Annotated in this window: 106 protein-coding genes, 1 other RNA gene and 2 pseudogenes (1 of these 109 running past the window's edge); 61 read left to right on the forward strand and 48 right to left on the reverse strand. The window is 59.7% G+C overall.

Features of this window, described 5'->3' with window-relative positions:
• Positions 1-109: 109 nt before the first annotated feature.
• Positions 110-1,075, forward strand: a complete 966-nt coding sequence (locus tag EA797_RS19115) for an integron integrase (RefSeq protein ID WP_122168151.1) — start codon at positions 110-112, stop codon at positions 1,073-1,075.
• A 194-nt stretch (positions 1,076-1,269) separates the two neighbouring features.
• On the opposite strand, the gene EA797_RS19120 is transcribed toward EA797_RS19115, so the two are convergent.
• From EA797_RS19120 to EA797_RS19130, 3 genes and pseudogenes are all read right to left on the reverse strand, one after another.
• The gene (locus EA797_RS19120; RefSeq protein WP_122168153.1) at positions 1,270-3,414 is read right to left on the reverse strand and encodes a TonB-dependent siderophore receptor; all 2,145 of its coding nucleotides are present in this window, start codon (positions 3,412-3,414) and stop codon (positions 1,270-1,272) included.
• Positions 3,415-4,236: 822 nt separating this feature from the next.
• A pseudogene (locus EA797_RS19125) lies at positions 4,237-4,605 on the reverse strand (hypothetical protein); the annotation flags it as partial.
• 136 nt (positions 4,606-4,741) lie between these two features.
• Positions 4,742-5,572 (reverse strand): NYN domain-containing protein, encoded by an 831-nt coding sequence (locus tag EA797_RS19130; RefSeq protein ID WP_122168155.1) that lies wholly within the window; start codon positions 5,570-5,572, stop codon positions 4,742-4,744.
• Between the two features lie 344 nt (positions 5,573-5,916).
• Between EA797_RS19130 and EA797_RS19135 the strand changes: the two genes are divergently transcribed.
• Positions 5,917-7,329, forward strand: a complete 1,413-nt coding sequence (locus EA797_RS19135) for an alanine/glycine:cation symporter family protein (RefSeq protein WP_122168157.1) — start codon at positions 5,917-5,919, stop codon at positions 7,327-7,329.
• Between the two features lie 40 nt (positions 7,330-7,369).
• On the opposite strand, the gene EA797_RS19140 is transcribed toward EA797_RS19135, so the two are convergent.
• Positions 7,370-8,476 carry a catalase family protein gene (locus EA797_RS19140; RefSeq protein ID WP_122168159.1) on the reverse strand — a complete coding sequence of 369 codons (1,107 nt, stop codon included), beginning with the start codon at positions 8,474-8,476 and terminating at the stop codon, positions 7,370-7,372.
• A 456-nt stretch (positions 8,477-8,932) separates the two neighbouring features.
• Between EA797_RS19140 and EA797_RS19145 the strand changes: the two genes are divergently transcribed.
• The 4 genes from EA797_RS19145 (at position 8,933) to EA797_RS19160 (ending at position 14,921) form a co-directional block, all read left to right on the forward strand.
• On the forward strand, positions 8,933-10,087 hold the full coding sequence (locus tag EA797_RS19145) for a mandelate racemase family protein (protein ID WP_122168161.1): 1,155 nt from the start codon (positions 8,933-8,935) through the stop codon (positions 10,085-10,087).
• A 375-nt stretch (positions 10,088-10,462) separates the two neighbouring features.
• Entirely contained in the window at positions 10,463-11,197 is a 735-nt protein-coding gene (locus tag EA797_RS19150) for an oligogalacturonate-specific porin KdgM family protein (RefSeq protein ID WP_122168163.1), read from the forward strand.
• Between the two features lie 96 nt (positions 11,198-11,293).
• The gene (locus EA797_RS19155; protein ID WP_122168165.1) at positions 11,294-13,081 is read left to right on the forward strand and encodes a sodium:solute symporter family protein; all 1,788 of its coding nucleotides are present in this window, start codon (positions 11,294-11,296) and stop codon (positions 13,079-13,081) included.
• Positions 13,082-13,163: 82 nt separating this feature from the next.
• Positions 13,164-14,921, forward strand: coding sequence for a sodium:solute symporter family transporter (locus EA797_RS19160; protein WP_122168167.1), 1,758 nt, complete (start codon positions 13,164-13,166; stop codon positions 14,919-14,921).
• A 12-nt stretch (positions 14,922-14,933) separates the two neighbouring features.
• Here EA797_RS19160 and EA797_RS19165 read toward each other — a convergent pair whose 3' ends face one another.
• The 4 genes from EA797_RS19165 to EA797_RS19180 form a co-directional block, all read right to left on the reverse strand.
• Entirely contained in the window at positions 14,934-15,686 is a 753-nt protein-coding gene (locus EA797_RS19165) for a FadR/GntR family transcriptional regulator (RefSeq protein ID WP_122168169.1), read from the reverse strand.
• Positions 15,687-15,807: 121 nt separating this feature from the next.
• Entirely contained in the window at positions 15,808-16,266 is a 459-nt protein-coding gene (locus EA797_RS19170; RefSeq protein ID WP_122168171.1) for a DUF2214 family protein, read from the reverse strand.
• Between the two features lie 3 nt (positions 16,267-16,269).
• Complete coding sequence (locus tag EA797_RS19175; RefSeq protein ID WP_122168173.1) at positions 16,270-17,667, reverse strand: MATE family efflux transporter; 1,398 nt, start codon at positions 17,665-17,667, stop codon at positions 16,270-16,272.
• Positions 17,668-17,755: 88 nt separating this feature from the next.
• Positions 17,756-18,049, reverse strand: a complete 294-nt coding sequence (locus EA797_RS19180; RefSeq protein ID WP_122168423.1) for a hypothetical protein — start codon at positions 18,047-18,049, stop codon at positions 17,756-17,758.
• 214 nt (positions 18,050-18,263) lie between these two features.
• Here EA797_RS19180 and EA797_RS19185 point away from each other — a divergent pair, with 214 nt between their 5' ends.
• Positions 18,264-19,199: an SdiA-regulated domain-containing protein gene (locus EA797_RS19185; RefSeq protein WP_122168425.1), complete on the forward strand. Its 936-nt coding sequence runs from the start codon at positions 18,264-18,266 to the stop codon at positions 19,197-19,199.
• A 10-nt stretch (positions 19,200-19,209) separates the two neighbouring features.
• On the opposite strand, the gene EA797_RS19190 is transcribed toward EA797_RS19185, so the two are convergent.
• The 6 genes from EA797_RS19190 to cra all read right to left on the reverse strand — a co-directional run bounded on the left by EA797_RS19190 (position 19,210) and on the right by cra (position 23,069).
• A complete protein-coding gene (locus tag EA797_RS19190; protein WP_122168175.1) occupies positions 19,210-19,659 on the reverse strand; it encodes a DMT family transporter in 450 nt (149 codons plus the stop codon).
• A 69-nt stretch (positions 19,660-19,728) separates the two neighbouring features.
• Positions 19,729-20,289 carry a DUF4136 domain-containing protein gene (locus EA797_RS19195; RefSeq protein ID WP_122168176.1) on the reverse strand — a complete coding sequence of 187 codons (561 nt, stop codon included), beginning with the start codon at positions 20,287-20,289 and terminating at the stop codon, positions 19,729-19,731.
• A 24-nt stretch (positions 20,290-20,313) separates the two neighbouring features.
• Positions 20,314-20,937, reverse strand: a complete 624-nt coding sequence (locus tag EA797_RS19200; RefSeq protein ID WP_122168178.1) for a DUF4136 domain-containing protein — start codon at positions 20,935-20,937, stop codon at positions 20,314-20,316.
• Between the two features lie 20 nt (positions 20,938-20,957).
• Positions 20,958-21,707 (reverse strand): methyltransferase domain-containing protein, encoded by a 750-nt coding sequence (locus EA797_RS19205; protein WP_122168180.1) that lies wholly within the window; start codon positions 21,705-21,707, stop codon positions 20,958-20,960.
• On the reverse strand, positions 21,704-22,009 hold the full coding sequence (locus tag EA797_RS19210; protein WP_122168182.1) for a nucleotide pyrophosphohydrolase: 306 nt from the start codon (positions 22,007-22,009) through the stop codon (positions 21,704-21,706). The genes EA797_RS19205 and EA797_RS19210 overlap by 4 nt, the downstream gene beginning before the upstream one ends.
• Before the next feature lie 70 nt (positions 22,010-22,079).
• Positions 22,080-23,069, reverse strand: coding sequence for a catabolite repressor/activator (cra, locus tag EA797_RS19215; RefSeq protein ID WP_122168184.1), 990 nt, complete (start codon positions 23,067-23,069; stop codon positions 22,080-22,082).
• A gap of 194 nt (positions 23,070-23,263) precedes the next feature.
• On the opposite strand from cra, the gene ptsP reads away from it, so the two are divergent.
• From ptsP to EA797_RS19235, 4 genes are all read left to right on the forward strand, one after another.
• A complete protein-coding gene (gene ptsP / locus EA797_RS19220; RefSeq protein WP_122168185.1) occupies positions 23,264-26,146 on the forward strand; it encodes a phosphoenolpyruvate--protein phosphotransferase in 2,883 nt (960 codons plus the stop codon).
• Positions 26,146-27,084 carry a 1-phosphofructokinase gene (gene pfkB, locus EA797_RS19225; protein WP_122168187.1) on the forward strand — a complete coding sequence of 313 codons (939 nt, stop codon included), beginning with the start codon at positions 26,146-26,148 and terminating at the stop codon, positions 27,082-27,084. Before ptsP ends, pfkB begins: the two co-directional genes overlap by 1 nt.
• 20 nt (positions 27,085-27,104) lie before the next feature.
• Complete coding sequence (locus EA797_RS19230) at positions 27,105-28,844, forward strand: PTS fructose-like transporter subunit IIB (protein ID WP_122168188.1); 1,740 nt, start codon at positions 27,105-27,107, stop codon at positions 28,842-28,844.
• A 136-nt stretch (positions 28,845-28,980) separates the two neighbouring features.
• Positions 28,981-31,383, forward strand: a complete 2,403-nt coding sequence (locus EA797_RS19235; RefSeq protein WP_122168190.1) for a membrane-bound PQQ-dependent dehydrogenase, glucose/quinate/shikimate family — start codon at positions 28,981-28,983, stop codon at positions 31,381-31,383.
• Between the two features lie 114 nt (positions 31,384-31,497).
• Here the strand turns inward: EA797_RS19235 and EA797_RS19240 are convergent, their stop codons facing one another.
• Entirely contained in the window at positions 31,498-31,806 is a 309-nt protein-coding gene (locus EA797_RS19240; protein ID WP_122168192.1) for a hypothetical protein, read from the reverse strand.
• A 227-nt stretch (positions 31,807-32,033) separates the two neighbouring features.
• Here EA797_RS19240 and EA797_RS19245 point away from each other — a divergent pair, with 227 nt between their 5' ends.
• Both EA797_RS19245 and EA797_RS19250 read left to right on the forward strand, forming a co-directional pair.
• Entirely contained in the window at positions 32,034-33,614 is a 1,581-nt protein-coding gene (locus tag EA797_RS19245; protein ID WP_122168193.1) for an alkaline phosphatase D family protein, read from the forward strand.
• A gap of 18 nt (positions 33,615-33,632) precedes the next feature.
• Positions 33,633-35,969, forward strand: a complete 2,337-nt coding sequence (locus EA797_RS19250; protein WP_122168195.1) for an ExeM/NucH family extracellular endonuclease — start codon at positions 33,633-33,635, stop codon at positions 35,967-35,969.
• A 197-nt stretch (positions 35,970-36,166) separates the two neighbouring features.
• Here EA797_RS19250 and EA797_RS19255 read toward each other — a convergent pair whose 3' ends face one another.
• Positions 36,167-37,750 (reverse strand): peptide chain release factor 3, encoded by a 1,584-nt coding sequence (locus tag EA797_RS19255; RefSeq protein ID WP_122168197.1) that lies wholly within the window; start codon positions 37,748-37,750, stop codon positions 36,167-36,169.
• Between the two features lie 621 nt (positions 37,751-38,371).
• Here EA797_RS19255 and EA797_RS19260 point away from each other — a divergent pair.
• Positions 38,372-39,535, forward strand: a complete 1,164-nt coding sequence (locus tag EA797_RS19260; protein ID WP_122168199.1) for a type III PLP-dependent enzyme — start codon at positions 38,372-38,374, stop codon at positions 39,533-39,535.
• Positions 39,536-39,669: 134 nt separating this feature from the next.
• Here the strand turns inward: EA797_RS19260 and EA797_RS19265 are convergent, their stop codons facing one another.
• From EA797_RS19265 to EA797_RS19290, 6 genes are all read right to left on the reverse strand, one after another.
• Positions 39,670-41,226, reverse strand: a complete 1,557-nt coding sequence (locus EA797_RS19265) for a sulfite reductase subunit alpha (protein WP_244214166.1) — start codon at positions 41,224-41,226, stop codon at positions 39,670-39,672.
• 110 nt (positions 41,227-41,336) lie between these two features.
• On the reverse strand, positions 41,337-42,209 hold the full coding sequence (locus tag EA797_RS19270) for a DUF4198 domain-containing protein (RefSeq protein WP_122168203.1): 873 nt from the start codon (positions 42,207-42,209) through the stop codon (positions 41,337-41,339).
• 26 nt (positions 42,210-42,235) lie between these two features.
• Positions 42,236-42,745 (reverse strand): DUF2271 domain-containing protein, encoded by a 510-nt coding sequence (locus tag EA797_RS19275; RefSeq protein ID WP_122168205.1) that lies wholly within the window; start codon positions 42,743-42,745, stop codon positions 42,236-42,238.
• Between the two features lie 9 nt (positions 42,746-42,754).
• Complete coding sequence (locus EA797_RS19280; RefSeq protein ID WP_122168207.1) at positions 42,755-43,348, reverse strand: PepSY-associated TM helix domain-containing protein; 594 nt, start codon at positions 43,346-43,348, stop codon at positions 42,755-42,757.
• Positions 43,349-43,503: 155 nt separating this feature from the next.
• A complete protein-coding gene (locus tag EA797_RS19285) occupies positions 43,504-45,732 on the reverse strand; it encodes a TonB-dependent receptor domain-containing protein (protein WP_122168209.1) in 2,229 nt (742 codons plus the stop codon).
• 204 nt (positions 45,733-45,936) lie between these two features.
• The gene (locus EA797_RS19290) at positions 45,937-46,629 is read right to left on the reverse strand and encodes an SIMPL domain-containing protein (protein ID WP_122168211.1); all 693 of its coding nucleotides are present in this window, start codon (positions 46,627-46,629) and stop codon (positions 45,937-45,939) included.
• 149 nt (positions 46,630-46,778) lie between these two features.
• On the opposite strand from EA797_RS19290, the gene EA797_RS19295 reads away from it, so the two are divergent.
• The 6 genes from EA797_RS19295 to EA797_RS19320 all read left to right on the forward strand — a co-directional run bounded on the left by EA797_RS19295 (position 46,779) and on the right by EA797_RS19320 (position 51,657).
• Positions 46,779-48,035, forward strand: coding sequence for an ATP-binding protein (locus EA797_RS19295; protein ID WP_122168213.1), 1,257 nt, complete (start codon positions 46,779-46,781; stop codon positions 48,033-48,035).
• 31 nt (positions 48,036-48,066) lie between these two features.
• Positions 48,067-48,627 (forward strand): response regulator transcription factor, encoded by a 561-nt coding sequence (locus EA797_RS19300; protein ID WP_122168215.1) that lies wholly within the window; start codon positions 48,067-48,069, stop codon positions 48,625-48,627.
• A gap of 94 nt (positions 48,628-48,721) precedes the next feature.
• Positions 48,722-49,663, forward strand: a complete 942-nt coding sequence (locus EA797_RS19305; RefSeq protein ID WP_122168217.1) for an AEC family transporter — start codon at positions 48,722-48,724, stop codon at positions 49,661-49,663.
• Positions 49,664-49,894: 231 nt separating this feature from the next.
• Positions 49,895-50,878, forward strand: coding sequence for a M23 family metallopeptidase (locus EA797_RS19310; protein WP_122168219.1), 984 nt, complete (start codon positions 49,895-49,897; stop codon positions 50,876-50,878).
• Positions 50,871-51,215: a hypothetical protein gene (locus tag EA797_RS19315; RefSeq protein WP_244214167.1), complete on the forward strand. Its 345-nt coding sequence runs from the start codon at positions 50,871-50,873 to the stop codon at positions 51,213-51,215. The genes EA797_RS19310 and EA797_RS19315 overlap by 8 nt, the downstream gene beginning before the upstream one ends.
• Before the next feature lie 16 nt (positions 51,216-51,231).
• Positions 51,232-51,657: a bactofilin family protein gene (locus EA797_RS19320; RefSeq protein ID WP_122168223.1), complete on the forward strand. Its 426-nt coding sequence runs from the start codon at positions 51,232-51,234 to the stop codon at positions 51,655-51,657.
• Positions 51,658-51,730: 73 nt separating this feature from the next.
• Here the strand turns inward: EA797_RS19320 and EA797_RS19325 are convergent, their stop codons facing one another.
• From EA797_RS19325 to gatC, 6 genes are all read right to left on the reverse strand, one after another.
• On the reverse strand, positions 51,731-52,819 hold the full coding sequence (locus EA797_RS19325; protein WP_122168225.1) for a calcium/sodium antiporter: 1,089 nt from the start codon (positions 52,817-52,819) through the stop codon (positions 51,731-51,733).
• 35 nt (positions 52,820-52,854) lie between these two features.
• Complete coding sequence (locus EA797_RS19330) at positions 52,855-53,940, reverse strand: calcium/sodium antiporter (protein WP_122168227.1); 1,086 nt, start codon at positions 53,938-53,940, stop codon at positions 52,855-52,857.
• 28 nt (positions 53,941-53,968) lie between these two features.
• Positions 53,969-54,349 carry a septal ring lytic transglycosylase RlpA family protein gene (locus EA797_RS19335; protein ID WP_122168229.1) on the reverse strand — a complete coding sequence of 127 codons (381 nt, stop codon included), beginning with the start codon at positions 54,347-54,349 and terminating at the stop codon, positions 53,969-53,971.
• Positions 54,350-54,503: 154 nt separating this feature from the next.
• Complete coding sequence (gene gatB / locus EA797_RS19340; RefSeq protein ID WP_122168231.1) at positions 54,504-55,949, reverse strand: Asp-tRNA(Asn)/Glu-tRNA(Gln) amidotransferase subunit GatB; 1,446 nt, start codon at positions 55,947-55,949, stop codon at positions 54,504-54,506.
• Positions 55,950-55,959: 10 nt separating this feature from the next.
• Entirely contained in the window at positions 55,960-57,411 is a 1,452-nt protein-coding gene (gene gatA, locus EA797_RS19345; RefSeq protein WP_122168427.1) for an Asp-tRNA(Asn)/Glu-tRNA(Gln) amidotransferase subunit GatA, read from the reverse strand.
• Between the two features lie 14 nt (positions 57,412-57,425).
• On the reverse strand, positions 57,426-57,713 hold the full coding sequence (gene gatC, locus EA797_RS19350; protein WP_122168233.1) for an Asp-tRNA(Asn)/Glu-tRNA(Gln) amidotransferase subunit GatC: 288 nt from the start codon (positions 57,711-57,713) through the stop codon (positions 57,426-57,428).
• Positions 57,714-58,014: 301 nt separating this feature from the next.
• Between gatC and mreB the strand changes: the two genes are divergently transcribed.
• The 8 genes from mreB to tldD all read left to right on the forward strand — a co-directional run bounded on the left by mreB (position 58,015) and on the right by tldD (position 69,044).
• Positions 58,015-59,052: a rod shape-determining protein MreB gene (gene mreB / locus EA797_RS19355; protein WP_122168235.1), complete on the forward strand. Its 1,038-nt coding sequence runs from the start codon at positions 58,015-58,017 to the stop codon at positions 59,050-59,052.
• Between the two features lie 99 nt (positions 59,053-59,151).
• Positions 59,152-60,147, forward strand: coding sequence for a rod shape-determining protein MreC (mreC, locus tag EA797_RS19360; RefSeq protein ID WP_122168237.1), 996 nt, complete (start codon positions 59,152-59,154; stop codon positions 60,145-60,147).
• Positions 60,144-60,632, forward strand: a complete 489-nt coding sequence (gene mreD, locus EA797_RS19365; protein WP_122168239.1) for a rod shape-determining protein MreD — start codon at positions 60,144-60,146, stop codon at positions 60,630-60,632. The genes mreC and mreD overlap by 4 nt, the downstream gene beginning before the upstream one ends.
• 83 nt (positions 60,633-60,715) lie before the next feature.
• Complete coding sequence (locus tag EA797_RS19370; protein ID WP_122168241.1) at positions 60,716-61,306, forward strand: Maf family protein; 591 nt, start codon at positions 60,716-60,718, stop codon at positions 61,304-61,306.
• 90 nt (positions 61,307-61,396) lie between these two features.
• Positions 61,397-62,854 carry a ribonuclease G gene (gene rng / locus EA797_RS19375; protein WP_122168243.1) on the forward strand — a complete coding sequence of 486 codons (1,458 nt, stop codon included), beginning with the start codon at positions 61,397-61,399 and terminating at the stop codon, positions 62,852-62,854.
• A 49-nt stretch (positions 62,855-62,903) separates the two neighbouring features.
• The gene (locus EA797_RS19380) at positions 62,904-66,707 is read left to right on the forward strand and encodes a YhdP family protein (RefSeq protein ID WP_122168245.1); all 3,804 of its coding nucleotides are present in this window, start codon (positions 62,904-62,906) and stop codon (positions 66,705-66,707) included.
• A gap of 46 nt (positions 66,708-66,753) precedes the next feature.
• A complete protein-coding gene (locus EA797_RS19385) occupies positions 66,754-67,599 on the forward strand; it encodes a carbon-nitrogen hydrolase family protein (protein ID WP_122168246.1) in 846 nt (281 codons plus the stop codon).
• Between the two features lie 2 nt (positions 67,600-67,601).
• Positions 67,602-69,044, forward strand: a complete 1,443-nt coding sequence (gene tldD / locus EA797_RS19390; RefSeq protein ID WP_122168248.1) for a metalloprotease TldD — start codon at positions 67,602-67,604, stop codon at positions 69,042-69,044.
• A gap of 46 nt (positions 69,045-69,090) precedes the next feature.
• Here tldD and yjgA read toward each other — a convergent pair whose 3' ends face one another.
• Entirely contained in the window at positions 69,091-69,612 is a 522-nt protein-coding gene (gene yjgA / locus EA797_RS19395) for a ribosome biogenesis factor YjgA (RefSeq protein WP_122168250.1), read from the reverse strand.
• Positions 69,613-69,716: 104 nt separating this feature from the next.
• Between yjgA and pmbA the strand changes: the two genes are divergently transcribed.
• The gene (gene pmbA / locus EA797_RS19400; protein ID WP_122168252.1) at positions 69,717-71,063 is read left to right on the forward strand and encodes a metalloprotease PmbA; all 1,347 of its coding nucleotides are present in this window, start codon (positions 69,717-69,719) and stop codon (positions 71,061-71,063) included.
• A gap of 15 nt (positions 71,064-71,078) precedes the next feature.
• On the opposite strand, the gene EA797_RS19405 is transcribed toward pmbA, so the two are convergent.
• The 10 genes from EA797_RS19405 to EA797_RS19450 all read right to left on the reverse strand — a co-directional run bounded on the left by EA797_RS19405 (position 71,079) and on the right by EA797_RS19450 (position 78,211).
• Positions 71,079-71,351, reverse strand: a complete 273-nt coding sequence (locus EA797_RS19405) for an HPr family phosphocarrier protein (protein ID WP_122168254.1) — start codon at positions 71,349-71,351, stop codon at positions 71,079-71,081.
• An 8-nt stretch (positions 71,352-71,359) separates the two neighbouring features.
• On the reverse strand, positions 71,360-72,217 hold the full coding sequence (rapZ, locus tag EA797_RS19410; protein ID WP_122168256.1) for an RNase adapter RapZ: 858 nt from the start codon (positions 72,215-72,217) through the stop codon (positions 71,360-71,362).
• Between the two features lie 134 nt (positions 72,218-72,351).
• Positions 72,352-72,816, reverse strand: coding sequence for a PTS IIA-like nitrogen regulatory protein PtsN (gene ptsN, locus EA797_RS19415; protein ID WP_122168258.1), 465 nt, complete (start codon positions 72,814-72,816; stop codon positions 72,352-72,354).
• 6 nt (positions 72,817-72,822) lie between these two features.
• Positions 72,823-73,131: a ribosome hibernation-promoting factor, HPF/YfiA family gene (gene hpf, locus EA797_RS19420; RefSeq protein ID WP_122168260.1), complete on the reverse strand. Its 309-nt coding sequence runs from the start codon at positions 73,129-73,131 to the stop codon at positions 72,823-72,825.
• Positions 73,132-73,209: 78 nt separating this feature from the next.
• Complete coding sequence (locus tag EA797_RS19425; protein WP_122168262.1) at positions 73,210-74,727, reverse strand: RNA polymerase factor sigma-54; 1,518 nt, start codon at positions 74,725-74,727, stop codon at positions 73,210-73,212.
• Between the two features lie 146 nt (positions 74,728-74,873).
• A complete protein-coding gene (gene lptB, locus EA797_RS19430; protein ID WP_122168264.1) occupies positions 74,874-75,599 on the reverse strand; it encodes an LPS export ABC transporter ATP-binding protein in 726 nt (241 codons plus the stop codon).
• Positions 75,599-76,147 (reverse strand): lipopolysaccharide transport periplasmic protein LptA, encoded by a 549-nt coding sequence (gene lptA, locus EA797_RS19435; protein ID WP_122168266.1) that lies wholly within the window; start codon positions 76,145-76,147, stop codon positions 75,599-75,601. Before lptA ends, lptB begins: the two co-directional genes overlap by 1 nt.
• Entirely contained in the window at positions 76,134-76,706 is a 573-nt protein-coding gene (lptC, locus tag EA797_RS19440; protein WP_122168268.1) for an LPS export ABC transporter periplasmic protein LptC, read from the reverse strand. The genes lptA and lptC overlap by 14 nt, the downstream gene beginning before the upstream one ends.
• Before the next feature lie 8 nt (positions 76,707-76,714).
• Positions 76,715-77,236, reverse strand: a complete 522-nt coding sequence (locus EA797_RS19445) for a KdsC family phosphatase (RefSeq protein ID WP_122168270.1) — start codon at positions 77,234-77,236, stop codon at positions 76,715-76,717.
• Complete coding sequence (locus EA797_RS19450) at positions 77,237-78,211, reverse strand: KpsF/GutQ family sugar-phosphate isomerase (RefSeq protein WP_122168272.1); 975 nt, start codon at positions 78,209-78,211, stop codon at positions 77,237-77,239.
• A 260-nt stretch (positions 78,212-78,471) separates the two neighbouring features.
• Here EA797_RS19450 and EA797_RS19455 point away from each other — a divergent pair, with 260 nt between their 5' ends.
• From EA797_RS19455 to hisC, 11 genes are all read left to right on the forward strand, one after another.
• Positions 78,472-79,287, forward strand: coding sequence for an ATP-binding cassette domain-containing protein (locus tag EA797_RS19455; RefSeq protein ID WP_122168274.1), 816 nt, complete (start codon positions 78,472-78,474; stop codon positions 79,285-79,287).
• Positions 79,280-80,077 carry a lipid asymmetry maintenance ABC transporter permease subunit MlaE gene (mlaE, locus tag EA797_RS19460; protein WP_122168275.1) on the forward strand — a complete coding sequence of 266 codons (798 nt, stop codon included), beginning with the start codon at positions 79,280-79,282 and terminating at the stop codon, positions 80,075-80,077. The genes EA797_RS19455 and mlaE overlap by 8 nt, the downstream gene beginning before the upstream one ends.
• On the forward strand, positions 80,077-80,535 hold the full coding sequence (gene mlaD / locus EA797_RS19465; RefSeq protein WP_122168277.1) for an outer membrane lipid asymmetry maintenance protein MlaD: 459 nt from the start codon (positions 80,077-80,079) through the stop codon (positions 80,533-80,535). Before mlaE ends, mlaD begins: the two co-directional genes overlap by 1 nt.
• 11 nt (positions 80,536-80,546) lie before the next feature.
• Positions 80,547-81,197 carry an MlaC/ttg2D family ABC transporter substrate-binding protein gene (locus EA797_RS19470; RefSeq protein ID WP_122168279.1) on the forward strand — a complete coding sequence of 217 codons (651 nt, stop codon included), beginning with the start codon at positions 80,547-80,549 and terminating at the stop codon, positions 81,195-81,197.
• On the forward strand, positions 81,190-81,516 hold the full coding sequence (locus tag EA797_RS19475; RefSeq protein ID WP_122168281.1) for an STAS domain-containing protein: 327 nt from the start codon (positions 81,190-81,192) through the stop codon (positions 81,514-81,516). Before EA797_RS19470 ends, EA797_RS19475 begins: the two co-directional genes overlap by 8 nt.
• Positions 81,513-82,001 carry a phosphate-starvation-inducible protein PsiE gene (locus EA797_RS19480; protein ID WP_122168283.1) on the forward strand — a complete coding sequence of 163 codons (489 nt, stop codon included), beginning with the start codon at positions 81,513-81,515 and terminating at the stop codon, positions 81,999-82,001. The genes EA797_RS19475 and EA797_RS19480 overlap by 4 nt, the downstream gene beginning before the upstream one ends.
• A gap of 96 nt (positions 82,002-82,097) precedes the next feature.
• On the forward strand, positions 82,098-82,337 hold the full coding sequence (locus EA797_RS19485; RefSeq protein ID WP_122168285.1) for a BolA family protein: 240 nt from the start codon (positions 82,098-82,100) through the stop codon (positions 82,335-82,337).
• Between the two features lie 102 nt (positions 82,338-82,439).
• Positions 82,440-83,705 (forward strand): UDP-N-acetylglucosamine 1-carboxyvinyltransferase, encoded by a 1,266-nt coding sequence (gene murA / locus EA797_RS19490; protein WP_122168287.1) that lies wholly within the window; start codon positions 82,440-82,442, stop codon positions 83,703-83,705.
• Positions 83,706-83,820: 115 nt separating this feature from the next.
• On the forward strand, positions 83,821-84,450 hold the full coding sequence (hisG, locus tag EA797_RS19495) for an ATP phosphoribosyltransferase (protein WP_122168289.1): 630 nt from the start codon (positions 83,821-83,823) through the stop codon (positions 84,448-84,450).
• Positions 84,451-84,579: 129 nt separating this feature from the next.
• The gene (gene hisD / locus EA797_RS19500; protein WP_122168291.1) at positions 84,580-85,890 is read left to right on the forward strand and encodes a histidinol dehydrogenase; all 1,311 of its coding nucleotides are present in this window, start codon (positions 84,580-84,582) and stop codon (positions 85,888-85,890) included.
• A 138-nt stretch (positions 85,891-86,028) separates the two neighbouring features.
• Positions 86,029-87,099, forward strand: a complete 1,071-nt coding sequence (gene hisC / locus EA797_RS19505; RefSeq protein ID WP_122168293.1) for a histidinol-phosphate transaminase — start codon at positions 86,029-86,031, stop codon at positions 87,097-87,099.
• A 113-nt stretch (positions 87,100-87,212) separates the two neighbouring features.
• On the opposite strand, the gene algW is transcribed toward hisC, so the two are convergent.
• A complete protein-coding gene (gene algW, locus EA797_RS19510) occupies positions 87,213-88,370 on the reverse strand; it encodes a Do family serine endopeptidase AlgW (RefSeq protein WP_122168295.1) in 1,158 nt (385 codons plus the stop codon).
• Positions 88,371-88,586: 216 nt separating this feature from the next.
• Here algW and EA797_RS19515 point away from each other — a divergent pair, with 216 nt between their 5' ends.
• The 3 genes from EA797_RS19515 to cysN all read left to right on the forward strand — a co-directional run bounded on the left by EA797_RS19515 (position 88,587) and on the right by cysN (position 92,349).
• Positions 88,587-89,345 (forward strand): Nif3-like dinuclear metal center hexameric protein, encoded by a 759-nt coding sequence (locus EA797_RS19515; protein ID WP_122168297.1) that lies wholly within the window; start codon positions 88,587-88,589, stop codon positions 89,343-89,345.
• 175 nt (positions 89,346-89,520) lie between these two features.
• Positions 89,521-90,438, forward strand: a complete 918-nt coding sequence (cysD, locus tag EA797_RS19520; RefSeq protein ID WP_122168299.1) for a sulfate adenylyltransferase subunit CysD — start codon at positions 89,521-89,523, stop codon at positions 90,436-90,438.
• Between the two features lie 12 nt (positions 90,439-90,450).
• Positions 90,451-92,349, forward strand: coding sequence for a sulfate adenylyltransferase subunit CysN (gene cysN / locus EA797_RS19525; protein WP_122168301.1), 1,899 nt, complete (start codon positions 90,451-90,453; stop codon positions 92,347-92,349).
• A 239-nt stretch (positions 92,350-92,588) separates the two neighbouring features.
• Here the strand turns inward: cysN and EA797_RS19530 are convergent.
• Positions 92,589-93,141 (reverse strand): annotated as a pseudogene (locus tag EA797_RS19530) (REP-associated tyrosine transposase).
• Between the two features lie 568 nt (positions 93,142-93,709).
• On the reverse strand, positions 93,710-94,150 hold the full coding sequence (locus EA797_RS19535) for a pilin (protein ID WP_122168429.1): 441 nt from the start codon (positions 94,148-94,150) through the stop codon (positions 93,710-93,712).
• Between the two features lie 227 nt (positions 94,151-94,377).
• On the opposite strand from EA797_RS19535, the gene pilB reads away from it, so the two are divergent.
• The 5 genes from pilB to yacG all read left to right on the forward strand — a co-directional run bounded on the left by pilB (position 94,378) and on the right by yacG (position 99,276).
• On the forward strand, positions 94,378-96,081 hold the full coding sequence (gene pilB, locus EA797_RS19540; protein WP_122168303.1) for a type IV-A pilus assembly ATPase PilB: 1,704 nt from the start codon (positions 94,378-94,380) through the stop codon (positions 96,079-96,081).
• 1 nt (position 96,082) lies between these two features.
• A complete protein-coding gene (locus EA797_RS19545) occupies positions 96,083-97,300 on the forward strand; it encodes a type II secretion system F family protein (RefSeq protein WP_122168305.1) in 1,218 nt (405 codons plus the stop codon).
• A 2-nt stretch (positions 97,301-97,302) separates the two neighbouring features.
• On the forward strand, positions 97,303-98,169 hold the full coding sequence (locus tag EA797_RS19550; RefSeq protein WP_122168307.1) for a prepilin peptidase: 867 nt from the start codon (positions 97,303-97,305) through the stop codon (positions 98,167-98,169).
• Positions 98,170-98,473: 304 nt separating this feature from the next.
• Positions 98,474-99,082: a dephospho-CoA kinase gene (gene coaE / locus EA797_RS19555; protein WP_122168309.1), complete on the forward strand. Its 609-nt coding sequence runs from the start codon at positions 98,474-98,476 to the stop codon at positions 99,080-99,082.
• Positions 99,079-99,276 (forward strand): DNA gyrase inhibitor YacG, encoded by a 198-nt coding sequence (yacG, locus tag EA797_RS19560; RefSeq protein ID WP_122168311.1) that lies wholly within the window; start codon positions 99,079-99,081, stop codon positions 99,274-99,276. The genes coaE and yacG overlap by 4 nt, the downstream gene beginning before the upstream one ends.
• A 12-nt stretch (positions 99,277-99,288) precedes the next feature.
• On the opposite strand, the gene EA797_RS19565 is transcribed toward yacG, so the two are convergent.
• Positions 99,289-99,981, reverse strand: a complete 693-nt coding sequence (locus tag EA797_RS19565; RefSeq protein ID WP_122168313.1) for an energy-coupling factor ABC transporter permease — start codon at positions 99,979-99,981, stop codon at positions 99,289-99,291.
• Positions 99,982-100,056: 75 nt separating this feature from the next.
• Positions 100,057-101,094, reverse strand: a complete 1,038-nt coding sequence (locus EA797_RS19570; RefSeq protein ID WP_122168315.1) for an NADP(H)-dependent aldo-keto reductase — start codon at positions 101,092-101,094, stop codon at positions 100,057-100,059.
• A 379-nt stretch (positions 101,095-101,473) separates the two neighbouring features.
• Here EA797_RS19570 and rplM point away from each other — a divergent pair, with 379 nt between their 5' ends.
• The 7 genes from rplM (at position 101,474) to EA797_RS19605 (ending at position 106,304) form a co-directional block, all read left to right on the forward strand.
• Positions 101,474-101,902, forward strand: coding sequence for a 50S ribosomal protein L13 (gene rplM / locus EA797_RS19575; protein ID WP_019342644.1), 429 nt, complete (start codon positions 101,474-101,476; stop codon positions 101,900-101,902).
• Between the two features lie 14 nt (positions 101,903-101,916).
• Entirely contained in the window at positions 101,917-102,309 is a 393-nt protein-coding gene (gene rpsI, locus EA797_RS19580) for a 30S ribosomal protein S9 (protein WP_122168317.1), read from the forward strand.
• 252 nt (positions 102,310-102,561) lie between these two features.
• Entirely contained in the window at positions 102,562-103,155 is a 594-nt protein-coding gene (gene petA / locus EA797_RS19585; protein ID WP_122168319.1) for a ubiquinol-cytochrome c reductase iron-sulfur subunit, read from the forward strand.
• Positions 103,155-104,366, forward strand: a complete 1,212-nt coding sequence (locus EA797_RS19590) for a cytochrome b (RefSeq protein WP_122168321.1) — start codon at positions 103,155-103,157, stop codon at positions 104,364-104,366. Before petA ends, EA797_RS19590 begins: the two co-directional genes overlap by 1 nt.
• Positions 104,366-105,175, forward strand: coding sequence for a cytochrome c1 (locus tag EA797_RS19595; protein WP_122168323.1), 810 nt, complete (start codon positions 104,366-104,368; stop codon positions 105,173-105,175). The genes EA797_RS19590 and EA797_RS19595 overlap by 1 nt, the downstream gene beginning before the upstream one ends.
• A gap of 88 nt (positions 105,176-105,263) precedes the next feature.
• Positions 105,264-105,881: a glutathione S-transferase N-terminal domain-containing protein gene (locus EA797_RS19600; protein WP_122168325.1), complete on the forward strand. Its 618-nt coding sequence runs from the start codon at positions 105,264-105,266 to the stop codon at positions 105,879-105,881.
• A 12-nt stretch (positions 105,882-105,893) separates the two neighbouring features.
• On the forward strand, positions 105,894-106,304 hold the full coding sequence (locus tag EA797_RS19605) for a ClpXP protease specificity-enhancing factor (RefSeq protein ID WP_122168327.1): 411 nt from the start codon (positions 105,894-105,896) through the stop codon (positions 106,302-106,304).
• Between the two features lie 61 nt (positions 106,305-106,365).
• Here EA797_RS19605 and EA797_RS19610 read toward each other — a convergent pair whose 3' ends face one another.
• The 4 genes from EA797_RS19610 to EA797_RS19625 all read right to left on the reverse strand — a co-directional run bounded on the left by EA797_RS19610 (position 106,366) and on the right by EA797_RS19625 (position 109,768).
• Positions 106,366-106,944, reverse strand: coding sequence for a BON domain-containing protein (locus EA797_RS19610; protein WP_122168329.1), 579 nt, complete (start codon positions 106,942-106,944; stop codon positions 106,366-106,368).
• Positions 106,941-107,534, reverse strand: coding sequence for a phosphoheptose isomerase (locus tag EA797_RS19615; protein ID WP_122168331.1), 594 nt, complete (start codon positions 107,532-107,534; stop codon positions 106,941-106,943). The genes EA797_RS19610 and EA797_RS19615 overlap by 4 nt, the downstream gene beginning before the upstream one ends.
• Positions 107,535-107,642: 108 nt before the next feature.
• Entirely contained in the window at positions 107,643-108,014 is a 372-nt protein-coding gene (locus tag EA797_RS19620) for a YraN family protein (protein WP_122168333.1), read from the reverse strand.
• The gene (locus EA797_RS19625; protein ID WP_122168335.1) at positions 108,011-109,768 is read right to left on the reverse strand and encodes a penicillin-binding protein activator; all 1,758 of its coding nucleotides are present in this window, start codon (positions 109,766-109,768) and stop codon (positions 108,011-108,013) included. The genes EA797_RS19620 and EA797_RS19625 overlap by 4 nt, the downstream gene beginning before the upstream one ends.
• A gap of 120 nt (positions 109,769-109,888) precedes the next feature.
• On the opposite strand from EA797_RS19625, the gene rsmI reads away from it, so the two are divergent.
• The 6 genes from rsmI to EA797_RS19655 form a co-directional block, all read left to right on the forward strand.
• A complete protein-coding gene (gene rsmI, locus EA797_RS19630) occupies positions 109,889-110,764 on the forward strand; it encodes a 16S rRNA (cytidine(1402)-2'-O)-methyltransferase (protein ID WP_122168337.1) in 876 nt (291 codons plus the stop codon).
• Between the two features lie 82 nt (positions 110,765-110,846).
• Positions 110,847-111,204: RNase P RNA component class A (gene rnpB / locus EA797_RS19635), an RNA gene on the forward strand.
• A gap of 295 nt (positions 111,205-111,499) precedes the next feature.
• Entirely contained in the window at positions 111,500-111,955 is a 456-nt protein-coding gene (gene mraZ, locus EA797_RS19640; RefSeq protein WP_122168339.1) for a division/cell wall cluster transcriptional repressor MraZ, read from the forward strand.
• Positions 111,952-112,899: a 16S rRNA (cytosine(1402)-N(4))-methyltransferase RsmH gene (gene rsmH, locus EA797_RS19645; RefSeq protein ID WP_122168341.1), complete on the forward strand. Its 948-nt coding sequence runs from the start codon at positions 111,952-111,954 to the stop codon at positions 112,897-112,899. Before mraZ ends, rsmH begins: the two co-directional genes overlap by 4 nt.
• The gene (ftsL, locus tag EA797_RS19650) at positions 112,896-113,186 is read left to right on the forward strand and encodes a cell division protein FtsL (protein WP_122168343.1); all 291 of its coding nucleotides are present in this window, start codon (positions 112,896-112,898) and stop codon (positions 113,184-113,186) included. The genes rsmH and ftsL overlap by 4 nt, the downstream gene beginning before the upstream one ends.
• Positions 113,183-113,369, forward strand: the 5' portion of a protein-coding gene (locus tag EA797_RS19655; protein WP_122168345.1) for a peptidoglycan D,D-transpeptidase FtsI family protein. It continues 1,541 nt past the right edge of the window; the window shows 187 of its 1,728 coding nt (coding positions 1-187); the start codon lies at positions 113,183-113,185; its stop codon lies off the right edge, out of view. The genes ftsL and EA797_RS19655 overlap by 4 nt, the downstream gene beginning before the upstream one ends.

A 113,369-nucleotide genomic window follows, 5' to 3' on the forward strand; every position in this document is an offset into this window, starting at 1 on the left:
TATAAGACGCCGGACGGGCGTGGTGTATAACATTCCTTGTCATCCTCACTCTCCTTGTCTAGGCTGGGCCGTTCCGACGGATGATGACTGTATAAAGGAGTTATACACCATGGATGGAAAGCCTCGATTGCTTGATCAGGTCCGGGACCAGATCAGGCTGAAACACTACTCGATCAGAACTGAGCGCGTCTATTGCGAGTGGATCAAGCGCTACGTACGGTTTCACAATTATCGCCACCCGCTTGAGATGGGCGCTCCGGAACTAGAAGCATTCCTTTCCGATCTTGCGGTCCGCCGTGATGTTTCGGCATCTACACAAAATCAGGCGCTTGCTGCGCTCTTGTTTCTTTATAAGCAAGTACTCAAGCAGGATTTGCCCTGGTTGGGAGAGGTGGTACGTGCCAAGAAACCCGCGCGCCTTCCGGTTGTGCTTTCAATTAGTGAAGTGCAACAGGTTCTCGGGTCTCTCGATGGCGAAGTTGGGCTTATCGCGCGGCTCCTGTATGGAGGCGGGCTTCGCCTGATGGAAGGCGTCCGGCTGAGAATCAAGGATGTAGATTTCTCGCGTAACGAGATTGTTATCCGCGACGGCAAAGGTCAGAAGGATCGCGTCACGGTGATGCCGGCAAGTTTGGTTGATCCGCTCAAGCAACATATCGCCCGAACGCGGGCACTTCATCAGCTGGAACTGGCTGATGGGCGCGGCGATGTTTATCTGCCTGATGCCTTGGCACGCAAATATCCAAATGCGCCCTGGGAGTGGGCTTGGCAGTACGTATTCCCAGCGCCAGGTCTGTCAGTCGATCCGCGCAGCGGGTCGGTGCGTCGGCACCACCTGGACGAAAAGCGGATACAGCGGGCATTCAAGCGTGCAGTAAAGGAATCCGGTCTGGCCAAGCTGGCAACCCCTCATACGCTGCGCCATAGTTTTGCTACCCATCTGTTGGAAAGTGGGCAGGATATACGTACGGTGCAGGAGCTGCTCGGTCACGCTGACGTCAAGACAACGATGATCTATACGCATGTGCTCAACCGAGGCGGCCTAGCGGTGCTGAGCCCGTTGGATCGTATATAGCGTCGTTGTGATCAGCCGTACTCGCCGGCTGCAGGCTCTTCGTGGTGCGTTATAGGCGAGAACTTTACTGCTCGCTGGCTGCGGGAATTCCCGCATCCGCAAACGACGAGGTAGGTGGGAGCGCGCATTGCTAGAAGCGCCGTCTCGGGAAGTGGTTGATCCACTTCCCGAGAGGTCGAGGCGGGGTAGTGCAGTTACAGCTCGATAGAGATACCGGCCTGCAGGGTGCGCGGCTCGCCTGGGTAAGCCCAAGCGTTCCAGGCGCGTTCCTCGTAGTGTTTGTCGAACACGTTGTTCAAGTTCAGGTTCAGGCGCACCTTGTCGGTCAGCGGGTAGTAGGCCAACAGGTCTACCAGGCCGTAACCGTCCATGTCGTAGGTGTTGTTGCTGGTTTGGCCCTGTCGCTCGCTGATGTATTTCAAACCAACGCCCAGGCCGAGGCCAGCCAGCGCGCCGCCGTCAAACTCATAGGTGTCCAGCAGGTTGAAGCTGTGTCTCGGTACGTTACCCAAACGAGTCCCGGCTGGCATGGTGGCGCTGGTGCTTTCGGTGACTTCGGCGTCGACGTAGGCATAGCCGCCGACCACCCGCCACTGCGGGGTGATATTGCCGGCCAGGTTGATATCGAACCCGCGGCTGCGGACTTCACCAGCGGCGATGCTGCGGGTGCTGTCCAGCGGGTCATTGGTCAGCACGTTTTCCTTGACGATATGAAATACGGCCGCGGTCAGGCTGAGGTCGCGATCGGCCATGTCGTACTTCACGCCAACTTCGTGGGCTACGCCTTTTTCCGGGTCGAACGAGTTGCCGAGGCGATCAGCGCCACGGTTCGGTTTGAACGAGCGAGAGGTGTTGGCGAATACCGCCAGTTCCTCGGTGAGGTCGTAGATCAGGCCGAAGCGCGGTGTGACGGCGTTATTTGCCTGCTCCCAGTCCTCAGCACCGGGCATCTTGTCTTCATACGTCTGCTCGAAACGCTCGATACGGGCGCCTACTTGAGCTGAAAGGCGCTCGGTCAGCGCGACCTGATCCTGCAGGTAGAAGGCGTAAGACTTGAGTGTCTCGCTGTCATGAGTAGTGGTGCGAGTCAGTGCTGGCAGTGGCTGGCCATGCACCGGGTTGTACAAGTCGATAGGGTACGCGCCACCGCCTGGCGAGCGGATGATCAATGAGTTGTAGTTGAACTTGTCGTACTCGACGCCCACCAGCAGGGTATGGGCGAAGCCGGCGAGGTTGAAGTTGCCTTCGGCATTGGCCTGGGCGTTGACGTCGTTCCAGTTCAACCATCGCTCGTTATAGTTGCGGCCGACCGTGGTTGCGCCCGGGGCGAGACCCGCGGCGTAGCTGTTGCTGTTGTTCTCCACGGCGCCGCCGTAAAGCTCGCCGTCGAGGTATTGAACGCCGCCTCGTAGTGTCCAGTTGTTATTGAGCAGGTGCTCGACGCGCAGTTGCGTGGTGGCGTTCTCGTTGGTCAGCTTGCCAGCGGCTTCCTCGCCCAGGAATCGATCACGCGGCAGCTTGCCTTGCTGGTTGGCATAGCGGGTGACGCCACGGTCGAGCGGATGGCGGTTGTGCAGGTAGTCGCCTTCGAGGGTGACGGCGGTGTCGTCGTTGAGCTGCCAGCGCAGCACCGGCGCGATGTTGTAGCGCTCGCTCTCGACGTCATCACGGAAGCTGTCGCCACCTTCTGCCACCAGGTTCAGGCGGTAGGTGAATGCAGCCTGTTCATCCAGCGCGCCGGTGGTATCCAGGGTGCCGCGGCGCAGCCCTTCGGTGTTGAACTGGCTGCCGAGTACGGTGCGGCGCTCGGCCTGAGGTTGCTTGCTGACGATGTTGAAGGTGCCGCCGGGGTCGCTTCGGCCGTAAAGCATGGCTGCAGGGCCGCGCAGCACTTCGATGCGTTCGATCGTGGCGGCGTCCGGCATGTTGGGGTAGCCGCGGTTTACGGCAAAACCGTTGCGGTAGAACTCCTGGCTGTTGAAGCCACGCACAAGAAATTCGGTCAGGCCCTGGCCGCCAAAATTGTTCCCGCGCTCGACGCCACCGGCATAGTCCAGCGCATCTTCGAGGCGTACGGCGCCGATGTCTTGTACAACCTGTGCAGGCACAACGCTGATTGACTGCGGGATTTCGTGGATCGGCGTGTCGGTGCGCGTCGCGCTGGCTGAGCGCGTGGCGCGATAGCCATCAACCGGGCCGTCTGCGCGTTCCGATTGCGAGGCGGTCACTTCCATCTGTTCGAGCGCGATGGGCTCGCTGGTTGATTCCGGTAGCTCAGCGGCGTAGGCCGTGGCGGTTAGCGCCTGGAGCGACAGCACAGGCACAAGAAGTCGACGCATCGATGGGGTTCCTTGAATGTGATTCGAGCAGAGGGGCGCAGATTCTAGAGATGTTGAAAATCATTATCAATTAGATGTAACCGTTTTAGTCAGAAGCTGTATCCGGGCTGACCTACGGGCATCAGTCGTACGGGCGTGCTCTCATTACGTACGCGCACGAAGTGATCCGAGGGAGGCAGGTCAAGCTGATTCCGGATGCTGAAATAACGAGCCAGTGATCCCTACGCGAGACGTCATTAGATTGCCAACACGGGCTGCGGCGGTTGGGTCGCTTTGGCGCAGGTGATTTTCGCCTGGTGCTCGCCATCGAGAGCATTGGCCGTTGCGCGGCTTTACGGCTGCGGCGAGGCGCAGGTGTGCGCAACTGGCCGCCGCCGACATGTGCGCGGCAATACTTCGTGCTGAAGTCGGTGTATGCGTGATGATCGGGTTGTCAGCTGCAAGCCCGTTTGCGGCAACCTGCCGGGCGCGCTAAGCCATTCGTGAGAGAGGCTGCGCTGATAATGCGACCGGCGCAACGTTGCGCTTATTGCTTGATTGCCTGATGGGTATCGCTGCGCTCAGACGCCATCCTGCGGGAGTTCGTAGCCGGGATGCGGAAGCGGGGAGCGGTACCCGTTGGCTGCGGGTTCGCCAACGGGCACCGCGTTTTCTAACTCTTGGCTGGGTTGAGAAGATTGCTCAGCGATCCCGGTCGGACGGGGCGCGGGTGCGAGACGGGTCATCCGCTGGAGCGGGTGCAGTGGCGGGGGCGCCGCCCGTTTCCGGTGCGGTAGGCTCGGCGCCGGGTTCGCCAGTAGGCACGGCATTGGGCGAGGCGACATTCTGTCCCGGCGCGCGACAGGTCAGCTCGGCGAATGGCTCATCGGGTGAATATTCCCCGGGCACACGCTCTACCTGCTGGCTGTTCGGGCTGACGGTGAATACGGGCGGGGCGGAGGTGTCGGCTCGCGCGTCGGCGGGCACATGAAACTCGCAAGTTACCGTGTCTCCAGTCTTGTTCATCACCCTCACCGCCCGGATCCCGACCAGCTCGCCACCTGCCGCGGTGGTCGAGGTCGGTACGCCCATGGCGCTGATCTCGATGTCCAGGCCGTTGAGGTGAGAAATCACGTCTGGCTTTGGCGTTTGAGCAAGCGCAACTGGCGCGCAGAGGGCGAAGCCGAGGGTGGTGAGCAATGCCTTGGTCATGGAAACCTCCTTGAGTCGATGTTTGCTTAGAAGGGTTGGGTGGGTCCTGGTTCGGTTCTCTGTGTGCTGATTGGTTTCAAAATGATGGGAGCAAAGGGTTAACAGGCTCCGGTTTGGACTGGTGATGTGCTGCCTTTTATTTCGACGGCTTCAAGCTCCGCGCATATAGCGCTTTGCCGCCTGTGGAGGTGGTGCCGCGGGCTTCGAGCTCGAAGCGTTTGGGTTGGGATTTGATCAGATCGCTGAGTTTCTTGAAGCCATACAGGCGTGGGTCGAAGGCAGGGCGGAGTTTGCTGATGTTGGAGCCAAGCTCGCCGAGGTGCACCCAGTCATCCTCGTCGTCGGCGATGTCGCTGAGTACTTTGGCGATGAAGTCCACCGGCACCTTTTGCGCCTTGACCTCAGCGTTCTTGTCCGGGGCCTTGGCCTCTTCTTCGGATTTTTCAACCGGTGCGAGTGCGGGGGCCTTGTCGCCATTGCTCGGCGGTTCCTGCGAAGACTTGGGCGCGTCGGCTCTGAGGATTTCGGTGTAGATGAATTTGTCGCACGCCGAGACGAAGGGCGATGGCGTTTTCTGCTCGCCGAAGCCGTAAACGGTTAGTCCTTCCTCGCGGATACGCGCGGCGAGGCGGGTGAAATCGCTGTCGCTGGAAACCAGGCAGAATCCGTCGAAGCGGCGGGTGTAGAGCAGGTCCATCGCATCGATGATCAGCGAGCTGTCAGTGGCGTTCTTGCCGGAGGTATAGGCGAATTGCTGGATCGGCTGGATGGAATAGTCGAGCAGCACCTTTTTCCAGCTGCCCAGGTTGGGTTTGGTCCAGTCACCGTAGATGCGCTTGACGCTGGCTACGCCGTATTTGGCGATCTCCTCGAATAGCCCTTCGACGATGGCAGCGGGCGCGTTATCGGCATCGATGAGTACTGCGAGATGGATCTGCTGACGGGTGTTGCTGGTTTTGGCGGCCATGATTCGTCCCGGGGTGGATGTGTGTCGACCTTAACGTCAGTGCCGGGCGAAGGGCCACAGTCATCTGTAACCGATGCGTGGCCCGTCGCGATAACGGCGGGACAACGCGCGCCGCTATCGGGTAGCGTTCACGCCCTGACCCCAGGTGCAGGGCGGGCTGACGGAACCCTGGCGGCTGTGGCCTTTCTGAGACCTGGCTCAGCTGCGGATGCGATCGGTCAATACGCGTCCTGCACTCTCACTCACCGGACGGTGTTGGGCTGGCGCGACACTCTGGCTGATGCTCACCTGCTCAGCACTGGAGTTAGCTGTCTCCCTCCGTCCCTCAACGACAAGGCGTTCTCATGACCGCAATCATCGACTTCCTCAACACGATCTTCTGGGGGTATGTCCTTATTTACGGTCTGCTGGCAGTCGGGGTGTTCTTCACCATCCGCCTGGGTTTTCTGCAGTTCGTTCATTTTGGTGAAATGGTGCGGGCGATCCGCGGTGCGCGGCAAAGCGATGCTTCAGGCATATCACCGTTCCAGGCGCTGTGCACCAGCCTCGCGTCACGGGTGGGTACCGGTAACCTGGCGGGGGTAGCGGTTGCACTCTATCTGGGTGGTGCTGGTGCGATCTTCTGGATGTGGTTGGTGGCGTTGGTAGGCATGGCGACCGCCTATGCCGAAAGCTCACTGGCTCAGCTTTACAAGGTGCGTGACGGCGAGGGCCAGTATCGCGGGGGCCCGGCCTTCTATATAGCCAAGGGCCTCAAGGCTCCTTGGGCAGGCGGGGTGTTCTCCGTCGCGCTGATCATCTCGTTCGGGCTGGTGTTCAATGCGGTGCAGGCCAACTCCATCGCCGACGCCATGGAAGGGGCGTTCGGTTTCTCCAAGTTGTGGGTCGGGGTTGCCATCGCGATTCTTGCAGGTGCGGTGATTTTCGGTGGGCTGCGCTCGATTGCGCGCTTCTCCGAATTAGTGGTGCCGCTGATGGCAGGCCTTTATGTGCTGATGGCGCTTATCGTGCTGGTGATGAATATCACTGAAGTGCCGGGCGTGCTGATGACCATCGTGCGTAGTGCGTTCGGACTTGAAGAAGCCGCCGGCGGTGTGGCGGGCTCCGTAACCGCAGCGATGCTCAATGGCATCAAGCGCGGGCTGTTCTCCAACGAGGCGGGCATGGGCTCGGCGCCCAATGTGGCCGCAACGGCGACGCCGGCCCCGCACCATCCGTCTTCCCAGGGGCTGGTGCAGTCGATGGGTGTTTTCGTCGACACCATCGTTATCTGCACCGCCACGGCGGTGATGATTCTTCTGTCGGGCGTGCTGGAGCCGGGTTCGGGCGTCACTGGTACTCAGCTCACCCAGCAGGCCATGGAGACGCACATTGGCGTGGCGGGGACGTATTTCATTGCGATCGCCATCCTGTTCTTCGCTTTTACCTCCATCGTCGCCAACTATTCCTACGCCGAGAACGCGTTGATTTTCCTCGGTGGCGGCAACAAGCTCGGGTTGACCCTGCTGCGTCTGGCGGCGCTGGGCATGGTCGTCTGGGGCGCTTACGAGGCGGTGTCTACGGTCTTCAATGCCGCAGATGCGTCAATGGGCCTGATGGCGACAATCAACCTGATCGCGATCACGCTACTGTCCGGCACGGTGGTGAAGCTGACCAAGGACTACATGGCACAGGTCAAGGCCGGCGTGGTACCCACCTTCAAGGCGGCTGACTATCCGGAGCTGAAAGAGAAGATCAACAACAACATCTGGCGCTGATGAGCATGCCCCGGCAAATGCCGGGGCGTGACGCTGCCGGTCACTCGGGCAGCCGGTCCAGGCTTTTCGGCTCGTGCATCGGGCAGCCGTTGTGGCGTGCACGGAATTCCGAAGACATCTCATAAGCCGGCTTGCGCGAGCGCATGATGCCGCCGAGCGGACGGTGAGCGGCAAGTCCGTGCCAGGGGCTGAATGACATCTGGTCATCTACCACCTGGGCGCGCGGCTCGCTCCAGGCTATTTGCGGCTTCACGTCGATTCTCGCGACCGTGATGAAGGGGCTCAGTTCTTCCGGCCAGACCACTGAAGCATCTTCAACGGGCATTTTGTCGATGTCGGTGGCCAGCTGAACCCGCAGCTCCCAGCTTCCGCCATGGCTGGCGAAATGCGCGGAGATGGCTTCGCGCAGCCCATTGGGCTTGTCGCTCAGGTCGACGGCCTGGTCAGTCAATGCCTTGAGTTCGGGGGACACAGGCACCAGCGATAGCTTGGCAAAGTAACGGCCGTAAAGTACCGGAACCACGCTGTAGTAGGTCTCGCCCAGCAGGTTGGTCATGGGGTGGCCGCCCATGCCCTTCAGTGTGGGACTCTCGCCGCCAACTTTCTCGAGCAGGCTTTCCGCTCCACGCAAAGCCGCGGAGAGTGCCTGTTTTGCGCGAGGTGCTTTATCGGTCGTCTTGGCAAGCAGCTTCACGGACTTGAGAAAGGCTTTGGGGGTTGGCGCCAGAAACGCTGGCGCGTTGACCATGACGAAGTCCTGGGTGACCTGCCCTTCGCTGTTCAGCAGCCGTTCACCCTCGACCCCGATCAGCTTGATCGCCAGCCCGCGCGGGGTGGATACCTTGTCATCGAGGATGTCGCCGGGATTGGTCGAAAAGCGCATCACGACCGGCATGCGTCCTGGCTTGGCGAACGCGCCCTGCGCCAGCTCTGGCGCCAGGCCTTCCAACACTTGGATCTCGCCCTGCAGCAGGCCGTGGCTTTTGGCATGCACGCTGCGGATGGCGTGGCCGCCGTCGGCATAGGTTGTCTCGGTGATCTCGCGCATGGCCTGGATAAGGCCGGAGATTGACTCGGCCTCGTCGTCAGGCACTTGTTCGAATGCTGGGTCAAAGGGAAGAGGCGTATTGGTCAGGCTGTCGGTCATAGGCTCAGCTCCAGGAGTGATGCGGCATGTATATGGCTACTGCCGCTATCCAGTAAATCGACTGTGGCGCCTCGTGATCGTTTCCCTTCCAAAGCCCGGCTTATCGCTTCTCATCACCACTTGGCGGCGCCTGCTCTGTGGGCGACAGAGGAGGGGGCAAGTACGTTGTTTTCTTTTTCGTCATGTTGTACGACCTGTAAAGCAAATGTCATCTTACTACTCGTCGGTATTTTTCGCGGTTCCGCTTTGCGAGCTCTGCGTGTTGCTCAGATAGTTATCCTTTTAAAACAATGGTTTAAGCGCGTTCTATGCCATTTAATGAGCTGAATGTTCTTACATCATGTCATCGTACCTTTAGTTGACAGTTCCATGACTTTGGAAAATACTCGAAGGTAGTACGACGACATACAGAGTCTCAGCTCTGATAACAAAAACGCTCAGGACAGTCTCGCTGCTATGAAAATCACCCGTGTCAGTGTCGAAGTGTTTACCTATCCCACTCGCCGTGCCGTAGATAGCGCGGGTCATTCCCACCCCGGCGAGGAATCGCAGGCCAGCATGGCATTGCTGCGCGTCGTCACCGAAGACGGCTGTGAGGGCTACGCTTTTGGCGCACCGGAACTGCTGCGGGCGCACCTGATTCACAACTTCGTGCGCAAGGTATTGATCGGGCAGAACGCGCTGGACCGGGAGCGTATCTGGCAAGACCTGGCGCATTGGCAGCGGGGCAGTGCAGGGCAGTTGACTGACCGCACCCTGGCACTGGTCGAGCAGGCGCTGTGGGACTGGGCGGGGCGGCGTTTTGAAGTCCCGGTCTACAAGTTGTTGGGCGGTTATCGGGACAAGGTTCGTGCATACGGCTCGACCATGTGCGGGGACGACACGCCAGGCGGTCTTTCCACTCCGGACGAATATGGCGTGTTCGCCGAAAAGCTGGTCAAGCGCGGCTATAAGGGCATCAAGCTGCATACCTGGATGCCGCCGATCTCGTTCGCTCCAGATCCGAAGATGGACGTCCGTGCCTGCGCCGCAGTACGCGAAGCAGTTGGTCCGGATATCGCGCTGATGCTGGACGGTTACCACTGGTACAACCGCACGGACGCACTCTACATCGGGCGTGAGATCGAGAAGCTCGATTTCGCCTGGTTCGAAGAGCCGATGATGGAAGAGTCAGCCGAATCCTATGCCTGGCTGGCGGCCAACCTGACCATCCCGGTGCTCGGCCCGGAAAGCCTGGGTGGCAAATATCACAGCCGCGCCGGCTGGGTCAGCGGCCAGTCCTGCGACATCCTGCGCGCTGGCGTCGCCGGAGTCGGCGGCATCGGACCGGTGATGAAGGTTGCACACCTGGCCGAGTCCTTCGGCCTCGACTGCGAGGTTCACGGTAACGGCGCGCCCAACCTGGCGGTCGTGGGGGCGATCAAGAACTGCAGCTGGTACGAGCGCGGTCTGCTTCACCCCTTCCTCGAGTACGACGACGTACCTGCTTACCTCAACAGCATCGTCGATCCGATGGATCGAGATGGCTTCGTGCATCTGCCACAGCGGCCAGGGCTGGGCGAGGACATAAATTTCGCCTACATCGAGGCCAACACCCTGAGCCGGCACTGATACCTGTAATCCACGCATCAAGTCTGAATAAATACAACAAAGGACTGATCGATGAAGCGCTACCGCACTGTCTCACCGCGACCGGCATTGCCGGTCGACCATACCCGCCCGCAGCGGACCTTCGGTCACGCTGCGCACTCCGGTTCACCTTGTGGGCGCTCGCCGCCCGGATAGTGATGGTGAGCGCCTCCCTCGCCTGATCCTGTTGTTCCACCTGGTTATTCAACGTGCTCTTACAACTGCTTGCTCCGCTAACGAGCGGGACGGTTTCGCTCGGCAATTAACGTCCGGTGCGGCAGTTGTAAAAGAGTGCGAATAGTTATCCGGGTGGCCATTTGTCTGTGCCTACCAATTTCAACCAATAAGAATAAAACCATGAAAAAGACAATCATCACATTCGCGGCTGCAGCCCCGCTGGTTCTTCTTTCCTTTGCCCAATCGGCTTTTGCCAATGACGGCTACGTCAATTACCGCCATCAATATCTGGATGACGCCAAGTTGCATTCGGATCGTTTTCTGATCGGCACGCGTTTGAAGAACGGCCTCGGCTTCCATGGCGAGTTGAAGTACAAGACAGCCGGCAGCCGGGAGGGTGTGGCTTTTGATAACACCGTTGGCAGCGGCCATGAACTGGTCATCGACTACCGTCACGTTCTTTCGCCGCAGTGGGCGCTGACACCGTTCCTGAGGCTCGACAGCGTCGAGGAAGCCATGACATATAGCGGCGGTTTGCGTGTGGATTACCGGCTCAACGAGCGGCTCAATCTGGCTGGGCGTTATCGCTACGAGGCCCGCAAGCTGGATCGCGACAAGGTGGATGAATCGATTCCTGACCGGGCACGGCAGGATCAGCACATCAACCGCTTCGACGGCTGGTTGACGTATATGCCAGGTGGCAATTGGACGTATGAATATAACTTCGTCTACATGAAGACCGATTACATACGCTTCGATAACAAGAAATACGACTACGAGAACAACGTTGCCTTCAAGTACAAGTGGAACAATAACTGGCATCCATTCTTTGAAGTCGGCGACGTCAAAGTCAATTCATTCGAAGATGATCGGCAACTGCGCTTGCGCGTGGGCGTGCATTACAAGTTCGACTAGCCAACTACAGGCGTGCACGGCGAGTTATTGCCGGGCCGGTCAGCCTGTGGCGACGGCCCGGTACGACGTTGATGCCCACCGATACGAGAGAGCGCAATGAACATAGATATTATGGTGGTGGCGGGTTATTTCCTGCTGATGGTGTTCATCAGTGTCGCCTTCCGCAAGATGGCCAGTAAGTCGGCCAGCGATTATTTCCGCGGCGGCGGCCGCATGTTGTGGTGGATGGTCGGGGCGACGGCCTTCATGACGCAGTTCTCCGCGTGGACGTTCACCGGCGCGGCGGGCAAGGCCTTTTCCGATGGATTTGCTGTCACCTTCGTGTTCCTCGGCAACATCTTCGCCTACATGTTCTCCTACTGGTGGTTCAGCCACCGCTTCAGGCAGATGCGCGTCGACACGCCAACCGAAGGGGTGCGCCGCCGGTTCGGCAACGGTAACGAGCAGTTCTTCACCTGGGCCATCATTCCACTGAGCGTGCTAAACGGCGGTGTCTGGCTCAACGGTCTGGCGATCTTCGTCGGTGCCGTGTTCGGCTACGACATGGCGACCACAATCTGGATCACCGGCATCTCGGTGCTGCTGGTTTCGCTACTCAGTGGCGCTTGGGGCGTGGTGGCCAGCGACTTCGTGCAGACGCTGGTGGTGGCGGTGATCTCGGTAGCCTGTGCGGTTGTGGCGCTGGTAGCGGTGGGCGGGCCCGGTGAGATCGTCACCAAATTCCCGTCCGACTTCTTCATGGGGCCGGACATGAACTACGGCCTTTTGCTGGTGGGTTCGTTCATCTTCTTTCTGGTAAAGCAGCTGCAAAGCATCAACAACATGCAGGACTCTTACCGGTTCCTGAATGCGAAGGACTCGGCCAACGCGCGCAAGGCCGCACTGTTCGCCCTGGTATTGATGGTCTGCGGCACCCTGATCTGGTTCATCCCGCCGTGGGCGACGGCGGTGCTCTATCCGGATGCGCTCAGCGCCCATTCCGAACTCGGCAACAAGGCCAGCGATGCGGTGTATCTGGTGTTCGCGGAACGATTGATGCCAGTCGGCACCATTGGTTTGCTGGTGGCCGGTTTGTTCGCCGCGACCATGTCATCGATGGATTCGGCGTTGTGCCGCAACGCGGGGATCTTCGTGCGTAGCTTCTGGGCGCCGGTGGTGGCCCGCAACAAACCGCTTAGCGAGAAAAAGTTGCTGCGTGTCAGCCAGGCGGCAACCGTCGTCAATGGAATCCTGGTGATTTTGATTGCTCAGCTCTTTGCCCAGCTGAAAGGGCTGAGCCTGTTCGAATTGATGATGCGCGTGGCGACGCTGCTGCAATCGCCAATTCTGGTGCCATTGTTCTTCGGTATGTTCATCCGCCGTACGCCCAAGTGGGCTGCCTGGGCCACGGTATGTTTCGGCATGCTGGTGTCCTGGCTGGTGATGACTGTATTCACCGCCCAATGGTTTGCCAGTCTGGCCGGGGTCAGTTTGACGGCGCGCGAGCTGTCAGAGCTGACCACTACCATCACCGTGGCGGCGCACCTGATCTTCACCGGCGGCTTCTTCTGCCTGACGAGTCTGTTCTACCGGGAGGATGCCAGCACCCGCGATGAGCAGGAGCGCACGGCCAAGTTCTTCCACGACGTGGAAACACCGGTGATCGCCAAGGACGATCAGGACATCTACGACCGCCTGCAGCGCAACAAACTCGGTCAGATCACTCTGATGATGGGTGCCGGCCTGATGTTGATGGTGCTGCTGCCCAACCCGTTGTGGGGGCGGCTGATGTTTGCGGCCTGCGCCTTGTCGATATTGCTGGTTGGCTACCTGCTCAAACGAAGCGCCAACGTCGAGGACGTGATCGGGAACATCCCGACACCCCTGGCCGAGCGGCCTTCCTGAAGCTTTGCGTTGACCAGCATCGGCCTCGTTTGCCGGTGCTGGTTTTTTTATTCTCGAGGGTGGACGTGAAGAAGGCGCGACGATGACCTCTCTCGACCTTGCCGTGCTGGCGGTATACGTGCTGTTCATCATCGGTGCGGCCTGGTGCTTTCGGCGGATGGCCAGCGACAGCAGCCAGTACATCAACGGTGGTGGCTCCATGCAGTGGTGGATGGCGGGCGCCACCGCTTTCATGACCCAGTTCAGCGCCTGGACCTTTACCGGTGCGGCCGGCAAGGCCTACACGGATGGCTTTGCGGTGCTCATGCTGTTCTGGGGCAATGCGCTGGGTTTCTTCATCGCCAGCCGCTTTTTCGCTGCGCGCTACCGCAAGTTGCGCGTCGAGACCTCGATGCAGGTGATCGCGTTGCGCTTCGGGCGGCCGACCGAACGTCTGTTCACCTGGCTGCAACTGCCGCTCTCAACGCTGAGCGCGGCAGTCTGGCTGAACGGGCTGGCCTACATCATCTCTGCCATGACTGGCCTGGACATGCTGCCCGTGCTGCTCGCCACCGGCGTCGTCATCACGTTCATTGCCAGCAGCGGCGGGGCCTGGACGGTAAGCGCGACGAACGTCATCCAGCTGGTGCTGATCCTGGCCATCACGTTGGTGACCGGTGGCTATGCGCTGTACATCGGCGGCGGGCCGTCGGGAATCGTGGATCAATTTCCGGTGGATTTCTGGCTTGGTCGCGAAATGAACCTGCCCGGCATTCTGGCGTTATGGATGGCGGTCATCCTGATGCAGCAGACGGTCTCGACCAACAATGCGATCACCTGCTACCGCTTCCTGGTCACTCGCAACGAGCGCGAGGCGCAGAAGGCCGCGTTGCTCGCCGGAGTGTTGTTCGTCATCGGGCCGGTGATGTGGTTCATTCCGCCCTGGGTGGCTGCGGCCAAGGGCGTGGATCTGGCGGCGTACTACCCGCAGCTGGGCGATGGCGCCACCAATGCCGCCTACCTGTTCTTCGTCGAGCAGATGATGCCCGCCGGCACCCTGGGGCTGACCATGGCAGCGATGCTGGCGGCAACCATTGCGCCGATGAGCGCCGCGCTCAATCGCAACGCCGGGATCTTCATCCGCAACGTCTACCAGCGCAGGCGGCATAGCGAGCATCAGTTGATGAGGGTGGGGCGGCTGTTCACGCTGTTCAACGGGCTGATTGCGACGCTGGTGGCCTGGTGGATGTCCCAGCAGACCGAGCTGAATTTCTTCGATCTGGTGCTGATGATCAGCTCGATGCTGCTTCTGCCAATGTCCATCCCGGCGCTGCTGGCCGTGGTGGTGCGGCGCACGCCGGACTGGGCGGGCTGGGGTACGGTTGCGGTAGGTGGGCTGGTGTCGGCGGTAATGTATCTGGGGTTCGATCCCAGCCATCTGCCAACCTGGCTCGGCGGCGGTTCGCTCAGCGTGCGCGAAGCGGGGGATCTCAAGTTCGCGGCGACGGTGCTTGCACATCTGCTGGTCACTGGCGGTTTTTTCTTCGCGACGGGTTTGCTCTACCGTCCGCTGGGCGATCCGCGCCGCCGTCGGCAGCTGCGCATGATGTTCACCAACATGTATCGCGCATTGCAGCCGGTGGAGACGGCAGGGGTCGACCCGCTACAGGCGCGGCAATTGGGCGCCTTGTTGATCACCCTCGGCGCTCTGTTGCTTCCGCTGGTATGGCTGGCTGACGGCCCGCAGGGGCTGTGGCTGCATGCTGCCATAGCGCTGACGGTTGCAGGGGTGGGGCAGATGCTGCGTGTATTGGCCGGAGCGCATCCAACGGTTGAAGACGAGCCCCCACCGGGCCGGTAGGCGTTGGCCGAATCAGGCTTCTGGCGGGCTCTGCAACGTCGTGGTTTTCGCCATTCGTGTCCGGCGCAGCCGCTCGCGGCTGTTGTTCAGGTGCAGGAACATGGCCGCGCGTGCCGAATCGGGGCTTTGCATGGCGATACCGGCGAAGATGCTGTCGTGCTCGTGATGAACCATTTCCAGGTACGCGAGCCGTTCCTCGTTGGAGGCATAGGCCGAGTTCATCTGGGTCCGGGGGATCATCTTGGTTCCCAGGTGCTTCATGATGTCGAACATGTACTGATTGCCTGAGGCCCTGGCGATGCGCAGGTGGAACTGGAAGTCCGCCTGGATCGCGATACCTGGCTTCTTCGAATCTGGCTCTTTCATGGCAAGCAGCGCCTGACGGATGTCAGCCAGGTCAGCGTTGCTGCGATTGCTGGCCGCCAGACCGGCCGCGTCGACTTCCAGGCTGATGCGCAGCTCCAGAAGATGCAGCACGTCTTCAAGGGTGGTGATGCTCTCCGGGCCCAGGCGCAATTCCTGAGGTGGCGGCATATCGATGACAAAGGTGCCGACGCTGCGGCGCGTTTCCACCAGGCCGGCAGCCTGCAGGCGCAGGAGGGCTTCCCGTACTACGCTGCGGCTAAAGCCTTCCTGGCTGGCGATGTCGACCTCGGTCGGCAGCTTCTCACCACGTTTCAGCACGCCCTCGCGGATGTACTGGGCGAGTCGTTGCACCAGAATGTCCGCTCGGCGCTTTGGCGGCTGTGCTTGCCCTTGAATCATGTCCGGCTCATCTGTTGATGGTTCGCTCAATCGTCCCCACCGCCGCAGGATACACAGTTCACCGGCGTTGCCGCCTGGGTTGCTGGCTCCGCGGCGCAGTGCATTCAGGCATGGTCTTGCGTCATTGCGGCATCACCCCGAGCCCCCGCGCCATCAGCGCCGCCAGCAGGGGAAGCGTCAACAGGGCGAGCAGTTCGATGCGGATCACCAGCTTGACCAGCCGTGCTTGAGTGGGGCTGATGGTCGGGACCTGGCCGGCCTTGAGCGCCGGTCGCCATCTGAGAAAGGTGACGGTGGGGTAGATCGAGAGCAGGGCGACAACCACGAACAGCCCCACCTTGGCGTGGAAGAGGCTGTTGTTCAGGTAATAGTCAAGGCCCTTGCCGTAGCGCATGGCGCGGGCCGCACCGGTGACCAGCACGAAGCCGGCGGCGACGCCAAAAGCCAGATCGACCCGGAACAGGCTCCGCGCGCGTTTGAAGTTCAACGGCAGGCGAAACAGTTGGTGTTCGAGAACCAACAGGGCAAACAGCAGAAAGATCGCCACGAAGTGCAGGTAGGCGGCGATGGCATAGGCCATTTTTCAGGATCCTTTGGTTAGGGTTGCAGCAGCATCTTGGTCATGGCGGGGCGCTGTATGGCTCGAGGCGAACCAAAGCTGTTCGCGCTGCAGCCGCCGGGCGATGCTGCCCAGGCAGATGCCCCGCAGGAGCATGAAGGCGAGGAAGGCCAACCACAATCCATGATTGCCCATCCCGCGCAACAGCCAGCCCAATGGTAACGAAATCATCACGGCCAGTAGCATGGCGTTTCGCATTTCCCGCGCACGGGTCGCACCAATGAACAGGCCATCAAGCAAGTAACTCCAGACTGCGACCAGCGGCAGCGCGGCGAGATAGGGCAGGTAGGCGATGGCCATTTCACGAACCGAAGGAATGTCGGTTTGCAGGCTGATGAACAGCTCGCCGCCGAGCAGGAAAAACAGGCCGAACGCCAGGCTCGCCAGGAGCGACCAGCCACCGGCGACTGTGAGTATCCGCCGCAGCTCGGTGCGGCTCTGCGCGCCGATGGCGTGACCGCTCAGCGCTTCGACCGCATGAGCGAGCCCGTCCAGCGCATGGGCAGTGAGCATCAGGCCGTTGAGCAGCAGCGCGTTGGCCGCCACAGTTGCGTCGCCCAGTCGCGTGCCCTGCACCGTGATCAGAAAGAACACCAGCTGCAAGGCCAGCGAGCGCACGAAGATATCGCGATTGACCGACATCAGCGGCTTCCAGCTCGCCCATCGGCGCATGGCCTGACCGTTCAGCCTGCCCGGATAACGAAGCAGCGCGCCACGGGTCAGCGCCAGGCCCACCAGTACGCCGCTCCACTCAGCGATTACCGAGGCGCGTGCGGCTCCGGCAACACCCCATTCCAGGCCGACGACGAACCAAAGGTCCAGGGCGACGTTGATAAGGTTGGTGGTGAGCAGAATGGCCAGTGGTGCACGGGCGTTCTGGGTGCCCAGGAACCAGCCGATCAGCGCCAGGCTTGCCAGCGCCGCGGGAAGGCCGAACAGACGAGTGTGGAAGTACGCCTGCGTGAGGCTGTCCAGTTCTGCAGATGGTTGCATCAGCTGCAAGGCATAGCCCTTGAGCGGTTGCGCCGTGACGCTCAACAGCAGAGCGAACCCCAGCGCCAGCAGCAGCCCCTGCAACAGCACCTGGCGCAGCGCACCGCCGTCTTCACGCCCCGCGGCTTGAGCGGCAAAGCCGGTGGTGCCCATGCGCAGAAAGCCCATGACCCAGACCAGCAAGGTGTACAGGCTACCGCCCACAGCCACCGAAGCGAGCTGGTGCGCATGAGGCAGATGGCCGATCACGGCGCTGTCGACCAATGCCACCAGTGGCACGGATAGGTTGGACAGGATCATCGGCGCAGCCAGCGCCCAGACCCTTTTATGGGTCGGGGCGTGCTGCCAGGCGGTCAATAGCCGTGACATGAGAGGCTCCAGAACAGCCGGGCATGATACGTCGCCGAGGTTCTGAACGCAGCCAGGCGGAGGATCTTGGCGGAGGGTAGAGTTCGGGTCAGTGGATCAGCCAGCTCAACAGCCACAGGCCCAGGAATAGATAGATCACGCCTGAGATGAACGAGCGCCGGAAGAATGCACGGAAAGCGCCAACCAGCAACATCAGCCCGATAGCCAATGCAACCAGGCTTATCAGTGAGCGATCCATGCCAAGGGTTCGTGACAGGCCTTCGAGAAAATTGGCCCCGGCTTCAGCGAACAATCCGAAAAAGCCGCTGAGGGCATCGACGATATAGCGGATCACAGTGCCGAGCGCCTGGCCCAGCCATTCGAAAAAACTTTCCACCCGCATGTCGCTCTCCTGCCATTCGATCCAGGGCTGCAAGCGCAGCCGTTTCCTGGGGCATTGGGCTATCAAACCGCCCGGCAGTTCCCAAGAGCGCAGTTGAACCCGGCCCCAGGCAATGAGTCTGTCCAGGGCTGTTGGCCGCTTCAGCGCGACTCGTCATGCAATTGCAATCCTTGCAGAGCAGGCTGTCCGCCACCGCTCCGACGAGAAAATCACCATGCCGTTCGTTACCAGTCTGCGACCGCAATGGCTGTCAGCTGTGCGCCCCCGTGCCTGGGCGCTGGGCCTGCTGGCTGCAGGCGCGTTGTACACCGCAGCAACCTTCCACCTCGACGAGCGCGTGTTCTACAGCCTCAGATCGGCCTGGCATGAAAACACCTGGGTGTCGCGAAGCCTCTGGCTCCCCGAATATCAGGTGCGAGTCGATGCGAAGCCGGTGGCGTCCGTCGTCGACAACCTCTCCGGCCTGACCTTCGACGAGCGTCGCAACCATCTATGGGCTGTGGTGAACAACCCCGAGGAGCTGGTTGCGCTCGATCGCGACGGCAACTTTCTCGCGAGCTATCCATTGGCCGGCTTCACCGATGTCGAGGGAATCACCTATCTGGGCGACAACCTGCTGGCGGTGACGGAAGAGCGTAGTCAGTCGGTTGTGATTCTCCCGGTACCTGATCGACCTGGCGCGTTGCAGCGCGGCGACTATGCGTCTATCACCCTGGGCATCGGAGCAGGGGAGAACTCTGGTTTCGAAGGGGTTGGCTACGATCGTGCGGGCGACAGGCTCTTCGTGGTCAAGGAGCATTCGCCACGCAAGCTCTACGAAATCAGAGGCATCAAGGCCACCTACAACGGCCAGATGAATCTGGAGATCATCGACCGTGAGGCCTGGATCGAAGACAAGGACATGGCCAGCGATCTGGCGTCCGTGCATTTCGACGAGCGTACCGGTCACCTGGTGCTGCTCAGCGATGAAGCGAAGATGGTTCTGGAGCTCGATGGTGACGGCGAGCTGGTCAGCTTTCGCTCGCTCTGGAGCGGTTTCGCCGGGCTGAAGGACAGTGTGCCCCAGGGCGAAGGCATCACCTTCGACGATCAAGGTGATCTTTATCTGGTCAGCGAACCCAACCTGTTCTACGCCTTCGAGCGCAAGTGATCGGCCGCGCTCAACCGCGGCGAATCATCCAGACCCCACCGATGATCAGCAGCAGGCCGGCGATCTTGCCGAAGCTGATCGGTGACTGGCGAAAGCCTGCCCAGCCGAAGTGGTCCAGCAGCAGCGCCATGCCCAACTGCCCGGCCAGCACCAGCGCCATGAACAGCAGCGCTCCGATGCGTGGGCCGGCAAAGGCTGCGGTGGCTATGAAGAACATCCCCAACAGTCCGGCGCACCAGTGCCACCAATTCAGGCCCCGAAGAGCCTGCAGCCCCGGTAATTCACGCTGAAACAGCACGATGCAGAAAAGCGCCAGCGTGCCCACGGCGAAAGACAGCATCGCAGCGCTCATTACGCCGCCAAAGTGCCTGGCCACCTGTCCGTTGATGCCCGCCTGCAGCGGCAAAAAGGACCCTGCTACGAAGGGCAGAACGAGGAGCCACCAGGCAACGACGGGCATGCGATTTTCTCCAATTGCGCGAAAAGAAAGCCCGCCTTGCGGGCGGGCTCGTTTGAAACGGGCGCGAGTCTACTGCGGCGGGTATTGCGAGAGCACCTTGTTCACCGTTTCCCGGTACATGTCGGTGCGTTCCTTCGGGCCGCCCGGATTGTCCCGCAGTACCTGCTCGGCGCTGCCCCGCCAGACCAGCTTTCCGTCCTTGGCATCGTAGAAGTCGACCTGCAAGGTGCCGACCTGATAGTGGATCGTGCGGGTGTCGTTATACATCGGGCCGCCCCAGAAACCGTGCCACGGGCTGCCCCACGCGCCCATGGAGGCGGTGGTGTACTGCTGCGAACGTTGGTCGACGATGAACCAGGCCTGAACCAGCACGTCCGGTTGTGTGCCTGACGCTGCAGGTCGCAAGCCGCGCTGGTCGAGCTGCTCGCTGACGGCACTGCGGATGCGTTGTTCGGTAAGGTCGCTCTTGATGCGAGGGTCGTCGGGCCGATACTGCAGCGCTGGCTCCTTCCAGCTCCAGGCGCGGTACGCGGAAAAGTCGCGCTGTGGATCGAAGTCGCGTTGCACCTGCGTACTCTGGCAGGCCGCCAGCAGCAACAGCAGAGCAAACATCATCAAATGCCGGAACATTGAGGGTCTCCTGGATTACTGCGTTCAGCGCGGCGGATAGTCGGCAAGTGCACGATTGACTGCATCTCGGGCGGCGTCCTTGCGTTCAGCCTGGTTGCTACCGCTGCGGGCTTCGGCGCGATTGCTCCAGACCGTCTGGCCCGATGCGCTGTCGATCATCTCGATGCGCACGGTAACGACTTGCTCTTCGTAGTTACGCACTATCGGCGCGCTGGCGCCGACGCCAATCCCGGAGCCATAACCGGGGCCGTACCCGCCATAGCGGCCGGCGCCCACGCGGGTGCCGTAGTCATCGTAGACCTGTCGTACACGGGTTTCCATCTGCGCACTGGCGCTGATCTGCACATCGCCTTTGCCGCCCTGTGGGGCAGGGCGCAGGCCGCGTTGGTCGAGCGCGCCGGAGACCATTTCTTGCAACTCTTCGCCAGCGAGGGTTGCGGTCCCGGCGGGTGGGTTACGCCAGCTCCAGCTCTGGTAAGACGAAAAATCCCGGGGCGCGGCCGGATAGGTAGGCGACTGGATCTGCTCGATGGGTGGCGCCGGTGGAATCGGCTCGGATTCACCTGTGTAGGGGTTGCCGCTCTGGCATGCCGCAAGGCTCAAGCCGAACAGGGGGCAAAGCAGCGGTAAAGCAATGCGCATCGACATCGGTACCTCCCGGCCGGCATTCAGCGGGGCCGACACAACCAGTGCAGGTAACGCCCGAGGCCGGCGAAGCTGGGATGGCGGCGGTAGGCCAGTTCCATCTCGATCAGATCGGCAGGCTCGGTACGGGCCTGGAAATCGGCAGGCATGTAATCATGGAATACACGCACGCCACTGGTTGATTCGACCTGCCAGTGCGGCGCGAGTTGCGCGGCCAGCTCACGTGGGTCGAGTGGCTGTTGTGGTGTCAGGCTCTGGCGCTCACCCGCATAGCTCTGACTGCGCAGCTTCTTGAAGTGGCCTTTGAGCAGGTTGCGGTAGATCAGAGCATCGCGGTTGTAGAAGGCCAACGAAAGCCAGCCGTCCTCCGCAACCAGACGATGGAGCACCGGCAGGATCGCCTTGGGCTCGGCCAGCCATTCAAGCACGGCGTGGCAGATGACCAGATCGAAGCGGCCCTCGACCTGGCTCTCGATCTCCTGCCAAGGCGCTTGAATAAATGTGGCGTTCTGGCCCGAGTCGGCGAACTGCGCGCGCGCGCCTTCAAGCATCGGTTCGGCGGGCTCGGCGAGGGTTACTTCATGGCCCTGGCGCGCCAGCCACAGGCTCATATGGCCGAGGCCGGCACCGATGTCCAGAACCCGCAACCGCCGCTGCGGGAGAACCTCGGACAAGTCCGCCTGCAATACGGCGAGGCGAATCGCGCCTTTGGCGCCGCCGTAGATCTTCTCGGCGAAGCGCGTGGCCAGCTCATCGAAATGCCGATCGCTCATCGGGCGAACCGCCGTTCGTTGTCGGCCAATTTGGCGAGCAGCGCCTGCTCCATGTCGATGCCCAACTCGCTGCACATCAGTAGTAGATACATAAGGATGTCGCCGACTTCCTGTCCGGCATGTTCGAGCTTGTCGGTCGGAAGCTGGCGCGACTCTTCCTCGGTCTGCCACTGGAATATTTCCACCAGCTCGGCCATTTCCACGCTGGCGGCCATGGCAAGATTCTTGGGGCTGTGAAAGCGGTTCCAGTCGTTCTGGTCGCGGATTGCGTGCAGGCGTTGGGTGATCTTTTCGATATTCATCTTGGGCGGGGCGGCTGGTCAGGGCGACTAGCTTCCGTCAGTGCGTCGGTGCCCGCAAGAGGCGGGTGAATCAAAGACGGCGGACCTTCAGCTCGCGCTCCACTGCAATGACACCCGGGCGATATTCACGCTGTTCGATGGCGCGTATCGCCTGTTCCAGCGTCTGCTCGGCGATCCGCTCATGCTGCTGGGAAATCGCATTGACTCGAATAGGCAGGAAGTCCAGTAGCTGCGCATCGCCAAAGGTCGCCAGCCTCAGATGCGCGGGCCAGAGGAGATCACGTTCGCGCAGCGCATCGAACACACCCTCCAACAGGACGTATGCGGTGGTGATCAGCGCATCCGGCAGCGGGCCTTCATCGAGCAGGGCGAGCATCTGTTCGCGGCCACAGATGCGGCTGAACTGCTCGGCCCGGAGCACGCTGACCTGGCCCGTGTGCCCGATTAAAGCCTGATGAAAACCTTCTTCACGCTGCTGGCTGATACGTAGCCCCGGTCGCGCGCTGATCAGTGCGATATGTGCGTCGGCTGGAATGTCCAGCGAGCAGGTCAGCTGCGCCGCGGCCTCTCGATCATCGCTGACCACAGAGCAGAAATGCTCGGCATCCAGTGCGCGGTCAAGTGCGATGACCGGCGTGCCGGCGGCCTGAATGTTGCGGTAGCTCTCGTCTTCGGCTGGCAGGCAGCTGGCAACGATCAGTGCATCGCATCGCCGTGAGCGCAGCACCTGAATGACCTGACGCTCGGTGTCTGGCTCGTCGTCGGAGCCGGCGATCAGCAATTGGTATCCACGCAAACGGGCGCGCTGTTCCAGCAGCTTGGCCAAGCGCGCGTAGCTGGGGTTCTCCAGGTCCGGAACGATGAAGCCGAGAGTGCGTGATTGTCCGCGGCGCAGCCCCGCCGCTTGTTGATCAAGCTGAAACCCCTGCTGCTCTGCTACGGCCATCACTCGCTCGACAGTGGCCGTGCTGATGCGCCGCTGTGCGGCCTTGCCGTTGAGCACATAGCTGGCGGTGGTTACCGAAACGTTGGCGAGGCGGGCGATGTCGGTCAGTTTCAACTACAGATCCTGGACGGGTGGTTTGAACTTGGGCTTCTAGAATTACCCAATATTGCGTAATGTGCCAGTCTTGGGTGAAACGTTTCAGCAGCTGTTGTGTCATAAGCGCCAGCCCAGGATTCGGGTCATGCCGGCGTGCTGTCGTTCGCGCGCCGCCGGTATAAAAACAATCGCGAGCCCGCAAGGAGTTATCCATGCTTGAGTTGAATGCCCAGCACATCCACATGCATCAGGTCGCGCCGGACAAGCCTGCCGCGCTGGCGCTGCTCGGTGAGGTGCTGGTAGCCGACGGGCTGGTAGCGCCCGGTTATCTCGATGGGTTGCGCGCACGCGAGGCGCAGGGCTCGACGTTCCTCGGGCAGGGCATCGCGATCCCCCATGGCACGCCGGAAACCCGGGATCAGGTCTTCGCCACTGGCGTGCGGCTGCTGCATTTCCCTGCCGGGGTCGACTGGGGCAATGGCCAGTTGGTGTATCTCGCCATCGGCATTGCGGCGCGCTCCGACGAACATCTGCGCCTGTTGCAGCTGCTGACACGAGCCCTGGGTGAAGGCGATCTCAGTGATGCGCTGCAGAAGGCCGAAAGCCCCGAGGCCATCATCGATCTGCTGCAAGGCGCGCCGCAGGCCCTGGCGCTGGATGGTGAGCTGGTGGGGCTGGGTGTAGCCGCCGACGATTTCGACGAGCTGGCCTGGCAGGGTGTGAAGCTGCTCAAGCGCGCGCAATGCGTGGAGCCGGGTTTCAATGCCAGCCTGCCACTGAGCCAGGCGCTACCGCTGGGTGATGGGCTCTGGTGGCTAAGCAGCGAGCAGTCGGTTCAGCGTCCAGGGCTGGCGTTCATCACGCCGACATCCAACCTCGAACATCATGGCCAGCCACTCAATGGGCTTTTCGTGCTCGCCAGCCTCGGCGAAGCGCATCAGGCGATGCTTGAGCGACTGTGCAACCTGCTGATAGAAGGACGCGGGCAGGAGCTGAGCCAAGCGACTTCCAGCCGCGTGGTGCTCGAAGCCCTGGGCGGCGAAGTGCCGGCCGACTGGCCCAGCGCTCGGGTCTCACTGGCCAATGCACACGGTCTGCATGCGCGTCCGGCCAAGACGCTGACCGAGGTCGCACAGGCGTTCGATGGCGAAATTCGCGTGCGACTGGCGGGCAATGAAGGTGCTGGCGTGTCGGCCAAGAGTCTGAGCAAATTGTTGGCAATGGGTGCGCATCGCGGTCAGGTGCTGGAGTTCATGGCCGAGCCTTCTATCTCAGATGATGCGTTGCCTGCGCTGGTGCGTGCAGTAGAAGAGGGGCTGGGGGAAGAAGTTGAACCCTTGCCCGCCCAGGGTGAGGGCGCGGAGCAATCCGTCATCCCGACTCAACCGGATGAGTCGGCCATCGAGCAGGCCGCCCTGCGCGCCGGTGATCAGGTGAACGGCATTGCGGCGTCTCCCGGCATCGCTATCGGTCCGGTGCTGGTGCGCAAGCCGCAAGTGATCGACTACCCCAAGCGTGGCGAATCGCCGACGATCGAGTTGCAACGCCTGGATGCCGCGCTGGGGAAGGTCCATGCAGAAATCGGCACGCTGATCGGCGCGAGCCAGGTCGCCAGCATCCGCGACATCTTCACCACCCATCAGGCCATGCTGCGCGATCCAGCCCTGCGCGAGGAAGTGCAGGTGCGCCTGCAGAAGGGTTTGAGTGCCGAAGCGGCCTGGATGGAAGAGATCGAGACTGCCGCGCAGCAGCAGGAAGCCTTGCACGACAAGCTGCTGGCCGAGCGTGCAGCCGATTTGCGTGACATCGGGCGTCGCGTGCTGGCCTGCCTGACCGGCGCCGAAGCCGAGCAGGCCCCTGACGAGCCCTACATTCTGGTGATGGACGAAGTAGCGCCCTCGGACGTTGCCACGCTCAACGCCCAGCGCGTTGCGGGCATCCTCACCGCTGGCGGTGGAGCCACCTCGCATAGCGCGATAATCGCCCGGGCACTGGGCATTCCGGCCATCGTCGGTGCCGGGCCGGGAGTGCTCGGACTTGCGCCGAACACCTTATTGCTGCTCGACGGCGAGCGCGGTGAATTACTGGTTGCGCCAACCGACATGCAACTGGAGCAGGCCCGCAGCGAACGCGCCAGCCGCGAAGAACGCAAGCGCCTGGCCGACGAGCGACGCATGGAACCTGCCATCACCCGCGACGGCCATCCGGTGGAAATTGCTGCCAACATCGGCGCGGCCGGCGAAACCCCGGAAGCCGTGGCGATGGGCGCCGAAGGCATTGGTCTGCTGCGTACCGAGCTGGTGTTCATGAACCACTCTCAGGCGCCGGACCAGGCAACTCAGGAAGCCGAGTACCGCCGCGTGCTGGAAGCCCTCGAAGGGCGCCCCTTGGTGGTGCGCACGCTGGATGTAGGCGGTGACAAGCCTCTTCCGTACTGGCCGATGCCCGCTGAAGAAAATCCTTTCCTCGGCGTGCGCGGCATTCGCCTGAGTTTGCAGCGTCCGGACATCCTCGAAACCCAGTTGCGCGCCTTGCTCGCCTCGGCCGATGGCCGCCCGCTGCGGATCATGTTCCCCATGGTCGGCAACATCGATGAATGGCGTAGCGCCAAGGCCATGGTCGACCGCCTGCGCGTTGAGCTGCCTGTGGCGGATCTGCAGGTCGGCATCATGATCGAGATCCCGTCCGCAGCGCTGATCGCGCCGGTGCTGGCGCAGGAAGTCGATTTCTTCAGCATTGGCACCAATGACCTCACCCAGTACACCCTGGCCATCGATCGCGGGCATCCGACGCTGTCAGGGCAGGCCGATGGCTTGCACCCGGCGGTGCTGCGGCTGATCAGCATGACCGTCGAGGCCGCTCATGCGCACGGCAAGTGGGTGGGCGTTTGCGGTGAACTGGCCGCTGATGCACTGGCGGTGCCGATGCTGGTGGGCCTGGGCGTGGATGAGCTGAGCGTCTCGGCGCGCAGCATCGCGTTGGTGAAGGCGCGGGTCCGCGAGCTGGATTACGCCGCCTGCCAGCAACTCGCTCAGCAAGCCCTGATGTTGGCGGGCGCCCATGAAGTTCGTGCCTTCGTCGGGGAGCACTGCTGATGGCCCGCGTGCTGACCGTTACCCTCAACCCGGCACTGGACCTGACCGTCCAGCTGTCATCCCTGCGCCTCGGCGAGGTCAATCGCAGCGAAAGCCTGCAGGTTCATGCCGCAGGAAAGGGCCTCAACGTGGCGCAGGTGCTAGCTGATCTCGGGCATCAGCTGACCGTCACCGGTTTTCTTGGGGAATCGAATCCGCAAGCCTTTGAACAGCTGTTCGCCGCGCGGGGCTTCACTGATGAGTTCGTCCGTGTCGCCGGTGAAACCCGCAGCAACCTCAAGCTGGCCGAGACGGATGGGCGGGTCACCGATATCAATGGCCCGGGGCTCGCCGTGACCGAGGCGCAGTGCGATGAGCTGCTGGCTCGGCTCCAGCGTCTGGCACCTGCTCATGACCTCGTGGTGGTAGCCGGCAGCTTGCCGCGGGGCATCGACAGTCAGTGGTTCGTCCAGCTACTGAACTCGCTCAAAGCGCTCGGCGTGCGGGTGGCGCTGGATACCAGCGGCTTCGCGTTGCGAGACGGGCTGGCGACCCGGCCGTGGCTGATCAAGCCCAATGAGGAGGAGCTGGGCGAGGCCCGTGGTGTTGATCTCTCCGGATCTTCGGCGCTGCTGGCCGAAGCGCGGCGACTTCAAAGTGAAGGCATCGAGCACGTGGTGATTTCGCAAGGTGCTGACGGTGTCAGCTGGTTCACCGCAGACGCAGCATTGCACGCCCAGCCGCCCAAGGTTCAGGTGATCAGCACCGTCGGTGCAGGCGACTCGCTGCTCGCCGGGATGCTGCATGGCCTGCTCGTAGGCTGGCCGGCAGAGCGCACCCTCGCGCATGCCACTGCCATCGCCGCACAAGCGGTTGGGCAGGTCGGCTTTGGCATCACCGATACGGCGCAACTGGCCGAACTTCAGGCCGCAGTGCGTCTCCAGCCGCTGAGCCAATAAATCGAACAAGAGGTGAAGGAATGAATCTTCTCATCGTCACGGCCTGCCCCAATGGAATGGTCACCAGCGTGCTGACGTCACGCCTACTCGAAGCGGCTGCTCATCGCCTGGGCTGGTCGACTGCAGTGGAAGTCCACGATCCCAAGGCCATTGGCTCGCCGCTGACGCCTGCACAGATCGCCAACGCCGATCTGGTGATCGTGGTGAAAACCGGCCCACTGTCATTGCAGCGCTTCATCGGCAAGCGCGTCGCGCAATCGACCCCATCCGAGGCGCTGCTCGATCCGGAAGCCTTCCTGCGAAGTGCCGCGGACACGGCGAGCGAGCTGCAGCAGGCCGACGAAGCGGATGCGGCGCATACCAGCGGCAAGCCCAAGCTGGTTGCCATCACAGCGTGCCCGACCGGTGTTGCGCATACCTTTATGGCGGCCGAAGCGCTGCAGCAGGCTGCGGTTCGCAAGGGCTACGACCTGCAGGTTGAAACCCGCGGATCGGTGGGGGCGCGCAATGTGCTGGAAGCGGACGCCATCGCCGCGGCCGACGTGGTGCTATTGGCTGCCGACATCGAGGTGGACGTGGCCCGCTTCGCCGGTAAGCGCGTGTTTCGCTGCGGCACCGGCGTTGCGCTCAAGCAGCCTGATGCGACTCTGGATCGGGCGCTGGAAGAGGGCGCGGTGCTCGCTGGAGGCGTCGCTGCCAGCACGGGTGGTGAGCAGAAGGGCGAGAAGACCGGCGTCTACAAGCACCTGCTGACGGGTGTGTCCTACATGCTGCCGATGGTGGTGGCCGGCGGTCTGTTGATCGCACTGTCCTTCGTGTTCGGCATCGAGGCATTCAAGGAGGAGGGCACGCTAGCAGCCGCCTTGATGAAGATCGGCGGCGAAACGGCCTTCCAGCTGATGGTACCGCTGCTGGCCGGCTACATCGCGTACTCCATCGCGGATCGCCCGGGCCTGGCGCCCGGCATGATCGGTGGGCTGTTGGCAGGCACCCTGGGAGCAGGTTTTATCGGCGGGATCATCGCCGGTTTCGTGGCCGGCTATGCGGCCAAGGCGGTGAGTCGCTGGATTCCACTTCCGGCCAGTATCGAATCGCTCAAGCCGATCCTGATAATCCCGCTGCTGGCCAGCCTGGTGACGGGCCTTGTGATGATCTACATTGTCGGCACGCCGGTGGCGAAGATGCTTGCCGGGCTCACCGAATTCCTCGACACCATGGGCACCTCCAACGCCATCCTGCTCGGGCTGCTGCTCGGCACCATGATGTGCGTCGACCTCGGCGGACCAGTGAACAAAGCCGCGTATGCCTTCTCCGTCGGACTGCTCGCCTCGCAAAGCTATGCGCCGATGGCCGCCACCATGGCCGCGGGAATGGTGCCGCCCATCGGCATGGGCATCGCGACGCTGCTCGCCCGGCGCAAGTTCGCGCAGACCGAACGCGAAGCCGGCAAGGCTGCGTTGGTATTGGGCTGCTGCTTCATTTCAGAAGGCGCGATTCCTTTCGCTGCAAAGGACCCGCTGCGGGTGATCCCCGCCAGCATCGCCGGTGGTGCACTGACCGGTGCGCTTTCCATGGCTTTCGGCGCCAAGCTGCTGGCGCCGCATGGCGGGCTGTTCGTGCTACTGATCCCCAACGCCATCAATCACGCACTGCTGTATCTCGTCGCGATCCTCGCTGGCAGTCTGGTGACGGGCGTGATTTACGCAGTGATAAAGCGGCCCGAAACGCAGCCGCTGGCCGTTGGCGCCACCGCCTCATGAACCGGTCGAAACAGCTGAACTAAAGCCCCCGAACCCTATCCACTAGAAGCTGGTCGAGACTTTGTGTCAGAAAGTTTCACCAGCTTTTGTTTTTGTTTTTCTGTTCTGAGTAAAAAGAATTGGCTGGAGACGATAGATGAGCATCGATTACGGGCCGCGGCCCCTGCGGATTACGCTGACTGCCCTGGTGGTTCTGGTTCTGGGTGTCCTGATGGCGGCCGGAGGCGCTTATCTGGCGGTGCTGGGCGGGTCCTGGTATTACCTGATCGCTGGTGTTGGATTGCTGGTGGTGGCAGGACTGTTGTTCGCCCGTCGCCGAGCGGCGATCTGGCTGTACGCGGTACTGCTGTTGGCGACGCTGGCCTGGACCCTGTACGAAGTCAGCTTCGACTGGTGGCAACTGGCGCCGCGGATCGATCTCTGGTGCATCCTCGGTCTCTGGCTGATCATCCCGTTCGTCAATCGTTACGTGAGCGACCGACTGGTTTGGCGTGATGGAGCGAGCGGCCTGCTCGGCATCGGCTTGCTGGCTGGGGCGCTCATGGCCGGGTACTCGCTGACCCAGGATTACCACTCGCTCACAGGCGAATTCAGCGATGCGCAGATGCAAGGGCTCAACCCGGACGGCCAGGCGGGCCGCTCGGCCAGCGAGTGGACAGCCTACGGCGGCTCCAACCGCGGCGATCGGTATTCCCCGGCCAACCTGATTACCCCGGACAACGTCGGCAAGCTGGTGAAGGCCTGGGAGTTCAACACTGGCGATCTGCCTGGCGAAGGTGACCCGGGTGAGATCACCAATCAGGTCACACCGCTTAAGGTGGGCGACAACCTGTTCATCTGCACGCCGCACAGCATCGCTATCGCTTTGGATGCTGATACCGGTGAGGAGCGCTGGCGCTTCGACCCAAGCATCAACCGCGATGCCGAGTACTACCAGCACATGACTTGTCGCGGCCTGGCGTTCCATGACGCTACCGCTTACGGACCTGCCGCTACAGCTCCGGCCGACCAACCCGTGGCGCGTTGTGAGCGACGTCTGTTCCTGCCCACCAATGACGGCACGCTGATCGCGCTGGATGTCGAAGACGGTAAGCCGTGTGAGGACTTCGGCGACGCCGGTGAAGTGGATCTGAAAGCAGGGCTGGGCGAGGGAGCGCTGGGGGTCTACCTGCCGACTTCGCCGCCTGTGGTTACTCAGAAGCTGGTCATTGTCGGTGGCTCGATTACCGATAACGGCGCGGTGGATTCACCCGGCGGGGTGATCCGTGCCTATGACGTGCGCAACGGCCAGCTGGTATGGAATTTCGATCCAGGCAACCCAGACGCGACGGACCCCTTGGCGCCCGGTGAGACCTACGTGCGCAGCACGCCGAACTCCTGGACCATCGCATCGGCCGACGAGTCGCTTGGCCTGGTGTTCATCCCAACCGGCAACCAGACGCCAGATCAGTGGGCAGTACCGCGCACGCCTGAATCCGAGCGCTTCACCGACACCCTTGTCGCGCTGGAGCTTGCTACCGGCAAAGTGCGCTGGGAATTCCAGACCGTTCACCACGATCTGTGGGACCGCGACCTGCCGTCCCAGCCGACCCTGGTGGACATCGACGGACCAGAGGGCAAGGTGCCGGCGATCATCCAGCCGACCAAGCGGGGCGATCTTTACGTACTCGATCGTCGTACCGGTAAGCCCATCGTTCCGGTCGAGGAATTTCCAGTTCCGCAAGGTACCGTAGAGGGTGACTACGCGGCACCCACTCAGCCGGCCTCGGCGCTCACTTACGCGCCGCAAGAGCCTCTCTATGAGAAGGATATGTGGGGCGGCACGCCGCTGGATCAGATGATGTGCCGCATCCAGTTCCGCAAACTGCGCTACGACGGCGATTTCACCCCGCCGTCGGAGCAGGGTTCGCTGATCTATCCGGGCAACGTCGGCACCTTCAACTGGCCGTCGGTGGCGGTGGATCCGAGTCGTCAGCTGTTGTTCGGTGCACCGAACTACCTGGCCTTCGTGTCGACCATGGTCAACCGCAACGATGTTGATCCGGACGAGCGCACCGGTGGCGGCGAGACTGGTCTGCAACCCAACCTGGGCGCGCCCTGGATGGTGCGACTGGAGCCGTTCATGTCTGTGCTCGGCCTACCGTGCCAGACGCCGCCATGGGGCTACGTGACGGCGGTGGACCTGCGCACCATGAAGAAAGTCTGGATGCACAAGAACGGCACCAGCCGTGACAGTGCACCCTTGGGCATACCTTTCCCGGTAGGTACGCCGGCGCTCGGTGGCCCCATCGTCACTGCCGGTGGCGTGGGCTTCATGAGCGGCACGCTGGACTACTACCTGCGCGCTTACGATCTACAGACCGGTAAGGAACTGTGGAAAGGACGGCTGCCCGCTGGCGGCCAGGCGACGCCGATGACCTATGTCTCCGAGAAGACCGGAAAGCAGTACGTGGTGCAGATGGCTGGCGGACATGGATCGTTCGGCACCAAGATCGGCGACTCCGTAATGGCCTGGACACACGAGGATGATGCGAAATAGGTCGATCTGAGATCTGACCTGATCACCGGCCTTCTCCCACACCGGGAGAAGGCTGGACAGCCGTCACCGAGTAGCGAACTCATGCACTCAACGGTCTCCACTGCTGACAGTTGCTCAACAGGGGCGCCCTTGATAGTTGCGGTTATCGCTGGGCTGTACGCATTGTTGCTCCGTGCGCTGTTCGAGACGCGGAGACTTGCCCCGTAGGCTGGACGTCAGGCTATCCAGAAACTTCATGGCCTGTACCTGATCGTCGAAACGCCGCGCCCCGTTCAGCGAACCGGTATAGCTACCATTGCTGGCGGCGTAGCATTCCTGGTTATTCGGACAGGTGAGGCCGACTACCCAGTACGGGCTGTTGATCAGCACGCCGGCCTGAGCAGAGGTCGTAATCAGCGCTAGGACGAACAGAAAACGCTTCATGAGTGGGCTCCTGGGTTTGACTCCGCAAACTTAGCCTATTCGCCGAAGCGCTGAGTGTGGGCGGCATCTCGTTCGTTGATTCACTTGCTCTTTGCAATGGCCGAATGGTTGGGCCTGCGGGAGCCTGCCGTTTGGACGTTTTATTGACGACCGTTCGTCCGAGCGTCACGGTTCTGTCAAGCGGCTCGCTTAAACCCTTCTTCCAGCATCCGTTGAAGGGGACGACCATGACCGACGAGACCAAATCCGAACTGGACCAGACACGCCGCCGCCTCGTTCAAGGCATTGGTGCGGGTCTTGCGCTGCCAGCCCTTGGCGTATCGCCAGCGATCATCGCGGCACCCACCGCGCGCCCCTGGATCACCGATGGTGTCCAGTCCGGCGACGTATTGGCCGATCGTGCCGTGGTCTGGAGCCGCTGTGACCGCCCGGCGCGGCTGGTGGTGGAGTGGGATACCAGCAGTGGCTTCAACAATGCGCGGCGGATGGTATCGCCGGTCACGGACCAGCGACTCGACTACACCGCACGGATCGATCTGCGCGGGTTGCCGTCGGACCAGTCGATCTTCTACCGCGCCAGTTTCGAGGATGCGCGCGACCATTCCCGCAGCGAGCCCTGGCTTGGCCACTTGCGCACGGCGCCGCAGCGCGCACGGGACATTCGCTTTGTCTGGGGCGGGGATACCTGCGGCCAGGGCTGGGGCATCAATGCCGATTTCGGCGGTATGCGCATCTACGAAGCCATGCGTCAGCGCCATCCGGACTTTTTCATCCAGAGTGGCGATGCCATCTACGCCGACGGCCCGATCCAGGCTGAAGTGACTGCAGAAGACGGGCGCCTCTGGCGAAACATCGTTACCGAGGCCAAGACCAAAGTGGCCGAGACGCTTGACGAGTTCCGCGGCAATTACCGCTACAACCTGCTCGATCACAACCTGCGCCAGTTCAACGCCGAGGTGCCGCAGATCTGGCAGTGGGATGACCATGAAGTCACCAACAACTGGTCGCGCGGCAAGGAGCTGGATGAGCGCTATCAGATCAAGGACATCGAGCTGCTGGCCCGTCGCGGTCGTCAAGCGTTTCTCGAGTACGCGCCCATGCGGCTCACCGGGCGGGATGCGTCCGGCCGCGTCTATCGCAAGATCGCCTACGGCCCGCAATTGGATGTGTTCGTGCTGGACATGCGCAGCTATCGCGGCCCCAACACTCACAATCTGCAGACCGAGCAAGGACCGGACACCGCTTTCCTCGGCCGGGAACAGCTGGCTTGGATCAAGCGCGAACTGCGTCGCTCACGTGCTACCTGGAAGGTCATCGCCGCTGATATGCCGATCGGCCTGCACGTGCCGGACGGTAAGGACGCCGCCGGGAGAGCGCGCTGGGAGGCGATCGCCAACGGACAGGATGGGCCGGCAGCCGGACGCGAGCTGGAAATTGCTGATCTGCTGGGCTACCTGCGCAAATTTCGAGTTCGCAACACAGTTTGGCTGACCGCCGATGTGCACTATTGCGCGGCGCATCACTACCACCCAAACCGCGCTGCGTTTCAGGATTTCGATCCGTTTTGGGAGTTCGTCGCCGGGCCGCTCAATGCAGGGAGCTTCGGACCCAATCCACTGGATGCCACCTTTGGCCCGGAACTGGTGTTCCAGAAAGCGCCTGCATATGCCAACGCATCGCCCTATGCCGGTTTTCAGTTCTTCGGTGAGGTCGAGATCGACTCACGCAGCGGCACCCTGAGCGTCACCCTTCGAGATATCGACGGCACCTCGGTCTTTTCCAAAACCCTTGAACCCCAACACGCCTGATACCAGGGAGCGACACCCATGCGCCGCAACGACCGCTTCAAGCCGCACCCGCTGACCGCCGCTCTGCTGGCAATCGCCACGCTAAGTGTGCACTCCATGGCGTCTGCCGATCTGCTGATTTCCGAATACTTGGAAGGTAGCGGGAACAACAAGGCCCTGGAGTTCTACAACACGGGTGAGACAGCGATTTCGCTGGACGGCTATCGAGTCGACTTCTACTTCAACGGCTCGACCAGCAGCGGTCGCACCATTGCGCTCACCGGTGATGTCGCGCCAAGTGGCGTGCATGTGCTGGCTCATGAAAGCGGCGACCCGGCATTGCAGGCCAAGGCGAATCAGCGCGGCGGCGGTAGCTGGTACAACGGCGACGATGCCATCGTGCTTCGCGGTCCATCCGGCGACATTCTGGACAGCATCGGCCAGGTCGGTTTCGATCCGGGCAGCGCATGGGGATCGGGACAGACGCAGACGGCCGATCGCACGCTGACCCGCAAGGCATCCGTCCGCGAGGGTGATCGCAACCCCAATGACGCTTTCGATCCGGCAGCCCAGTGGCAGGGCTACCCGGTCAACACCTTTGCCTATCTGGGCCAGTACGGCGAAGGCGAGCCAGGTGGAACTGATGCGGGGCGGCGCGCGATTTCGGAAGTCCAAGGGGCCGGTGACGTCAGTCCGCTGGTGAACCAGACCGTGATTGTCGAAGGCATCGTCGTGGCTGACTTCCAAGCTGAGGGTGAGTTGGGTGGCTTCTTCATCCAGGCGCCGGATAACGAAACCGACGACGATCCCCGGACATCGGAGGGTTTGTACATTTACGGTGCCGGCAATGGCGTCGACGTACAGGTTGGCGATCGCGTGCGGGTGCGCGGGCTGGTTACCGAATTCAACGGCCTCACCGAGCTCACCTCGCCGCAGGTCAGTGTTCTGGCGCGTAAACAACCGCTGCCGAGCGTGGCGCAGATCAGTCTGCCGCTTGCCGCAGCCGATGCGCTCGAGCGTTACGAGGGCATGCAGGTTCGCTTGACCCAGACACTGACGGTCAGCGAAGTCTACGACCTGGGCCGTTACGGCGAGGTGGTGCTTTCATCTGGCGGGCGGCTGTGGATTCCCACCAACAAGGTATCGCCAGGCGAGCCAGCGCTGCGGCTGCAGGCGCAGAACGATCTCAATCGAATCGTCCTGGATGACGGACGCAGCGGGCAGAATCCCGACCCGATCCGCTATCCCTCACCTGAGCTCGACGCCTACCGCACGCTGCGGGTGGGCTATGAAGTCACTGATGTGCAAGGCGTGCTGCATTACCTGGCAGGCAGCTATCGCATTCAGCCGACCCAAACTCCGAAGTTCGTTGCGGCGAACCCCCGACCTGCGTCGCCGCAGTCCATCGATGGACGTTTGCGTGTTGCGAGTTTCAATGTGCTCAATTACTTCAACGGCGACGGTCGCGGCGCGGGTTTCCCCACTTCACGAGGCGCCAATACCCGTGAAGAGTTCGATCGGCAACGCGACAAGATCATCGCCGCGATACTTGGAGCCGACGCCCATATCATCGGACTGATGGAAATCGAGAACGATGGATATAGCGAGCACAGCGCCATTGCCGATCTGGTGGCCGGCCTCAATGCGGCGTCACGGAGCGGGGACCGGTACGCGTTCATCGATCCGAAACGCGACCGGCTCGGCACAGACCAGATTGCCGTGGGCTTGATCTACCGCCAGGACATGGTAAGCCCGCACAAGGATGCGGCAGTGTTGGATGGCTCGGTCGACCCGCGCTTCAACGACACGCGCAATCGCCCGGTGCTGGCTCAGACCTTCCGCGAACGCCGAAGCGGCGAGCGCTTGACGGTGGCCGTCAATCACCTCAAGTCAAAGGGTTCCAGCTGCGACGATCTCGGCGACAAGGACATGGGTGACGGCCAGGGCAACTGCAACCTGACCCGTGTTCGTGCTGCCCAGGCGCTGGTCGACTGGCTGGGACGCGATCCGACGCGCTCCTACGATCCGGACCGTCTGATCATCGGCGACCTGAACGCTTATGCGAAAGAAGACCCGATCAATGTGATCAGGGCGGCCGGTTATACCGATCTGCTAGCGTCCTTTGGTGGGGAGAAAACGTATTCCTACGTGTTCACGGGACAGTCCGGCTACCTCGATCACGGTCTGGCCAGCGCCAGCCTGGCCCCGCAGGTGCGCGGCGCCACCGAATGGCACATCAACGCCGACGAGCCGCGGGTGCTGGATTACAACCTCGAGTTCAAGACGCCACGCCAGCAATCGATGCTGTACAGCGCCGAGCCTTATCGGGCATCCGATCATGATCCGTTGGTGATTGGGATCGATTTGGGGCGTTAGGGAGTAGGCCGCCCCTTCAGTAGCGCGAATCCTTGACGTCTCGTGTGTACGAGACGTTGGGGGATCGCCAGCAAGCTGGCTCCTACGGAGTCCGAGACTGTCGTCTGGCTTTTCGTAGGAGCCAGCTTGCTGGCGATCATAGGCCTGCCGGGAGTCCTCGAGATGCTGGACGAAACCGCCCCGGTAAAACATCTCTGTTAATGATGCTCCCGCGTAGCCCTGAACTTCACTTCAGGCCAGCGCTCTTCCATCAGGCTCAGGTTGACCCGGGTCGGTGCCAGGTAGGTCAGGTGCCCGCCGCCGTCGAGAGCGAGGTTTTCGTAGGCTTTGTCGGTGAATTCCTTGAGCTTTTTCTCGTTGTCACATTCGATCCAGCGCGCCGACCAGACGTTGATCGCCTCGTACGCGCACTCGACCTTGTATTCCTCCTTTAGCCGGCTGGCGACGACGTCGAACTGCAGCACGCCGACCGCGCCGAGGATGATGTCGTTGTTGCGCTCGGGGAAGAACACCTGAGTGGCGCCTTCCTCGGCCAGTTCCTGCAGGCCCTGACGCAGTTGCTTGGACTTCAGCGGGTCCTTCAGGCGCACGCGGCGGAACAGTTCCGGCGCGAAGTGCGGGATGCCGGTAAAGCCAAGGTTTTCGCCTTCGGTGAAGGTGTCGCCAATCTGGATGGTGCCGTGGTTGTGCAGACCGATGATGTCGCCGGCCCAGGCTTCCTCCAGTTGCTCGCGCTCGCTGGAGAAGAAGGTCAGGGCGTCGGCGATACGGATGTCCTTGCCGATGCGCGCGTGGCGCAGCTTCATGCCTTTTTCGTACTTGCCCGAGCAGATGCGCATGAAGGCGATGCGGTCGCGGTGCTTGGGGTCCATGTTCGCCTGGATCTTGAAGACGAAACCGGTGAATTTGTCTTCGACAGGCTCGACCACGCGCTCGTTGGCGGCGCGGGGCAGCGGACGCGGCGCCCAGTCGACGACGGCATCGAGCACATGGTCCACACCAAAGTTGCCCAGCGCGGTGCCGAAGAACACCGGGGTCAGCTGGCCCTTGATGAACTCGTCCTGATCGAATTCGTGGCAGGCTCCCTGCACCAGCTCCAGCTGCTCGACGAAGCGGTCGTACTCGTCGCCGATGTGCTTGCGCGCCTCGTCCGAATCGAGCTTCTCGATGATCTTGACGTCGGTGCGCTCGTGCCCGTGGCCAGGGGTGTAGACGATGATGTAGTCATCGGCCAGGTGATAGACGCCCTTGAAGTCGCGGTAGCAGCCGATCGGCCAGGTAATGGGCGCGGCCTTGATCTTCAGCACCGCCTCGATCTCGTCAAGCAGTTCGATGGGGTCGCGGATGTCGCGGTCGAGCTTGTTGATGAAGCTGACGATGGGCGTGTCGCGCAGGCGGCAGACGTCCATCAGCGCAATGGTGCGCGGCTCGACGCCCTTACCGCCATCGAGGACCATCAGCGCAGAGTCCACCGCGGTCAGCGTGCGGTAGGTGTCTTCCGAGAAGTCTTCGTGGCCGGGGGTGTCGAGCAGGTTGATCATGTGCTCGCGGTAGGGGAACTGCATCACCGAGGTGGTGATGGAGATGCCGCGCTGCTTCTCCATTTCCATCCAGTCGGAGGTCGCGTGACGGTCGGATTTACGCGACTTCACCGTCCCGGCCACGGCAATGGCCTTGCCCATCAGCAGCAATTTTTCGGTGATGGTGGTCTTGCCCGCGTCGGGGTGGGAAATGATGGCGAAGGTGCGGCGCTTCGCGACTTCGGCGGCCTGAGAGGTCATGGCGGTCCCGGTATGAAAACGTGTCGGAAAAAGCCGGCGATTATAAAGCAAAGCCACATGGCTGGCTTGGCGTATCGGCGCCTCGCCGGCTTGGGCAGCATCAGCCGAAGTGTGCCGAGATAAACGATGCCTCTTGGATTCTTCCGCCCCGCCCCGCATGCCGAGAGTTGAGGGTCCGGCACACATGAATATGGACCTGCATCGCTCTAAGAGCTGCAGGAAATTACAAGCCTCGAGCGCTACCTTGCGTCTCGTGCGAGGAACATCCCCGCGTCATGTCGGTCGGTTTGAATAGGGTAGGTTCGCCCATGCGGCAAAATATGGACTGAGTGCGGATTTTTCATTGATCTCAACCAGCTGTGGTTCTAAAGTTCGCGCCCGAACGTCCATGCTGGCAACGATCCATCCGGCTCAAGTACTGACGACGAGAGATTAGGACTAACCAGGTCACCGCACCCGTGCTGTTGACTTGGCCGTGATACTCGGCGACATGCCTTGGGAAGTAGGCGAACCAAAGTGGGGAAACTGATCAGGCGTTCTTGTTAGGTCTGTGCGCTTCGCAGAAGCAGCGCAGAAGCTAGTCCCCAATCCGACTTTACGTTTCCCGATTTGGAGCCATGCATGTCGATCAAGATCGAAGATTACTACTCTCGTTCCACCTTCCAGAAAATGAAGGCTTTCGCTGACCAGCAAGAAACACCCTTTGTGGTCATCGACACCGCGACCATCGACAAGGCGTATGACGATCTGCGCGCTGGTTTCGAATTCGCCAAGGTTTACTACGCGGTGAAGGCCAATCCGGCAGTCGAAATCATTGATCTGCTGCGCGACAAGGGTTCGAGCTTCGATATCGCTTCGATCTACGAGCTGGACAAGGTGATGTCCCGCGGTGTCGGTCCTGAGCGCATCAGCTACGGCAACACCATCAAGAAAGCCAAGGATATCCGCTACTTCTACGACAAGGGTGTGCGCATGTTCGCCACCGACTCGGAAGCCGACCTGCGCAACATCGCCAAGGCCGCACCGGGTTCTAAGGTCTATGTACGTATCCTGACTGAAGGCTCCACCACCGCCGATTGGCCACTGTCGCGCAAGTTCGGCTGCCAGACCGACATGGCCATGGATCTGCTGATCCTGGCGCGTCAGTTGAAGCTGGAACCTTACGGTATCTCCTTCCACGTTGGTTCGCAGCAGCGCGACATTTCCGTATGGGATGCCGCGATTGCCAAGGTGAAGGTGATCTTCGAACGTCTGAAAGAAGAAGACGGCATCGAGCTGAAGATGATCAATATGGGTGGCGGCTTCCCGGCCAACTACATCACCCGTACCAACAGCCTTGAGACCTACGCTGAGGAAATCATCCGCTTCCTCAAGGAAGACTTCGGCGATGAGCTGCCGGAAATCATTCTGGAACCGGGCCGCTCGCTGATCGCCAACTCGGGCATCCTTGTCAGCGAAGTGGTGCTGGTTGCGCGCAAGTCACGTACCGCAGTGGAGCGCTGGGTCTATACCGACGTCGGCATGTTCTCCGGGCTGATCGAAACCATGGGCGAAGCCATCAAGTTTCCGATCTGGACCGAGAAGAAGGGCGAGATGGAAGAAGTGGTCATCGCCGGTCCGACCTGCGACAGCGCCGACATCATGTACGAGAACTACAAGTACGGCCTGCCGCTGAACCTGGCTATTGGTGATCGCATGTACTGGCTCTCCACCGGCGCCTACACCACCAGCTACAGCGCGGTGGAATTCAACGGCTTCCCGCCGCTGAAGGCGTTCTATATCTAAGTACTGAACAGCGCCGAGATGACGAGCATCGTGGTCAAAGGCTGAACAAAAAACCCGCCACGCCGGCGGGTTTTTTTTATGCCCTGCCTGCGGTGAGGTTCTCCCGTTTCTCTGGCCAACTCTCCTCTGCACGGTCAGTACAGATCACGGCGGTAGCGGCCCTCGTCTTCGAGCTGTTGCAGTTGATCTTCACCGAGCACGCCCGCAAGTATCTGCTGGACTTCTCTGCCCATGCCTTCGAGGCTGCCACACAGGTAAATGCATGCGCCTGCTGTAACCCAGCGGCGAACGTCCTCCGCTGCATCACGGAGCAGATGTTGAACATAGACCTTGGCCTGCTGATCACGCGAAAAGGCCAGGTCGATTCGTTCCAGATGGCCGGTCTGAGCCCAGGCCTCTAACTCCTGGCGCAGCAATTGGTCATGCGCGGCGTTGCGCTCGCCGTACAGGAGCCAGTTGCGCGACGCTGTCATTGCGGCACGCTCGCGTAAGTGCGCGCGCAATCCGGCGATGCCGGTGCCGTTGCCGATCAGGATCATCGGGCGAGTGAGGTCCAAGCCATGGAAGCCCGGGTTGCTGCGGATGCGCAGGTCAATCGTGCTGCCGATGGCAGCATGTCGACAAAGCCACCCAGAACCCACACCGAGACGCCCATCCGGATGGCGTGCTTCGCGCACGATCAACGCCACATGGCCTTCCGCCGGGATCGAAGCAATGGAATATTCACGGTGCGGGAGTCGGGGTAGGGCCAGGAGCGTGGCGAGGTCAGCACCATCCGCGTCCTGCGGCAGCCGTCGGTTCAAAAGCGCGGTGGCCAGAGACTCACCACCCTCGACTGGTTGTGAGGGGTCGAAGCCGAGCCGCCTCAATAGCCGCTCCACATCAACCAGCGCGTTTCGTGGGCCGACTTCGGCGATGTCCCCGGCTTGCCAGTGCTGCGCGGTGTCAGGCGGAAGCATGGCCAGCTGATAAACCGGCGCGCCTTGGCTGCCCGGGTTGAGCAACGCACGGCGAGCGAGCTTCCAAGGCTGATAAGCGGCAGGTTGCCAGTCGATGAAATCGCTGCGTCCGCTGATGTGCCCCAGTTGCTGCTGCCAATGGCGCAAGGTGCCTGGGTCTGCGCGATCAGCTTCCAGCCGATCAAACAGCGGCTGGGCACCAAGCGAGCGCAACCGCGTATCGATCCGACGGCCAAAGCCGCAGAAGTGTCGGTAATGCTGGTCACCCAGTGCGAGCACGGCATATTCGAGCGAAGACAGGTCCAGCGGCGTATTGAGCAACGCCCGCTCGAAGCGAGCGGCATTGTCTGGCGCTTCGCCTTCGCCATAGGTGCTAAGAATGAACAGCGCTCGTCTTGGTTGGCCCAGTATTGTGAAATCGAGCCCATTGAGTGGCTGCATATCCACCGCAACGCCGGCTTCGCGCAGCTGCTGCGCGCTGCGCTCGGCAAGCGTTCGTGCCGTGTCGCCCTGGCTGGCATAGCCGATCAGCAGAGCGTTGCCATCGGCGCCGGGCGTTCGTTGCGCACGGGCGAGTGATCGGCGTAGAAAGTGACCGCATACCGCGAGGTAGGCAACGGCCACCAGAACCGCCGATACGACGCGAGACGGATGCCACCACAGCAGCAGGGTGGCGAGCAAAAGGCAGGCGACCAGCGGGACATAGCGCAGGAGCGAGGTGGTGCGAACCAAGAAAGCCGCCTCCTGGAATCGGTGCGAAATGACGAAAGGGGCGCCGGCATCGCGTGAAGGTCGCATCAACGCAGTGGCGCCGAAGCGCGCAGTCGCTTCGGCGCCCGGAATTACTGCGGTAGAACTTCCAGCGTAGCGCTGTAGCTGGCGCGGCGTTCGGTGGCGGGCTTGCTGACGCCTTTATCCGTCTTCATCTCGGCCTCCAGCCAGTACATGCCCGCATTCGGCCATGTGATGCTTACCTTGCCCTCGGCATCGGTCTTCGCAGTGATCTCGCCCAGATCATCGCGGTAGCGATTGCCTCCAGGGATCACGCTGATCTCGACATCGGCCGCGGGCTTGCCATCAAGCAGGAATATGAACTCGGCCGCTTCGCCGGCAAACAGGTCGTTGGGGTGGGTGACCGGAGCCAGCTCCAGACCCGTGCCAGTTGTTTTCAGAACGTCTTCGGTGGGGTTGCCGGAGGTTACGAAGACTTCCATACGGTTGCTGTTTTGGCTGACTTTCAGGTCTTCAGCCTTTGCCGGGACGGCTTTGACGAAATCCTCGTTGGTGCCCATCCAGCGCCGCGTTTCGCCATTCTCCTTCCAGCTGGCGAACAGGCCGTCGTTGGCGACCGCCAGCTTGTAAGTGCCTTTCTGGGTCAGGTGCAGGTCGAAGGTGCTGCGGTAGCGACCCAACGCCCCATTCTCGACTTCGGCCTTGGAGCCATCGGGTGCGAACGCCTGCAGTTCCGGGATCGGGCGAGGCGGCATGCCTGGACGACCGGCCGGGGGCGTGTTGTCTTCGCCAATTCCCTTGAGTCGCATCGGGAAGTGCTCGAAGTAGAACAGGTCGTTGGAGACAGCGGCATCAACCGTGACCCAGGGGTCTTCACCGGACAGCACGGTGGCGGACGGCAACATCCAGGCGCGGTGGGCGTGGGCCGAAAGAGGCAGGCATACGGCGAGGGCCAGGGCGGTCCACTTCATTGCGGTTTTCATCGCGGCTTCCTTGATCAGGTTCGAAGTCAGGGGGTGAGGGTGAGGGAAATGGCGCCCAGCTCGCTTTCACCCTGGGCTTTATGGATCTGCTGGCTCGTCGCGGGCCAGCTGAATGGGACACGCAGCAGCTCGCGACCACCAACTTCACGCGCTGCCTCTATGACCAGCCGGTAATCCCCAGCTGGCAAATCATCGAGCGGGGCCTTGCTATCGTCGAACGTCAACTTATGGGTGCCCACGGCACGGGTCGCAGAGCTGACGCCATCCACAGGCAGCTCAAGGCTCCGGCCGCTGCGCCGCCACCATTGGCGCAGGTCCTTGAGCCATTTCTCACCTTCCTTGTCCTTGAGCTTCAGGTCATACCAGACGGCCAGGTCCGCGACGTGACTCTGGTCGGTTTTCTCCAGCCAGAGCGCGACATAGGGCCGGTGATATTCGGCGACCTGCAGACGGGGAATCTCGACTGAAATTTGTAGCTCCGCGGCCATGAGGGGGGTGCTTGACAGCACGAGCGGTAACAGCAGGGTTTTACGCATTGCAGATCCTTAATGAATGAACAGCAGCGCCAGCAGCACGGGAATGACCAGCCCAGCTCCTACCAATGGCCAGGTGGTCGGTCGGCCGGCGGCGTGGCGCTGCAACAGCAATAGCCCTGTGAGGCTGAACACCACGCAGGCTCCCGCGAAGATATCGATGAACCAGCTCCACGCCGCACCGGTGTTTCGGCCCTTGTGCAGGTCGTTCAGATAGGAAACCCAACCGCGGTCGGTGGACTCGTACAGCAGCTCGCCGCTGGCGAGGTCGAGACTCAACCAGGCGTCGCCACCGGGGCGGGGCAGGGGGATATAGAGTTCGCCACCGGACCACTCGGCGTCGCGGTCCCTCAGGTCGAGGTTCAGTTCGATTTCAATCCACTGACGTAATGCTGCGGGCAAGCCGGCATCAGGCGTCTGTGCTTGTAGAGCGTTCTGCAAAGTCTCTGGCAGTACAGCCTGACGCTCGACAACGACGGGGCTCGACTCGATCTGGGCGGCGTGGTTGAGGGTGAAGCCCGTGACTGCAAACAGCAACATGCCGACCAGGCATAGCGCCGAGCTGATCCAGTGCCATTGACGGAGCGTGCCAAGCCAGAGCTGCATGATTGTCCTTAGGTTTGCTAGGTGGCCGATTCTAGGGTGGTGTCTGGCGATATGCTAAAGATTTACAAACAGCATACATTCGCGTCTGGGAAGGTATGCAGCATCCAAATACGACGAAGCCGGAGCGGGCTCCGGCTTCGTCGCACACCCAGTAATTAGAAGTTGAGATTGGCCGACAGCCAGAGACGGCGGCCCTCTTCCAGGGTGCCTGAAGTGGCCTGGGCAATCTGGACGTAATCCGAGGCCCAGCCTACGGACCCCGTGCTGGTCGTGTAGTAGCTGCCTTTGGTGAAGTCCTTGTCGAAGAGGTTGTAGATGGTGGCGTTGAGGGTGAGGTTTTCCGTAGCGCGGAACGAGCCGCCCAAGTGGAATACCTCATAGGCTTTCAAGTCACCTGCCTGGTCCAACAGCGCCTGGTTGGCGGCTGTCAGGTTCTCGTAGCGGTCGGTGAAGCGCGCCCGCTTGCCACGGTATTCGCCGCGCATCCAGAGCGTCAGGCTGTCCGTGGTTTCCCAGCTGACCCGAGCGTGGGCCATGTGCTCTGGCGTATTGGTCAGCGGCGCGCCCTTGTTGGCGCCACTCTTCTGCTCGCTGTCTGTATAGGTATAGTTCATCGCCAGCGTCCAGGCCGGAGCGAACTCCCAGCTGCCAGCCAGCTCCAGGCCTTGGGTCACGGCTTCGTCGATGTTGATGCTCTGAGCGAAGTCAGCCTGAGTAAAGGCTGCACCGTAGCTGACGCAGCCAGGCTGATTGGGATTACCTGCCGCAAAACAGTTGGCGATTGGCGTACCGCTGTCGATCTTGTCTTCGAACTTGTTATGGAAAATGGTGGCGTTGGCGTTGAAACCCACCAAGTTGTCGTAATAGAAGCCCACCTCGGAATTGGTTGTTATTTCGGGGTCCAGACCAGGGCTGCCGATGGTGATGGTGCGTCCCTGCCCAGTGACACCGTTGACCCCGTCATGCAGCTGATTGAGCGTCGGTGTTTTGTAGCCCCGGCTGACGCCGCCTTTCACGGTCCAGTTATCGGTGGTGTTCCATACCAGGTAGGCGCGTGGGCTGACATGCCCGCCAAACGCTTCATGATCCTCGTACCGTGCGCCCAGCGTCAGCGCCAGGTCATCGCGAAGGCGCCATTCGTCTTCAGCGAACAGGGCCCAGGATTTCTGCTGGAACGTCTGCGAGGAAATGCCATCTTTGACCTCTGCATCCCACCACTGACCGCCGACGGTCGTCGTGTGCGAATCGCCAATGGGCGCTGTGAATTTGCTGTCGACTACCAGGTCGGTGGACTCGAGTGTGCGATCCGAACCTCCGACAATCGACGGAAATCCGGTGTAGGCCCGGCCGGGGACGCCAGGGATGGTCCGGCCAATGGTTTCGGTTTTGTTGTGCGTCACGCTGCTGGTCAGGGTGCCTGCATCAAAACGGCCCGTATGGCTGAGAGCGATCTGATCACGCTCGAAGCGCAGCTCGTCGCGGTATCCGTTGGCGACGGTGGGCGCCACGGTGATGCACCCGGTAGCGGCGTCGCCGCTGGTGTAGCCGTCCAGATTCCCAAGCTGGCATTCGTCGTTGTTATACGCTTGCCGGCCTTGCTCGATGTCGAGGGAGATGTCGTGGGCATCGTTGGGCGTCAGGGTCAGTCGACCTCCAACGACACGGTTGGTACCTTCGACCGGCGAAGCGCCGCGTCGACTCACTCGCGCATCGTTATCGAAGGCCAGGTCCGATTCGCCCCGGTCGAAATAACTGCCACGCAGCGAAAGACCCAAGAGGTTATCGATCAGCGGACCGCTGGCATAGAGGCTGGTACTGGTCGTTCGACCGTAATCGCTGTTTTCCTGAAATGTGTTGTCGATGCTGGCCGCAAGACCCCATTGATCGGCGACCTTTTTGGTAATGATGTTGACCACGCCACCCATTGCGTCCGATCCATAGAGCGTCGACATGGGCCCGCGAATGACCTCGATTCGTTCGATGGCGGACATTGGCGGAATGAAGCTGGTCGAGGTTTCGTTGAAACCATTCGGGGTGATGTTGCCAGCACTGTTCTGCCGCCGGCCATCGATCAGGATCAGCGTGTAGTCGCTGGGCAACCCGCGGATGCTGATGTTCAGTCCGCCGGTTTTGCCTGTACCTTGGCGCACGTCGATGCCTTCGACCTCTTCCAGCGCCTGGGCCAGATTGCTGTAGCGCTTGCGCTGAAGCTCCTCAGCGCTGATCACGCTGATGCTCGCTGGTGCGTCGGTGATTTTCTGTTCGAAGCCCGAAGCGCTGACGACGACGTCGCCGAGGTTTACCGAGTCTGTTTCAGCCATCAGGGGTGCGCTGAGAGCGATGAGAGCGCCAGCCAGAGCGGTTCGTGTGAAGGGTATGCGCATGCGTGTCTCCATGACCTCAGATGTCGTTTCGCTGCGCATGATAGTGATTCGTAATATCGATATACTTTAGCCATGTTTCAAAATGTAACAATGAGCAGTCGATGGTCCTGTTTGCTCAAGCAAATGCGAGGCTGCTAAGCAATTCGCAATGTGGGAAGTTTGGGTGTCACTGAAGGGAAGCGGCCCTTTGCGGGCCGCTGAACATCAGGGCATCTGTACTTCGATGACACCCTCGGCGTTTATGCTGATCTGCCTCGTGCCCGCCTCGACATCGGGTGTTGGCATCGCGTCCATGGTCTTCATCGCGAAGTTGCGCATCTCCGGCTGATAGCCCGCGCCGCTTCCAAGATTGAGGTTCACGATCCGGTAATCGGAGCCTCCCAGCGCCTCGGTAGCAAGCTGGGCGCGGGCACGGAAAGCGGCAACAGCATCCTTCAGCAAACTGTCTTCGTTCTGCTTGCGGATCGCATCAGAAACGCTGAAATGCATGCTGCCCATTTTAAGGTCCTGCATCAGTTCACCGGTGAGCTTGGAAAGCGCGGCAAAGTCGCTGCTCTCCAGGCGCAGCTCGGCACGCTCGCGCCAGCCGCTGATCTGTTGCCCTTTTTCTTCATAGATCGGATAGCTGCTGCGGCTGCCTTGACTGACAACTACGCCTTTGACCTGGCGAGCGCGTTGAAGCGCCTTGTTCATGGCTTCGGTGGTTTGTGCGGCCAGTTGCGCCGGATCCTTCTGCTGAGCTTCGCTATACAAAGTGACATGCATACGGTCGTGGGCCACTTCGCTCGTGGCCTCGGCACGTAGGGAAATCTGGTTGTAGCGAGCTTCGTCAGCGACAGCGGGAAGGCAGGCAATGCAAGCCAGCAGCGCAATGCTGCGGGGGACGGAAACGAACATGAAAGCTCCTTAGTTCGATTGCACCAGCGGTGCGGCGCAGAGACTTTATCCTTTTGGATGTTACCGCGCAGTTTTTCGTGCGGCGCGTTGACGCAGATCGGCTGTGATTCGGGCGCCTTGGTTATACTCGCGACACCTTTGGAGCCCCCATGCAAGCATCCGTCCATCTGCTTTCTGCCAGCCGTCAGAACCTCCGTCTCCTCACCCTCATCCGCATTCTGGTGCTGGCTGCTCAGGCCGGTGCGGTCGGGTTGGCCTACGCCACGCAGATGTTTGGCCTGCCGTGGTTTCACCTTGCCGTCACCCTGGTGGTTTCGGCTTTTATCTGCCTGGGTACTGCATTGCGGCTGCGCGGGCCCTGGCCGGTGACGGAACTTGAATATGCGGTGCATCTGGCGGCCGATCTGCTGATCCACAGCGCACTGCTGTATTACTCGGGCGGCTCGACCAACCCATTCGTGTCCTATTACCTGGTGCCACTAACCATCGCGGCTGCGACGTTGCCGTGGTTGTATTCCGTGGTGCTGTCGGGCCTGGCGCTGGTCGGCTATACCCTGATGCTGGTGTGGTACGACCCGGTCACCGTACCGCCGGTCGATCGCACGACGCTTCTGGTATACGGGATGTGGCTGAGTTTTGCGTTGGCTGCAGCGCTTATCACCTTTTTCGTGGCCCGCATGGCCGAGCAGTTGCGGCGTCAGGAGCAATTTCAGGCTCAGCGTCGCGAGGAGAGCATGCGAGATCAGCAACTGTTGGCGGTCGCCACACAGGCCGCAGGCGCCGCTCATGAATTGGGAACGCCGCTCGCCACCATGAGTGTGCTGCTCAAGGAGCTGCGTCAGGATCACAAGGCGTCGCCGCAGCTCAGCGAAGACCTGGCATTGTTGCAGTCGCAGGTCCAGCTTTGCAAAGACAGCCTTCGCCAGCTGGTGCGTGCCGCGGAAGCGGATCGCCGGCAGGCCATCGTCGAGCAGACCGTCCGCGAATGGGTCGAGTCCGTGTTGCAGCGTTGGCATCTGATGCACCCCGAAGCGACCTACCGTTTTCAATGCCTGGGCAAGGGTACTCCGCCGCGCTTGATGCCGCCGGCGGATCTGGGGCAGTCATTGCTCAACCTGCTCAACAACGCCACCGATGCCAGCCCGGACAATCTTGATATTCGCCTGGACTGGGACGCGCAGTGGATCAAGCTGACCATCCGAGACCACGGCGCCGGCGTGCCACTGGCCATTGCGGAGCAGATTGGCAGACCCTTCATCACGACCAAGGGCAAGGGTTTCGGACTGGGCCTCTTTCTCAGCCAGGCGAGCGTTACGCGCGCCGGAGGTACCGTGAAACTTTACAATCACGAAGATGGTGGCACCCTGACTGAATTACGCCTGCCACATGGCTCAGTGCGGGCCTGACCGACGTGATCAATACGCGAGGAATGCAAACATGACCGAAGAGCTGCAGCACGACGGCGAAGATCAGCCCCATCTGCTGCTGGTGGACGACGACCCGACCTTTACCCGCGTCATGGCTCGCGCCATGAGTCGCCGCGGCCTGCACGTCAGCATCGCTGGCTCGGCCGAAGAAGGCCTGGAAATGGCAAAGCAGGATCTGCCGGACTACGCGGTTCTGGATCTGAAAATGGAAGGTGATTCCGGACTGGTGCTGCTGCCCAAGCTGCTAGAGCTGGATCCGGAAATGAAGGTGTTGATCCTCACCGGTTACTCGAGCATTGCCACTGCTGTCGAGGCCATCAAGCGCGGTGCCTGCAACTACCTGTGCAAGCCAGCCGACGCGGACGATGTACTGGCGGCACTGCTCTCCAAACATGCTGATCTGGACACCCTGGTTCCCGAAAACCCGATGTCGGTGGATCGCCTGCAGTGGGAACACATCCAGCGTGTACTGACCGAGCACGATGGCAACATCTCCGCGACGGCGCGTGCCTTGGGCATGCATCGGCGGACCTTGCAGCGCAAGCTGCAGAAGCGCCCGGTACGTCGCTAACACCTGCATGAGCTGGAAGGGTACGCCTCACCGCTTCCAGTTCATTGCGTATCTGCAGCTAACATAGGACGGCCTCTTCGTCCCGAGTTCGCCCATGTTGTCCGTTGCCATCCAGACCCTGGGCATCACCGCCCCGGTGTTCGTCATGCTGTTCATCGGTGTTGCGCTCAAGCATCTGGGCTGGATCGATGCGGCCTTCATACAGACTGCCTCGACGCTGGTCTTCAAGGCTACGATGCCGACGCTGCTATTTCTGTCGATCATCAATGCCGACCTCGACGCAGCACTGCAGCCGGCCTTGCTGACCTATTACGTCATCGCCACTGTCGCGATGTTCTTTCTGGCGTGGGCATGGGCGCTTTGGCGCTGCCCAGCCGCGGACCGTGGCGTCTATGTCCAAGGCGCGTTCCGGGGTAACAACGGCATCGTCGGTCTGGCGTTGGCCACCAGCCTCTACGGAGATTACGGGCTGTCACTCGGCGGCGTACTGGCTGGCATTGTGATACTGGTTTACAACAGTCTGTCTGCGTTGATTCTGGCCATCTACAACCCGAATGGGCGCGTCAGTGCCGGCACGATTCTACTCAGCATTCTGCGCAACCCGTTGGTGATCGGTGTAACAAGCGCGGTGCCCTTTGCCTATTGGCAAATCCCGCTACCGGACTGGCTGATGACTTCGGGGCGTTATTTCGCACAGATGACGCTGCCCCTGGCGCTCATCTGCATCGGTGGCACGCTGACCCTGTCGGTACTGCGAGAAAGCAGCCGCATCGCCATGGGGTCGAGCATGATGAAAATGGTATGGCTGCCGGCGTTGGCTACCTTGGGGGCCGGGCTGATGGGCTTCCGCGGAGCGGACCTGGGCATCCTGTTCCTTTACTTTGCAAGCCCCACGGCGTCCGCCAGTTATGTGATGGCACGGGCAGTCAATGCAAACCATCAGTTGGCTGCGGTCATCATCGTGATCACCACGCTGATGGCTGCGCTGAGCGTCAACGTCGGGCTCTTCCTGTTGGGCTGGGTTGGCTGGCTCTAGGGGTATCCAACACGCCAAATCAACCACGCCACTTAGCCAAGCGTCGGACCGCGGATGATAGATTTCACTGGCCAACCGTGTGATCTGTTTGGTTTTTTCGGACCAACGGCAGCATCAACAAGTCCGTAATCGGTCATCAGACCTCAGAAAAAAATAACGATATGCGTCACCTTCCCCATGACAGCTCAAGGCCATCTCAAGGCCGTTACTTAGTTTTGGGAATTGCATTCAATGTCGCTATTCACTCCGACGAGCCGGTCGCTGATCCGAGATGCTGACCGCGTCGTCAGTTTGCCTCGCAGGTTAGGCCCCGGCCTGGCGCTGCTGTTGCTACTGAACGTGGGGGCCTTCGCAGGAGGGATCTGGATCGGACGTGATCTGGATTCAGCACCGCAAACCGTACTCCAAGAGGAGCCCGGCCTCGATACTGAGGGTCGTTTCGCCATTGCGCGTGTCGGCAAGGTGGTGGGTCGGCTGAAGTCCCTTGAATCCGACGTGCTGGCGCTGCAGCAGATGATGGGCGAGCAGCGCGTTCTGAATGCTCAGCTTTCAGCGCTGGATCCCGCGCTTCTGCCATTGCTGGCTCCCGATCGGCCTGCTCGCGGCGGAGCGGGGCAGGGCGGTGTGCTGTTGCCACCGCAGACTTGCTCTGGCGAGTTGTCGACCAAGACCGGCAGCGTATCGCTTGCCGACCTTGAACGCACCGAAACGTCCGCCCGCTGCATACGCGAAGTGCTTGACCTGATGATGCAGCAGGTCGCTGAACGCAATGCTGCACTCATGGCGATCCCGTCTCGCCGCCCGGTTGACGAGGCGCGTCTGGGGTCGCCATTCGGCAACCGCATCGATCCCTTCCGTAAGCAGCCTGCCTTTCATTCGGGTGTGGATTTCTCACTGCGCTCCGGTGCGGAAGTTCGTGCCGCGGCAGGCGGGCGAGTGCGGTTTGCCGGCTACCGTGGCGCCTATGGAAACCTCGTGGAGGTCGATCACGGCAACGGCTTGGTAACCCGCTACGCGCACTTGTCAAAGATTCTGGTGCGCAGCGGAGATGTGATTACGCCTGAGCACAAGATTGGCGCGGTGGGTTCTACCGGACGCTCGACCGGTCCGCACCTCCATTTCGAGGTGTTGCACAAGGGCCGATTCGTCGACCCGCAGCGCTTCCTTGCCCTCGGCGATCTCGAGCGAGCCGAGGATGGTCAGGCAGATGACTAAAACTGTCGACACGCGCGAGCTGCTGCGTGCCGACCATCGGCTCGTGGCTGCTCGTGCAACGCGGCGCTGGGTATGGGTAGTGCTGGTGATGCTATGTGGGTTCGCGGGCCTTCTCTACATGCGTTGGGAAGATGGCACAGACCAGGCGCGTCAGCTTCAAGAGCTGGCGAGCGATAATCAGAAGCTCCGTGAGGCACTCAGCCAGAGCCGGTTGCAGGAGCAGGAAGCCGAAGCCACGCAGGAGCAGCTGCTCAGCCGGATTGCCGGATTGTCCGCCCAGATCGACCGCCTACAGACCGAATTGGCCTTCTTCCAGCAGCAGAAGAAGTCTCGCTAAATCCATCGGAGGAAAAATGTTCAACAAGAAAAAATCGGTGTCACAGATCACCGTCGATCAGTTCTCGAGCCTCATATCGAGCAACCTGTCTCTCAGCGGTGACGTGGAGTTCGAGGACGGACTGAAGGTGAACGGTACGGTGAAGGGCAACGTCAAGCACAAGACCGGCACTCGCAGCTTGCTGGCCTTGAGTGCTGAAGGTCGGATCGAAGGGAATGTCAGCAGTCACGACGCCTTGATCGACGGCACGATCGTCGGTGACCTGAGGGTCGAACATCTGCTGGAGCTACATTCCAACGCGCGGGTACACGGCAATATTCGCTATCGCCACCTCAGCATGGAAAACGGTGCCGTGGTCGAAGGGACGCTCAGCCGTATGAGCGATGAAGAGGAAACCGCACAGGTCTTGGAGCTGCCGCGATCTCAAGTGCGTGAGGGCTGATGCCCGCGCCGTGCCGTAAGTGCCCGCCTTGTGATCAGGCCCAGGGTCACGACACCTCCGCGGGCTTCATCTTTCAGTGCTGCTTTTTCCAGGCGCGGGTCGTGATCACTAGCAGGGTCACTGCCGTAAGCGGAACCGCGTAGCCAATCATTGCATCACCAAAGGTTTCGGCGAAGGGGCGTCCGGCGCTGGCCATGACCAGATAGCCGGTGTAGGCCGCGTAGTAGGCCAGGAACAGCAATCCCTCCCAGCGGTTGATCGCATAGCCGGTGAAGAAAATCGGCAGGCAGGCCACCGCCACCGCGATCATCACGGGGAAGTCGAACGCCAATGCGCTGGCCGCCACGCTGATCGCTGTTGGCGACACCAGAGAGGCAAGCCCCAGCACGCAGAGCAGGTTGAATATATTGCTGCCGACAATGTTGCCTACTGCGATGTCACGCTCGCCACGAATGGCGGCAAGTATCGATGTGGCCAGCTCGGGCAGCGATGTGCCTATCGCAATCACCGTCAGGCCAATGACCAGTTCCGACAGGCCAAGCGCCCGGGCCAGCGACACGGCGCCTTCGACAAGAAAGTTGGAGCCGGCGACCAGCAGCACCAGGCCGACGATCACCAGCGCGGCATTGATCAGCGTGGCGTATGGCTTGGGTGTTTCGTCAAGGCCGAACTCCTTGGCGAACTCATCATCGGCCGTAGCGGCTGCACTGGCGCGGCGACTGCTGATGATCAGAAAAAGCGTGTAACCGACGACTCCCGAGAACAGCAGCGCTCCGTCGAGACGACTGAGCGACCCGTCCCACGCCAAGGCGTAAGTGACCAGGCTTGCGCCGATCATGATGGGAACATCGAGGCGGATAAGCTGACGGGAAACTACCAGGGGTGCGATCAGTGAGGTCATCCCGAGGATCAGCAGCACGTTGGCGATGTTGCTGCCCAGCACGTTGCCGATGGCAATATCCCCGCTGCCGTTGAAAGAAGCTTGTACGCTGACCGCGGTTTCCGGCGCACTGGTGCCGAATGCCACGACCGTCAGGCCAATGATCAGGGGTGGAATGCCAAATTGCGCCGCCAGTTTGGCTGCGCCTCGTACCAGCACTTCAGCGCCGGCAACGAGTAGGACGAGGCCGGCAATCAGGTACACGAAAGTCATCGCAGACACGATGGTAAAGCTCCAAAGGGGGTGGGGGCGGTGGCCTAGCGCTGGTGCTTCCAGGCGCGCAGGAAGATCACTAAAAGCGTGACGGCCGTCAAGGGCAATACGTACCAGGTCATTGCATGACGTAACAGGTTGATGGCCGGGAGCCCGGTGGAAAACATCACCAGATACAGGGTATAGGCAATGTAGTAGCCAAAGAACAACAGCCCTTCCCAGCGATTGATCCGGTATCCCGAGAAGAAGATAGGCAAACAGGCGACAAAGACTGCGAGCATGACCGGAAGGTCGAACGCTAGCGCGTTGGGTGAGATGGAAAGCCCGTCGGAGGAAATGGCAGCGCCCGCGCCAAGGACCAGCAGCAGATTGAAAATGCAGCTGCCGACGATATTGCCCACCGCAATGTCACGCTCGCCGCGATACACCGCCATCACCGATGTCGCCAGTTCCGGCATGGACGTCCCTACTGCAATGACGGTGAGCCCGATGACCAGCTCGGACAAGCCAAGCGCGCGAGCCAGGGCTACGGCCCCTTCGATAAGCAGGTTGGAGCCGACGATCAGCAAGCCCAGGCCGAGCACCACCAAAAACAGCTGGAAGACCCAGCCCAGAGGTTTCTTGGTATTTTCATCAGCGCCGAACTCATTGGCGAACTCATCCTGCTGACGGTTCTTTTCGCGTTTGCTAACGACAACCAGAAAGGCCGTGTACACCAGCAGCAGCGCAAGCAAAATGAAACCGTCGAGTTGGCTGACCCGACCATTCCACGCCAGGCCGAAGGTCAGCAAGCCGGCGCCGATCATGACCGGTACGTCAAGACGGACCAACTGCCGTGACACCACGAGCGGAGCGACAAGCGCCGAAAGGCCGAGAATCAGAAGGATGTTGGCGATGTTGCTGCCGATTACGTTGCCAACGGCGATATCCCCGCTGCCATTGAGCGAAGCTTGAATGCTGACTGCCGTTTCAGGCGCGCTGGTACCAAAGGCGACGACGGTCAAACCGATGATCAGCGGCGATATGCCGAAACGTGCCGCCAGCCTCGAAGCGCCTCGCACCAGCGCCTCTGCACCTACAACCAGCAATACCAGTCCACCGACCAGGTAGGCCAATGTGATCAAGCTCATTGAAACTCCTCAGGAATATTCAGGATGGTCAGTCAAGTGCCTCGATCTTGACAGGGGCGATGCCATCCTCGAGTAGATCAATTCGATTAGCTGCAACCCGTGACAGATCGATGATGCGTCCTGGTTTGAATGGGCCGCGATCATTGATCCGGACGGTGACCGTCTTGCCGTTCTCCAAGTTGGTGACCTGAACACGGGTGTCGAATGGCAGCGTTTTGTGGGCCGCAACCAGCTCGTTCTGGTTGAACGTCTCGCCGCTTGCGGTCTGCTCGCCGTGAAAACTGCGGGCGTAATATGACGCCTTACCCTTCTGCGTGAGGGTGCTTTCGTTGGCGTCCGCTTGGGGCGATTCACTGCAGCCCGCGGCGAAGGCAAGCAGGATCGGGACGGTCAGCATTCTGGTTCGCATGAGCAATCCTTCCTGAACGGATCAGGCAGCAATTACGAGTAAGCGTTATCCGGATTGGAGCGTCTAGCTGCGCGGCCGTTCAGTACTCTTGCCGAAAGGCGGTGTTCAAGCGCTGCGGCATACAAGCAACGGGCCCTGTCGGGCCCGTCTGGTTCTAACCTTCCAGCTTGCTTTTGAGCAGCTGATTGACCTGTGCCGGGTTGGCCTTGCCCTTGGAAGCCTTCATGGCCTGGCCGACGAAGAAGCCGAACATCTTGCCGCGCTTGGCTTCGTCGCTGGCACGGTATTGCTCGACCTGCTCAGCGTTGGCGGTCAGCACCTCGTCCAGCATCTTCTCGATAGCGCCCGAGTCGGTGACCTGCTTCAGGCCCTTCTTCTCGATGATTTCGTCAGCAGACCCTTCGCCAGCGGCCATCGCCTCGAACACCATTTTCGCGATCTTGCCGCTGATGGTGTTGTCCTTGATGCGCTGAATCATGCCGCCTAGCTGCTCGGCCGAAACCGGCGACTGCTCGATCTCGAGATTGTCCTTGTTGAGCAGGCTGGACAGCTCGCCCATGACCCAGTTGGCGGCCAGCTTGGCGTCGCCGCAGACCCGCTGTACCGCTTCGAAGTAATCCGCCATTTCGCGGCTCGCTGCCAGGACATCGGCATCATAGGGGGACAACCCGAACTCGCGCTCGAAACGCTCGCGCTTCTGTACCGGCAGTTCAGGTAGGCTGGCGCGAACCTCGTCGAGAAAGCTTTGCTCGATCACGACCGGCAGCAGGTCCGGGCAGGGGAAGTAGCGGTAGTCGTTGGCTTCTTCCTTGCTGCGCATGGAGCGCGTCTCGTCCTTGTTCGGATCGTACAGGCGGGTTTCCTGTACAACCTTGCCGCCATCCTCGATCAGCTCGATCTGGCGCTGCACCTCGTGGTTGATCGCCTTTTCGATGAATCGGAAGGAGTTGACGTTCTTGATCTCGGCGCGAGTGCCGAACTCGGCCTGACCTTTGGGGCGAACCGATACGTTGCAGTCGCAACGCAGCGAGCCTTCGGCCATGTTGCCGTCGCAGATACCCAGATAACGCACCAGGGCGTGGATCGCCTTGACGTAGGCCACCGCTTCCTTCGCCGAACGGATGTCGGGCTCGGAAACGATTTCCAGCAGCGGCGTGCCGGCACGGTTCAGGTCGATGCCACTCATGCCCTGGAAGTCTTCGTGCAGGCTCTTGCCGGCGTCTTCTTCCAGATGCGCGCGGGTGATGCCGATGCGACGGCTCGTGCCGTCTTCCAGGGTGATGTCCAGATAGCCCTTGCCGACAATGGGATGGTCCATCTGGCTGGTCTGGTAACCCTTGGGAAGGTCAGGGTAGAAGTAGTTCTTGCGGGCGAAGACATTCTTTTCGGCAATCTCGGCATCGATAGCCAGGCCGAACTTGCAAGCCATGCGCACGGCTTCGGCGTTGAGCACGGGCAGGGTGCCGGGCATGCCGAGGTCGACCAGGCTCGCCTGAGTGTTGGGCTCGGCACCAAAGGTGGTAGCGCTGCCGGAGAAGATCTTCGATTTAGTCGCGAGCTGTGCGTGGATTTCCAGCCCGATCACGGTTTCCCATTGCATGTGTTCGTCCTCAGAATCCGCTCGGTGCTTGTTTATGCCACTCGGTCACCTGTTGGTACTGGTGAGCCACGTTGAGCAGGCGGCTTTCCTGAAAATAGGGTGCCAGCAGCTGTACGCCCACCGGCAGGCCGTCGATAAAGCCGGCTGGCATGGACAGGCCCGGGATACCCGCGAGGTTGGCCGTGATGGTGTAGATGTCTTCTAGGTAGGCCGACACCGGGTCGTTGTTCTTTTCGCCAAGCTTCCACGCCAGGTTCGGTGTGGTCGGGCCGAGAATCACGTCGACCTCGGCGAAAGCGCTGACGAAATCGTTCTTGATCAGACGGCGAATTTTCTGCGCTTTCAGGTAATAAGCGTCGTAATAACCCGCGGACAACGCATAGGTGCCAACCATGATGCGCCGGCGGACTTCGTCACCGAAGCCCTCAGCGCGCGAGCGCTTGTAGAGGTCGGTCAGGTCGACCGGGTTCTCGCAGCGGTAGCCGAAGCGCACGCCGTCGAAGCGCGACAGGTTGGAGCTGGCCTCGGCTGGTGCGATCACATAATAGGAGGGGATCGCATGCTGCATGTTCGGCAGGCTGATGTCCTTCACCGTGGCACCGAGCTTCTTCAGCGCTTCGACCGCAACCATTACGGCGTCGGCGATCTTGCTATCGAGACCCTCACCGAAATATTCCTTCGGCAGGCCGACGCGCAGACCGGTCAGCGGCTTGCTCAGCGCAGCGAGGTAATCATCCAGAGGCTGATCGACGCTGGTGGAATCCTTGGGATCGAAACCGGCCATGACGCCAAGCATCAACGCGCAGTCTTCAGCCGTGCGGGCCAGCGGACCGCCCTGGTCGAGGCTCGAGGCGTAGGCAATCATGCCCCAGCGCGAGACGCGACCGTAGGTAGGCTTGAGGCCGGTGAGGTTGGTCAGCGCGGCAGGTTGGCGGATCGAGCCACCAGTGTCACTGCCCGTTGCCGCGGGCAACAGGCGCGCCGCGACCGCGGCTGCTGATCCACCCGAAGAACCGCCTGGGACGCGGGACAAGTCCCATGGGTTCTTGACGGGGCCGTAATGGCTGGACTCATTGGCCGAGCCCATGGCGAATTCGTCCATGTTCAGTTTGCCGAGCGATACCGCGCCAGCCGCGGCGAGCCGATCGACCACGGTAGCGTCGTAGGGCGCTTCGAAGTTGTCGAGCATCTTCGAGCCGCAGCTTGTGCGGATGCCCTGGGTGCAGAACAGGTCCTTGTGACCGATCGGTGCACCGAGCAGCGCACCGTTTTCGCCTTTGGCGCGGCGTGCGTCGGCCGCTTGGGCCTGTGCGAGCGCCCGGTCTTCGGTAACGGTTATGAAGCTGTTGAGCTGCGGGTCGATCTGCTGGATGCGTGTCAGCAACGAGCGGGTCAGCTCTTCGGCTGAGAACTGCTTGTCGCCAAGCGCGCGAGCGATTTCGGCAAGGGTCAGTTGATGCATGTCGAGATCCTTCATTACTCGATCACCCGCGGAACCAGATAGAGGCCGTCTTCCACGGCCGGTGCGATGGCCTGGTATGCGTCGCGCTGATTGGTCTCTGTGACTTCGTCGGCGCGCATGCGCTGGTGCGTTTCCAGCGGATGGGCCAGTGGCTCGATGCCGGTTGTGTCCACGGCCTGCATGCGATCGACCAGGCCAAGGATGTTGTTCAGGGTCTCGGTGGTGCGGGGCAGGTCGTCTTCATTCAGACCCAGGCGGGCGAGATGAGCGATCTTTTCCACCTCGGAGCGTTCAAGCGCCATCGGATTCTCCAGCTGGAAGCGAGTCGGGTGCGCCTTTCGTCGGCAAAGCGCGACGAGTGGCAGCGGGTTCGAGCCGCAGCGGTGGGCATTAGAGCCCGGAAAAGCCGTCAATCTTACATGCCTGACGGTGTTCCCGGTAGCGCGGCTGCGGCTTGCCAGGCTTTTCACAGCTGTGCGTTTTTCGCGCAATGGCTCACGTATGGCCCGATTACCGCGGACTCTCGCCTTGCCCTAAGTTCGCACCATTGTTAGAGTTTGCGGCACTTTTTTCCCCACGCGTTTGCCCCAGGGCCCTTTTCCCATGTTCAAGAAACTGCGTGGCATGTTTTCCAGCGATTTGTCGATCGACCTGGGCACTGCCAATACCCTTATTTATGTGCGCGATCGTGGCATCGTTCTGAACGAGCCCTCGGTCGTTGCCATCCGTACCCATGGCAACCAGAAAAGTGTTGTCGCCGTGGGTACCGACGCCAAGCGGATGCTTGGGCGTACACCGGGCAATATCAACGCCATTCGACCGATGAAAGACGGTGTTATCGCCGATTTCAGCGTCTGCGAAAAAATGCTGCAGTACTTCATCAACAAGGTTCACGAAAACAGTTTTCTGCAACCCAGCCCCCGCGTTCTCATCTGCGTTCCCTGCAAGTCCACTCAGGTCGAGCGCCGTGCCATTCGCGAGTCAGCACTGGGTGCCGGTGCCCGTGAAGTCTTTCTGATCGAAGAACCCATGGCCGCTGCCATCGGCGCAGGCTTGCCGGTAGACGAGGCGCGCGGCTCGATGGTCGTCGATATCGGCGGCGGCACTACCGAGATCGCACTGATCTCGCTGAATGGTGTGGTGTATGCCGAATCCGTGCGGGTTGGTGGCGATCGTTTCGACGAATCCATCGTGACCTACGTGCGCCGCAACTACGGCAGCCTGATCGGTGAGTCCACTGCCGAACGCATCAAGCAAGAAATAGGCACCGCGTTCCCGAGCAGCGATGTACGTGAGGTAGACGTGCGTGGCCGCAATCTGGCCGAAGGTGTTCCACGCAGCTTCACGCTCAATTCCAACGAGGTCCTCGAAGCACTGCAGGAGTCGCTGGCGACCATCGTTCAGGCGGTCAAGAGCGCCCTGGAGCAGTCTCCACCGGAGCTCGCTTCCGATATCGCCGAGCGCGGTCTGGTGCTGACTGGCGGTGGTGCGCTGTTGCGCGACCTGGACAAGCTGCTGGCGCAGGAAACCGGCCTGCCCGTGATTGTTGCCGAAGAGCCGCTGACCTGTGTGGCGCGCGGCGGCGGTCGAGCGTTGGAAATGATGGACCGTCACGCCATGGACTTGCTCTCCACGGAGTGAGTTACAAGCGGTAAGCTCCAAGCGCAAGCCGATAGCAGGGTCGCTCTGCTCTCGGCTTGTCGCGTTTAGTTTGAAGCCTGCAGCTGTGAGGACCCGCCAATCAAACCACTATTTGCCAAAGGACCCTTGCTCGGCGTTCGCCTGCTGGTGCTCTCCGTGCTCTGTGTCGCGCTGATGGTGGTCGATGCTCGCTTCGAGGCCCTCAAGCCGTTGCGTAGTCAGATGGGGCTCGTGCTGACCCCGTTCTATTGGCTGGCAGACCTGCCGGTGCGCACCTGGCAACGAGCAACCGAGCAGATCAGCAGCAGCACCAGTCTGGTTGCTGAAAATGAGAAGCTCAAAGCTGAGGCGTTGCTGATGCAGCGACGCCTGCAGCGGCTGGCGATGCTCACCGAGCAGAACGTGCGCTTGCGCGAACTGCTCAATTCCGCGGCACTGGTCGATGACAAGGTGATCGTCAGCGAGTTGATCGGGCTGGATCCAAATCCCTTCACCCATCGCATCCTCATCGACAAAGGCGAGCGCGACGGAGTCTTTCTCGGTCAGCCGGTACTGGATGCCAGCGGGCTGATGGGCCAGGTTGTTGAAGTCATGCCCTATGCGGCACGCGTGCTCTTGCTGACGGATGTGACCCATAGCATTCCCGTGCAGGTCAATCGCAACGGCTTGCGAGCCATCGCAGTCGGCACCGGTAGCCCGGACTATCTTGAATTGCGCCACGTCGCAGAAACCGCCGATATCAAGGAAGGCGACCTGCTGGTGAGTTCCGGCTTGGGCCAACGGTTTCCCAGCGGCTATCCGGTCGCTCAGGTGACCGAGGTGGTGCGTGGCTCCGGTCAGCCTTTCCTGATCGTGCGGGCGATCCCCACCGCGATGCTCAATCGCAGCCGCTATCTGCTGCTGGTCTTCAGTGACTCGCGTAGCCCTGAAGAAAGGGCGACCGCTGCGGCGCAGGCTCAGGAGACAGCCGACCGCGAAGCTGCCGAGCAGGGCGGCCAGCCAGCTGCGTCCGAAGCTGCGCCCGCTCCGCAGGCATCGGATGCCGCACCGGCAGGTACCGGTGATGCGCCGCCTGCCCCTGAGGTGCGCCCATGATCAACGGAAGGCTCAACAATGGGTGGGTGATCTGGTTGTCGCTGCTGGTCGCGCTGCTACTCAGCGTGGCACCTATGCCCCAGAGCTTTGGGCTTGCTCGACCGCTGTGGCTTGGGATGTTCATCGCCTACTGGGCGATCGCGCTGCCGCACCGAGGCGGCATGGGGGCGGCGTTCTTCTTTGGTCTGATGCTCGACGTGCTTTCCGGCACGCTGCTTGGCCAGAACGGCTTGCCGCTTATCCTGATCACCTTCCTCGTGCTAAGCCTTCAGCAGCGTTTGCGCATGTTCCCTCTTCTGCAGCAAAGCCTGGTGCTGTTGGTGCTTCTTGGGCTCGGGCAACTGGTCCACCTATGGCTGAACACGCTGACTGGTAATCGTCCTCCCACGTTGCTCTTTCTGGTTCCCGTGCCCGTGAGTGCGTTGCTCTGGCCTTGGGTATTCGTTGCCCTGGAATGGGCTCGCCGGCGTTTCAACGTGTACTGAGATATGGCGCGACCCGGCGTGCTGCTTCCGGGTGGCGGCCGGATATGCGAATCTGCTTCGCTCTGTTCGCCTTAGGAGCTGGCATGCCCGCCTTGTTTCTCGCCTCCGCATCACCTCGACGCCGCGAGCTGTTAACGCAGATTGGCGTTCCGTTTACGCAGCTATCCGTCTCGATCGATGAAACCCCTCTAGGGGCGGAGCTTCCGGACGTCTACGTCCAGCGTCTGGCTCGCGAGAAGGCGCTCGCGGGCTTGGCACGAGTCGAAGACGAATCGGCATGCGTGCTTGGCGCCGATACAACAGTGGTGCTCGACCAGCGAATTCTTGGCAAACCCATCGATAAAGCGGATGCGCTGGCAATGTTGCAGGCCTTGTCCGGACGTGAGCACCAGGTAATGACGGCCGTTGCACTGGCCAGCAAATCGGGTTGCACGGTGCAGCTGGTCACCAGCCGGGTGCGCTTTCGGACGATTGAGCCCCACGAGGCCGAAGCTTATTGGGCGAGCGGTGAGCCCCACGACAAGGCGGGAAGCTATGCCATACAAGGATGGGGCGCGGTTTTCGTCTCTGCTGTCGAGGGCAGCTATTCCGCCGTAGTCGGTCTGCCGTTATGCGAGACGGCACAGATGCTGGGCGTCTACGGGGTGGAGTACTGGACTAAAAGCTCAGTCTAGAGCCTGTGGGTTGGCGGATTATGTCGTTAGAATCGCTCCAACTGGTCAGCTTCGGCTGCTTTACCCCATCGCCATCGACCGAGAATAACAATGAGCGAAGAAATCCTGATGAACATCACCCCAATGGAGTCTCGGGTGGCGGTGGTGGAGAACGGAGTCCTGCAGGAGGTGCACGTCGAGCGCACCCAGCGACGGGGTATTGTTGGCAATATCTACAAAGGCAAGGTGGTGCGGGTACTCCCTGGCATGCAGGCGGCTTTCGTCGACATCGGTCTGGAGCGCGCGGCGTTCATTCATGCATCTGAGATATCCAGCCGTGAGGGAAACGCCGTCGAGCCCATCAGCGCGCTGGTTCATGACGGTCAGGCTTTGGTAGTGCAGGTTACCAAAGACCCGATTGGCACCAAGGGCGCACGGCTGACGACTCAGCTGTCGATACCTTCGCGCTACCTCGTCTATATGCCCAAGACGAGCCATGTCGGTATCTCCTTGCGTATCGAGGACGAGGCCGAGCGCGAGCGGCTCAAGCAAGTGGTTGCCGAATGCATCGCGGCCGAAGGAATAAAGGAAACTGGCGGTTTCATTCTTCGCACGGCGGCCGAAGGCGCGGGTAGCGACGAAATCCTCATGGATATCCGTTACCTGCGGCGTTTGTGGGAGCAGATCGACGGACAGATCAAGACTGCGGGCGCGCCTTCGGTCATTTATGAAGACTTGTCGCTGGCCATGCGCACACTGCGGGATCTGGTCAATCCGCGTATCGAGAAGATCCGCATTGATTCGCGTGAGAATTTTCAGAAGGTCAGCCAGTTCGTCGGCGAGCTGATGCCCGAGCTTGGCGAGCACTTGGAGCACTATCCTGGAGAACGGCCGATTTTTGATCTCTACAGCGTCGAGGACGAGATCCAGAAGGCCCTCGATCGCAAAGTGATGCTCAAGTCAGGGGGCTATCTGATCATCGACCCTGCCGAGGCGATGACCACTATCGACGTCAATACCGGTGCGTTCGTTGGGCATCGCACGCTCGAGGAAACCATCTTCAAGACCAATCTTGAGTCCGCCACAGCCATTGCGCGGCAGCTACGACTGCGTAACATTGGCGGGATCATCATCATCGACTTCATCGACATGGAGGACGAAGAGCATCGTCGTCAGGTACTGCGTACGCTGGAAAAGCAGCTCGAACGCGACCATGCCAAGACCAACATCATCGGTATCACCGAGCTTGGTCTGGTACAGATGACCCGTAAGCGCACCCGGGAAAGCCTCGAGCAGGTGCTGTGCGAGCCGTGCATGTGTTGCCAGGGACGCGGCAAGCTGAAAACGCCTGAAACCGTGTGTTATGAAATCTTCCGTGAGATTCTGCGTGAGGCACGGGCCTATCAGCCCGAAGGCTACCGTGTCCTCGCCAACCAGAAGGTCATCGACCGGCTGCTGGATGAAGAGTCGGGCAATGTGGCCGACCTCGAAAGCTTCATCGGTCGTTCAATCAAATTCCAGGTCGAAACCATGTATTCCCAGGAACAGTACGACGTGGTGCTGCTCTGAATAAACGTAAGCCTGGCCATCGGGGCCCGCATGTGCGGAGCATATCGGCATGAGTCAGCTCCTGGCCTTTGTACTTGTTTTCCTTCGTCGCAGCCTCTGGGTCGCGGCGACCTGCCTGATGCTGCTTGCCCTGTACGTAAGCCTTGGCCGGCTATTGGTGCCGCTGGTGGCCGAATACCGTGTGGAGGTCCAAGAAAAGGCGCACGAATTGCTCGATATGCCTGTTGCCCTTGGCAGGCTGGAGGGCCACTGGGAAGGGTTCTCTCCGTTGATAATGGCGCACGACGTGATGATCGGCGAAGCGGATCTGGCGGTGCGTCTTGATCGTTTGGCGTTGGTGCCTGATGTCGTATCCAGCCTGCTGGCCCGCAAGCTGCAACTCAGCTCTGTAGAGCTCACCGGCGTTCAGCTCGGCTTGGCCCAGGATGGCGACGGGAAATGGCGCGTCAGTGGTATGCCTCAGCGCGCCGACGAAGAGCCGGCAGATCTGCAAAAGTTGTTTACAGGGTTGCAGACGTTAGGTGATCTGAGGTTGCTGGATAGCCAGATCACACTCGAACCCAATGCTGCAGCGCCTATGACGCTCACCTACGCCAATCTCCAATTGCGTACTGCGGGTGAGCGCTTGCGCCTGGATGGCGGTGTGCTGCTGCCTGATGGCCAGCCGTTGAGTTTTCGGGCTGATGCGCGTGTCGAGCCGGCTGACTGGCTGGCCAGTAATGCAACGCTCTACCTGAGCCTGCCTCAGAGTGATTGGGCGGCTTGGGTGCCGCCGAGCCTGATCGGCGACTGGGACATCACGCAGCTCAAGGCCGGAGGAGAACTTTGGCTGGACTGGCGAGCTCGTGAAATGTCCCGCGCCGTAGCTCGCTTCAATGCGCCGGCTTTGAAGTTCGGCCATCGCGAGCGTGAGCCGGTGCAGATCGATGACCTGTCGGTGACCGCCTATCTTGATCGCGCGGAGGATGGCTACCGGCTGCAACTTGACGATCTGGGTTTCACATTCGAACAGGAGCGCTGGCGAGATACCGCGTTGCTGATCGAACAGCATAAGTCTGAGGATCGATGGCGCTTGCAAACGGACCGCGTCGCCGTGGCGCCATTGGCGAAGCTGATACATGCGTTGGCGTCTCTGCCGGACGTGGCGAACGAATACCTGTTAGGTCTGGCGCCCAGCGGTACCTTGCGCAATTTGCAGTTCGATTACCGGCCATCATTGTCTGGCGCTGAGCAATTCGCGTTTGCCGGTAACCTTGATGAGGTGAGTATTGCGGAGCACAACTGGATTCCTGGCGTGCGTAACGTCTCTGGCGAAGTCCGGGGTGACCTGTCTGGAGGCGAGCTGCGCTTCGACAACCGTGATTTTACGTTACACCTCGCTGAGCTGTTTCCCGATCCCTGGGCCTATCAGCGCGCCCGCGGAAGCTTGCGTTGGAGTCTGGACGATCAGGCGTTCACCCTTGCCGCACCTTACTTGCAGGTCGAGGGTGAGGAAGGGCATATCGCGGGCGACTTTCTGATTCGTCTGATGCGCGATCCGGGCGCCGAGGACTACATGGACCTGCGGGTCGGTATCAGCGATGGCGATGCACGTTTCACTCAAAAATACCTGCCTAGTCGCTCGCCTGCTTTGAGTCCGGCATTGAGCGAATGGCTGAATAGCGCGATTCGCGGCGGCACGGTGGAGCAAGGCTATTTTCAATACCAGGGTGCAATTAGCAAAAGCTCGGACGACGCTGCACGCAGTTTAAGTCTCTATTTCAAGGTGCGCGATGCGGAGCTCGCATTCCAGCCCGGATGGCCGGTCTTGCGCGAGGGGCGCGCAGAGGTGCTGATCGAGAACAGCGGCGTGCGGGTGCGGGTTGCCGAGGCCCGTATGCTTGACAGTCGGGTGCATGACGCCACTGCCGATATCCCTCGTGGTCGTGACAATTCGGTTATGACCCTGGGCATCGAGGGCCAGGTTGACGGCAATTTGCGGGACGCATTGACCGTTATGCAGGTGGCGCCGATTGGTACGGCTGAGGTTTTCTCGGGATGGCGCGGCGAAGGGCCATTGAGCGGGACACTCAAGCTGAACATTCCATTAGCCAAGGGTGATCGCCCTGAAGTGGCTGTCGATTTTTCCAGCAGCAGCGCCTCGCTGTTCATTGCTCAGGCGGATCTGCAGATCGATGAGGTGGCTGGCGATTTCCGTTATGACAGCGAACAGGGCTTCAGCGCGAGGTCGTTCCGGGGCCGGACTCTGGATACCACTGTGGAAGGCAAGGCTGTGGCAACGGGTAAACCGGGCAGCCCCTCTACCAGGATAGAGGCCACCGGCACCGTAGGTCTGCAGCCATTGCTGGCATGGCAAAAGGTAGAGCAACCCGTGCCCGCATCAGGCACGTTACCGCTCAGGCTCACCCTGTCGCTGAATGACGCCGAGAACCTGCTGCAACTGGATTCCTCGCTGCTTGGCGCTGAATTGGCTCTTCCCGCGCCGTTCGGGAAGAAGGCCGGAGAGCGTCGCGATACGACACTGCGAATGAGCATGGGTGGCGAGCGTCAACGCTACACGGTCCGGCACGGCAGCTTGGCGGCAGCGACCTTTGTGGCCCCCAGCGGTAACTGGAGTGCAGGCGGCGGTGAGCTGGTCCTGGGCGGCGGTGCAGCTAACGTGCGCACCGACCAGGGGCTCTATGTTCGAGGCAGCGTACGCCAGTTCGATCTGGGCGAATGGCAGGCGATGCTAAAAGAGAACGACGCCGCCCCGACCGGCGCTGCGGGCGTCTCGTTACTGCGGCGTGCTCAGTTCGACATCGGAACCTTCACAGGCTTCGGTACCGAGGTTGAGAATCTTGCAGTCGATCTGCAGCGCCGTAACGCTGGCTGGCTGTTGGGGTTGCAGAGCACGACCGTGGCTGGAACAGTCCTTTTGCCCGACGCCGAAGCCGATCCCATTGCGCTGGACTTGTCACGCTTGCGTTTACCAGCAGCGGATGCGGGCAATGCCAACCTGCCGCCTCACGATGTGCTGGAAGGTGTGAATCCAAAAGACGTGCCGGCTGTGGACATCGCCGTGGCCGAGCTGCGGCGGGGTGAAGAGCTGTTGGGCGCGGGGTCGTTGAAAATGCGACCGAGCGCAGATGGGGTGGTTTTCTCAGATCTGAATTTTGACCTCAAGGGGCTCAAGCTGGCCGGCGCAGGTGGCTGGGAAGGCCCGCGCACCTGGTACAAAGGGCGGCTGGAGGGGCAAAACCTTGCGGACGTATTGGTGGCATGGGGCTTTGCACCTTCGACCACCAGCGAGAATTTTCATCTTGATGTGGACGGCAGTTGGCCAGGCTCACCCGCATTCTTCGCATTGAACCGCTTCTCTGGCACGTTGGATGCCCGGCTGCGCAAAGGACAACTTCGTGAAGTCGACGGCGGCGCCCAGGCGTTGCGGATTTTCGGGCTACTCAATTTCGATTCGATTGGGCGCCGGCTGCGGTTGGACTTTTCTGACTTGTTCAGTAAAGGGTTGAGCTATGACCGGATCAAGGCACAGCTGCGTGCTGCTGAGGGTGTATACCAGACTTCCGAGCCCCTGACGGTGGTTGGCCCTTCGAGTAACCTCGAATTGGATGGTCAGCTGGATCTGGTTAACGACCGGATTGATGCCAAGCTCTTGGTCACGCTGCCGGTTAGCAACAACTTGCCGCTAGCGGCATTGATTGTAGGCGCGCCGGCCATCGGTGGCGCACTTTTCGTGGTCGACAAGCTGTTGGGCGACAAGGTTGCCCGCTTCGCAACGGTCCAATACAACGTCGAAGGCCCGTGGCAGTCACCTAAGATCACGTTCGACAAACCTTTCGAAAAGCCCAACTGATCTTCCCTGTTTCAGTTTCGCGAGCCGCAATCTAAGGCATTCACCCATGACCCTAGCTGTTATTCAAATGGTCAGTCAGGCCGATATTCGGGCGAACCTAGGTACAGCCAGGCGGCTGCTTGAGCGTGCGGCCGAAGGAGGCGCAAGACTGGCGGTATTACCAGAGAACTTCGCCGCCATGGGTCGAACGGATATATCGACGGTCGGACGTGACGAAGCGCAGGGGAGGGGGCCAATCCTGCCGTGGTTGAGCCAGGTCGCAAAGGACTTGGGACTCTGGATAGTCGCCGGTACGCTGCCGTTGCCGCCAGATGACGAGCCGCAAGGCATGGTCAGAGCCTGCTCGCTGTTGGTGGACGATAGAGGACAGCGCGTCGCCCGGTACGACAAGCTGCACCTGTTCGATGCCGATGTCAGCGATGCTCGCGGGCGTTATCGAGAGTCGGACAGTTATGCGGCGGGCCAGCGATTGGTGGTCGTCGATACGCCTGTAGGTCGCCTGGGAATGACTGTCTGCTACGACCTGCGTTTCGCAGAACTCTTCACGGCGCTGCGTCTGGCCGGGGCAGAACTGATCAGCGCTCCGTCGGCCTTCACCGCTGCTACCGGTCAGGCGCATTGGGAGATGTTGATACGCACGCGGGCCATCGAGACTCAATGCTATATGCTGGCTGCAGGACAGGGTGGAGAACACCCTGGAGGACGAATGACCCATGGGCACTCGTCTATCGTTGATTACTGGGGGCGCGTGCTGCACGAGCAGGCGAATGGCGAAGCGGCACTGGTTGCCAACCGAGACGCAGCCGCGCAAGTCGAGGCGCGACGGCGCATGCCGGTTCTGAATCATCGCCGCTTTACCGAGCCCCGTATTGTCTCGGGCACTTTGGAGTAGATATGAGTGAACTGTTGTTACCCGTCACCGAGCGCTTGCTGACTCCGAGCGGTCTGGGGATTGATGATCTGCCGGGCTTTCTAGCTGAGCTGGCCGGCCCCGGCATCGATGCCGCAGACCTGTATTTCCAGGACCAGGTGACCGAGTCCTGGGTGCTGGAAGATGGCATCGTCAAAGAAGGTAGTTTTCACCTGGAGCAAGGCGTGGGCGTCCGTGCCCTGTCCGGCGAAAAGACCGGCTTCGCCTACAGTAATGCAATCACTGCCGATGCGTTGCGCCAGGCCGCCGAAGCCGCTCGCTCGATTGCCCGCGCGGGCCAGCAAGGCCGGGTTCAGGTGCTATCGAAGGCCGCTTTTTCACCGCTTTACAGCCAGGACAATCCGCTGGATGGGCTGGGCCGGGCCGAGAAGGTCGAGCTGCTCAAGAGAATAGATCTTGCCACCCGTGCGCTGGACCCGCGTATCAAGCAGGTTACGGTGAGTCTCGCGGGTGTATGGGAGCACGTTCTGGTCGCTGGACTCGATGGCGGTATGGCTGCTGACATTCGGCCGCTGGTGCGCTTCAACGTCAGTGTGATCGTCGAGCAGAACGGCCGGCGCGAGCGCGGCGGACATGGCGGCGGCGGGCGCACTGGTTACGATTACTTCCTTACCGAAGATCGCGCGATGGGTTACGCCCGAGAAGCGCTGCGTCAGGCGCTGGTGAATCTCGAGGCGACGGCGGCACCGGCCGGCACCTTGCCCGTGGTTCTGGGCCCGGGCTGGTCAGGAGTGTTGTTGCACGAGGCGGTCGGACACGGGCTGGAGGGCGACTTCAATCGCAAGGGCAGTTCGGCTTACAGCGGACGCATCGGCCAGCAGGTCGCCTCCAAGCTGTGCACCATCGTCGATGACGGCACTCTGGCTGATCGCCGTGGGTCACTGAGCGTCGATGATGAAGGCACGCCGACCCAATGCACTACGCTGATCGAGAACGGGATTCTGAAGGGCTATATCCAGGACAAGCTCAACGCTCGCTTGATGGGAGTTGCCCCTACCGGTAACGGTCGGCGTGAGTCCTACGCCCATCTTCCCATGCCGCGGATGACCAATACCTACATGCTGGCGGGCGAAAGCGATCCGGAAGAAATCATCCGCTCCGTCAAAAAGGGCATCTATTGCGCCAGCCTCGGCGGTGGGCAGGTGGACATCACCAGCGGCAAATTCGTGTTTTCAACCAGTGAGGCCTATCTCATCGAGGACGGCAAGATCACTGCACCGGTGAAGGGCGCCACCTTGATCGGGAACGGCCCGGAGGTGATGAACAAGGTATCGATGGTCGGTACCGACCTCGCGCTGGACAGCGGCGTCGGCACTTGCGGCAAGGACGGCCAGTCGGTGCCGGTCGGCGTAGGCCAACCGACCTTGAAAATCGACGGCATCACGGTCGGCGGTACAGGCGGTTGAATGATGTCTTTGCGACGGAATGTGCGCAGCAGCGTCAGATTTACAGTTACCTGAGCCCGCGCTGCGTCTCATCCAGTTCGCGAATGTATTTGAAAATCTTGCGGCTGGCGGCCGGCGGCTTGTTCCGCGCCGCTTCATGTTGAGCATGACGGATCAGACCACGCAGGTGCTGACGGTCGGTTTCAGGGTATTCGTTGACGAAGGATTCGAGGGTTTCGTCGTTGCCGGCGATCAGGCGGTCACGCCAGCGCTCCAGCGCATGGAAACGCTCGTTGTATTGGCGAGTGGATGCGTCCAGTTGATCGACGAGCGCAAGGATGCCCTCGACATCCTGATCGCGCATCAGTTTGCCGATGTACTGAACGTGGCGTTTGCGAGCGATGTGGGCCGTATGCTTGGGTGAGTCGGCAAGGGCTTTGCGCATCGCATCGGTCAGGGGCAGGCGGTCTAGCACGTCGGGCTTGAGGGTAGAGAGGCGTTCACCCAGCTCCTGGAGGGCGTGCAGTTCACGCTTGACCTGGGATTTGCTTTTTTCCTCGAAGCCGTCGAGATCGGAAATATCAGACATGGGGCTGGTCCAGTAGGGAATGCCGCCATGATAACAGCAGCCTTGCCGCGGGGCTTGCCAAGCACCGTGGGTGGCCAATCGTCGAATCAGATGTTGGAGTGTTTATGAGTGAAGTGGATGGCATCGGGCCGCACGCCTTGCCCGGATTGCGCGAGAAGATCGCGCGGATAATAGATCAGGCCGGCCGGCAGGGCGCCAGTGCCTGTGAGGTTTCAGTATCGATGGAGCAGGGCCTTTCGACCACGGTGCGTCAGCGCGAGGTTGAGACCGTCGAGTTCAATCGGGACCAGGGCTTCGGCATCACGTTGTATGTCGGTCAACGCAAGGGTTCTGCCAGTACGACGGGCAGTGGCGACGATGCCATACGCGAAACCGTTTCAGCTGCGCTAGCGATCGCCAAGCATGCCTCCGAAGACGAATTTGCGGGTCTCGCCGATCCAGCCCTGATGGCGAAAGATCTGCCGGACCTGGATCTTTACCACCCGTGGGGCATTACGCCTGACGCAGCCGTGGAGCTGGCGCTCAGTTGTGAAGCAACGGCCTTCGAAACGGATAAGCGGATCCTGAATGCAGATGGTACGAGTCTAAGCACTCATCAGAGCTGCCGCGGGTACGGCAACAGCAACGGTTTCATCGGTGCCTACTGCAGTTCTCGCCACAGCCTCAGCTGCGTAATGATCGCCGAGGCGGACGGGCAGATGCAGCGCGACTATCACTATGACGTGAGCCGAGTGGCCGCCGATCTTGCATCGGCCGAGTCCATTGGACGGCGGGCGGCGGAACGATCAGTCCGTCGTCTGGGTGCGCGCCCCGTACCGACCTGCGATGTGCCTGTCCTATTCTCCTCGGAGTTGGCCACCGGGCTGTTCAGCCATTTCCTGGCTGCAATCTCCGGCGGCAATCTCTATCGCAACTCCTCATTTCTGGAAGGCGCACTGGGCCAGACGCTATTCCCTGAGTGGCTCAATCTTGATGAGCGGCCGCACCTGCCGAGAGGGCTAGCCAGCTCTACCTATGACGGCGATGGGCTGGCCACATACGCCAAACCGTTCGTCGAGAACGGCAAGCTGCTGTCCTACGTGCTCAGCACCTATTCCGGGCGCAAGCTCGGCATGCCAAGTACGGCCAATGCCGGCGGCGTGCATAACCTTTTCGTCACCCATGGAGATGAGGATCAGGCGGCCCTGATCCGCCGTATGGGCCGAGGCTTGCTGGTTACCGAACTGATGGGGCAGGGGCTGAATCTGGTAACCGGAGATTATTCGCGAGGTGCCGGCGGTTTCTGGGTGGAAAATGGTGAGATCCAGTTCCCCGTGCAAGAGGTCACCATTGCCGGGAACCTGCGAGACATGTTTCGCCAGATCGTGGCCGTTGGCTGCGATGTAGAGAAGCGCAGCAGCATTCACACAGGATCGGTGCTCATCGAGCGGATGAAGGTGGCTGGGCAGTAAAGCGGCGGGTGGGCTCTACTCACCCTCTTCGAAATAGTTGTCGATCAAGGCGATCAGCGCCTTGATCGCCTCTTGCTCCTGATCGCCTTCTGCCTGCAGATGCAGGGTGGTGCCCTTGCTGGCTGCGAGCATCATCACCGCCATGATGCTTTTTCCGTCCACAACCGTGGTAGCGCAGCGTCCAATCCTGATGTCGCAGGGGAACTGGTTGGCGACACCGACGAACTTCGCGGCGGCTCGGGCGTGCAAGCCCAGCTTGTTGATGATGGTTATTTCGCACGAATGCATGTGTATTCCTAGGCCAGGTCGCGGTGGCGCACCTGGACGTTCTTCAAGGGATCGCGCAGTGCCTGACCGAGGCGTTCTGCCAGATAAACGGATCGATGGTGTCCGCCGGTGCAGCCGATCGCGACGGTTACGTACGCGCGATTACTGGCAGCAAAGCGCGGTAGCCATTTGCTCAGATAGGCAAGGATGTCCTGGAACATCTCTTCGACATCTGCCTGGGTAGCGAGGTAGTCGATGACGGGCTGGTCCAGGCCGGAAAAGTCTCGCAGATCGGCTTTCCAGTAAGGGTTTGGCAGACAGCGCACATCGAATACCAAATCGGCGTCGACCGGCATGCCTCGCTTGAATCCAAATGACTCGAAGAGAAACGCCGTGCCCGGCTCGGGCTTGTTGAGCAGGCGCAACTTGAGCGTATCTCTCAGCTGATACAGATTCAGGTGCGTGGTGTCTATCTTGAGATCGGCATGGTCGATGATGGGAGCCAGAAGCAGCTCTTCATCACGGATGGCTTCGGCCAGCGAGCGGTTCTGATTGGTCAGCGGGTGTCGCCGCCGGGTTTCGGAAAAGCGCTTGAGCAGGGTTTCGTCAGCCGCGTCGAGATACAACACATCGCACTGGATATAGCGCGCTCGTACATCTTCGAGCAACTCCGGAAAACGCTTGAGTTGGCTGGGAAGATTGCGCGCATCGATGGAAACGGCCACTTGCGGCTGCAACAGCTCGGTGTGCAACAAAGCTCGTTCCGCCAGCTCTGGTAAAAGGCCGGCAGGAAGATTGTCGATGCAGTAGAAACCGTTATCTTCGAGCACGTCCAGGGCAGTGCTCTTGCCTGAGCCGGAGCGGCCACTGACGATGATCAGGCGCATCGTATGCCGACGCCGGGCGTGATACGGCGCATAAGCCTGAGAGTCTGCAGATCGAAGCGGCGAAGCGGCTGGGATTGATTGTTCAGGGACACGTCTGTTTCCTCACTGAGCATGGCGGCGGGAGTGCCGCTTTGCTAGCGACCGCTCTGAATATCGACGACCGCCTGATACAGATCTTGCCCCGTACTTGCCTTACGTAGACGTTCCCGAACGTCCTCGCGGTCCAGCATGCTGGCAATCTGGCGAAGCAGCTCGAGGTGTTCATCTGTCGCCGCTTCGGGTACCAGCAATACAAACAGCAAATCGACAGGCGCGCCATCGATGGCATCGAAGTCGACCGGCGCATCGAGGCGCAGCACGGCACTGAACGGCGACGTGCAGCCCGACATGCGGCAATGGGGGATAGCGATACCGTTTCCGAAGCCGGTGGAACCGAGTTTTTCGCGGGCGATGAAGCTTTCGAAAATGGCTTGGGAGTCCAGGTCGGGAAGATCCCGGCCGAGCACTTTGGCAATCTGTTCGAGAACGCGTTTCTTGCTGCCTCCCGGCACGTTCACCAGGGAACGTGCGGGGGTCAGGATATTTTCAATTCGGATCATGATGGGTCAGCGAGCCAGGGCGCCCTGATGGTGGTCGAGCTGTTTTTCTTTGTGTTTGATGAGCTGCCGGTCGAGCTTGTCGGCAAGCAGATCAATCGCAGCGTACATATCACTGTGTTCGGCATTGGCAACAACCTCACGGCCGGCCACGTGCAGGGTCGCTTCGGCCTTCTGCTTGAGTTTTTCAACTTGAAGAATGACCTGGACGGCGATGATGCGATCGAAATGTCTTTCCAACCGCTCGAATTTTTCCTCGACGTAGTCGCGCAGGGGTTCTGTGATTTCCAGGTGAAGGCCAGTGATGTTGACTTGCATACTGCATCTCCTTTTTGCCACATGCGGATTGGCGGGCTGTGAGCCCGCCATCGGAAGAACTCGACCAGTGCTCTGGCGTTACATCAACCGCTTGCGCTCGCTGGATGGCGCGATACCGAGAGATTCGCGGTACTTGGCGACGGTGCGGCGTGCGACCTGAATCCCCTGTTCCTCCAGTAAACCAGCGATCTTGCTGTCGCTCAATGGCTTTTTCTGGTTTTCCGCAGCGACCAGCTTTTTGATGATCGCTCGTATCGCCGTCGATGAGCATTCGCCGCCTTCGGACGTGCTGACATGGCTGGAGAAGAAATACTTGAGCTCGTAGATTCCACGCGGCGTATGCATGAACTTCTGGGTCGTGACCCTTGAGATGGTCGACTCATGCATGCCCACCGCTTCGGCGATGTCGTGCAGCACAAGCGGCTTCATGGCTTCGTCGCCATGCTCGAAGAAACCTCGCTGATGCTCGACGATCTGCGTGGATACCTTCATCAGCGTTTCGTTGCGGCTGAGCAGGCTCTTGATAAACCAGCGTGCTTCTTGTAGCTGGTTACGCATGAAGGTGTTATCTGCGCTGGAATCTGCGCGTTTGACGAATCCCGCATACTGGGCGTTGACGCGCAAACGGGGCATTGCGTCCTGGTTCAGCTCTACCAGCCAGCGCCCGTTGTGTTTGCGTACGATCACATCGGGCACAACGTACTCAGGCTCGCCCGCTTCGATTTGCGAGCCGGGCCTTGGGTTAAGCGTCTGGATCAGGTCTATCACTTGGCGAAGCTCGTCTTCCTTGAGCTTCATGCGTCGCATCAGCAGGCTGTAATCGCGACCGCCAAGAATGTCCAGGTGATCGCTTACGAGTTTGATCGCCTCGCTCAGCCAGGCGGTGCGCTCGGGCAGTTGGCGCAGCTGCAGCAGCAGGCATTCACGCAGGTCGCGCGCGCCGATGCCTGCGGGCTCGAACTGCTGGATGCGACGCAGTACCACCTCGATCTCATCCAGTTCGATTTCGAGTTCAGGATCGAACGACTCGAGCACTTCCTCGAGCGTTTCGTCGAGATAGCCCTGCGGGTTGATGCAGTCGATCAAAGTGGCGGCGATGAGGCGATCGGTGTCGCTCATCGGTGCGAGATTGAGCTGCCAGAGCAGATGGCTTTGCAGGCTTTCGCCAGATGACGTGCGGGTGGTGAAATCCCATTCGTCGTCGTCATTGCTGGGGAGGCTGCTGGCGCTGGTCTGGTAGATATCTTCCCAGGCGGTGTCTACTGGAAGTTCATTGGGGATGCGGTCTCCCCAGTCGCCTTCCTCGAGGTTCTCCACCGTGTTGATGGGCTCCTCGTAGTGGTTGTCCGGCTCGCTCTGCTCGGGCGAATCACTGGATGGGCCTTCGCTTTTCTTCTCGATCGACTCTGCCATCGGATCGGAATTGTCGAAGTCATCTCCGTCTTCTTCGCGTTCGAGCATTGGATTGGAATCCAACGCTTCCTGAATCTCCTGCTGGAGATCGAGCGTTGATAGCTGGAGCAGTCGTATGGCTTGTTGCAGCTGCGGTGTCATCGTCAGCTGCTGGCCCATCTTCAGGACTAGCGATGGTTTCATGGCAGAGGACTTCGAACCTTGTTTGCCGGCGCAACCGCGCCTGTTCCGATTTCGCTGGCGCCACGCGCCGGTATAAGCAAATTATATGCCTGCCGACGAAGGCTTTGCCTAGCCCTAGATGAGCGTCCCGGTAGAAAAAATTGCAATCAAAGTCTGAATTCGTGTCCGAGGTAGACATCCTTCACCAACTGATTGGCAAGGATGGTTTCTGAACTTCCCTCGGCGATCAGCTGGCCGTCGTTGACGATGTATGCAGTTTCGCAGATGTCCAAAGTCTCTCGGACATTGTGATCGGTGATGAGAACGCCGATGCCCTTCGCCTTCAAGTGATGAATGATCTGTTTGATATCGCCAACCGATATCGGATCGACACCAGCGAAGGGCTCGTCGAGAAGGATGAACTTCGGTGCCGTGGCCAGCGCGCGGGCGATCTCAACACGCCGCCGTTCGCCCCCAGACAGGCTCATCCCGAGGCTGTCACGGATGTGGCTGATGTGGAATTCCTGCAACAGGCCTTCTAGTGCGTGCTGCCGTCCGCTGCGATCCAGATCCTTGCGCGTTTCCAGAATCGCCATGATGTTGTCCGCAACCGACAGTTTTCGAAAGATCGAAGCTTCCTGTGGCAGATAGCCAATGCCTGCCCTGGCACGGCCATGCATAGGGAGGTGCGTCACGTCATGATCATCAATCAGCACGCGGCCCTGATCAGCTTTTACCAGCCCGACGATCATGTAGAAACAGGTGGTCTTGCCTGCACCGTTGGGTCCCAGCAGGCCGACAATCTGCCCGCTTTCGATAGACAGGCTGACATCACGCACGACCTGCCGGCTTTTGTAGCTCTTGGCCAGATGCTGTGCCTTGAGAATCGCCATTACTCGGTCTGCTCCGCTGCCGGCTGATCTTTCTTGCGCGGCTGGATGACCATGTCGACCCGTGGGCGCGGCGTTGTAACTTCGGAGTTGGTAGCGCGGCCGGCGTTCACGATTTGCCGCTGGGTATCGTAAACGATTTTCTCGCCTTCGAAGGTATTGCCTTCCTGAACGACCTTAGCCTGATCGATCAGCACGATTCGCTCGTTCGCCGCGAAATACTGGATCGTCAACCCGTATGCCTTGACGATCTCCTTGTCCGCCGAGGGCTTCTGTTCGTAGTAAGCGGGTTTGCCGATGGAAGTGAATACCTCGACATCACCGTTACCGTTCTGCGTAATCGTGACCGTGTCGCCGGTGATTTTCATCGTGCCCTGCGTGATCACCACGTCACCACGATAGACGGCAACACCCTGGCGATCATCCAGTTCTGCCGTATCCGCCTGGACGCGAATTGGCTGGTTGCGATCCTCAGGTAGCGCGTGGGCGTTTGAGCCGAGCAAGAAGATGCTCAAACCGATCAGGAGGGGGAGAGTCTTAACGCAGCTCATGCTGGCCTCTTACATTGGATAGCAGGAGCATCCTGCCTTCGTCTAGATACGCTTTCATGCCCGTCGCGGTCGTCACGCCGTTTGCGGCGACGATTCTAACGGGTTGGCGGGTCTCGGCATAATCCTTCTCAGGTAGCACCGTCATTCGGCTGGACGTGACAACCGTCGGGCGTCCCTTGGCGTCGGTGCGCTCGATCCTGACATTGTCAATCAACTCTACCTCTTCACCCTGCGGCCCGACCTCGCCTCGGTCGCTGGTCACATGCCACGGTAGCTCCGTGCCTCGGTAAGAGCGGAGGTTAGGCTTGGTCAGCAGGCTGACATCGCTCGCCTTGATGTGCTCTACCCTCTCGGCGGTAAGCTCGTAGTTACGTTTCCCGTCCGTTTGGTACTGCACGGTTCGCGAGTTGATCACATAAAAATCGATCGGGGAGTCCTCGCCCCGGACTACCGGCGCTTCCTGCATGAAGCTTTCGGGGCGGATGTTCCAGTAGCCTACCGCTATCAGGAGTAGCGCGATCAGCAGCAGGACGGCAGGTACGCGGATTCTGCTCAGCATTGAAACCTCTAAAGATAAGCGGCCTGAGCGGCCTCAAGGCTGCCCTGGGCGCGCATGATCAACTCGCAGAATTCACGTGCCGCGCCTTCGCCGCCGCGAGCAGTGGTCACGCCATGGGCATGCTGGCGCACGAAGGCGTCAGCGCTGGCGACAGCCATGCCCAGGCCGACGCGGCGAATCACCGGCAGATCTGGCAAGTCATCACCCAGATAGGCGACTTCAGCGTAGTCCAGTCCAAGCTCGGTAATTAGTTCATCCAGCACCACGAGCTTGTCCTCGCGACCTTGATACAGATGTTGAATCCCCAGGTTCTGAGCCCTGCGCTCGACAACCGGAGTTTTGCGGCCGCTGATGATCGCGGTGCGTACCCCGGAGTTGATCAGCATCTTGATGCCATGCCCGTCGAGGGTGTTGAATGTCTTGAACTCGCTTCCATCGACGAGGAAATAGAGTTTGCCGTCCGTGAGGACGCCGTCGACATCGAAGATGGCCAGGCGAATATCGCGTGCACGTCGTAACAGGTCGTTCACTTACATCACTCCTGCGCGCAGCAAATCGTGCATGTTCAATGCACCAATGGGTCGGTCATGTTCGTCGACCACCACCAGGGAGTTGATTTTGTTGTCTTCCATTATCTTCAGCGCTTCGGCGGCCAGCATTTCAGCCTGTGCGGTCTTGCCGCGGATCGTCATGACTTGATCGATACTTGCCTGCCGCACATCTATGCCCTTGTCGAGGGTGCGACGCAAATCGCCATCTGTGAATATTCCGGCCAGTCTGCCGTCTGTCTCGACCACAGCGGTCATGCCCAGGCCTTTCTGTGTCATCTCAAGCAAAGCTTCGCGAAGCGGAGTGCCACGTTTGACCAGGGGAAGTCGCTCTCCGGCATGCATGACATGCTCGACTTTCAGCAGCAGGCGTCTGCCCAATGCCCCGCCTGGATGCGAGAAGGCAAAATCCTCGGCAGTGAAGCCGCGGGCTTCCAGCAATGCGATGGCCAATGCGTCTCCCAAAACCAGGCTTACGGTAGTTGACGAGGTCGGGGCAAGATTCAGCGGGCAGGCTTCGATGGCGACGCTTGCATCGATATTGACCTCCGCTGCTTTGGCCAGAACGGACTCTGGATTGCCGGTCATGCTAATCAATGTAATGCCCAGGCGCTTGATCAGAGGCAGCAGCGTAACGATTTCATTGGTGGTGCCCGAATTGGACAGGGCCAGCACCACGTCGTCCCGCGTGATCATGCCCATGTCACCATGGCTGGCTTCGGCCGGGTGCACGAAGAAAGCCGTAGTGCCAGTACTGGCGAGCGTAGCGGCGATCTTGTTACCGATATGACCTGACTTGCCCATGCCGACAACGACGACCCGGCCTTTGCACTGAAGGATGATCTCGCAGGCTTTTACGAAGTGATGGTCGATACGTGTTTTGAGTTGCTCGACCGCCTCGGTTTCCATGCGAATGGTGCGCTGGGCAGTCTCGATCAGCTGGCTGCTCTGGCTCATGTCGGTTTCATCGCCTGAATAAAGCGCGGGATTATAACGGCAAACCGGTTGCCGCTCACTGTAAAAGCATTCGTGCTGATCGTCGCACCTGAAGCTGAACTCCAGCTGAACAACTGTGTGCTAGGGCTGCAGGCGATGAAGCGCCCAGCTTGGGGTGCCTTCGGCGCAGTGCTATAGTTCGCGCCGCCAAAACGGCTCTGTGAAGTATCTCCGCACGATCGGAGGACGTCTGATTCGCAGGCTGTATCCGAGGAGATCCGATGAGCGCCGCCAACGCTAACGCCGTCGAGCTGAAGGGTGTCACTTTCCAGCGCGGCGAGCGGAGCATTTTCAATAACATCGATATTGTCATTCCGCGCGGGAAGGTGACGGCCATCATGGGGCCCTCCGGCTGCGGTAAGACCACGCTGCTGCGCCTGATTGCCGCTCAGCTCAAGCCTACCCGCGGAGAGGTGTGGGTGGCTGGAACCAATTTGCCGACACTGTCGCGTCGCGAGCTTTTCGAGATGCGCAAGCAGATGGGTGTGTTGTTTCAGAGCGGCGCATTGTTCACCGACCTCGACGTGTTCGAGAACGTTGCATTCCCGTTACGGGTGCATACGAAGCTGCCAGAAGAGATGATCCGTGACATCGTGCTGATGAAGCTGCAGGCGGTAGGACTGCGCGGCGCGATAGAGCTAATGCCCGATGAGCTGTCCGGTGGCATGAAGCGTCGCGTTGCGCTGGCGCGTGCGATAGCTCTTGATCCGCAGATACTCATGTATGACGAGCCGTTTGCGGGCCAGGATCCGATCGCCATGGGCGTGCTTGTGCAATTGATCCGTCTGCTCACCGATGCACTGGGTATTACCAGTATCGTGGTCTCTCACGATCTGGCTGAGACCGCGAGCATCGCCGATTACATTTATGTGGTTGGTGATGGACAGGTGCTGGGGCAGGGCACGCCGGCAGAACTGCACGAGTCCACAAACCCCCGGATCCGCCAATTCATGAAGGGCGCAGCGGACGGCCCTGTACCTTTCCATTTCCCGGCACCGGCTTATGCCGATGATCTGTTGCGAGGCGCCGATGCGTAAGCGTTCTGTGATCGAGCGAGTCAGGCTGCTGGGTGAGGGCGGGATGGACGTGTTGGCGGCGCAAGGCCGCGCGACCTTGTTTCTGTTTCATGCGCTGTTTGGTCAAAGCGGCCTGGATAACCGTTTCTCTCTGCTGGTGCGGCAGCTCTATTCGGTCGGAGTCCTTTCACTCGCGATCGTGGTCGTCTCGGGGATATTCATCGGCATGGTTTTAGCCCTTCAGGGCTACAGCATCCTCAGTAGCTACGGCTCCGAGCAAGCAGTCGGACAGATGGTCGCGCTTACGCTGCTTCGCGAGCTGGGCCCGGTTGTCACGGCGTTGCTATTTTCCGGGCGTGCCGGCTCGGCGCTGGCTGCCGAGATTGGCAATATGAAATCGACGGAGCAGCTTTCAAGCCTCGAGATGATCGGCGTCGACCCGCTGAAATACATCATCGCGCCGCGTCTGTGGGCAGGCTTCATCTCGCTTCCATTGCTGACGGTGATATTCAATGTCGTCGGCATCTGGGGCGGTGCGATGGTCGCTGTGGACTGGCTAGGGGTCTATGAAGGCTCTTTCTGGTCCAATATGCAGAACAGCGTTGTCTTTACTACAGACGTGCTCAACGGCGTTCTGAAAAGCGTCGTGTTCGCCGTTGTGGTTACCTGGATCGCTGTGTTTCAGGGTTACGACTGTGAGCCAACATCGGAAGGGATCAGTCGCGCCACCACCCGAACTGTGGTTTACGCCTCGCTGGCCGTACTTGGCCTCGACTTTATTTTGACCGCGTTGATGTTTGGAGATTTTTGATGCGTATCCGCACCCTGGAAATTGGTGTTGGCTTGTTCCTGCTCGCAGGGGTCCTCGCCTTGCTGCTCCTGTCGCTACGCGTTAGCGGGCTGAATGTCGCTAGCGCCGATACCTATAAGCTTTACGCCTATTTCGACAATATCGCTGGTCTGAGTGTCAGATCCAAAGTCACCATGGCTGGTGTGACGATCGGCAAGGTGACCGCGATCGATCTTGATCGCGAGAGCTACACGGGGCGAGTGACGCTGGAGGTTCAGAAGGATATCGATATCCTGCCAACTGACTCCACCGCGTCGATTCTCACGGCTGGCCTGCTGGGAGAAAAATATGTCGGCATCAGTGTCGGCGGCGAGGAGGAGACGCTAGGCGATGGCGATACCATTCGCGACACCCAGTCGTCCCTGGTGCTTGAAGAGCTGATCGGCAAATTCCTGCTCAATTCGGTCAATAAAGAATGAGGTGCACCTACATGATGACTGCCCTGCGTCGCGGCCTGCTGGTTCTGCTAGCGGCCCTGCCTATGTTTGCCCTTGCGGCCCCCAGCGCTCATGAAGTGATCCAGAAATCCACGGATGAGCTGTTGGCTGATCTCAAAGCCAACAAGGATCAGTACCGTCAGGATCCGAACGCATTTTATGAGTCGCTCAATGAGATCCTTGGCCCGGTTGTAGATGCCGAAGGCATCTCGCGCAGCATCATGACCGTGAAGTACTCGCGCAACGCCAGTCCTGAACAGATGACTCGCTTTCAGGAGAATTTTAAGCGCAGCCTAATGCAGTTCTATGGGAACGCCTTGCTGGAGTACAACAATCAGCAGATCCGCCTATTGCCAGCGAGTGGCAAGCAGGATCAGGAGCGCACCAGCGTTGGCATGGAGGTGACGGGCCGTCAGGGCGAGATCTATCCGGTTTCCTACACCATGGTTAATCACAATGGTGAATGGCTGGTGCGCAACGTGATCATCAACGGTATCAACATCGGCAAGCTGTTTCGTGATCAGTTCGCTGACGCCATGCAGAAGAACGGCAACGATCTGGACAAGACCATCGACGGGTGGGCGGAAGTCGTTGCACGTGCCAAGGACACCGAGGCTGGCCAGCGGGCGGCGGGCGATGAGTGAAGGTCGGGTTGAGCGGGGCGCAGGCGGCGAGATTCTGCTGGCCGGCGTGCTCGACTATCAGTCCGGCCCGGCATTACGTCGAGCTGGACAAGCCCTGGTCCGATCAGGCGAAGGGCAGCGGCTCGTAATCGACTGCTCAGCAGTAGAGAAATCAAGCAGCGTCGGGTTGTCGCTGCTGCTGTCATTTACTCGCGACGCCATGGCAGCGGGACGCGAAGTTTCCATTGTCGGGTTGCCCGGTGACATGCGCGAGATAGCACGTGTCTCTGGGCTTCTGAACGTGCTGGCCATCGACGACGAAGTACAGGGAGTCGCTTGATGCTGCGTTGGGCAGAGGCCACTCGCGTTAAAGTGCACGCCATTGCTGAATCGCTCGGCAATTTACTGGTCGAGACTTTCCACTACCTGGCGTTGTTCGCCATTGGTGCCGTAACCGCTTGGGCGGGACTGGTGGCATTTCTCGGGATGGTTGAAAAGGGCAGTATCAGTGTCGATGACATTCTGCTGCTCTTCATCTACCTTGAGCTTGGCGCGATGGTTGGCATCTACTTCAAGACCAACCACATGCCGGTGCGCTTCCTCATCTATGTAGCCATCACGGCTCTGACACGCTTGCTTATCTCGGACGTATCACATCACCATCGTCCAGACATGGGGGTCGTCTACATCTCCGGTGCCATTCTGCTTTTGGCGATAGCTATTCTAGTTGTGCGCTTTGCTTCTTCGAGATTCCCCGCAGCAACGGCAGGGTCGGGCTCTCGTACCCAGCGGTCAACCGATAGCGAAGCGGAGTCGATGGACTGAGTGAGCTTGTCACCGAGTTGACTTCAGGGTTCGCAGCCTTCGGGCTTTTTTGTATGATGGCGGGCCGCGCGCGTCCGGCGCCGATCGAGGTTGAACATGCAGGCCGTAGAAGTTAAGAATTTCCTGGAACAGAAGCTTTCGGGAGCCCAGGTGGAAGTCGAAGGCGAGGGCTGCAACTTCCAGCTGAACGTTATTAGCGACGAGTTGGCCGGCCTGAGCCCGGTCAAACGCCAGCAGCAGATATATGCGCATCTCAATCCATGGATTGCCGATGGCAGCATTCACGCTGTCACCATGAAGTTCTTTAGCCATGCCGATTGGCTTGCGCGCACCTGACCGCCATCCGCGACAGGCCTCTCTCAGCCGATACTTGACCACGAGGTCGGGTGTCGGCTCCTCATCGCCAGTGCTTCGAGCCTGCGTGTTACGGGAATATCCATGGATAAATTGATTATTACCGGCGGTGCCCGCCTCAATGGCGAGATTCGCATCTCCGGTGCAAAAAATTCCGCTCTGCCTATTCTGGCGGCCACTCTGCTAGCCGATACCCCAGTCACCGTCTGCAACTTGCCGCACTTGCACGACATTACCACCATGATCGAGCTGTTCGGTCGCATGGGCGTGCAGCCTGTCATCGATGAAAAGCTCAGCGTGGAAGTCGATGCGAGCAGCATTCAGACGCTTGTGGCTCCGTACGAGTTGGTCAAGACCATGCGCGCCTCGATCCTGGTGCTCGGCCCGATGGTTGCGCGCTTCGGCCAAGCAGAAGTTGCCCTGCCCGGCGGGTGTGCCATTGGTTCGCGGCCAGTCGATCTGCATATTCGTGGTCTTGAAGCGATGGGTGCGCAGATTGACGTGGAAGGCGGCTACATAAAGGCCAAGGCACCGGCTGGCGGTCTGCGCGGAGCGCATTTCTTCTTCGATATCGTCAGTGTGACCGGTACCGAGAACATCATGATGGCCGCGGCGCTCGCCAATGGCCGCAGCGTGCTGGAGAACGCGGCGCGTGAGCCGGAAGTGGTGGACTTGGCCAACTTCCTAAACGCCATGGGTGCTCAGATTACCGGTGCAGGTACCGACACCATCACCATCGATGGTGTAAAGCGATTGGGTGGTGGTCGCTATAGCGTCATGCCTGACCGTATCGAGACGGGCACCTATCTGGTTGCTGCGGCGGCAACTGGCGGCCGTGTGAAGCTCAAGGACACTGACGCGACCTTACTTGAGGCGGTGCTGCACAAGCTAGAGGAAGCCGGTGCATATATCGACACGGGCAGTAACTGGATCGAACTGGATATGAAGGGCAATCGCCCGAAGGCAGTGAACGTCCGCACGGCGCCTTATCCCGCCTTCCCGACCGATATGCAGGCGCAGTTCATAGCCATGAACGCCGTAGCGGAAGGCACCGGCACGGTCATCGAGACAGTGTTCGAAAACCGCTTCATGCACGTCTATGAAATGAACCGCATGGGTTCGCAGATCCTTGTCGAAGGCAACACAGCCATCGTGACCGGCGTATCCAGGTTGAAAGGCGCTCCTGTCATGGCGACCGATCTCCGTGCATCTGCAAGTCTGGTCATCGCTGGGCTTGTTGCAGAGGGGGACACTCTGATCGATCGCATTTACCACATCGACCGTGGTTATGAATGCATCGAAGAGAAGCTGCAGTTGCTGGGCGCCAAGATCCGCCGCGTACCGGGCTAGTCATCGCTACGGGTCGAAGCCGCCGGCCATAGAGCCGGCGGCTCTTGCTGATAACGGCGCTGGGGCCCTCGCCTGCGCCAGGGTCGCCATCAACAGGCTTCAAGGAACCACGTCCATGCTCACCATTGCCCTTTCCAAAGGCCGCATTCTTGACGATACCCTGCCGCTGCTGGCAGCCGCCGGGATCGTGCCCACGGAAAACCCTGAGAAAAGCCGCAAGCTGATCATTCCCACCACGCAGGACGATGTGCGTTTGCTGATCGTGCGCGCCACGGACGTGCCGACCTATGTCGAGCATGGCGCTGCAGATCTGGGGGTGGCGGGCAAAGACGTGCTGATGGAGTACGGCGGTCAGGGCCTGTACGAGCCGCTTGACCTGAAAATCGCCAATTGCAAGCTGATGACGGCAGGAAAGGTTGGCGCAGAAGAGCCCAAGGGGCGTCTACGGGTTGCCACCAAATTCGTCAATGTCGCCAAGCGCTATTACGCCGAACAAGGCCGCCAGGTGGACATCATCAAGCTATATGGCTCGATGGAGCTCGCACCACTGGTGGGGTTGGCCGACAAGATCATAGACGTCGTGGACACCGGTAACACGTTGCGGGCAAACGGGCTGGAGCCGCAGGAGCTGATCGCCATGATCAGTTCACGGCTGGTGGTCAACAAGGCCTCCATGAAAATGCAGCATGCGCGTATTCAAGCGCTGATCGATGCGCTGCAAGGTGCAATTTCACACCAAGCCTGAGTTCAGCCGGTCCGCTTACTGCCGGCTCGCTATCCGTGCCATAGCCTAAATTCTCAGGTGCCCGCACGGTTGGCTTGTTAATCTAGGGCGCCTGAAATCAGCCAGTCCGTATTTCCCATGAGGCCCGCCATGACTGCTCCCCTCGACATTCGCCGACTCAATGCCGCTGATCCAGAGTTCGCCCGACATCTGGATCACCTGCTGAGCTGGGAAAGCGTGTCCGATGAGGGCGTCAATCAGCGTGTTCTGGATATCATCAAAGCCGTACGCGAGCGCGGTGACGCGGCACTGGTAGAGCTGACCCAGCGTTTCGACGGCCTCGAGGTTGCGTCTATGGCCGATCTGATCCTGCCGCGCGAGCGCCTGGAGCTCGCGCTGACACGCATCAGTCAGGTGCAGCGCGAAGCGCTGGAAGCCGCAGCCGAGCGTGTACGCGTCTATCACGAGAGGCAGAAGCAGGACTCCTGGAGTTACACCGAAGCTGACGGCACGGTACTTGGGCAAAAGGTCACCCCGCTTGATCGGGCAGGACTGTACGTGCCAGGTGGCAAGGCTTCATACCCGTCATCGGTACTGATGAACGCCATCCCTGCCAAGGTTGCCGGTGTGCCGGAAGTTGTCATGGTGGTGCCCACTCCTCGCGGTGAAGTCAACGAACTGGTGCTGGCTGCAGCCTGTATCGCCGGCGTCGATCGAGTGTTCACCATTGGTGGCGCTCAGGCCGTTGCCGCGCTGGCCTATGGCACAGAGAGCGTGCCGCCTGTAGACAAGATCGTCGGGCCGGGCAATATCTATGTCGCTACGGCCAAGCGCCATGTGTTCGGCAAGGTCGGCATCGATATGATCGCCGGACCATCGGAGATACTGGTGGTGTGCGACGGGAAGACCGACCCTGATTGGATCGCCATGGATCTGTTCTCCCAGGCCGAGCACGACGAGGACGCGCAGTCGATTCTGGTCAGCCCGGACGCCGAGTTTCTTGATCGTGTCGCTGAAAGCATTTCGCGCCTGTTGCCAAGCCTCGAGCGTAGCGAGATCGCCCGCGCGTCGATCCTGGGCAGAGGCGCGCTGATTCAGGTCGCCGATATGCAGCAGGCGATTGATGTCGCCAACCGCATTGCGCCTGAGCACCTTGAGCTGTCGGTCGCAGATCCTGATCAGTGGCTGCCGCAAATTCGTCATGCGGGCGCGATTTTCATGGGTCGTTATACCGCTGAGGCGTTGGGCGACTACTGCGCGGGCCCCAATCATGTGTTGCCTACCTCTGGCACGGCGCGATTCTCTTCACCGCTGGGTGTTTACGATTTTCAGAAGCGTTCGTCGATCATCAATTGTTCGGCCGAGGGCGCATCCGAACTGGGCAAGATCGCTTCTGTGCTGGCTCGCGGCGAGTCGCTGACGGCTCACGCGCGTAGCGCCGAGTACCGAATCAAACAGTAATGCCGGGCACGCGTTAGTGCTTACAGCTTTGCTGACACTAGCAGGTGAGCAGGTCTTGCTCACCGTCGTCATCCGTCAGGTGCGCGCTACTGCAACTAACCTGCGGCTAATCGAATATTTCTGAGGAGAGAAGGGCAGATGAGCAAATTCTGGAGCCCCTTCGTCAAGGACCTAGTGCCCTATGTGCCAGGTGAGCAGCCCAAGTTGACCAACTTGGTCAAACTCAACACCAACGAAAATCCTTACGGCCCGTCGCCCCGGGCAATCGCTGCAATGCAGACCGAGCTAAACGACAATCTTCGGCTGTATCCCGACCCAAACGGTGAGCGCCTGAAACGAGCCGTTGCTGATTATTACGGCGTGCAACCGGCGCAGGTGTTTGTCGGAAATGGCTCGGATGAAGTGCTGGCCCATGCTTTTTACGGCCTGTTTCAGCACGGAAAGCCATTGTTGTTTCCCGACGTGAGTTACAGCTTTTATCCGGTTTACTGCGGGCTGTATGGCATCGCTTACGAGGCTGTAGCGCTGGACGAGCAGTTTCAGATCAATGTTGCGGATTACGCTCGGCCAAATGGGGGAATCATTTTTCCGAATCCAAATGCGCCGACCGGCCGCCTCCTTGCCCTAGACGCAATCGAGCGCCTTCTGCAGGCCAATACCGATTCGGTCGTACTGGTCGATGAGGCGTATATCGACTTTGGCGGCACGACGGCGATCTCGCTAGTAGATCGCTACCCCAACCTGCTGGTCACCCAGACATTGTCCAAGTCTCGGTCCCTGGCAGGGCTGCGCGTGGGGCTAGCTGTGGGCCACCCGGATCTGATCGAAGCGCTGGAACGCATCAAGAACAGCTTCAACTCCTACCCGCTTGATCGTGTTGCCATTGCAGGCGCTGCGGCGGCGTTCGAAGATCGTGACTACTTCGAGCGGAGCCGCCAGCAAGTGATCGTCAGTCGCGAATCCGTGTCCAGCGCGCTGCAGGAGTTAGGCTTCGAGGTGTTGCCATCGGCAGCTAATTTCATCTTTGCCCGTCATTCGCAACGCGACGCCGCTGAGCTTGCTGCAGGTCTGCGCGAGCATGGCGTTATCGTGCGGCACTTCAAGCAGCCGCGCATCGATCAGTTCCTGAGGATAACCATCGGAGCGCCGGAGCAGAATCAGGCGCTGCTTGATGCGCTGCGAGGGATTGTCTCATCCCCTGAGAGCTGAGTGGCTTATAGCGTATTGCTTGGCTCGATTGACGACCGCGCATCACGCCGAAACGGTGCGCGGCTATTTAAGAATGTGAGCGACCCTAGAAGGCTTCGCCAGCACCACCTGCCTTACTTAGGCGCCTTCTCAACCAGTGGACGCATTCCAACCTCAGCCGTCAACGTCATGGGCTTGCCGTTACGCAGGATGTCGATATCGATCTCATCACCCGGCCGCACTCGGGCAACCTGGTTCATGGAGCTGCGGCCATCGCTTGCCTGGTGGCCGTCGATGCTGAGAATCAAATCGCCCGGTAACAGACCTGCCCGTTCGGCTGGGCCGTCGCGGTAGACGCCTGCAACCACAATACCTGGGCGTCCGGCTTGGCCGAAAGACTCCGCCAGTTCCGGCGTTAGCGATTGAACCTCGACGCCTAGCCAGCCGCGGATAACCTGGCCGTGATCGACAATGGATTTCATCACGTCCATGGCCAGCTTCACCGGGATCGCAAATCCAATGCCCTGTGAGCCTCCCGATTCGGAGATGATTGCCGTATTAATGCCGATCAGATGGCCGGCCGTATCGACCAGCGCGCCGCCGGAATTCCCTCGGTTGATGGCCGCATCGGTCTGAATGAAGTCCTCGTACGTGTTGAGCCCCAGCTGGTTGCGCCCGGTCGCGCTGATGATGCCCATAGTTACCGTCTGGCCCACGCCGAACGGGTTGCCAATCGCCAGCGTCACGTCGCCGATACGGATACCGTCTGATTGGCCGATGGTAATCGCGGGCAGGTCCGCAAGATCTATCTTGAGCACAGCAAGGTCAGTTTCGGGGTCGCTGCCGATCACCCGAGCGAGGGTTTCCCGGCCGTCGCGCAACGCCACGACGATCTGTTCCGCGTTCGCGGTCACGTGGTTATTGGTCAGCAGGTAGCCTTCCGGACTCATGATTACCGCTGAACCCAGGCTCGACTCCATCCTGCGTTGCCGCGGCAGGCTATCGCCATAGAAGCGCCGGAACAACGGGTCATCCTTGAGCATGGGCGCCTTGCTCGAATTGTCGATCACCTTGGTGGTGTACAGGTTGGCAACGGCAGGCGCTGCGCTGCTCACCGCGTTAGCGTACGAGTAAGGGCCTTGCTGAGGTATGCCCACCACTGGTGCTTGTTGGAGGGTGTAAGCAGGCTCGCCGCCCAGGCCTACCAGATGCGGGTAGCGCTGAATGATCAGCAGGGCCACCAACAGGCCTACAAGCAACGGCCAGCCAAGAAAACGCAGGGCATTGATCATCGCAGTTGAGAATCCGGACAAGTTGCGGAGGGCGATAGCGGCCCTTAAGGTGGCGGCATTATACGAAGCTGGTAGCGAAATGCAGCCTCGCCGAACGCGAATCTGTCCGGCACGCGCCGTGCGGCTTAATCCGCATCGCTTTGCCCGCCCGCTTCTGTTGATTTCCGCCTTTTCGACGGACCTGAGGCATCTAGAATTTCACCAAGAGGATCTTGCATGGCCGTTGCGCTGACTACCCTGGTCGAAGAAACAGACCGATATCTGAATGCCGTGAAGATCGCTGACTATTGCCCTAACGGTTTGCAGGTAGAGGGCCGCCCGCAGGTGCAGCGCATTGTCAGTGGTGTTACCGCAAGTCAGGCGTTACTAGACGCAGCGGTCGAGGCTCGTGCTGACGTGGTGCTCGTGCACCACGGTTACTTCTGGAAGAACGAAGACCCACGCGTAGTGGGTATCAAGCAGCGGCGCCTGAAGACGTTGCTCAGCAACGACATCAGCCTGCTCGCCTACCATCTGCCGCTCGATGTGCACCCCGAAGTGGGCAACAACATTCAGTTGGCGCGGGTGCTGGGGTTGACTGTAGAAGGCGCGCTGGAGCCAGACAACCCTCGCTCCGTTGGACTTGTCGGCTCGCTGGAGCCGCCACTGTCGCCGTCCGATTTCATGCAACGAGTTCGTTCTTCGCTCGGGCGTGAACCCTTGATGATTGAAGGGCCTGACCTAATCAAGCGCATCGCCTGGTGCACCGGCGGCGCTCAGGGGTATATCGAGCAAGCTGTCGCCGCTGGTGTAGATGCTTACCTCACCGGGGAGGTATCGGAGCCTACCGTGCATATCGCGCGGGAAAATGGGCTTAGCTTCTTTGCCGCGGGGCACCACGCCACCGAGCGTTACGGCGTCCAAGCTTTGGGTGAGTACCTGGCGAAGCGGTTTGCGATTGAGCACCTTTTCATCGATTGCCCAAACCCGGCTTGAGGGATTTGTGGAATGGGCTAGAAGGAGGGTATTCAGCTTGGTGATGTCCTTTGCGACGGCATAAACCTAGAGCATTTAGATCTAAGTAGCGTCCTGATTAGAATTTTGTGCCGTGTTAAAGTTGCGCCCTCGTTCCGGCTGAGCCGGCCGTCCACCTGCAAATTCGTGAGTAGCCATGGTCGACAAACTGACGCATCTGAAACAGCTGGAGGCGGAAAGCATCCACATCATCCGTGAGGTGGCCGCCGAATTCGATAATCCGGTGATGCTCTATTCCATCGGCAAGGATTCGGCCGTGATGCTGCATCTGGCGCGCAAGGCTTTTTTTCCCGGTCGTTTGCCGTTTCCCGTGATGCATGTCGACACGCGTTGGAAATTCCAAGAAATGTACCGCTTCCGCGAGAAGATGGTCACCGAGATGGATCTGGACTTGATCACGCACATCAATCCGGACGGTGTGGCGCAGAACATCAACCCCTTCACGCACGGCAGCGCCAAGCACACCGACATCATGAAGACCGAGGGCTTGAAGCAGGCACTGGACAAGCATGGTTTCGATGCGGCGTTCGGTGGCGCTCGGCGTGACGAAGAGAAGTCCCGCGCCAAGGAGCGCGTGTACTCCTTCCGCGACAGCAAACATCGCTGGGACCCCAAGAACCAGCGTCCTGAACTCTGGAACGTCTATAACGGCAACGTGAAGAAAGGCGAGTCCATTCGGGTCTTCCCACTGTCGAACTGGACCGAGCTGGATATCTGGCAGTACATCTATCTCGAGCAGATCCCTATCGTGCCGTTGTACTTCGCAGCAGAGCGAGAAGTCATCGAGAAGAACGGCACCTTGATCATGATCGATGACGATCGCATCCTCGAGCACCTCAGTGATGAGGAAAAAGGCCGCATCGAGAAGCGTATGGTCCGCTTCCGTACCCTTGGCTGCTACCCGCTGACCGGCGCGGTGGAGTCCACGGCTACCAGCCTTCCGGAGATCATCCAGGAAATGCTCCTGACGCGTACTTCCGAACGTCAGGGCCGCGTCATCGACCATGATGGCGCAGGTTCGATGGAAGAAAAGAAACGTCAGGGCTACTTCTAAGGATTCCGCACCATGTCTCATCAGTCTGATTTGATCAGCGAGGACATCCTCGCGTACCTGGCCCAGCACGAACGCAAAGAGCTGCTGCGCTTTCTCACCTGCGGCAACGTCGACGACGGCAAGAGCACCTTGATCGGCCGCCTGCTGCACGACTCGAAGATGATCTATGAAGATCACCTCGAAGCCATCACCCGCGACTCGAAGAAGTCAGGCACCACGGGCGATGACGTTGACCTGGCGCTGCTGGTTGACGGCCTGCAGGCCGAGCGCGAGCAGGGCATCACCATCGATGTCGCCTACCGCTATTTCTCCACTGCCAAGCGCAAGTTCATCATCGCCGACACACCCGGCCATGAGCAGTACACGCGCAACATGGCCACCGGCGCATCCACCTGCGACCTGGCGATCATCCTGGTCGACGCCCGCTATGGCGTGCAGACCCAGACCAAGCGCCACAGCTTCATCACCTCGCTGCTGGGCATCAAGCACATCGTCGTTGCCATCAACAAAATGGACCTGATGGACTTCGACCAGTCAGTGTTCGAGCGAATCAAGGCCGACTACCTGGCTTTCGCTGACCGCATCGAGCTCAAGCCTTCGTCGCTGTACTTCGTGCCGATGTCGGCATTGAAGGGCGACAACGTAGTCAATCGTTCCGAGCGGGCGCCCTGGTATGACGGGCAGTCGCTGATGGAGATCCTCGAAAGCGTCGAGATCGCTGGCGACCGCAACTTCGATGACCTGCGCTTCCCCGTGCAATACGTCAACCGCCCCAACCTCAACTTCCGCGGCTTTGCCGGCACGCTCGCCAGCGGGGTCGTGCGCAAGGGCGACGAGGTCGTCGTACTGCCATCCGGTAAGCGCAGCACCGTAAAATCCATCGTCACCTATGATGGCGAGCTGGAGCAGGCCACGCCAGGCGAAGCTATAACGCTGACCCTGGAAGATGAGATCGACGTGTCACGCGGCGACATGCTGGTACACGCCGACAACCAGCCACGCATCACTGACGGTTTCGACGCCATGCTGGTTTGGATGGCTGAGGAACCGATGCTGCCGGGCAAGAAATACGACATCAAGCGCGCCACCAGCTATGTGCCTGGCTCCATCGCCAGCATTACGCATCGTATCGATGTGAACACCCTGGAGCATGGTGCTGCGAGCAGCCTGCAGCTCAACGAGATCGGCCGGGTCAAAGTCAGCCTCGACGCCCCGATTGCACTGGATGGCTATGCGCAGAACCGCACCACCGGTTCCTTCATCATCATTGACCGCCTCACCAATGGCACAGTTGGCGCGGGCATGATCATCGCCGACCCGGTCGCCCATGGCACCTCGGGTCACCATGGCGCGCTGGCTCACGTATCGACCGAAGAGCGGGCAAGCCGTTTCGGCCAGCAGCCCGCTACCGTACTGTTCACTGGTCTGTCCGGAGCAGGCAAGAGCACGTTGGCCTATGCAATTGAACGTAAGTTGTTCGACATGGGCCGTGCGGTGTACGTACTGGACGGCCAGAACCTTCGGCACGACTTGAATAAGGGCCTACCGCAGGACCGCGCCGGCCGTACCGAAAACTGGCGCCGCGCCGCGCATGTGGCGCGTCAGTTCAACGAGGCTGGCCTGATTACATTGGCAGCCTTCGTCGCGCCGGATGCCGAAGGCCGCGAACAGGCCAAGGCGTTGATCGGGACTGACCGGACCATTACCGTCTACGTTCAGGCTTCACCACATACCTGCCAGCAGCGCGATCCCCAGGGACTGTATGCGGCAGGTGGGGACAATATCCCGGGTGAATCCTTCCCCTACGATGTGCCCGGGAATACTGATGTGGTGATTGATACCGAGTCGCTGACGGTGGAAGAGGGGGCTAAGCTGGTCATCGACTTCTTGCGCAAACGCGGCGTAATTTAGGCAACCGTGTGACATCAAATGCCCTGCTTATGCAGGGCGTTTTTGTTTGAACGCAGCACCAAGAAGCGCTTCGCCGATTTGTGCTGCCCAGCGATCCGGCGATTTGCGATGCAGCCAACGTAGGTTGGATTAGCCGAAGGCGTAATCCGACGTTCAGGTGGTGGGAGAAGTTGCGGTGTTAGGGAGACAGGTGCAGTCGACTCGTGGTAAACGAGTGAAGCGCCTCTGGCGATTCCATCCTACGAAAATCGACCCGCGATACTGCGATCGTTTCCGGGCAGCAAGAGCTTCGTGTCACCCGCCCAGTCGGCAGGGTACAGGCCAGCGCGAACGACGATGAAAGCTCGAATAGGGCCAATCCCCCACCCGCTGAACCAAGCCAGGCTTGAGCGGGTTAACGTATACGTAGTCGACGTGCCGTTGGAAGTCATCTTCGCTGCGGATGAGGTGCTCCCAATAGCGCCGCTGCCAGATGCCGCGCTCCCCTCTCTGCAGGCGCACTGCTGACCGATATTCATCAGCGGGCAACGAGCGGGAGAAGAAAGTTTTGATCAACCGCCAACGCAGAGAGTAGGCCGCGTCAGCCGGCGGCAGTGTCCAGACACAATGCATATGCTCGGGCAGCACCACCCAGGCGTCGATGGTAAAGGGATGCAGCCTATGCACGCGCCGGACGGAAGCGCGCAGCACATCGATATGCCGTACCAGCAGATCGTTGTTGCGCCGTTGCAATAGGTTCACAGTAAAAAACCAGCTCGCCTGGGGCACGATTGCTCGACGATAATTAGGCATCCTTGCCTCTCCGACGTTTGGAATGAGCCCGAAGTGTAGGCGGGATCATTCACAGGCGATGTGCCCCGATTCGCGGTAAACGACGGAAGCGCCTTCGGCGATTCCATCCTACGAAAGCGGTGCGGCTTACCGGGTGCCCAGCCATATTAGGTTGGATTAGCCGAAGGCGTAATCCGACGTTCAAATGGGTGGGTGGGTGGGTGGGTGGGTGCGGTTGCGACGTTGGGTGGTGGATGCAGCAGTTCGCGGTAACCGACGGAAGCGCCTCCGGCGATTCCATCATACGAAAAGTGATCCGCCGTACCGGGCGTAGCCGAATGCGTATTCCGACGATCGAGAAGCACGGAGCAATTTCAGTGTTTGGAAGACGTGGCCCATCCGCGGGAAGCGATGGAAGCGCCTCTGGCGATACCCTCTTACGGAAGACGATTCACCGTATCGGCGGCCCGCAAACGGCAAAACGCCCCGCACGAAGGCGAGGCGTTTAGTTTGCAATGGCGGAGCGATTTTGATGAGCGACGGATTACGCTTCGCTAATCCATCTTACGAATTGATCCGCCTTACCGTGTTAGTTCTTAACATAACCGGCAGACAGACAGTTTCCGCTGTAAGTCCATTGTAGAGCTTCACCTTTTGCTGTCGGTGTCAGTGTGCAAGTTTCAGTTGTTGCAATGCCTTTGTAGGCGTTTGGGGTCGCCACAATCACGCCGTCTGCCAAGGTGAGTGAGTTGAAGGCTTTATCTGTACTCGCAGCAGGTACAGCGGGAATACCGCCAACTCCGGCATCACAGGTCGCAATTTTGGTTGCGAAGTCAGCGCCAGCCGCGTCCACATAGCAAAGGTCAACAGCCAGCTTGTATGGCGCCATCGCGCCGATCACCTCAGTGTAGGCAGCTTTCTTGGTGTAGTTTTGATAAGCGGGCAATGCCACTGCAGCCAAAATGCCGATAATCGCCACAACGATCATCAGTTCAATCAGAGTAAAACCTTTTTGCATCTGAGCTTTCATGTGTTTCTCCTTGAAATGTTCAGGCAGTTGAGCCTGCTCTTCCTGATGCAGCCGGCGTGCCAACTTTTCCAGCCCACGATTTCCGCGGTCCCGCACAGCAATGTGAACCATGCACGCTGCCTGGATTCGCGCCCTTCTGACAATATTCGTCACCATGCTAGACGCCGTTTGGCACCCTCTGCTATCTGCGCTATAAGGCGTGGCATTAATACGGGGAAACCATGCCCATGACTGACAATATTGCCCTATCCGGCCTCGCCAAGCAGATGGTGCTGACCGGTCTACTAGACGACAAGACGGCGCAGCAAGCGCAACAGCAGGCAGCACGTAACAAGCTGTCGTTGGTTACCTATGTCGTTCAGAACAAGTTGGCCAAAGGCCGTGCCGTGGCGGAACTCGCTTCTGACCAGTTCGGCGTGGCCTTGCTGGACCTTGCTGCGCTTGACAAGGAGTCGCTGCCTAAAGAGTTAGTCAGCGAGAAGCTGGCGAGGCAGCACCGTGTCTTGCCGCTCTCCAAGCGCGGTACAAAGTTATATGTCGCTATTTCGGACCCTGCCAATCATCAGGCGATCACCGACATACAGTTCAGCTCCGGGCTATCGATCGAATCGATCCTAGTCGAGGACGACAAACTTGGCGATGCAATTGACAAGCTGTATGACAGCGGCACGACTGGACTAGAAGACCTGGGTGAGGTCGATCTGGATGGCGTGGATGTCGAGACAGTCAGCGATGATGGAAAAAATGAGGAGGGCGGCGAGGCGGCGGACGACGCCCCGGTCGTGCGCTTCGTCAATAAAATGCTGCTCGACGCCATTCGTGGTGGCTCATCTGACCTGCATTTCGAACCTTATGAGAAAGCATTTCGCGTACGGCTGCGGACCGATGGCATTCTGCACGAGGTTGCACGCCCACCGATTCAACTGGCGCCTCGCATCTCTGCGCGTCTCAAGGTAATGGCGGGGCTGGACATATCCGAGCGTCGCAAGCCGCAGGACGGTCGGATCAAGATGAAACTGTCCAAGACAAAGGCCATCGACTTCCGTGTTAACACCTTGCCGACCTTGTGGGGCGAAAAGATCGTGATGCGGATTCTTGACCCCTCCAGTGCACAAATGGGTATCGATGCGCTGGGCTACGAAGAGGACCAGAAAGAGCTCTACATGAATGCCCTCAAGCAACCGCAGGGCATGATCCTCGTGACCGGGCCGACGGGTTCGGGCAAGACGGTATCCCTTTACACCGGCCTCAACATCCTCAACACGGTGGATGTGAACATCTCGACCGCTGAAGACCCTGTCGAGATCAATCTTGAGGGCATCAATCAGGTCAACGTCAATCCGCGTCAAGGAATGGATTTCTCCCAGGCATTACGCGCGTTTCTGCGTCAGGATCCGGACATCATCATGGTCGGCGAGATTCGCGACTTGGAAACAGCCGAGATCGCCATTAAGGCGGCGCAGACAGGCCATATGGTGATGTCGACGCTGCACACAAACAGCGCTGCGGAAACGCTGACTCGCCTGCGCAACATGGGGGTGGCAGCCTTCAACATCGCGACCTCTGTGAACCTGATCATTGCTCAAAGATTGGCGCGAAAGCTCTGTAACAGCTGCAAGAAAGAAGTAGATTTGCCCCGTGAGGCTCTACTGGAAGAGGGCTTCCCTGCCGATAAGGTCGGAAGCTTCAAGATTTACGGTCCGATAGGCTGCGAAAATTGTAAAGGCGGATACAAAGGCCGTGTCGGTATTTATGAAGTGGTTAAAAACACGCCGGCACTGGCCAGGATTATCATGGAAGACGGCAACTCCATCGACATTTCCACCCAGATGCGTAAAGACGGCTTCAACGATCTGCGTACTTCGGCTCTAGTTAAAGCCATGCAGGGCGTGACCAGCCTGGAAGAAGTCAACCGGGTGACCAAGGACTAACATGGCGCAGAAAGCGATAAAGACCAGTGTGTTCACCTGGGAAGGGACCAACAGGCAGGGGGCAAAGATCAAGGGCGAGCTAAGCGGCGTCAGCCCAGCACTGGTTAAGGCCCAGCTTCGTAAGCAGGGCGTTAACCCGCAAAAGGTGCGCAAGAAATCAGCATCGCTGTTCGGCGCCGGCAAAAAAATCAAGCCGATGGACATCGCCCTGTTCACCCGGCAGATGGCGACCATGATGAAGGCCGGAGTGCCACTGCTGCAGTCGTTCGAGATCATCGGAGAGGGCTTCGACAATCCGAATATGCGCAAGCTGGTGGACGACCTAAAGCAGGATGTCGCAGCGGGTAACAGTTTCGCCAGCGCGCTGCGTAAACAGCCTAAGTACTTTGACGATCTGTATTGCAACCTGGTCGATTCCGGTGAGCAATCTGGTTCTCTGGAAACCCTGCTGGATCGTGTCGCGACCTACAAGGAAAAGACCGAGGCGCTAAAGGCCAAGATCAAGAAAGCAATGAACTACCCGATCGCAGTGGTCTTGGTTGCCATCATCGTATCGGCGATTCTGCTGATAAAGGTGGTTCCGCAGTTCCAGGATGTCTTCGCCAACTTCGGCGCGGAACTCCCTGCGTTTACATTGTTTGTGATTGGTATATCTGAAGCACTGCAGGCATGGTGGCATCTGGTGTTGCTCGCCATGGTTGGCGCTGCTTACGCCTTCAAGACGGCACATGGCAAATCCGAACGGTTTCGCAACTGGTTTGATCGGTTGCTGCTCAAGATGCCTATTGTCGGTGACATCCTCTACAAGTCGGCAGTGGCGCGTTTCGCCCGAACTTTGGCGACAACCTTCGCAGCCGGCGTACCACTTGTTGATGCTTTGGACTCGGTTGCGGGTGCTACGGGTAATGTGGTGTTTCGCAACGCCACGATGAAGGTCAAGAGCGACGTGTCCAGCGGTATGCAGTTGAATTTTTCAATGCGTACGACCGGCACATTTCCGAGCATGGCTATCCAGATGACTGCCATTGGCGAGGAGTCGGGTTCGCTGGATGAGATGCTGGCGAAAGTTGCGACCTTCTATGAAGAGGAAGTGGACAACATGGTTGACGGGCTCACAGCTTTGATGGAGCCGATGATCATGGCGGTTCTGGGTGTTCTGGTAGGTGGCCTGATCATCGCGATGTACCTGCCGATCTTCCAGCTTGGGGCAGTCGTTTAATAATGGATGTGGTGACGTTTTTGGCCAGCAACACGCTGGCCTTTGTTTTATGTACGCTGGTGCTTGGCCTGCTCGTCGGCAGTTTCCTGAACGTGGTGATTCACCGCTTGCCGATCATGATGCAGCGAGACTGGCGCGTTCAGGCGCGTGAGTTTCTGGAGTTGCCTGCCGAGTCGGCGACAAGGTTCAATCTGATTCTCCCCAACTCCCATTGCCCACACTGTGATCACGAAATCCGGCCATGGGAGAACATACCGGTTGTGAGCTGGCTGGCGCTGCGAGGCAAGTGCTCCTCGTGCCGGGCACCTATCAGTAAACGCTATCCCACGGTTGAGCTGTTCTGTGGGTTTTTGTCCGCGTACGTTGCATGGCACTTCGGTTTTACCTTGCAAGCCGGAGGGATGCTGTTGCTGACCTGGGGCTTGCTATCGATGAGCATGATCGATATCGATCATCAGTTGCTGCCGGACTCTTTGGTACTGCCGCTGCTGTGGCTGGGTTTGATTGCTAACTCCTTCGGGTTATTCGCGTCGCTTTCAGATGCAGTCTGGGGTGCTGTCGCGGGGTATCTCAGCCTGTGGTCGGTGTACTGGCTGTTCAAGCTTGTTACTGGCAAAGAGGGTATGGGGTACGGAGATTTCAAACTCCTGGCGATGCTTGGAGCATGGGGGGGCTGGCAGGTTCTGCCGCTGACGATTCTGCTCTCGTCTGTCGTCGGCGCTGTGCTGGGCACTATCATGCTACGGGTACAGAAGGCAGAAAGTGGGACAGCCATCCCCTTCGGACCTTATCTGGCAATTGCTGGCTGGATCGCGTTGATATGGGGTGACCAAATCACTTCAGGCTATCTTCAGTTCGCCAGGCTCTGACAATGTGTCGTCTTTGGTAGGCTAATTGCTTCTCGGCAGCGGCCTGCCCATAAAGTGCTGAAGCGCTTCCACTTGAAAAGCCTAGGTCACGACACCGCGTTGCTGATACACACTACCTATGCGAATTGCCAAGATCGAGCCGCTTTCCTGCAGTGCTTACTTCAAGTCGAAGCTATATCCATAGCTAACAGCTCTACCCGCAACAGCTAATGGCCGCTCCGAGTGCCAGTTTCCACCGCTCCCTTGCATCCTCGCCCGGCAGGCGTTACTACTGCGCGTCATTTATTGGCTTGGACGATAGTTGATGAAGCCTTGGGTGCTTGGTTTGACTGGCGGTATTGGCAGCGGCAAAAGCGCTGTGGTTGCGGAGTTCGCCAAGCTTGGGGTCCATTGGGTCGATGTGGATCATGTCGCGCGCTGGGTTGTCGAGCCAGGCAAACCGGCATTGGCCGCGATCGCTGAGCGATTCGGGGAGGGCGTCCTCACTCCTGGCGGTGGTTTGGACAGGACTGTCATGCGTGAGCTTATCTTTCAGGACCCTGCGCAGCGTAAGTGGCTCGAGCAGCTTCTTCATCCATTGATCCGGCAGGAAGCCCTTGCAAAGCTCGCGCTCGGCGAGTCGGCCTACGCGATAATGGTTTCGCCTTTGTTGGTGGAGTCCGGCCAACACCGTCAGGTGGATAGGGTGCTGGTAGTCGATGTTCCCGAGGCGCTTCAGGTGCAACGAGCCGTTAGCCGAGACCAAACCAGCGAAGCGCAGATTCGTGCCATTCTCAGTGCTCAAGCCAGCCGCGAGGAGCGCCTGCGGCACGCGGACGACGTGCTGGTTAATGATCGCGATCTGGCATGGCTGAGGCAGGAAGTTGAGCGGTTACATAATTTCTATCTGACGCTACGAGGAGGTCAGGAATGAGTAATACAGTTGTTGAATGCCCCACCTGTGGCGCGCCTGTTGAATGGAGCGTGAAAAGCCCGAGCAGACCATTTTGCTCAGAGCGTTGCAAACTCATCGATCTCGGCGCTTGGGCATCTGAAGAGCATGCGATTCCTGGGAGCGAACCTGAGGATGATCTCTTTTCCGATGACGTTCCGCCCCGTGCTCATTGAAGTCGACAGCTGTTATGCCTGCTTGTCGCCATCGTCTTTCCAGGGCGCTTGCAGGTAGCGGGTGCGATTGAAGGTCTCCATCCAGTCAGGATAGAAAACGACCAGAGCGCTCACGACGGTTCCGTTGATGAAGGCTTCTGGAAACATCACAAGCCAAATGTAGCCGGCAAAATCGTCTAACCAGGGCGGCATTTCGTAAAGGCCATCGATCAAAAGAACCCCTAGCCCTGCCAGAATGCAGCACAGGGCTGTCAGCCCTGCGGCAAAGAACCCCGAAAAAAATATGTAGACGAAGAGGTTGCGCGGTTGAGTTCGCTCAACTGCGATTGCGCATATCTCCGTAACCGTAACGGGTATCAGCACCAGCAGCACACCGTTCATGCCCAGGGCGGCTAATTGCTGATGGCCTGTTACAGTTAGCCCCAGCTGGGCGATGAAAGCTGCGAGCATCGCCAGAGGCCAGTCCAGTAGAAGCGTCACGGCGGTCAGGCCGATGAAATGGAAGGACAGTCCGGAGTCGAAATCTCGACGCACCAGCCAAAGCAAGAAGATCGCCAGCATCGCGCCGGATAGCAGATGCTGCCGCCGGGTGTCGCTGAATAGCTCGACCCAGGGGGCTCGGGCAGCCGCCAAAATCAGGACGGCTCCATACAGCAGCCAGCCCGCCACTAGGCTGGTCGGTGCGAGCAATTCGGCGGCGATCATCCCGTGGGCTTCCTGATTTGGTCGTTGGTGATGGCGGTACGCTTATTTCAGCTCATGTTAAGGCTCTATCTCGTTTCAGGGGGCAGGGTTAGGCTGCTCTGTATGGATTGTCTCGATGGCTTCAAGTATTTCGGGTGACAGTCGGAGTTCGGTGCTGGCTAGGTTGCTTTCCAGTTGCTCCAGCGAGGTCGCCCCGATGATGTTGCTGGTGACGAAGGGTTGCTGCGTTACGTAAGCCAATGCCATCTGGGCCGGGTCCAGCCCGTGCTGACGGGCAAGGGCCACGTAGCGGGAGCAGGCCGCTTGAGCTTGTGCATTGGCGTACCGTGCAAAGCGACTGAACAGTGTGATACGTGCTCCGGCAGGCCGGGTCCCTTGTTCGTACTTACCGGTAAGCACGCCGAAGGCCAATGGTGAATAAGCCAGCAGCCCGCACTGTTCTCGAGTGGCGATTTCGGCAAGACCAACCTCGAACGTGCGATTTAGAAGGTTGTAGGGGTTCTGAATCGAAACGGCTCGCGGCCAGCCTCGGGATTCCGCGAGTTGCAGAAACTTCATGGTGCCCCAGGGGGTTTCGTTCGACAGGCCGATATGGCGAATCTTTCCGGCCTTCACTTGCTCATCCAGGACCTCGAGGGTCTCCTCGATTGGCGTGAACTCTTGGTCCTGGTGGCGATAGCCGAGCTTTCCAAAAAAATTGGTACTGCGCTCCGGCCAGTGCAGCTGGTACAGGTCTATCCAGTCAGTCTGAAGGCGTTGCAGGCTGGCATCCAGCGCGGCAACGATGTGCTGACGATTCATCTTCAACTGGCCGTCGCGAATGTGGGTGATGCCGTTGCCGGGCCCGGCAACTTTGCTGGCCAGGATCCAGTCGGTGCGGTTACCTCTGGCTTTGAAATAATTTCCCAGGTACCGCTCCGTTGTCGCATAGGTTTCTGCGCGGGGAGGCACTGGGTACATTTCCGCGGTGTCAACGAAGTTGATCCCGGCTGCTCTGGCCCGGTCAAGCTGCGCGAAAGCCTGATCCTGATCGTTTTGCTCGCCCCATGTCATGGTGCCGAGACAAAGCGAGCTGACATTCAATTCGGTGCGGCCAAGCTGGCGCATTTCCATGCGGTAGTCCTTGTGTCTGTAGGTTTGCTGGATCGGATTGCCCCGTCAGCCTAGAAGTTTCGTTGCGATTAAGCGGGTCTGACCCATCTGGCGCGTGAAGTGTGGAAATAAAACTGGGGCTTAGTCCATAAGCCTATCGAACGTGCTTGCTATTTCGCGCGTAATCCGGATAATTCCGCAGCCTGTCGCCGGGGATGCCTAGCCCGCTGACGCAAAAACAAGGTAGGGGATGCCTAGCCTACCGAACACTGCCGTAGCGGACGCGCTGACCCGAGCCCCCGATAGCGTCTGTTTCCGGCTGTCCTGGCCTTGCCAGGGCGAGCACCATTCAGTAAGATTCGCCGTCTTATTTTCAGGGCGGCCCCTGAGGCTATAACGAATGAAGACTTTTACTGCTAAACCGGAAACCGTCAAGCGCGACTGGTTCGTCGTCGACGCTGCCGGCCAGACCCTGGGTCGTCTGGCAACCGAAATCGCTAGCCGCCTGCGTGGCAAGCACAAGGCGGAATACACCCCTCACGTCGATACCGGTGATTACATCGTCGTTATCAACGCCGAGCAAGTGCGTGTTACCGGTGCAAAGACCACCGACAAGATGTACTACTCTCACTCCGGTTTCCCGGGTGGCATCAAGTCGATCAACTTTGAAAAGCTGATCGCCAAGGCGCCAGAGCGTGTGATCGAGACCGCGGTCAAGGGCATGCTGCCTAAGAATCCGCTGGGTCGCGACATGTACCGTAAGCTGAAGGTGTATAAGGGTGCTAACCATCCTCACACCGCTCAGCAGCCCCAAGAACTGAAGATTTAACGGAATAGTTCATTATGTCGGCGACTCAAAACTACGGCACTGGCCGTCGCAAGACTGCAACCGCGCGCGTTTTTCTGCGTCCGGGTACTGGCAAGATCTCCATCAACAACCGCGAACTGGATAACTTTTTCGGGCGTGAAACCGCTCGGATGGTGGTTCGTCAGCCTCTTGAACTGACTGAGACCGTCGAGAAGTTCGACATCTACGTTACTGTTCTGGGTGGTGGTGTGAGTGGTCAAGCCGGTGCGATCCGTCACGGTATCACCCGCGCACTGATGGACTATGACGAATCTCTGCGTCCTGCTCTGCGTAAGGCTGGCTTCGTTACTCGCGACGCTCGCGAAGTTGAACGTAAGAAGGTCGGTCTGCGTAAAGCGCGTAAGCGTCCGCAGTACTCGAAGCGCTAATACCGCTTCTCAAAAAAACGCCCAGCTTTATACGAAGCTGGGCGTTTTTTTATGGGCGAAATATTATCCATGCGACAGCATGTCGCGTCCGAAGAGTCCCGCTTTTCGCGGGTTGGCGATGGGTTGTATCTGGTTATTACCTTGTCATGCGAGGGGGTTTTCTTTACCATTTGGCGAATTTTTCGCGGCTGATTTTTGCGTAGTAGACGCCTGCCTTCGGTGGGCCATAAGAAACTGATGGGAGACGACTGAATGAGCAATGACGGCGTGAATGCTGGCCGGCGTCGCTTCCTGGTAGCCGCTACTTCGGTAGTAGGTGCTGCAGGAGCGGTGGGTGCCGCGGTCCCGTTTGTGGGATCGTGGTTCCCGAGTGCCAAGGCCAAGGCAGCCGGTGCACCGGTTAAGGTAAATATCAGCAAGATCGAGCCGGGCCAGCAGATGGTTGCCGAATGGCGCGGTCAGCCGGTGTTCATTGTGCGTCGTACCGAGGAGACGCTGGCTAATTTGGGGAAGCTGACCGATGCGGTAGCTGACCCCAAATCCGAAGCGTCCGAACAGCCTACCTACGTGGATCCATCGGTTCGCTCGATCAAGCCCGAAGTGCTGATCGTGGTGGGCCTCTGCACCCATCTCGGGTGCGCTCCGTCCTTCCGACCTGAAGTTGCGGCGCCCGATCTTGGGGCCGAATGGCTCGGGGGTTATTTCTGCCCTTGCCATGGTTCGAAATATGACATGGCTGGCCGCGTCTACAAGGGGCAGCCTGCTCCCTTGAACCTGCCGGTTCCCCCTCATTCGTACGAGACCGACTCTTTGGTCGTCATCGGCGTGGATCAGGAGAACGCGTGATGAGCAAGTTCATGGAATGGGTCGATGCGCGTTTCCCCGCGACCAAGATGTGGGAAGACCATCTAAGCAAGTATTACGCACCGAAGAACTTCAACGTTCTTTACTTCTTCGGCTCACTGGCGCTGTTGGTGCTGGTTAACCAGATCCTTACCGGCATCTGGCTGACGATGAGTTTCGAACCTTCGGCAGAGGGTGCATTCGCTTCCGTCGAATACATCATGCGCGACGTTGAGTACGGCTGGATAATCCGCTATCTGCACTCCACCGGCGCCTCGGCGTTTTTCGTCGTAGTCTATCTGCACATGTTCCGCGGCATTCTGTACGGTTCGTACCAGAAGCCTCGGGAACTTGTGTGGATCTTCGGCATGATGATCTACCTTGCGCTGATGGCCGAAGCCTTCATGGGGTACCTGTTGCCTTGGGGACAGATGTCCTATTGGGGCGCTCAGGTGATCATTTCTCTGTTTGGTGCTATCCCGGTCATCGGTGCCGATCTGACCCAGTGGATTCGTGGTGACTACCTGATCTCGGGTATCACTCTCAACCGCTTCTTTGCTCTGCACGTCATCGCGCTGCCAATCGTAATTCTTGGTCTGGTGGTGCTCCACATCCTGGCGTTGCACGAGGTTGGCTCGAACAACCCGATGGGCGTCGACATCAAGAAAACCAAGAACGAGGCTGGCGTACCGCTTGATGGTATCCCGTTCCATCCGTATTACACGGTCAAGGATATTGTCGGGGTAGTGGTGTTCCTGTTCGTGTTCTGCGCCATCGTGTTCTTCTTCCCAGAGATGGGAGGGTATTTCCTCGAGAAGCCGAACTTCGAAGCAGCTAACGCCTTCAAGACACCTGAGCACATCGCGCCGGTTTGGTATTTCACGCCTTACTACGCAATCCTGCGTGCTGTACCTGACAAGCTGCTAGGTGTTATCGCAATGGGAGCGGCGATCGCTGTTCTCTTCGTGCTGCCTTGGCTTGATCGCAGTCCGGTCAAATCCATGCGCTATAAAGGCTGGATGAGCAAAATTGCTCTGGTGCTGTTCTGTATTTCCTTCGTCATCCTTGGCGTGCTTGGCGTGCTTTCTCCTACACCTGAGCGCACGTTGGTATCTCGGATCTGTACTGCTATCTACTTCGGTTACTTCATCCTGATGCCGTTCTACACCAAGCTCGAGAAGACCAAAGTAGTTCCGCAAAGGGTGGATGGCTGATGAAAAAGCAATTTGCTGCATTGATTCTTGCGCTGGTGCCAGCGTTCGGGTTTGCCGCTGGTGGTGGCGTTCACCTTGATAAGGTCGACATTGATTTGACCGATAAGGTGGCGTTGCAAGATGGCCTGAAGACATTCGCGAACTACTGCATGGGTTGTCACAGCGCGCAGTACCAGCGTTACGAGCGTGTCGCGACCGATCTGGGTATTCCGGAAGAAGTCATGCTCGATAACATCGTCTTCAGTGATGCCAAAATTGGTGATCACATGAAGATTGGTATGAAGCCTGATGATGCCAAGGGCTGGTTCGGCGCAGCGCCGCCAGACCTAACACTTGTGGCCCGGGTGCGTGGGAACGATTGGTTGTACTCCTATATGCGCAGCTTCTACGAGGATCCAACGCGACCTTATGGCGTGAACAACACCGTCTTCCCTAACGTTGGTATGCCTCATGTTCTGGCGCCGCTGCAGGGCCGTCAGGTGCTGCCAAGCAAGCTGCCTGAGGGCGAGTCGGTTGCTTGTAAGCAGGTTCAGGTTGTAGAAGATGGTCGTAAGCAGTTCGATCCGCTGACCGGCACGCCAATCACTCATGAAGATTGCAGCGTCATGACGGTCGTCGCAGGCACTGGTGAACTGAGCGAAGCTGAGTACGACGAGAAGATCAAGAACCTGGTGACTTTCCTTGCTTACTCGGCCAACCCGGTCAAACTTGAAAGTCAACGCATCGGTACTTATGTGTTGTTGTTCCTGGCGTTCTTCTTTGTATTTGCTTATCTCCTCAAGCGGGAATACTGGAAAGACGTGCACTGATCCTTCGCTGTTTTGCGTTACCCTTCGCGCGCCCTAATGGGCGCGCGTTTTTTTCTGCCATTCCATAATTCCAATGAGGAGGGACCCTATGGCCGCTACCAATCGGCTGGCCTGCTATTCCGATCCCGCCGACCACTATTCTCATCGTGTGCGTTACGTGCTTGCCGAGAAGGGCGTCAATGTCGAGATCATCGACGTCGATGCGGCGCATTGCCCAATCAAATTGACCGAGGTGAATCCCTACGCGAGCGTGCCTACGCTGGTTGATCGAGACCTAGCACTCTACGAGCCGAATGTGATCACCGAGTATCTCGAGGAGCGGTATCCTCATCCGCCATTGTTACCGGTCTACCCTGTGGCTAGGGCGAACACGCGTCTTTTGGTGCACAGGGTGCAGCGGGATTGGTGCAGCCTCGTTGACAAGATTGCTGATCGCCGTACTGCCGACGCATCGAGGGCACAGGCGCGAAAGGAGCTTCGCGAAAGTCTTACAGGCGTTTCCCCTATTTTTTCCGAGAAGCCGTTCTTCATGAGTGATGAGATCAGTCTTGTGGACTGTTGCCTGTTGCCTATCCTGTGGCGTTTACCCAAACTCGGTGTTGAGCTACCACGGGCGGCCAAGCCGCTGCTCGACTACATGGAGATCAATTTTGCTCGGGAGGCCTTCCAGGTCAGTTTATCCGCCGTTGAGCGCGGTATGCGCTAAGAGAGGCCGTACATGACATCAAGCCGTCCTTATCTGGTTCGGGCGTTATACGAGTGGATAGTCGACAACGACTGCACGCCCCACCTCCTGGTTAATACCGAACATCCTGGCGTTCGGGTGCCCGAGGGTTTTGCTAGCGACGGTCAGATCGTGCTGAACGTGGCGCCGAGCGCGGTGCGTAACCTGGATATGGATCACCAGGCGGTCAGTTTCGAGGGCAGGTTTGGCGGGGTGCCTCACAGTTTGCACGTCCCGGCCGCAGCCGTTATGGCAATCTACGCTCGTGAGAACGGGCAAGGCATGGTATTCGAGGCCGAGCCCACGCCGCCGGACGACGGGTCGTCATCGGATGATTCTGCTGAGTCAGGACCGTCGTCTCGCCCACCTTCTGCCGGGCGACCGAGTTTGAAAGTCGTTAAGTAGTAGAGATAGCGAAGCTCGGCCTGGCGGCCATTCAGTATGGGTGGCCGCCAAGTTCCAGAATTCAATCGATATATTCGAACAGCTTAACGATCCGCTGCACCCCTGAGACGCCTTGTACAACGCTTGTTGCACGATTGCCTTCCTGGCGGCTGACAAGGCCGAGCAGATAAACAATCCCATTTTCAGTGATGACCTTAATGCGCGACCCGGGCACGCTCGCGTCCGAGAGCATTTGTGCCTTGATCTTGGTCGTCAACCAAGAATCGTTACTGCGAGCCAATGCAGAAGACGGTCTCAGAACCTGGATCTCGTTGTGCACGCGCTTGACTCGCTGCACAGAGCTGGCTGCCTGTTCGGCTGCTTGCTTCAGCTCTTCGCGAGGTGTCTGGCCCGCCAGCAGCACCACTCCGTTATAGCTGGCGACAACAACGTGTGAACCTTTGTCGAGGTCTGGGTGCGCTTTGGCGATGTTCACCGCCGCCTTTGTCTCGATCAGTGAGTCATCGATCGTGCTGCCGATGGTACGTGTCCCGCGATTGTCGTTTATCGGGTCGTCACGAGTGGCGGTCAAAACCGAGCTGCAACCGGTGGCGGCCAGGCACAGAGCAAGCGTGAGTGCGTGCAGTCGAACCGAATTCATTCTTCGCTCCCAAACAGTTGATTGTCGATCAGATCACACAGGCAATGAATGGCCAGCAAGTGCACCTCCTGTATTCGCGCGGTCACCTTCGCCGGCACGCGGATCTCTACGTCTTCGGGCAGGAGTAGTGACGCCATACCGCCGCCGTCTCGGCCGGTTAGGGCTACCACGACCATCTCCCGGTCATGTGCAGCCTGTATGGCCTGAATGACGTTGGCGGAATTACCACTGGTAGAAATCGCCAGCAGCACGTCGCCGGGCTGGCCAAGAGCGCGAATTTGCTTGGAAAAGACCTCGTTATAGCTGTAGTCATTGGCAATCGATGTCAGCGTCGAGCTATCCGTAGTCAGAGCGATCGCGGGCAGGCTGGGGCGTTCCCGTTCGAAACGGTTCAGTAGCTCCGAAGAAAAGTGCTGAGCATCTCCAGCCGATCCTCCGTTGCCGCACGTCAGGATTTTGCCCTCACTAAGCAGTGCATTGACCATGGCCTGGCCAGCCTGCTCGATGCTGGGGGCTAATACGTCGATCGCATTCTGCTTGGTCTCGATGCTGGCTTGGAATAACTGGCGTATACGGGATTGCATGTCCATCGAATTAGAAAACCTTCTGGTGACGGGCTGGGCGCATGCCCATGCCGTAAGGAATCTTTAGTTTGATGCGGAGCTCACGAGAAGTTGTTGCAAGTTGAGTTCAGAACGCTAGCTGTCGAAAGCATTCTGGATCCAGTTCGGATTTCCAATCGCGTCTCCCGTCGAGCCTATGGCTACCACGTCGAAGCGGCATGGATGTCTTGCCCAGCGTGTCTCCTTTTGCAAGAAAAGCTGGGCGGTCTTGATCAGTTTCTGCTGTTTGCGCAAGTCGACGCTTTCCAGCGCGCCACCCCATGCAGCGTGGCGTCTGTAGCGAACCTCGACAAATACTACTGTATCGCCATCAAGCATGACCAGATCAAGCTCCCCGCTTCGGCATGCCCAGTTCTGACACAGCGGGCGCAATCCCTGTTGCTGCAGATAGCGTTGCGCCAGGTTTTCAGCAAGCTGCCCGCTTGTCTTCTTGCTGCTCGGAATCAATTAGAGGTATCCGGAAGGGGCTGCACGGCGCCATCGTGGAACTCCGCCCAGGGCAGGCGACGCTGAACTCTCTGTGCTGGAGTGATGCTGAGCGTCCCTGATAACCCCTCAAGCTCGGTGTCCGGTAAGGCCAAAAGCTGGTTCAGGCGGGTTGCGAGCTGATAGGCGTCAGCTCCCATCGCGTAAAGCCTGCCAAGGCTGCCGCGGGCCTGGGGCCATTTGCTTTCTATCTCCTGGCGTAGCGGAAGCTGAGGATCGAGAAGCCAAGGCGTTTCGGTGAATCGGATGCCTTCGAGATCTAGATATTGAGTGCGGTTATCAGTAGCAGCGTGCAGGTGAGACGTAGCGTACACCGGCAAGTCAGCCGCGTATTGGAAGATCAAGGTGGGCCTGACTTGCTGTGCCTGTTGCGGGGTCGCGGCCAGGAAAAGGAAGTCGATGTCCTGTCGACGAGTGGGCTGAGAGTCACCGCTGCTGCGAATCTGCAGGAGATCGGCTATCTGGTTCGCCAGCTCGATGGGCTCGGCCAGGGCTTCGGCCGCGGCTACTGTCCCGCCCAGCTCCTGCCATTGCTGGCGAAACGCCTGGAACACCCGATTGCCCCATTCCCCTCTTGGCGTCAGCGCTACGGCGCTGCGATGTCCGTCTGCCCAGGCTCGTTGCGCTACCTCACGGGCTTCGTCCTCGGCAGCCAGCCCGAACTGGAATAGTTGCGGTGGTACCTTTTGATTGGCGTCGCTGTAGTTAAGCGCCAGTGTGGTAATGGGCAGTTGCTCGCGATCAGCCAGTTGGCGAACCGTCTCCTTGTCCAGTGGGCCTATCACCAGTTCCACGCCGGCTGCGGATGCTTGACGGTAGAACTCATCGATGGAGGGAAAGCGGGTACTGTCGAAGAGTTCAATCTTGAGGTTCTGGCCGGCTTCCAGGTGAGCGGCGAGAAAGCCGTCGCGCAGGGCCCGGGCGACACTTGCCAGCTGGCCTTCCATTGGCAGCAGCAATGCAACATGTGAAAGGGGTTTGTCAGCGAGTTCCCTGAGTTTCACAAGGGGTTCCGGTAGCCGATTGGCAGCCGGATGGTGCGGGTTCAACTGCAGCCAGCTGTCGATAGCGCGTTGCTGTTGCTCCAGGGTGCCGGCTTGTTTGACGGTCGCAGCAAGCGATACCCATCCAGCCAGGTCTGGATCTGTGGTTGGCTGCAGTTGCTCGACAGTCATCGACGAGACGAGTGACCAGATCTTCTCGTGATTCTGCTCGGCCGCATTGCCGCTTAGCAGGGGGGCAATGAAGGTCCGTTCGCGAGCGGCATCCATGGGTTGGTCGTTTGCTTCGTACGCTTCTGCTCGGGCCAGTTGCGTACGCAGCTGCTGTTCAACGGGCAGTTCGGCAAGGCGTTCGAAAGCGGGGTGTTGTAACGCCTGAAGAGCACGCTGCGGGTTGTCTGCAGCGAGCGCCAGTTCCGCTTCCAGAGTTTTGGCGAACATCTGTTGCGCCGGCATCAACTGCTCGATATCCACTTGCTCGAGGATTTGCCGTGCTTGCGTCTCATCGTTCTGCTGCATGCTCAAATCGGCGGCGGAAAGTCGCAGCTGTGCGGCTTTTGCTGCATCGCTGGATTCGGCCTCCTGCAGCAGTTGCTGTGTGGACGCCTGGGGAGTACGGGGCAGCTCACCCAGCGTTGAGGTTGGTGAGCTGGCGCAGGCCGAAAGCACGGCGGCAATGAATAAGAAGATAAGCGGGCGAAAACGGGCCGTCATTTGATCATTCCTGGAAGGCGCTGGCGGTTGTCGGTCGATTGTACCCAAGCGCTGTGGGGGCTGCGATGTTGCCGCCCGTAAACGGGCTACAATGCGCGTTTTGTATTTGAGGTACGCCCTGTGACTGCGACAGGAGATGTGAATTCCGCGGCTGGTACGCTCTATGTGGTCGCCACGCCAATCGGTAACCTTGAGGACATCAGCGCAAGGGCGCTTCGTGTGTTGTCCGAGGTGGCGCTGATTGCGGCAGAGGATACCCGGCACTCGGCTCGGCTGATGCAGCATTTCGGAATCGCAACGCCCCTGGCGGCGTGCCACGAACATAACGAGCGGGACGAGGGTAGTCGCTTCATAAAGCGTCTGTTGGCGGGGGAGGATGTGGCGTTGATATCGGATGCTGGGACACCCTTGATATCCGATCCGGGCTACCACCTCGTCAGACATTGCCGGGCGGCAGGTATCCGTGTTGTACCAGTCCCTGGGGCTTGTGCCCTTATCGCAGCGCTTTGCGCTGCAGGCTTGCCCTCGGATCGATTTATCTTCGAAGGTTTCTTGCCGGCAAAACAGACCGCGCGTCGCGCTCGTCTGGAGGAGCTTAAGCTAGAGCCGCGCACGTTGATCTTCTATGAGGCCCCGCATCGCATTCTTGACTCACTGGAGGATATGAGTGCTGTGTTCGGTTCTGATCGGCCAGCACTGCTCGGGCGAGAACTTACCAAGACATTCGAGACGCTCAAGGGGTTGCCTCTAGGTGCGCTGCACGCTTGGGTGGCGTCGGACGACAACCAGCAGCGAGGTGAATGCGTTGTGACAGTAGGTGGCTGGCAGGCTCCGGACTCGGATGCGGCTGTCGATGCCAATGCGCAGCGCGTCCTGAATTTGCTACTGGGTGAGTTACCAGTCAAGCGAGCCGCTGCGCTTGCCTCGGAAATTACGGGTGTTCGAAAAAACCTTCTTTATCAGCTGGCATTGCAGAAAAAAAATTCTGGCGAATAGGGCTCTGCAGATGGCGATGGACCAGTGCTGGCGAGCCTCTCCGCTTGCAGGCATCTGTTTAGCCAAGTACTCTGGCCGCCGGAGAGTCGATCGGACAGTCGCTGTCTCTTTTTGTTCGCAAAAAGGGAGGGAGGAAAGTCCGGGCTCCATAGGGCGAAGTGCCAGGTAACCCCTGGGAGGCGTGAGCCTACGGAAAGTGCCACAGAAAATAACCGCCTAAGCACTTCGGTGCCGGTAAGGGTGAAAAGGTGCGGTAAGAGCGCACCGCGCGGTTGGTAACAGTCCGCGGCTAGGTAAACCCCACTTGGAGCAAGACCAAATAGGGATCCATTGGCGTGGCCCGCGCTGGATCCGGGTAGGTTGCTAGAGGCAGTCAGTGATGGCTGTCGTAGAGGAATGACTGTCCTCGACAGAACCCGGCTTACAGATCGACTCTCCGATCCCTTCCGATGAAACATCCCGCCGTTTTTAGTCCAAAAAGATCTTGCTCTTAACAAACTACTTTAAGTTTGGAAGGCAGGCTTCTGCTTGCCTTGAAGATCCCGTATCAACAGTTCCGCCACTTCTCCGTTAAGCGCCGTTTCGGTTGCTAAATTCCCGCCACATAAGGGTTTTTCCCGTCGGACTCACCTTGACGGTGGGGCTGTTGCATTTCTATAGTGCGCACAAGTGGTAAAAAGTGGAATGAAGTGGGTATTTATGGGCATGGAAAGCTAATTCAGGGGAAGCGCAACCGTGTTTCGCGGAGCAAACGCAATCAGTCTCGATGCTAAAGGGCGGCTAGCCATGCCCAGCCGGTATCGTGACGAGCTCGTTTCGCGTTGCGAAGGTCAGCTGATAATCACCATCGATGCGGTCGATCGATGCCTCTGCATTTACCCACTGCCCGAGTGGGAGCAGATCGAAGCCAAGTTGCGTGAGCTGCCATCCCTTAGAGAAGAAAGCCGCCGCCTGCAGCGGTTGCTGATAGGTAACGCAGTTGATCTGGAGATGGACGGCAGTGGCCGCGTATTGGTACCGCCGCGTTTGCGCGAATACGCGGGCCTGGATAAGCGCGCCATGTTGGTTGGCCAACTCAACAAATTCAGCCTTTGGAACGAGGACGACTGGAACGCTCAAGCTGATGCGGACCTGGCGGCCATTAAACAACCCGGCGCTCTGCCGGAAGAACTGCGTGATCTAATCCTGTGAGCCAGACCAGTAGCTACAACCATGTAACCGTGTTGCTCGACGAGGCCGTTGCGGCCCTCGCTGTGCGCCCGGATGGTCGCTATCTGGACGGTACATTCGGCCGTGGCGGGCATAGCCGCCTCCTGCTTCGGCAGCTTGGGCCTGATGGCTGTTTGCTCGGATTCGATAAGGACCCGCTAGCAATCGCTACGGGGCAAGCACTGGCGGCCGAGGATGGCCGCTTTGTCGTTGTGCAGAGAAGTTTTGCCGAGCTCGGTGCCGAGGTGTCGCAACGCGGCTGGGCCGGTACTTTGAGCGGTGTGCTGCTTGATCTGGGCGTCTCGTCACCGCAGCTGGACGACCCGGAGCGCGGCTTCAGTTTTCTGAATGATGGCCCGCTGGACATGCGCATGGACCCCAGCCGAGGTGTCAGTGCGGCCGAGTGGATAGCAACCGCCAGCGAAGAAGACATCGCCAGGGTGTTGAAAGAATATGGCGAGGAGCGATTCGCCCGGCGCATGGCGCGTGCTGTCGTGCAGCGTCGTTCCGAGCAACCGTTCGAGCGAACGGCTGACCTTGCTCAGGTGCTGGCCGTTGCCAACCCAGCGTGGGAAAAAGGTAAGAATCCTGCGACGCGTGCGTTCCAGGGGCTTCGGATTTTTATCAACAACGAACTAGGGGACCTCGAGACCGGCCTTGAGGCTGCGCTAGAAGCTCTGGAGGTTGGTGGCAGGCTGGTGGTTATCAGCTTCCATTCCTTGGAAGACCGCATCGTCAAACAGTTCATGCGTCGTCACGCCAAAGGCGAGGCTGACACCATGCCACGCGATCTGCCGATCATCCCCGAGAAGTTCGTGCCGCGGCTCAAGGTTCATGGCAAGCCGCAGTACGCGTCTGCAGATGAAGTGAAGGCCAATCCCCGTTCACGTAGTGCGGTGATGCGTGTTGCGGAGAAGTTGCGATGATGAAGCTTCGTCGCGCCATGCCCAACGGCAGCCTGTTAATGCTGGTGCTGTTCATTTCCGTGCTCGTCTCGGCAATCGCTGTTGCCTACAGCGCGCACTGGAACCGGCAGTTGCTCAACGAGCTTTATGGCGAGCTCAGTGTGCGTGACAAGGCGCAGGCTGAATGGGGGCGTCTGATTCTTGAGCAGAGCACCTGGACTGCGCATAGCCGTATCGAGACATTGGCGACCGAGCAGCTGAAGATGCGCATCCCCGAAGCGGCGGATGTCAGGCTGGTGGCTCCATGAAGCTTCAGGGCGCCCTATATCCTTGGCGTTTTCGCATCGTTCTAGCGCTGCTGGCGTTGATGGTGGGCGCTCTGTCCTGGCGCATCGTCGATCTTCAGGTAATCGACCAAGGATTCCTGAAGAACCAGGGTGATGCTCGCAGTGTTCGCCACATTCCCATCCCTGCGCATCGTGGTTTGATAA

The sequence above is a fragment of the Stutzerimonas zhaodongensis genome, from assembly GCF_003696365.1.
Classification (GTDB): Bacteria; Pseudomonadota; Gammaproteobacteria; order Pseudomonadales; family Pseudomonadaceae; genus Stutzerimonas; species Stutzerimonas zhaodongensis.

What these genes read in the sequence shown, in the direction of transcription:
- EA797_RS19115 (WP_122168151.1), top strand. Translation starts at nt 110, where the DNA reads ATGGATGGAAAGCCTCGATTGCTTGATCAGGTCCGGGACCAGATCAGG.
- EA797_RS19120 (WP_122168153.1), bottom strand. Translation starts at nt 3,414, where the DNA reads ATGCGTCGACTTCTTGTGCCTGTGCTGTCGCTCCAGGCGCTAACCGCC.
- EA797_RS19130 (WP_122168155.1), bottom strand. Translation starts at nt 5,572, where the DNA reads ATGGCCGCCAAAACCAGCAACACCCGTCAGCAGATCCATCTCGCAGTA.
- EA797_RS19135 (WP_122168157.1), top strand. Translation starts at nt 5,917, where the DNA reads ATGACCGCAATCATCGACTTCCTCAACACGATCTTCTGGGGGTATGTC.
- EA797_RS19140 (WP_122168159.1), bottom strand. Translation starts at nt 8,476, where the DNA reads ATGACCGACAGCCTGACCAATACGCCTCTTCCCTTTGACCCAGCATTC.
- EA797_RS19145 (WP_122168161.1), top strand. Translation starts at nt 8,933, where the DNA reads ATGAAAATCACCCGTGTCAGTGTCGAAGTGTTTACCTATCCCACTCGC.
- EA797_RS19150 (WP_122168163.1), top strand. Translation starts at nt 10,463, where the DNA reads ATGAAAAAGACAATCATCACATTCGCGGCTGCAGCCCCGCTGGTTCTT.
- EA797_RS19155 (WP_122168165.1), top strand. Translation starts at nt 11,294, where the DNA reads ATGAACATAGATATTATGGTGGTGGCGGGTTATTTCCTGCTGATGGTG.
- EA797_RS19160 (WP_122168167.1), top strand. Translation starts at nt 13,164, where the DNA reads ATGACCTCTCTCGACCTTGCCGTGCTGGCGGTATACGTGCTGTTCATC.
- EA797_RS19165 (WP_122168169.1), bottom strand. Translation starts at nt 15,686, where the DNA reads ATGATTCAAGGGCAAGCACAGCCGCCAAAGCGCCGAGCGGACATTCTG.
- EA797_RS19170 (WP_122168171.1), bottom strand. Translation starts at nt 16,266, where the DNA reads ATGGCCTATGCCATCGCCGCCTACCTGCACTTCGTGGCGATCTTTCTG.
- EA797_RS19175 (WP_122168173.1), bottom strand. Translation starts at nt 17,667, where the DNA reads ATGTCACGGCTATTGACCGCCTGGCAGCACGCCCCGACCCATAAAAGG.
- EA797_RS19180 (WP_122168423.1), bottom strand. Translation starts at nt 18,049, where the DNA reads ATGCGGGTGGAAAGTTTTTTCGAATGGCTGGGCCAGGCGCTCGGCACT.
- EA797_RS19185 (WP_122168425.1), top strand. Translation starts at nt 18,264, where the DNA reads ATGCCGTTCGTTACCAGTCTGCGACCGCAATGGCTGTCAGCTGTGCGC.
- EA797_RS19190 (WP_122168175.1), bottom strand. Translation starts at nt 19,659, where the DNA reads ATGCCCGTCGTTGCCTGGTGGCTCCTCGTTCTGCCCTTCGTAGCAGGG.
- EA797_RS19195 (WP_122168176.1), bottom strand. Translation starts at nt 20,289, where the DNA reads ATGTTCCGGCATTTGATGATGTTTGCTCTGCTGTTGCTGCTGGCGGCC.
- EA797_RS19200 (WP_122168178.1), bottom strand. Translation starts at nt 20,937, where the DNA reads ATGTCGATGCGCATTGCTTTACCGCTGCTTTGCCCCCTGTTCGGCTTG.
- EA797_RS19205 (WP_122168180.1), bottom strand. Translation starts at nt 21,707, where the DNA reads ATGAGCGATCGGCATTTCGATGAGCTGGCCACGCGCTTCGCCGAGAAG.
- EA797_RS19210 (WP_122168182.1), bottom strand. Translation starts at nt 22,009, where the DNA reads ATGAATATCGAAAAGATCACCCAACGCCTGCACGCAATCCGCGACCAG.
- ptsP (WP_122168185.1), top strand. Translation starts at nt 23,264, where the DNA reads ATGCTTGAGTTGAATGCCCAGCACATCCACATGCATCAGGTCGCGCCG.
- pfkB (WP_122168187.1), top strand. Translation starts at nt 26,146, where the DNA reads ATGGCCCGCGTGCTGACCGTTACCCTCAACCCGGCACTGGACCTGACC.
- EA797_RS19230 (WP_122168188.1), top strand. Translation starts at nt 27,105, where the DNA reads ATGAATCTTCTCATCGTCACGGCCTGCCCCAATGGAATGGTCACCAGC.
- EA797_RS19235 (WP_122168190.1), top strand. Translation starts at nt 28,981, where the DNA reads ATGAGCATCGATTACGGGCCGCGGCCCCTGCGGATTACGCTGACTGCC.
- EA797_RS19240 (WP_122168192.1), bottom strand. Translation starts at nt 31,806, where the DNA reads ATGAAGCGTTTTCTGTTCGTCCTAGCGCTGATTACGACCTCTGCTCAG.
- EA797_RS19245 (WP_122168193.1), top strand. Translation starts at nt 32,034, where the DNA reads ATGACCGACGAGACCAAATCCGAACTGGACCAGACACGCCGCCGCCTC.
- EA797_RS19250 (WP_122168195.1), top strand. Translation starts at nt 33,633, where the DNA reads ATGCGCCGCAACGACCGCTTCAAGCCGCACCCGCTGACCGCCGCTCTG.
- EA797_RS19255 (WP_122168197.1), bottom strand. Translation starts at nt 37,750, where the DNA reads ATGACCTCTCAGGCCGCCGAAGTCGCGAAGCGCCGCACCTTCGCCATC.
- EA797_RS19260 (WP_122168199.1), top strand. Translation starts at nt 38,372, where the DNA reads ATGTCGATCAAGATCGAAGATTACTACTCTCGTTCCACCTTCCAGAAA.
- EA797_RS19270 (WP_122168203.1), bottom strand. Translation starts at nt 42,209, where the DNA reads ATGAAAACCGCAATGAAGTGGACCGCCCTGGCCCTCGCCGTATGCCTG.
- EA797_RS19275 (WP_122168205.1), bottom strand. Translation starts at nt 42,745, where the DNA reads ATGCGTAAAACCCTGCTGTTACCGCTCGTGCTGTCAAGCACCCCCCTC.
- EA797_RS19280 (WP_122168207.1), bottom strand. Translation starts at nt 43,348, where the DNA reads ATGCAGCTCTGGCTTGGCACGCTCCGTCAATGGCACTGGATCAGCTCG.
- EA797_RS19285 (WP_122168209.1), bottom strand. Translation starts at nt 45,732, where the DNA reads ATGCGCATACCCTTCACACGAACCGCTCTGGCTGGCGCTCTCATCGCT.
- EA797_RS19290 (WP_122168211.1), bottom strand. Translation starts at nt 46,629, where the DNA reads ATGTTCGTTTCCGTCCCCCGCAGCATTGCGCTGCTGGCTTGCATTGCC.
- EA797_RS19295 (WP_122168213.1), top strand. Translation starts at nt 46,779, where the DNA reads ATGCAAGCATCCGTCCATCTGCTTTCTGCCAGCCGTCAGAACCTCCGT.
- EA797_RS19300 (WP_122168215.1), top strand. Translation starts at nt 48,067, where the DNA reads ATGACCGAAGAGCTGCAGCACGACGGCGAAGATCAGCCCCATCTGCTG.
- EA797_RS19305 (WP_122168217.1), top strand. Translation starts at nt 48,722, where the DNA reads ATGTTGTCCGTTGCCATCCAGACCCTGGGCATCACCGCCCCGGTGTTC.
- EA797_RS19310 (WP_122168219.1), top strand. Translation starts at nt 49,895, where the DNA reads ATGTCGCTATTCACTCCGACGAGCCGGTCGCTGATCCGAGATGCTGAC.
- EA797_RS19315 (WP_244214167.1), top strand. Translation starts at nt 50,871, where the DNA reads ATGACTAAAACTGTCGACACGCGCGAGCTGCTGCGTGCCGACCATCGG.
- EA797_RS19320 (WP_122168223.1), top strand. Translation starts at nt 51,232, where the DNA reads ATGTTCAACAAGAAAAAATCGGTGTCACAGATCACCGTCGATCAGTTC.
- EA797_RS19330 (WP_122168227.1), bottom strand. Translation starts at nt 53,940, where the DNA reads ATGAGCTTGATCACATTGGCCTACCTGGTCGGTGGACTGGTATTGCTG.
- EA797_RS19335 (WP_122168229.1), bottom strand. Translation starts at nt 54,349, where the DNA reads ATGCGAACCAGAATGCTGACCGTCCCGATCCTGCTTGCCTTCGCCGCG.
- gatB (WP_122168231.1), bottom strand. Translation starts at nt 55,949, where the DNA reads ATGCAATGGGAAACCGTGATCGGGCTGGAAATCCACGCACAGCTCGCG.
- gatA (WP_122168427.1), bottom strand. Translation starts at nt 57,411, where the DNA reads ATGCATCAACTGACCCTTGCCGAAATCGCTCGCGCGCTTGGCGACAAG.
- gatC (WP_122168233.1), bottom strand. Translation starts at nt 57,713, where the DNA reads ATGGCGCTTGAACGCTCCGAGGTGGAAAAGATCGCTCATCTCGCCCGC.
- mreB (WP_122168235.1), top strand. Translation starts at nt 58,015, where the DNA reads ATGTTCAAGAAACTGCGTGGCATGTTTTCCAGCGATTTGTCGATCGAC.
- mreD (WP_122168239.1), top strand. Translation starts at nt 60,144, where the DNA reads ATGATCAACGGAAGGCTCAACAATGGGTGGGTGATCTGGTTGTCGCTG.
- EA797_RS19370 (WP_122168241.1), top strand. Translation starts at nt 60,716, where the DNA reads ATGCCCGCCTTGTTTCTCGCCTCCGCATCACCTCGACGCCGCGAGCTG.
- rng (WP_122168243.1), top strand. Translation starts at nt 61,397, where the DNA reads ATGAGCGAAGAAATCCTGATGAACATCACCCCAATGGAGTCTCGGGTG.
- EA797_RS19380 (WP_122168245.1), top strand. Translation starts at nt 62,904, where the DNA reads ATGAGTCAGCTCCTGGCCTTTGTACTTGTTTTCCTTCGTCGCAGCCTC.
- EA797_RS19385 (WP_122168246.1), top strand. Translation starts at nt 66,754, where the DNA reads ATGACCCTAGCTGTTATTCAAATGGTCAGTCAGGCCGATATTCGGGCG.
- tldD (WP_122168248.1), top strand. Translation starts at nt 67,602, where the DNA reads ATGAGTGAACTGTTGTTACCCGTCACCGAGCGCTTGCTGACTCCGAGC.
- yjgA (WP_122168250.1), bottom strand. Translation starts at nt 69,612, where the DNA reads ATGTCTGATATTTCCGATCTCGACGGCTTCGAGGAAAAAAGCAAATCC.
- pmbA (WP_122168252.1), top strand. Translation starts at nt 69,717, where the DNA reads ATGAGTGAAGTGGATGGCATCGGGCCGCACGCCTTGCCCGGATTGCGC.
- EA797_RS19405 (WP_122168254.1), bottom strand. Translation starts at nt 71,351, where the DNA reads ATGCATTCGTGCGAAATAACCATCATCAACAAGCTGGGCTTGCACGCC.
- rapZ (WP_122168256.1), bottom strand. Translation starts at nt 72,217, where the DNA reads ATGCGCCTGATCATCGTCAGTGGCCGCTCCGGCTCAGGCAAGAGCACT.
- ptsN (WP_122168258.1), bottom strand. Translation starts at nt 72,816, where the DNA reads ATGATCCGAATTGAAAATATCCTGACCCCCGCACGTTCCCTGGTGAAC.
- hpf (WP_122168260.1), bottom strand. Translation starts at nt 73,131, where the DNA reads ATGCAAGTCAACATCACTGGCCTTCACCTGGAAATCACAGAACCCCTG.
- EA797_RS19425 (WP_122168262.1), bottom strand. Translation starts at nt 74,727, where the DNA reads ATGAAACCATCGCTAGTCCTGAAGATGGGCCAGCAGCTGACGATGACA.
- lptB (WP_122168264.1), bottom strand. Translation starts at nt 75,599, where the DNA reads ATGGCGATTCTCAAGGCACAGCATCTGGCCAAGAGCTACAAAAGCCGG.
- lptA (WP_122168266.1), bottom strand. Translation starts at nt 76,147, where the DNA reads ATGAGCTGCGTTAAGACTCTCCCCCTCCTGATCGGTTTGAGCATCTTC.
- lptC (WP_122168268.1), bottom strand. Translation starts at nt 76,706, where the DNA reads ATGCTGAGCAGAATCCGCGTACCTGCCGTCCTGCTGCTGATCGCGCTA.
- EA797_RS19450 (WP_122168272.1), bottom strand. Translation starts at nt 78,211, where the DNA reads ATGAGCCAGAGCAGCCAGCTGATCGAGACTGCCCAGCGCACCATTCGC.
- EA797_RS19455 (WP_122168274.1), top strand. Translation starts at nt 78,472, where the DNA reads ATGAGCGCCGCCAACGCTAACGCCGTCGAGCTGAAGGGTGTCACTTTC.
- mlaE (WP_122168275.1), top strand. Translation starts at nt 79,280, where the DNA reads ATGCGTAAGCGTTCTGTGATCGAGCGAGTCAGGCTGCTGGGTGAGGGC.
- mlaD (WP_122168277.1), top strand. Translation starts at nt 80,077, where the DNA reads ATGCGTATCCGCACCCTGGAAATTGGTGTTGGCTTGTTCCTGCTCGCA.
- EA797_RS19470 (WP_122168279.1), top strand. Translation starts at nt 80,547, where the DNA reads ATGATGACTGCCCTGCGTCGCGGCCTGCTGGTTCTGCTAGCGGCCCTG.
- EA797_RS19475 (WP_122168281.1), top strand. Translation starts at nt 81,190, where the DNA reads ATGAGTGAAGGTCGGGTTGAGCGGGGCGCAGGCGGCGAGATTCTGCTG.
- EA797_RS19485 (WP_122168285.1), top strand. Translation starts at nt 82,098, where the DNA reads ATGCAGGCCGTAGAAGTTAAGAATTTCCTGGAACAGAAGCTTTCGGGA.
- murA (WP_122168287.1), top strand. Translation starts at nt 82,440, where the DNA reads ATGGATAAATTGATTATTACCGGCGGTGCCCGCCTCAATGGCGAGATT.
- hisG (WP_122168289.1), top strand. Translation starts at nt 83,821, where the DNA reads ATGCTCACCATTGCCCTTTCCAAAGGCCGCATTCTTGACGATACCCTG.
- hisD (WP_122168291.1), top strand. Translation starts at nt 84,580, where the DNA reads ATGACTGCTCCCCTCGACATTCGCCGACTCAATGCCGCTGATCCAGAG.
- hisC (WP_122168293.1), top strand. Translation starts at nt 86,029, where the DNA reads ATGAGCAAATTCTGGAGCCCCTTCGTCAAGGACCTAGTGCCCTATGTG.
- algW (WP_122168295.1), bottom strand. Translation starts at nt 88,370, where the DNA reads ATGATCAATGCCCTGCGTTTTCTTGGCTGGCCGTTGCTTGTAGGCCTG.
- EA797_RS19515 (WP_122168297.1), top strand. Translation starts at nt 88,587, where the DNA reads ATGGCCGTTGCGCTGACTACCCTGGTCGAAGAAACAGACCGATATCTG.
- cysD (WP_122168299.1), top strand. Translation starts at nt 89,521, where the DNA reads ATGGTCGACAAACTGACGCATCTGAAACAGCTGGAGGCGGAAAGCATC.
- cysN (WP_122168301.1), top strand. Translation starts at nt 90,451, where the DNA reads ATGTCTCATCAGTCTGATTTGATCAGCGAGGACATCCTCGCGTACCTG.
- EA797_RS19535 (WP_122168429.1), bottom strand. Translation starts at nt 94,150, where the DNA reads ATGAAAGCTCAGATGCAAAAAGGTTTTACTCTGATTGAACTGATGATC.
- pilB (WP_122168303.1), top strand. Translation starts at nt 94,378, where the DNA reads ATGACTGACAATATTGCCCTATCCGGCCTCGCCAAGCAGATGGTGCTG.
- EA797_RS19545 (WP_122168305.1), top strand. Translation starts at nt 96,083, where the DNA reads ATGGCGCAGAAAGCGATAAAGACCAGTGTGTTCACCTGGGAAGGGACC.
- EA797_RS19550 (WP_122168307.1), top strand. Translation starts at nt 97,303, where the DNA reads ATGGATGTGGTGACGTTTTTGGCCAGCAACACGCTGGCCTTTGTTTTA.
- coaE (WP_122168309.1), top strand. Translation starts at nt 98,474, where the DNA reads ATGAAGCCTTGGGTGCTTGGTTTGACTGGCGGTATTGGCAGCGGCAAA.
- yacG (WP_122168311.1), top strand. Translation starts at nt 99,079, where the DNA reads ATGAGTAATACAGTTGTTGAATGCCCCACCTGTGGCGCGCCTGTTGAA.
- EA797_RS19565 (WP_122168313.1), bottom strand. Translation starts at nt 99,981, where the DNA reads ATGATCGCCGCCGAATTGCTCGCACCGACCAGCCTAGTGGCGGGCTGG.
- EA797_RS19570 (WP_122168315.1), bottom strand. Translation starts at nt 101,094, where the DNA reads ATGGAAATGCGCCAGCTTGGCCGCACCGAATTGAATGTCAGCTCGCTT.
- rplM (WP_019342644.1), top strand. Translation starts at nt 101,474, where the DNA reads ATGAAGACTTTTACTGCTAAACCGGAAACCGTCAAGCGCGACTGGTTC.
- rpsI (WP_122168317.1), top strand. Translation starts at nt 101,917, where the DNA reads ATGTCGGCGACTCAAAACTACGGCACTGGCCGTCGCAAGACTGCAACC.
- petA (WP_122168319.1), top strand. Translation starts at nt 102,562, where the DNA reads ATGAGCAATGACGGCGTGAATGCTGGCCGGCGTCGCTTCCTGGTAGCC.
- EA797_RS19590 (WP_122168321.1), top strand. Translation starts at nt 103,155, where the DNA reads ATGAGCAAGTTCATGGAATGGGTCGATGCGCGTTTCCCCGCGACCAAG.
- EA797_RS19595 (WP_122168323.1), top strand. Translation starts at nt 104,366, where the DNA reads ATGAAAAAGCAATTTGCTGCATTGATTCTTGCGCTGGTGCCAGCGTTC.
- EA797_RS19600 (WP_122168325.1), top strand. Translation starts at nt 105,264, where the DNA reads ATGGCCGCTACCAATCGGCTGGCCTGCTATTCCGATCCCGCCGACCAC.
- EA797_RS19605 (WP_122168327.1), top strand. Translation starts at nt 105,894, where the DNA reads ATGACATCAAGCCGTCCTTATCTGGTTCGGGCGTTATACGAGTGGATA.
- EA797_RS19610 (WP_122168329.1), bottom strand. Translation starts at nt 106,944, where the DNA reads ATGAATTCGGTTCGACTGCACGCACTCACGCTTGCTCTGTGCCTGGCC.
- EA797_RS19615 (WP_122168331.1), bottom strand. Translation starts at nt 107,534, where the DNA reads ATGGACATGCAATCCCGTATACGCCAGTTATTCCAAGCCAGCATCGAG.
- EA797_RS19625 (WP_122168335.1), bottom strand. Translation starts at nt 109,768, where the DNA reads ATGACGGCCCGTTTTCGCCCGCTTATCTTCTTATTCATTGCCGCCGTG.
- ftsL (WP_122168343.1), top strand. Translation starts at nt 112,896, where the DNA reads ATGATGAAGCTTCGTCGCGCCATGCCCAACGGCAGCCTGTTAATGCTG.